Here is a 115343-nt window from a genome sequence, read left to right on the forward strand (position 1 = left end):
ATATCATCAAAAGCATACTCGTTGAAGTAGGAATGAAACATAGAAGTTTATAACTTTTTATAAGTTTTCAGTAACGGAGCATTCATATGAAATACGACTTCACTTCCATCATTGACCGACATGGCAGAGATTCCATCGCAGTAGACGGCCTGAAGGGCGATGGTTTCTCTCCTGCCCCGCCGAAGGAGGGCTTCGATGCCATCCCGATGTGGGTAGCAGACATGAACTTTCCTACTGTACCTACCATACAGCAGGCGATCATCGAACGGGCCAGTCACCCGGCCTTCGGTTACTTCGAAGCCCCGCCGGAATATTATAAAGCCATCATCCGCTGGCAGGAAACACGCCACGGTGTCACCGGTCTGAAGCCCAGACACATTGGCTACGAAAATGGCGTTCTGGGCGGAGTTATCAGTGCACTGAACTGCGTCTGCTCCCGCGGTGATAACGTCCTGGTTCACAGTCCGACATACATAGGCTTCACCAAAAGTCTGAAAAACAACGGCTACGAGGCCGTACACTCTCCTCTGATAAAGGATGAAAACAGCATATGGAGAATGGATTATGCAGACATGGAAAAACAACTCCGTGAAAAGAAGATCCACGCTGCCATTCTCTGCAATCCACACAATCCCTGCGGACGCGTGTGGGAACGTTGGGAGCTGGAAAAAGCCATGGAGCTGTACCGAAAATATGATGTCTACGTCATCTCAGACGAGATCTGGTCTGACCTCATCCTGAATGGCCATAAGCATATCCCCAGCCAGTCCGTCAGCGAAGATGCCCGCCAGCGTACAGCGGCCTTCTACGCTCCATCCAAAACCTTTAATCTGGCAGGACTTGTTGGCAGCTATCACATTGTATACAACAGCTGGTGGCGGGATCGTATTTTGAAGGAGTCCAGTCTGAGCCATTATAATATGATGAATGTTCTGTCCATGCACGCTCTGCTTGGCGCTTATCAGCCTGAAGGCTATGAATGGACCGATGAACTATGCGAAGTACTAAGCGGAAATGTAAGCTTTGCCTGTGATTACATTGACCGGCACTTTAAGGGTGTCAACGTTTCCAGACCGGAAGGCACCTACATGCTCTTTGCCGACTGCACCGGCTGGTGTACTGCCCATGGCAAAACAATCGAAGATGTGGAAAAAGCCTGCTGGGATGTCGGCGTTGCTGTCCAGGACGGCAGGATGTTTTTCGGTCCCTGTCACCTAAGAATGAATCTGGCCTCACCCCGTTCCCGCATAGAAGAAGCCTTCCGCCGAATGGATCGGTACGTCTTCAACAGGTAAAAATCCACTCTGCCATTCATTACAATCTATGCTATAATAGAGCTCATAACATCAGCGTTCCATCCTGTCACTTTCCGGAACGCTGTAAACAGGAGGAAATCAATATGGATATTAAAGAGGAAATCCACGCATTATCAGAAGAAATGCTCACAAATCTTGGCAGACTGGTTGCCATTGACTCCCAGCTCGGTACCCCTTCCGAGGGAAAACCATTTGGTGAGGGTCCTGCAAAAGCCCTGGAAGAGGGACTGAAGATTGCCGAAGAACTTGGCTTTAAAACCGTAAACCTGGATAACTACTGCGGTTATGCCGAAATGGGTGAGGGCGATGAGATCGTCGGCATCGCCGGTCATCTGGATATCGTTCCTGTAGGCGGAGACTGGACCTACGATCCGTTCCGCCTTACCCGTGAAGACGATCATGTATACGGCCGCGGGACCACTGATGACAAAGGCCCTATCCTAGAAGCGCTCTATGCCATGAAGCTTCTCCGCGACCACGGCGTGAAGCTGAACAAAAGAGTCCGCCTGATCATGGGCTGCAACGAGGAAACAGGTTCCAAATGTATGGATCACTACAATCAGGTAGCAGAAGAGCTTTCCTGCGGTTTCACACCGGATGCCAGCTTCCCGTGTATCCACGGTGAAAAAGGTCAGCTTGCCATGATCGCCTGCTCCAAAAACACCCGGATTATCTCCATGAACGGCGGTTTTGTATCCAATGCAATGTGTGACACCTGTACAACCATTGTTCCCGATGAGGACGGTCTGAAGGAAAAGCTGGAATCCGCACTTTCCCGGACGAAGCTCCAGGAATATAAGGTAACCGAAGAAAATGGTGAGCTCACCATCTACGCCAAAGGTATTCCGGCTCATGCCAGCACTCCCCATCTCGGTGTCAATGCTGCAGGAGTAACCTTTGAATGTCTGGCAAAAGCAGGCTTTGAAGATGACTTTGTGGAATTCTATAACTCCCATATCGGCACTGCATGTGACGGCTCCGGCATTGGTCTGAAATTTGCAGATGAATACGGCGATCTGACGTTATGCAACGGAATCGTAAAAACAGAAAACGGTGTCATTTCCTGTACCATCGATATCCGTGTTCCGGTAACTCTTAATGAGACCGATATCCGCAAAATGTGCCAGGACAGACTGGAAGATAAAAACGGTCGTATTGAGATCATAAAGGTTGTTGCTCCGTTATTCTTCCCAAGAGAATCTCCGCTGGTAAATGCTCTTTACAAAGCTTACACAGATGTGACCGGCGATACCGAACACAAACCAATGGTCATCGGAGGCGGCACTTACGCAAAATCCCTCAAAAACATCATAGCCTTCGGACCTGAAAAAGAGGGAATTGACTACCGTATCCACGGAGCCGATGAATTTATCCTGGTCTCCGGCATGGAAGAAGCAGTACTGATCTATATGGAAGCGATCAAAAATATGCTTGCGATCTGAAATCAGGAGGATAAGAAATCATGAGTACAAAAGCTGAACACGCTACAAAATTACACGAGAATGGCTGTAACTGTGCACAGGCAGTTGCCTGTTCTTTCTGCCAGGAATTTGGCATCGATGAAAACGAGATGTTCCGTATTGCCGAGGGCTTCGGCCTTGGAATGGGTGTTATGGAAATGTGCGGTGCTCTTTCCGGTATGGCTATGATCATCGGACTTTCCAACAGCCGCGGAAATACCGAAGAAGGTTCCGGCTCCAAAGGTGACACTTACAAAAAGCTCCGCACCTATATCCAGAAATTCAAAGAAAAAAACGGTTCCTGTATCTGCCGTGAATTAAAAGGTGTGGAGACAGGCAAGGTTCTCTGCAGCTGCCCGCAGTGTATCACCGATGCGGTTGCTCTTACAGAAGAATATCTTGCGGAAAACAGATAATCTCATAAAATAAAACAGCAGAATTGTATATTCCCTGTAATCACGGGACATACAGCTCTGCTGTTTTCTGTTTCTATTCGCTTTTCACTGTCAGATCCTTCACCCATCTGTATTTCTTATAATTCAGGTACACAGCCGGGATCTTTACAACTTCATCCAGACTGATGAGCTTTCTGGTAAAAATGCCGGCGCTCTTTTATTTTCCATTTATTTTTGCCCACGCCTCTTCGTCAAACTTACGGTCTTTCACGCTTTTCTATTTCATCTCGATCTTAAACAGTCTGGCCACTTTTTCCTGTGGCATCTTCACTACAAGATTTCCATTTTCGATCTTATATCCGCACATCTCTTCCTTCGGATAGATCACGGATACTCTGCGGACCTGCTCTGCATTTTCCAGCGGGATCACTGCTTCTGTTGTTCCCGGTGTCCATACCGAAAGATAGGTATTCTTCTCTGCTTTCACTCCGTAAGCAAGAACTTCAGATTTCAGAGTTCCAAAACCAAGCGGGAAGAACGGCACGCCGTCACGGACTTCCTCACGGATCTCCTTATACAGGGAGATTCCCTCCTTCATACGGTTCATGGAATTTTCGCCCAGCTTCCATACCATACCGCTGATATATGGGCGGAGAAGCATACCATTTACTACATTGTAGATCACATGCTCTTCTTCATCCTCATACGGATATACCCACATACCACCCTGCTCCGGAGTTACCGCACTGGCTACATTGGCAGCGATATTGGCATTGTAGAGATAATCTGTCTGATCACTGGTAGACTGCAGGCTTAAGATCTTCAGCATACCATAATCCATACGCTGTCCGCCGGAACCGCAGTTCTCCACAACAAGCTCCGGATGATCCCGGAAGATTTCCTCATACCACTGGTGAAGACATTCATAATGCTCACGGATGGCATCTGCACAGCTGTCACTGTTCAGATCACTTCCATATCCCATGGTTACGTTATAGTCCACTTTAAAGTACTCTACACCGTAATCATTGATCAGCCTGTCTACTACATCACGGCAATATTTCCGTACCTCCGGATTGCGGAAATCCAGCATATAGCGTTTATTGTCAATGTGGCGTTTTCCATGACGGCAGACAAACCAGTCATCCGGAAGCTTGTTTGCCAGTTCGCAGGCAACTCCCATAACCTCGATTTCCAGCCAGAGTCCCATTTTCAGGCCTTTACTGTGTGCATGATCGCAGACTTCTTTCAGACCATTGGGGAATCTTCCGGATGCTTCTTTCCATTCCCCGACACGGTCCCACCAGAATCCGTCGTCATACCAGCCTGCATCCAGGCAGTAATATTCGCATCCGAGCTCTGCTGCCTTGTCAATGATGGAAAGCTCCCGCTCCGTTGTAGGGTCTCCCATCAGGCAATTCATGTAATCATTAAATACCACGTTCAGCTTCTCATCGTCCGCATTCGGTCTGCGTACTTTTCTCCGATATCTGGTCAGTGCCGCTGCTGCCGGATTCAGGCCACCTTTTACAACAGCTGCCCCTGCCGGAACGGTTGTAAAGCTTTCTCCCGGTTTCAGATTCTTATACCAGCCATGCTCCTGCTCTGTGGCGCCGCTTAAGGCAAGATACAGATTTCCGCCCTGTGCAGAGCCATATTCTGCCAGCCACTGTCCGGAGCTTTCAATCTGGAAAATATACGTCTCCCCTGTTTCTCTGTCCTCGGCAATTCCCATGGGAAGATACTCACAGGTAGACCAGGTGCCCTTTCCACTGTAACAATAACGGTTCAGGCCATATCCCTGATGATTGAAGCCATCTACGACCATTCCGTTTAAATTCAGCGTTTCTGCATCGTATTTCTGCCACTGTGCCTCACAGCACCAGCTGTTAAACGGCACATAGATATCTGTTTTTTTATAATAAGGCTTTTCGCCGCCTCTGGAGATTCCCTGATACATAAAAGAAGAAACATAGGTCAGCCCCTGATCCTCACTTCCCTCGTTGATGATCTCTGTCCAGGTCTGTACTGCCGGCACTCCGTCAAACAGGCGCATATGATATACTGCCTTCAGCTTTTCCGGGGAAATCATTACGATCTCCAGCTCTTTTCCGCCGGCCTGTGCCTTCAGCTCATGGTTCTCATAAACAAAATCCACAGAGGACTGATTGATGTTGTTTTTGTAGGCATGCATGTTTAAGCTTCCTGTGCCGCTTCTGTGAATCTCAACAGCCGGATAACAGATATCCTCCTTCGGCTCCATGACTGCTTTTTTTACTTCCTGTGAAGAAAAATCTGCCAGCTCTACCACGCCGTTTTCCCGGATACGAAACTGGATATCCAGGCCATTCTCATGTAATTCGATCATTTTTATTTTTTCATTTTTATAGCTCATAGAAAATACCCTCCGTTTTTCTGATTCTGATCACAGTATAATATCTGTTTTTTTATAAGGTGACAGGTATCATCCCCAGAATGTAAAAATGCAATATATTGTCGTATTTATTTTTGCGTGATATACTGTTTGCTGACAGTAAAGAGTACAGTCAGTCAGACATGTAGGGCGATTTAATCGAATATCTGCATCTGTCCGACTCGCAATTTACAGCTGAAATATTTACATTCCGCTTCGCAGTATACTCAGGAGGTTTTTTCATGCCAGATATTTTCCAGGACTCTTCCCGATATTTCCATATTTCTGCTTTTTATGCTCTCTCCCTGCCTTATTATCATATGGAGCATCACACACATTCCAGCTATGAGATCATGTATATCACCTCCGGTTCCTGCCGGGTTTTCTGCCTGGATGGCACACAGGACACGGAATTCCCACTGAAATCCGGGCAATTTATCTTTATCCGGCCGGATGTACCTCACAGGCTGGAGATTCCGGATGGTTTTCCCTGCTCGATCCTGAATCTGGAATTTTCCCTTACTCCCGAAAAAAGTCCGGTTGCTCTGGAGCTTCTCCTGAAAAAGGATCCCGGATTTTCCCGGTTCTGGAATTTTACGGAATCCTCCCAGGGCTTTTGCTCCGGCCCGGATTCCCGCAGCTTCGGATACAGCCTGAAGGATCTGCTCACCTTTTTACAACAAAATTCCGGTCAGATACAAAAGGAAGAATTTCTCTTCTTTCTTCTTTTCAGCCGCATGCTTACAGAGCTTGCATTCTGCGCCCACTCCAGCCGGAGCACCCAGGGAATCGTCTATCTGAAAAAAGCGCTCCGCTATATTGACGAGCATTATCTGGAAGACATTGATATTCCTGCCATCTCCGCATATGCAGGGATCAACAAATCCTACCTGCAGGCGCTCTTTACAGAAAAAAACGGCTGCACCATCAATACCTATATCAACCGCAAGCGTATGGAACAGGCCTCCTTTCTTCTGTGCAACAGTACTCTGCACATTACGGATATTGCCTTTTCTTCCGGATACAACAGCCGGCAGCATTTTGCACATACCTTCGAAAAATTTTATCATATGAACCCCTCCAGGTACCGAAGCCTTCATACCCGGCCTCTCCGTTCGGATACCCAAAAGAAACGCTATCATATGACTGACGGACTGATGTTGGAAAGCGAACCCTTTCCTCAGGAATAAAACTTACTTCATACACCTACACCTTCAGGCTGATACCTGCGATCCACGTCTGAGTATCCTAAAAAAACGGCCAGGTACGAAGCTCTTATCTCTTCGATAACCTGGCCGGCTTTTTATATTTATTGTCAAGCGGATATTCGCAATCCTGCAGGGGACTTACTTGATTCGGTTAAAAATTTTCTATGGAAGCAGATTCTGCATACTCTTCAGGCTGATCGCCAGTGTGGAGGTATTATGCAGAAGTGCGGATGAAGTCGGCTGCAGGATACCTGCAACGCCACAGGCGATAAGACCTGCGTTAAAGGTAATAATAAAACGGTAATTGCGTCTGATACGCTTCATCAGTGCATTGCTGATCTCTTTCAGAACAACAAGCTCCTGAAGATCATCTGCACCTACAGTAATATCTGCGATCTCCCGGGCAATTTCAGCACCATCACTGATGGCGATACCGACATTGGCTGCGGAAAGTGCCGGAGAATCATTGATTCCGTCACCTACCATGATAACCTTTCTTCCGGCTGCCTTTTCTTTTTCGATGAAGTTGGCCTTATCCTCCGGAAGTACCTCGGAATAATATTCGTCCACTCCCACACGTCTGGCAATGGCTGCTGCTGTACGCTCACTGTCCCCTGTCATCATAACGATCTTGGAAATCCCTGCCCCACGCAGTGCTTCTACAGAAGCTTTCGCCTCCTCACGAAGAGGATCTTCAATACAAATCACGGCTGCAAGACGTCCGTCAATGGCAAGATACAGATGGGAATACTCTTCCGGAATATTGTCGAATTTCTCCTTGCCATCCTCCGGGATCAGACATTTCTCATCTTCAAATACAAAGTGATAGCTTCCGATCACGGCCTTATGGTCTTCGATCGTAGTGGAAATTCCATGCGCTACTACATATTCAACCTTTGAATGCATCTCCTCATGGGCCAGATGCTTCTTCCTGGCAGCACTGACAACAGCCTTGGCCATGGAGTGTGGGAAATGCTCTTCCATACATGCGGCGATACGCAGCATCTCCTCCGGATCATTGTTGTCAAAAGGAACCACATCCACAACGGTTGGCTTCGCCTTTGTCAGAGTTCCTGTCTTATCAAATACGATGGTATCTGCCTCAGCCATTGCTTCCAGATATTTACCGCCCTTAACTGTAGCCTTATGGGTACCGGCCTCACGGATTGCAGACAATACAGAGATCGGCATTGCAAGCTTAAGCGCGCAGGAGAAATCCACCATCAGGATCGCAAGGGCCTTGGTGGCATTTCTGGTAAGGAGATATGTAAGTGCTGTTCCTCCAAGAGTATAGGGAACCAGCTTATCTGCCAGATGCTCTGCCTTTCCCTCCAAAGAAGATTTCAGCTTCTCAGACTCCTCGATCATGGTAACGATCTTGTCATAGCGGCTGGAACCACCTACCGTCTTTACGCGGATGGTGATCTCACCTTCCTCCACAACAGTGCCTGCATAGGCAACGCTACCCTCTTTCTTGCATACAGGTACAGACTCACCGGTAAGAGAAGCCTGGTTGACCATAGCCTCTCCATCTGTAACACTTCCGTCAAAAGGAATTACGGTACCCATACGTACAACAACATCATCTCCCGGCTGGACCTCTCCGGACTCTACCAGGATCTCCTGATCCTCTCTCTTCAGCCATACCCTGCCAACATTCAGGGACATGGTTCTTGCAAGATCACCTACGGATTTCTTGTGCGTCCACTCTTCCAGGATCTCTCCGATCCCAAGCAGGAACATGATGGAGCCTGCAGTACCAAAGTCCTGACGTAATACAGACACTCCAATTGCAGTGGCATCCAGGACCGGCACCTCGATCTTACGGTGAAGAAGTGTATCGATTCCCTTCCAGATATATTTCAGGGAAGTAGCTGTTGTATAAATGGCATTCAGCGGATATGGCAGAAAAAGCCTTCTTCCGTAATGGCAGATCACCTTGGAGATTAGCTTCTCCTGATATTCTGCATTCAGTGCTCTCCCTGAGCTCTGCAGCACCTGTGAAGGAACCTCTACATCCTGATAATGAAATTCGCTGATACCACGGATAACCGCAGCTCTACTGCCCCGATAATTTACAACTGCGTCACAGGTTCTCTCGTATACCTTGGCAGAAACCACTCCAGCAAGATTCTCGAGATAATACAACAGCGTATCTGCCTGCCCGTAGCTCATCCTCTTCTGAGCAAGATGGATACGAAGCCGGCCTCTTGTCTCATGTTTGATATAAAATTTCACGGAAAATCGCCTCTTTACTCAGCTGTCTCTTCTGCTGCTTCTTCTGTCTCTTCTGCTGTTTCTTTGAATGCATCCTCATCTGCAGTTTCCTCTGCTTCTGTCTCAACATCCTCTACAGCCTCTTCAGCTGCTGCTCTTTCCTCATTGATCTCCTTAGCTTCAGCATAAATATCTTCAGCATTCTCCTGAAGATTCGTAGCTGTTTTCATGATGCAGTCCTTAGCTCTTAAAACAGCTGCTGTGCATCCTGTGTAAAGCTTCTTCGCATCCTTGCTTGTGAGGATCTTGATTCCTGCTGTACCGAAAAGAACGCCTGCTGCAAAAAGTCCTGATTTCTTGAATTTAAAGTCTACCATAATAATTTCCTCCTGATATATGATTTTTATTTTTTTCTGATTCCCGGTGAGGATTTTTCATGTCCGCCCCGATATTTTCATTATTATAAAATGTCTATAAAAAAAAGTCCAGTGTTTTTTGTGTGAGTTCAACACAATTCGTTAAATTTTCAGTTATTTTTGCCTAACAGTTAATTTTTACTAATAGTTCAATCTATCTAATTCTTAGTCTGTACAAACCTCTTCTTTCCTATTATATTGTGCCATAACTTTTCCATACTCACCCGACCTCATGAACAGGCAGCAGCGCCAGGGTACGGATATTCTGTTCACTGATCTCCCCGCAGGCCCGAAGTCCTGCAAGGATCACTTCATTAAGCTTCTGTCCGGACAGATGGCATATCGTATCATCATCCAGTTCTACTGTGCAGACGCCTTTTGTGCTGCATGCCACGCGATACATATTCTTTCGACTGATAGCACCGATGGATTCCAGCGTATTGACCATACGGTATACTGTAGCTACACCGATCTTCGGATCCAGTGCGGAAGCCCTGTAATAGATTTCCTTACAACAGGAGCACTCTCCCTCCAGGATAATGTCCAGAAGAATCTTTCTCTGTCTGGTGATGCGGAGCCCCTTCTCCTTCAGTTTCTCTATAATAAGATCCCTCTGCATCTCTGTATGTCGGTAGCATCCTGTTTTTTTCTCTTCTGTTTCGGCTTCTGCAATATGCATTCTGATCCCTCCTTTATTGAGAAAACTTTTCTTTTATCTAATAAGTTAGTATACTCCAACTTAGGTTAGTTGTAAATAACTCCTTTGAACTTTTTTTACATATTGAGGATTCTGCCTGAATACCGTATAATGTTTCGTGAACCTGTACATAGGAAACCGTCGTTTTGACAAAATGACGAAAAATCCCCTTTCGTTTTTTCGTCAGAATGACAAGAAACTGCCGGAAACTTTGTAAGATTCAGCTCTAGCCCTTTTCTCTCATTTTCGATATACTGTTAACCAGCAAAGGAAATTACGTAAAACAATATATTAATTTTGGAGGGAAACAACAATGGCAAGTTTATCATTATCTCACATTAATAAAACTTATCCGAACGGCTTCCAGGCAGTTAAAGATTTCAACCTGGAGATCGAAGACAAAGAATTCATCATCTTCGTAGGACCATCCGGATGTGGAAAATCTACAACACTTCGTATGATCGCAGGTCTTGAGGAGATCAGCGGTGGTACACTTAAGATCGGTGACAAAGTCATGAACGATGTTGAGCCTAAGGACCGTGATATCGCAATGGTATTCCAGAACTACGCTCTGTATCCTCATATGACAGTTTATGATAACATGGCATTCGGACTTAAACTTCGTAAAGTTCCGAAGGACCAGATCGACAAGGCTGTTCGTGAAGCAGCAAGAATCCTTGACCTTGACAAGCTTCTTGATCGTAAACCGAAGGCTCTTTCCGGTGGTCAGAGACAGCGAGTTGCTATGGGACGTGCTATCGTTCGTAATCCTAAGGTATTCCTTATGGATGAGCCTCTTTCCAACCTGGATGCTAAGCTTCGTGTACAGATGCGTATCGAGATCTCCAAGATCCATCAGAGACTTGGCGCTACTATCATCTATGTAACACATGACCAGACAGAGGCTATGACACTTGGTACCAGAATCGTTGTTATGAAAGACGGTGTTGTTCAGCAGGTTGATACACCACAGAACCTGTATCAGAAACCAGGCAACCTCTTCGTTGCAGGATTCATGGGATCTCCGCAGATGAACTTCCTTGATGCTGTTATCTCCGAGAAAGGCGGCAATGTAATTGCTACAATCGGTGGTGAGCATGAGATTATCGTTCCGGCAGCTAAGGCTAAAGTCCTGAAAGACAAAGGCTATGTTGGAAAGAAAGTTGTTCTTGGTATCCGTCCTGAGGATATTCATGATTCTCAGATGTTCCTTGAGACATCTCCAAGCAAACCAATGAACTCCGTAGTTAAAGTTTACGAGCTTCTTGGTGCTGAAGTATTCCTGTACTTCGATGTTGACGGAACTCAGGTTACAGCACGAGTTGATCCTCGTACAACAGCTAAGACCGGTGATCCGATCAGATTTGCATTCGATATGGAGAAAGCTCACTTCTTCGACAAAGAGACAGAGCTTACTATCACAAACTAATTCTCGTCGAATCATAAAAACAGAATGTAACCCCGGGGGATATGATTTCCCGGGGTTTCTTTTTATTTCACTAGTTTTATTTCACATCAGAAAGGACGCTTTTTATGAAAATACAGCAAACAATTCAAAAATGTCTGGATGACTGGACCCGGATCAGCGGTCTTGATTTCTGTATTCTGGATGAAAATGACCAGATATACATTTCCACAGGGGACCGTCGACTTCCTTCTTCTGAAAAGCTTGCTCAGTTCCGGGAGGATCCTGCCTTATGCATCTCCAACCGCAGCTGCAGTCTGTACAAGCTGAACAACATACCTCAGAGCAATATGCTTCTGATCGTATGGGGCTCCGGAGAGCAGGCTTCTACCATCGGAGAGCTTGCTGTCTGCCAGGTAGAAAGTCTCCTCACTGCCTATACGGAAAAAACAGACAAGAACTCCTTTATGCAAAATCTTCTCCTGGACCGTTATTCCCAGGTAGAAGCTTTTAACAAGGCTGCCCGTCTTCATATCACACCTTCCGCCCGCCGTGCGGTATTTCTTGTGGAAACCAAGCAGCACAAGGACGAAAATGCCCTGGCTACCATCCGCAACATCTTTTCTGCCCGTACACGGGATTTTATCACTGCACTGGATGATTCCGGCATCATCGTAGTACGTGAGCTTCAGAGCACCGAAAGCTACGAAGAGCTGGATGGTATCGCCTGCATGCTGGTGGATATGCTCAATACAGAGGCCATGACCTCTGCCTGGGTTTCCTACAGCAATGTTGCAGATGATATCATGGAGCTTTCCGATGCCTACAAGGAAGCCCGCACTGCTCTCGAGGTCGGCAAGATCTTTTATGCTGACAAAAACGTTTTCGGTTACAACCGTCTGGGCATCGGACGTCTGATCTATCAGCTTCCCACTCAGGTCTGCAACATGTTTGTAGGCGAGATCTTCGGAGAAGAATCCCTGGAATCTATTGACGACGAAACCCTCAATATCATCCGGACCTTCTTTGAAAATAACCTGAACCTTTCTGAAACCTCCAGACAGCTCTATGTGCACCGGAATACTCTGGTGTACCGTTTTGAAAAGCTGCAGAAGCGATTTGGCCTGGATATCCGTACCTTTGAGGATGCACTGGCCTTCAAGCTTGCCATGATGGTGTCCGATTACATCACCTATTCCGGAAATCATGGAAAATAGATTCTGCTCGTAAAAATCCATCAAAAATGCAGGAACACAAAAAATCCCCGGAAACAGCAGATAATGTCTGTTTCCGGGGGTTCTTTATTTCAGCAGCATCAGATGCTCCGGTGGAAGATACAGATATTCCGGAAGATCTTTATCCGGATCCTCCGTAAAGCTGTTTTTGGGACGCATCCACCATAATCCGGCAGCATTCTCTTCCGCTTTGTTTCGGATCATATACTGATGTTCAAATGTAGTTTCTATGTATTGGTCTACCCGTACTGCCATACAGTTCTCACCCGGCTTTGATTCCGGGCGGATCCAGTGGCCGCGGATCCCTACATGGGTAATATCCATATCTACGTTTTCTTCGGTATGGAGCTTCATTTTCCAGTCCGCCGCATAGATTTCGTGAGGTCCCAGCCTCTCCGCTCTGGAAAAATTCTTACAGCCGGTAAGCTTTGCTGCCTCCAGAAGTCCCGGTCTCTCAAACAGCTGCTTTGTCTCCCCGGTCACAAGGATCCTGCCTTCATGTACAATGGAAAGCTCCCTGCAGAATTTATAGGCCTCATCTCTGCTGTGTGTCACAAGGATCATATCTCCCGGATAGTCCTTGAGGAAATCCTGCATCTCCCGCTGGAGCACATCCTTCAAGTAACCGTCCAGTGCGGAAAACGGCTCATCCAGAAGAATAGCTTCCGGCTCTCCGATCATCATTCTGGCCAGTGCCACTCTCTGCTGCTGTCCGCCGGAAAGCTGTGAGGGCAGGCGCTTCTCCAGCCCCTCCAGATGATATCGCCGGATCAGATCTGCCACTTTTTCTCTGGCGGAGGATTTTTCCCCACGATAACCGCAGCGGATGTTCTGTTCCACTGTCATGGTTGGGAACAGCGCATAATTCTGAAACAGATATCCGATCCGACGCTTCTGCGGTTTCAAATTGATCCCTTTTTCAGAATCAAACACTGTTTTTCCATTGATGACGATCCTTCCCTTATCCGGTGTTTCGATTCCTGCAATACAGCGTAAGGTCATGCTTTTTCCGCTGCCGGAAGCACCAAGAAGCCCAATGGCTGCCGAACTGCCTTCAAAATCTACCTTCAGGGAAAAATCACGGAAGTTTTTTTCGATATTTACTTTGACTGCCATCAGATCCACCTTCTTGTTTTCATTCCTCTTCCGGATACGATATTGATCAGCGCTACGATCACAAAGGAGATCAGCACGATCACAACGACCCAGAATCCTGCAGTTCCGTAATTTCCGGCTGCTGTCTCTGATGCAATGGCAACAGAAACTGTTCTGGTTTTTCCAAGGATATTTCCGGCAAGCATGGAGGTTGCGCCATATTCTCCGATTGCACGTGCAAATGCCAGCACTGTTCCGGATGCGATCCCCGGTCCTGCCGCAGGCATGACTACCCGCCAGAAGATCCGGCTGTCGCTCATCCCCAGAGTCTGGCCTGCATGGATAAGATTTATATCCACCTGTTCAAAAGCAGCCCGTGCATTGCGGTACATCAGCGGAAATGCGATCACTGCCGCTGCGATCACACAGCCCTTCCAGGTCTGCACGATCTTAATATCAAAATTATCCAGAAGAAAGCTTCCGAAGGGCCTTTTCAGACTGAAGATCAGTAGCAGAAAAAATCCAGCCACTGTAGGAGGAAGTACCAGCGGAAGAGTAAGGATCCCATCCAGTACTGCTCTGGCTCCCGGCTTCAGCTTCATGATCTTTCGGGCGCAAAATATTCCCAGAAAAAAAGCGATCACTGTGGCTGCCAGACCTGTTTTTAAGGAAATCCACAGAGGACTCCAGTTTATTTCTCTCAAAAGTTCTGTCATATTTCATTCCTGTGCCGGCATTTACTGTGTTTCAGTATTTACTGCCTGCCGGTTTTCTACATCATACTCATTTGGATGTGCTGTCCTCAGCCTCCGTGTTGTCTGCAGAAGCTTCTGTGGCATCCTCGGAATCCTCAGCCTCATATGCTGTAAATCCATAGTCCTCAAATACCTTGATTGCTGCGTCAGACTCCACATAATCAAGAAAAGCCTCTGCTGCCCTGGTATCGTCTTCCGATGCTTCCTTGTCCTCGATAAGTCCCACAGGATAAAGAACCGGCGTCTTAAGGCTGTCTGTCGGCGCCTCTGCGATGATATCTACTTTATCAGTAACAGATGCAGCATCTGTCGCATATACAACACCAACCTCATTACTTCCTTCACTGACTGCTGCAAGTACATCCGTTACATTCTTGCACTCGTTGATCTCCATTTTGTTTACATCGTCCATGATTCCAAGATTGTTAAAGATCTCACGGGCGTACTGTCCCACCGGAACATCCTCTCCTGCAAGCGCCATATTCTCAGCGTCTGTGATATTCTCGAATCCTGTTACCTTTGTCTCTCCGTCCTTTGGTCTGATCAGAACGACTTTGTTCTCAAGAAGATCCTTAACGGTGTCTTCCTTTGTCAGTTTTTCCTCTGTGAGGGCATCCATCTGTTTATCTGCTGCTGAAAAAAAAAGATCACAGCGTGCACCTTCCTCGATCTGTGTCTGCAGTGTACCTGAACTGTCTGCACTGTAATAGATCGTTACATTCGGATAAAGCTCATTGAAATCCTTCTGGATCTCCTCCATGGAATTGCTGAGGCTGGCAGCAATAAATGCATAAACCTCTCCCTTCAGGTTCTCATCACCTTTCACTTCTGTGTCCGCCGCAAAAACAGTTCCGGTCATAAGGCCTGTTGTTAAAATTCCCGCGGTAAGGGCTGCTAAGATTTTTTTCTTCATCTTTTGTTTCTCTCCTTTTCCGTTTCGTTCAGTTTTGTTTAGTTTTGAATGGTTTTGTTTAATTTTACCGAAAGGAAAGTTTCTTGTCAAGCTATAAGGCATTGCTGTTTTTCTCTACAAGTGCTATCATAAATACATAGTTGACAAGCCAGGCGGATGTTCACGATCCGCTTCGTTTCTTATCTTATCATGAGTGGCTTACAGCACTCCTGATACAGACAAATCCCACACAAGGTTCATTGCTCTGCACAACGTAAGCAGAGAACTTGCCTGATCCGGTTCATTCAATATTCAAGAAAAGGAGAATTACTTATGAAACTCAGTGCACGTAATCAGTTAAAAGGAAAAATCATCAACATCAACCAGGGAGCTGTAAATTCCATCGTTTCCATCGATATCGGTGGTGGAAATATCATCACTGCTACCATCTCCTGTGCGGCGGTGGAAGAACTTGGACTGAAAGTAGGCTCTGATGCTTACGCAGTGATTAAGGCAACCAATGTTATGGTAGGTATCGATGAATAAAGTCTACACAGCACAGGAAGTTGCAGATAAACTAAAGATCAAAAAATCCACAGTATATGACCTGATCAAACGCGGAGAGCTTTCCTCCTCCAAAGTCGGCAAACAGCTGCGGGTCAGCGAGGAACAGCTGTCTCAGTATCTTAAGGGTTCGGAATGTTCTGCGTCTTCTGCTCAGTCTTATGATCACCAGCCGGAGAGCTCTCTTTTGAAAAGGGATTATCTTCTGCATTCCAGTGGACTGATCATCAGCGGACAGTGTTCTCCGGCTCTGGATCTTCTCCTGAATCAGCTTCCCACACACCCGGACAATCTGCCGGTTCTGCAGTCTCACATGAACACCTACAACGGACTGTATTCTCTCTATTTTGAAAAAGTCCACATTGCCTGTGCATCCGCCTCACCGGAAGATATCCATAGCCTTATACCCGGTATCCCACTGACTGTGATCTCTCTGTGTCAATATCCTGTCGGCTTCTATGTAAAAAAAGAAAATCCCAAGAATATCCGGGGATTTTCTGATCTTACACGGGCAGATATTATTTTTGTGAACCGCGAAAAAGGAAGCAGCCGTCGTATCCTTCTTGACCGTACACTTCTGTCTTCCGAAATTTCACCGGATTCCATATCCGGATATCGAAATGAGCTTGTTACCGATCACTCCACGGCTGCTGCAGTGGCTGGCGGACAGGCAGACATAGCTCTTGGCGAGGCCTGTGTAGCGAGAAGCTTTCCGGAGCTGGATTTTCTTCCTGTTTGCCAGGAATCACTCTTCCTGGTTATGCAGACCAAAAATCTGAGCACCCCCGGCTTTCAGGCCGTAGCGGAAACCATTGCATCCGAACCTTTCCGCCGGTTTTTAGCTCTTCAAACCGGATACGATACTACTGACACCGGAAATATCCGGCATATTTAGGGCTAAGAAAAACGCTTATGTAAAAAATTCTTCCACAACCATTTCTTTGATAATACAAAATCAGCCAGCACGTCAATGATCACTCCTTATTTTTGCCCAATTAAGGAAGTTTCTTGATCCTATGACTGCTGACTGATCTTTATTTATTCAAATATTGATATACTCTTGAAGAAATCGAACGGATTCCGTACAGTAAATGATCTTCGGAAGCGCCTTCTGAAAATATACATAATACATAATTTGTTTTCTTTCCATAGACGATTGCCATATCATGCTGAACTGAGCTTGTCTCACCAGTTTTGTTCGCGCATACTATACCTGTCGGAAGACCTGATGGAATTTTGTATCGTTTCGTCTGATGCAGTAAAAGATTTAGCATTTCTCTGGAATACTGTTGAGAAACACACTGACCTCGATAGATTTTTTCTAAGAGTCTCCCACAATCTTTTGCAGATGCCGTGTTACGCCAGCCATCACTGCTCCAGGCAGAAGAAGATGGATGCAGGGAACTGTGACAACCGGTATTTTTGTAACCGTTCTTTCGAAGATACTGGTTCACTACAGCCGTTCCTCCTACAAAGCTTCCGCCTCCCTGACGCCTTACCAGTTCATTATAACATTCATTATCACTGACAGTGATCATATCCCACAGCAAGCTGTACACACCGGAGCTGTATTGCATTTTTCCCTGACGGATCTGATCATAGACCGACGCCATCACAAATGCCTTGATCGTACTTGCCGGATACATTTCCCGATCATTTATGTTTACAACATTTCCTGTTTTCAGATCTTTTATATAAACAGACCAGTTTCCACCGTAGGCAGAAACAAAGCTCTCCAATTCCGATTTAAATGCACTTAGAGCATACTCTGATCTTGTACTTTTTCTTCCCTGCCAGTCCACATACTGACCATCCGGTGTTTTCATATTTTTCGCAATGGTTCCGTTCGATTTCAGGTAATAACCATCTTTCCACCGGTTCACCAGCATTTTTCCATTTTGGTCTACATAATATTGCTGGCCCTCACAGGTTACCCACCCTGCCTTCTGTACCATTCTCCCATTATCATTGCCAAAATAATAGATTCCGTTAAACTTTTTTCCCTGAACTGTTTTGTTCACTTTATGAAAAGACGGACGCATGCAGATTCTTCCGGTTCCATAGAAATAATAATAACCACTTTTAAAATTACGCCCACCGAATCTTCTCTGTCTTATATAGCGTACTGTTCCACGATCAGCCAGTTTTCCGTACGCTTCCACATAATAAATGCCTGCGATAATTTTTTTGCCCCGTACCTTCTGTTCAGCTACGTTTACAAAGCCACGCTCTCCCTTTGAAATTCTTCCATTGGAGTCTGTGATGTGGTATTTATCAAAGCGGACACCAGAAACTGTCTTTTTATCAAAATAATACACGGATTGTTTTCTCAAAAGTTTTCCGTTTTTATCAAACATATAAAATCCTGTTTTTAAAAACTCTGTCTTTGGAATTGACAAATAACGTAATCCGGTAAGTTTTCGCTTCTTAGAATCTTTCAAATACCAGTTCCCGCCAGATTTCTGAAGATAATTTCCACTGTTATCCCAAAATCGTACCGTTCTTTCAGCAGCCTCGACCTTTATCTCTGTACTTCTGATACCAATAATTCCTCCAAAAACCACTATTAATATCAACCAATATATACAAACTGTTTTTTTTGCTTTCATACTTTAACAAGACCTGCCACAGACAATGACAGGTCTTTCTCCTTTATCTTTATTATCCTATTTTCATGCAGATGTTCTGGATCAGGCGGTTGTAGCCGGTTACCTTTTTCAGCCATTCCAGCGCTATGGACACTGCCAGTGAAGCCAGCAGAAGCGTCAGTGTATTGGTCAGAAAATATCCACTCACATACACAAAAGAATATTTTCTTATAAATGTATGTATCAGAAATATATTCATGGAATGTTTTCCGAGGAACAATAAAATCTGTCGCACTCCCGGAATGACATTAATAAATTCGCAGCAAAATGCCATAAATACAATTGGATACACACCCCAGTGGATCTCACTGTATACCGTCAGCGGCAAAGTTCTGTACGCTTTATACAAAATAAACACCGCAAGAAGCTCCAGAAGAAATTTGAAAACATGCTTCATTCCAGCATTCCATATCTTAAACCATCGGTTAAACAGATCATACTTGGCTACACACATTCCCATGAGAAATACCGGTAAAAATGCATAAATACCCGTAATTCCCATAACCTCCAGGGAAATTATCCGTGGAAATGCCGCAACAGCCACAAGAATAAATACCAGATATTCTTCCTTTATCATAAACAGTGGCACACAGATGATAAAAATGATCGCCGCACTCATATACCACCAGGTTCCGTTCAGAGTCGAAGTTCCGAAAAGTTTCGCCAGACCAAAAAAATCCAGCACCATTGCGCTAACACCTTTGGCAATATTCCCGTTTCCGAAATATCTGGCCACGGCATAGCCGTTATAAAGCTGTGAGCTCACAACAGAAAGCCCCCATATAATCCAGAACCCTCCCATTGTTTTTATCAGTCTTTTGGCTGTCCACTTGCCAGGTGTAGAATTATTTTTTCTGTAACTGAGATACAGTCCGTATCCGGAAATAAATGCATAGATCGGTACACAGATCTTAAATGTTCTGCACAGATACATGATCCGATCTGCTGAAAACGGAGTGAAAACAACATTCAGCCCCTCAAATCTGTCTTGACTCAGATACATATGATGGAACAGCATTATAACAATGGCAATGCCCTTCATCGCCTGAGAATTATATTTATCAAACTTTATTGCCTGCTTTCCTTCCAAAATCCAACCTCCATATTACCGATTCTCGATGATCCTCTCATAAACTCGTTTGGAACAGTTACGGTCATTAAATGCAAAGGTCTCATCCATTCGTTTCCGATATTCCTCTTTCATCTGACAGCCGTCTGCCATATATTCGATGATCCGGTCCACAGTTCCGTCCAGTGTATGCTCCACCTCTCCGAAGCCATCTCTCTCATAGTCAAAGTATCCCTCTGTGTAGGAATGCGCGCCACTGAAAAAGCTGTCTCTGTCAAACTGGGAGTATACGATGGGTTTTCTCAAATATGCAAAATCAAAGGCAACCGAAGAATAGTCCGTGATCATCAGATCTGTCTGGGCAAAAATGTCCTTGTAGGAATAAGACGAATCCATAAATTTTACCCGTGGATCATGACGGAACATATGCAGACCGTCAATGGTATTTGGGTGAGGCATGAAGCAGATGGTATATCCGTACTTCTCTGCCGCTCCCAGAAGTCTTTCGCTGTTGAGAAGATCATCATAAAAATGGAAATATTCGCTTTCCTGAAATTCTTTTCCAAGCTGCCATACCCCTCTGGCATCGGTTCCTGAGGAAAGGCTTTTGCGCCAGGTAGGCATCACCGTCACATACTTACGCTCATCATGGACCAGACGGTCATAACGCGGCATTCCCGTAAGCCAGATATTTTTTTCCGGATAAAAATAGTCATAGGTAAAGGCAGAATCATATTCCGGCTTTGTGCTGACGATAAATCCGAAAAGATTACGGTTGTATTTGTTCAGCCACTTGGACTGGTTGTCTTTGGTCACACCATGCTGTAAAAATACCAGCTTTTTGTCATAGATGATATCGCGGTACAGATACTCCAGCTTTCCAAAAGGATTGATCACCGGTTTGTTAGCCTGGGAGGACAGTGAAAATTCATTCAGCAGGAACAGAAGCTTATGCTTCCAGGAGAAAGGCTCCACAACCTTTCCAAGCTTCTTCATTTCCACATAATCCTGTGTATCCTTGTTGACTACAAAGTACGGCTCCACCGTAGGGTCCGGATTGGCGCAGAGATAGCGGAACATCACTTCGCCGTTGTCATCTCCGCGTGTTGTACGATCGGAGATCAGCCAGATCTGCTTTTTCTGCTTTGCCTTCTGCATCTCGTAGAGCTTACGTACGAGAACTGCCTTTTTTCCGGCCTTTCCCTGAGAAAATATTGCTTTGGTGCGTTTTTTCTTCAGCTGTTTCTCCCTACTCTGACTGTATGGCTCTACCGTTACTTCATACTGATGGCCCAGAACCTTTGCATCTTCCTGATCCTCTCCACGGATCATCCGGACTTTTTCGTTAAGATACAGAAGCTTATCCTCTATATGCAGGAAAAGCGGCAGCTTCTTTGTAAATGGCACATATTTTCCGTAGGAAATATTGTACATTTTATTTATATGTCCATCTGTGCCTGTGCCCCAGCTGATAAACTCCCGGATCTCGGAAAGCGGAATGTCCACGATATACAGCTTCTCAACGGCACTTTCTTCTCTGCACCAGCCGGTTCTTTCCAGTGTATATTTCCATCTGGCTTCATAGGTGTTGCCACCAGTCATCATATATGCACGGTTTGTCCTGCTCACAGGCTCCACAATGGAAAATTCACAGTGAAGCTGGTCTTTTTCCGGCTGGAATATCTTGACACGGAGATTGTCATATATGGGATTCAGGATCGTGTCTGCCTGATCCGGAAATTTTTTGCATATATCCGGATAATATTTCCGGAGAAGATATACTTTGTTTGCCCTGCTGATATGCTGATTGGACATCACGATCTCCGGAAACTCCATCTGCTTCAGGAAGCTTTCGATACCTTCCTCATATCTGCACTTTTTCTCTTCATCAAGCTTCTCGTTATCAAATATGATATCAGCTATTTTTGCGCTGTAATACAGCAGCACATAATCTGCATTTTTTTCATGAACAGGATTTTCTTTTATTCTGCAGTCTGCGATCTTTCGGAAAAATTCCTGATAAAATACCTCCAGCTGGTCCGGATCCTGCAGCATATTCTTCCAATCATCCACCATGAGATGGTCCGCAAGGATCTGCACATAGATATCTTCCCCTGAAGCCACTCCCAGACTCCGGCAGCTTACAACGGACTGATATACCATGGTCATCACATCCAGATACCAGATCTCCGGACGGATCTCGGATACCCATTTCACCTGATCTGCGGCAAATGTGTAAGCGGTATACAGCTGATGCAGAAGATATACATTGTTATCCAGCGTTGTTTTTTCGGTGAAACGGTTACAGTAATTATTATGCTCCCGCACATAGATATTTCCTTTTCCACGGATCTTTGTTAGGACAACATCTCTGTTTTCTTCCTCAAAGCAGCGTCTGATCTCTGCACTGGATTTTGGGGAAAAACGGATTCCGGCTTTTGCAAAAACAACATAGCTTCCGGCTATCTTATCCTTCAGCTCCGCCACAAGATCCCCGCATTCCAGTCCGTCAATATATAAAAGATCCCGGTCATCCAGCATCTCCCGGAAACGAGGATCCTCCGGATTGAACTCTCCGTAGATCTTATCCAGCTCTTCGTCCTTGAGCTCTTTCTCCTTTTCTCCGGCTTCCTCCAGCTCCCGCATGTCCCGTTCATCAGGAATATCCATATCTCCTGCAATGCATACTGCAAGGATCTGTACCGTTCCTTCCGGTGTGACCTCACGTACATTTTTAAAGGTTCTGTAAAGCTTTGCGGTATCTTTTGCAAAAACAACTACTGAAAATTCATACTCCCTGTTCATATTGCTCCTTTTGTATCCTTACATTAAAATTTTTTCTCTTTCAGCCTTCTTTTCAGTTTGTCCGGTATTTGAGCATTGGCTATATATTCATAAATTCGTTTGCTGTTGTCATTGTCCCTGTAGGGAAGAAGCTCATCTCTTCTTCCTGAAAATTCCGGTTTTTCACGGAATCCGTTCCTCGCATATTCTCCGATAAGGTCTACCAGCTGGTTCTGATCCCATGCCAGATCTCCGAAAACATCTTTTTTGTAGTCCATATAGCTTCCCTGGACTTTCTCATAGGTTTCCAGATCAAAGGGATAAAATACCACCGGTTTTTCCTGATAGTAGACATCCCAGGAAACAGAAGAATAATCGGTGATCAGCATATGACAGCTCATCAGAAGCTGATTCAGCGGCATAGTCCCAAATGGGATCAGACGGATATGCCTGTCTTCCACCTGAAAGCTCCGGATATGTTCCCGGAATTTCGGATGGATATAAAAATTCAGCGTGATATTTTCCTTTTCCAGAAGAGTCTTAAGCCTCTCATCCTGCAGAAATGCTTTATAACGCTGATAGTATTCACTTTTTTTGAACTGCTCCTCGCTGATATCCTCCAGCCAGCTTCTCCATGTAGGCATCAGCAGGATCTCTTTATGAGCCGGATCCGACTTGTCCTCCAGCACATCCCATCTGGCCAAACCAGTGATGATGATCTCTTCATTATCGTATCCGAAATAATCATGGATGATCTTCTGTTCATAACCCGAAGACACCACAAACAGTGCCATCTGATTGCCTCCGCCTTTATGAAAGGTCCTGTGGCATTGCTTGAAGCCCATCACTCCATGCTGGAGAAATACAATGTTCTTCCGTGCCTGATACAGAACCTTGTAGATGCTGTTGGGCGAATCCCAGATATAAAAATGCCGGATTGCATCGGTAGATATCAGATACCGTGCAGCGCTGAGATAGATCATGTACTTAAATGACATGAACTGGATCACATTGGCATCATACTCTTTTACAGCCTGATAATCCGGACATTTTTTATCTATTACATAAAAAATCCGACTTCTGTCCTTCTCCGATGCATGCTCCATACAGTACCGGAAAAAATAGAGGCCGTTGTCCTGTGCCATTGTACAGTATTTCTCGCAGATCAGCCATAATTTCTTATGATCCCAGTAAGGTTTCAGGATAAAATAGCAGAATAATGCAAGAAATTCTTTTGCTATAAATGCATAGCTGTCATATTTCGGATCATATTTCCGGTATTGAATGGTAAACTGCCTTGCTCCGTTGACAAAGGGATAAACCATATGCCCATCCCCGGTTCTGGTCCATCTTGGAAAAAGGATCAGCTTAAGTTTAAGTTTTGAACTTAAGCCTCCCAGGATCGCATCCTCATAATTTCCTTTTCCTTCTTTATCCACAGATGCCACCACATCCCAGAATGCGGTTTCCATCGGATACTGATCTACATTGATCTGTGCATGATACACGATCGTATTTCCTTTTTTTGCTGTCTGCATTTCAAAAGGAAAGCTTGTATCCAACACTGCATTTCGCTGCTTCAGCTTCAGGGAACGAATCCTTCCTCTGGATCCTTCCAGCTCAAAACTGATCTTTATGGTTCCTTTTGTCAGCGAAAATTTCCTAGTTTTTACCTTGATCTCCGCCGGAGCTTCCATTAACTGCTGCAATTTTTCACCACCTGTTACATTTCTTTGATCGCTTTGTAATTTCTTTCACAGTTCTTTGTATCCCACAGATCAAAATATTTTCCGTGTCTTTCCAGATAGATCTCTTCATTGGCAAATCCCTGCTTATGCAGGCGGATCAGCCAGTCCGTTACTTCCTGTTCCGTTACACATACCGGACCGAAGCCATCTTTCCGGAAATCAAAATACCCGATCTGATGATGACTTTGCCGGAATTTTTCATTGTCAAACTGGTAGTAGACCAGTGGCTTTTTCATGTAGGCAAAGTCCATGGCCACACTGGAAAAATCAGTCACCAGCACTGCGGACTCTTTAAGGAGTGTCTGCACATCGTACTCAGGCCAGGACGCCACTGTGATCTTCGGATGATCCACATGAAAATATTTCAGGAACCGATGCATTTCCCTGTGCGGATAAAAGATGATCTGAAGATCGTTCTCCTTAATGTAGCGAATCAGTCTCTCATCCTTGAGAAGTGCATCCCAGTAACGGTAATAATCGGTTTCCATGAATTTCTGTGCTTCCAGCTCGTGATCAGAGGCTGAGATCTCATTGCGGATATACATACGCCAGGTCGGCATGATCAGGATCTGGTTCTTTTTTACCTTCATATCATGAAGCTGGTCAAAACGACACAGTCCCAGCTCCTGCACATAGCCTTCCGGATATCCGTACCGGTCATTGACATATTTCCACTCATCATAGGTACTGGTAACAAAAAGGCTCATTTTTGTATGGGGATAATACAGAAAACTAAGATCTGCCGTAATGATCCCATGCTGCAGGAACGCCCGCTTGTTCCGTAGGATTCCGTAAACCTCCAGCACATAGCAGATGGCTGCGTTTGGTTTTCCCATTTTCTGGGAGCTGATATTTTTTGATGCAGCCAGATAGTAGATCCAGTGGCGGAAGCTTCCATACTGGATCACAGGTCCCAGATCTTTTACCCGGGCATAATCCGGAGATTTTCTATTGATGGCGTACACTGCATCCTCACTGGTATTTTCTCTCAGATATTTGTACAGCCAGAATCCGTTATCCCGGCATTCATTCTCTGTATCACAGAGAAGCCAGAGATCCCTGCGAAAAAGTCTGTAGACCATCGCAATGGGAAATGCCAGGATAAACTTGATGATGTGAAGCAGATCCCCAGGTTTTACTCGTTTCAGTTTTTCAAGAAATGTCTGTTCCATGTTTCCCTCTGTTTACAGGATCCCGGTTTATTCCTCTGACCAGTCTCCGTTATCATCCCAGACAATCTCTCCGTCTCCGCTGTCATCTGTATCTGTACTGTTGTCAAGAGAATCGTCACCGCTTCCGCTGTTGCTGCTGTCATCTACATAGTCGCCGCTATCATCACTGCTGTCATAGTTTCCATCATCACTGCTGTTGTCGTAGCTTCCGTCATCGCTGCCGTCGTAGCTTCCGTCATTACTGCTGTCATAGCTTCCGTCATCACTGTTATCATAGCTTCCATCATCACTGTTGTCATAGCTTCCATCGCTGCTGTCAGAAGAAGTATCCGTGATACCGGAAGAACTGTCTGTCAGATCTGAAGCATCTGTGCTGTCTGCGGAATCACTGCTGTCCGCCTCACTGTTATCCGTTTCCACATTGCCAATAGTGCTCTTCTCACTCTTGTCACTGAGGCTTGTATAGGTCAGGTATGCTTCTCCGTTATCGATCATCAGTTTTGCCTTTTCCATATCGCTCAGCTGTACACTGTAGATCTCATAGGCATTTCCGTCTCCGTCTACGATCTTCATATCATAGATGGCATCTCTTGCAGAATCCGGGGTGTAATACATCTGCACCTGCTCCGCATCTTTGATGGTAGCTTCTGCAGGAACAAGACTTTTGCCCCATTCTTCCCCTCCTGCCGCGCGGAGATAGATCTCACGGATCTCTCCCTTCGTGCTGTTGGTAAGATAAACAAATTTTGCAGTACTGGTCTTTACACCGATCAGCTTCGGTGCAGGTGTAGATGTGGGAAGCGGTGTGGATGTAGCCGGTGCAGCCGTAGGTGCGGCTGTAGGAACCGGTGTTGGTGTCACCTCTGCTGTTTCCTTTGATGATTTTCCACAGCCGGCAATACCAAGCGCCGTCACTGCTGTCAGTACGATCAAAAGCTTCTTATATTTCATAATGATTACCTCCAGATTGCAGTTTTATGCTAAAAATGTTTTTCCAACGAAGTATCCGAGCACCAGGATACCAAGAATGATCCTGTACCAGCCGAATACTTTAAAATCGTGTTTCTTGATATATCCCATCAGGAATTTGATGGCAAGAACAGATACCACAAAGGATACCACAACACCTACGATCAGGATGATCAGCTCTGTGGAGCTGAAGGCAAAACCGAATTTGACCAGTTTCAGAAGACTTGCTCCGAACATAACCGGAATTGCCAGGAAAAAGGTAAATTCTGCTGCAACTGTACGGGATGTTCCTGCAAGGATTCCTCCGATAATGGTAGATCCGGAACGGGATGTTCCCGGAATCACGGAAAGCACCTGGAAGCAGCCGATGATCAGCGCTGTCTTAAAGGAAAGCTCATCCAGTCTGGTGCAGGTTGGTCTGCGGCGTTTGTTGTAGTTCTCGATAACGATAAAAAGCACACCATAAACGATCAGCATGATGGCAACGACCACATAGTTGTAAAATTTCTTTTCAATAATGTCATTAAAAGGAAGAGCGATGATGATCGTCGGCAGACATGCTACCAGGATCTTAAACCAGAGGATCCACTTATCCTTATCACAGTATTTTTCTACAAAAGTAAGGACAGTTCTGGGTACTGCCGGCTGTTTACGCAGTGCCATCTGTGTTTTCTTCGGGATTTTTCTTATGTAAAAAGGCCACAGCTTGTTCCAGTACAGTACAACAACTGCCAGGATCGCGCCAAGCTGGATCACCACCAGGAAAAATTCCATAAATGCCTCGGATACATTCAGCTTGATAAACTCATCCACAAGGATCATATGTCCGGTACTGCTGATCGGAAGCCACTCGGTGATTCCCTCCACAATACCGAGAAGGATAACCTTCAGTAATTCTATAAAAATCATGTTAACTCCTTTCTAAAAGCAAGATAAGGACAGGGCCGGTATGTGAACGACGGCCCCGTCCTTATCAGTATATTACATATTTGACAATTCGTAAACTTTTAATTTTTTATTTCACAGAATTTACAATTTATTATCGATTGTCGATGGTGGCGATATCTACCAGAGTCAGGTGGTTCAGGTCTGTATTCTCAAGACTTGTGACCAGAGCCTCTGCAGTATCAAGGCTTGTAAGCACATTGACACCTGTCTCGATGGCATTACGACGGATCACGAAACCATCTTTCTGATGCTCAACACCCTGTGGCGGTGTATCGATGACAACATCGATCTTGTGGCCAAGGATCAGGTCCATCAGGTTCGGAGACGGCTGCTCCAGTTTATTGGTGCGTGTTACCTTGATTCCGTTCTCAGTCAGGACATTTGCTGTACCTCTTGTTGCGAAGATACGGTATCCCTGAGCCTCGAAGCGTTTTGCGATCGGGATGATATCCTCTTTATCCTCATCCTTAACAGTGATGATCATCTGTTTGTGTTTCGGAAGACGGATTCCTGCCCCGATGAATGCTTTGTAAAGAGCCTCGTTGAAGGTCTTAGCAATACCAAGGCACTCACCTGTGGATTTCATCTCCGGTCCAAGGCTGATATCTGCGCCTCTGATCTTCTCGAAGGAGAATACCGGCATCTTGATTGCGAAGTACTCTGCTTCTTTCTGAAGTCCCGGTGTGTAACCAAGCTCTTTGATCTTATGTCCAAGGATAACTCTTGTTGCAAGCGGAACGATCGGGATTCCTGTTACCTTGCTGATGTACGGTACTGTACGGCTGGAACGCGGGTTAACCTCGATGACATATACATCCTCGCCTACAACGATGAACTGGATATTGATCATACCGATTACATGAAGTGCCTGTGCAAGACGACGTGTGTATTCGGCGATGGTATCTTTTGCTTTCTGGCTGATGGTCTGTGCCGGATATACAGAAATACTGTCTCCGGAGTGGATACCTGCACGCTCGATGTGCTCCATGATTCCAGGGATCAGGATGTCCTCACCGTCGCATACTGCATCGACCTCGATTTCTTTACCCATCAGGTACTTATCAACAAGGATCGGATGCTCCTGTGCGATCTGGTTGATGATTCCGATGTACTCTTCCACATCCTCATCGCTGACAGCGATACGCATTCCCTGTCCTCCAAGTACGTAGGACGGGCGGACAAGTACCGGATATCCCAGCTCGTTGGCAGCTTTTTTCGCCTCTTCTGCTGTGAATACAGTGTGTCCCTTCGGTCTCGGGATCTGGCATTTCTCAAGAATGGCATCAAAGAGCTCTCTGTCCTCTGCTGCATCTACGTTCTCAGCAGATGTTCCAAGGATCTTAACGCCCATCTTGATCAGTGCTTCGGTCAGTTTGATGGCTGTCTGTCCACCGAACTGAACAACAGCTCCATCCGGTTTCTCAATATTTACTACATTCTCAACATCTTCCGGTGTCAGTGGCTCAAAATACAGCTTATCTGCAATATCGAAGTCTGTACTTACTGTCTCCGGGTTATTGTTGATGATGATCGTCTCATATCCTTCTTTCGCAAATGCCCATGTACAGTGTACAGAGCAGAAGTCGAACTCGATACCCTGACCGATACGGATCGGGCCGGAACCAAGTACCAGGATCTTTTTCTTATCTTTTGTTTCTACAGCTTCATTCTCTGTCTGCTCATCGCCGTATACAGAATAGTAATATGGTGTCGCTGCCGCAAACTCTGCTGCACAGGTATCAACCATCTTGTATGCTGCACGGATGCCGTACTCTTTACGCAGGTCTTTGATCTCAGCTTCTGTCTTTCCTGTCAGGTCTGCGATGATGTAGTCCGGGAACTCCAGACGTTTTGCTTCCAGAAGAAGGTCTTTGTCCAGCTTCTGAGTTTTCAGAGCCTGCTCCATCTCAACAAGGATAGCCAGCTTATCGATGAACCAGATGTCGATCTTTGTGATATCATGAAGCTTCTCCTGGGAAACATTTCGTCTCAGGGCTTCTGCGATCTTCCAGATACGGCGGTCATCCACAATGTTCAGCTCGTCCATCAGTTCTTCATCAGAAAGATGTGAGAAATCATAGGACATCAGACTGTCTACATGCTGCTCCAGGGAACGGATAGCCTTCATTAAAGCACCCTCAAAGTTATGGCAGATACTCATAACCTCACCGGTAGCCTTCATCTGTGTAGTCAGTGTACGTTTTGCTGTGATGAATTTATCAAATGGCAGACGCGGGATCTTAACAACACAGTAATCCAGCATCGGCTCGAAGCTTGCATATGTTTTGCCTGTGATGGCGTTCGGGATCTCATCCAGTGTGTAACCCAGTGCGATCTTGGCTGCAACCTTGGCGATCGGATAACCGGTAGCCTTACTTGCAAGTGCGGAAGAACGGCTTACACGAGGGTTAACCTCGATAACGCAGTACTCAAAGCTCTCCGGATGAAGAGCGTACTGTACGTTACATCCACCTGTGATGCCAAGCTCTGTAATAATGTTAAGAGCAGATGTACGGAGCATCTGGTATTCTTTATCTCCTAAGGTCTGGGAAGGAGCAACTACGATGGAGTCACCGGTATGGACACCAACCGGGTCAATGTTCTCCATGTTGCAGACTGTGATGCAGTTTCCTGCGCTGTCTCGCATTACCTCGTACTCGATTTCTTTCCATCCGGCGATACATCTCTCTACAAGAACCTCGCCTACACGGGAAAGACGGAGACCATTCTCAAGGATTTCACGAAGCTCCGGCTCATTATGCGCGATACCACCGCCGCTTCCGCCAAGTGTATATGCAGGACGGAGAACAACCGGATAACCGATAGTCTGAGTAAACGCAACACCGTCTTCTACAGTTGTTACGACCTTGGATGCTGCAACCGGCTCGCCGATCTTTTCCATTGTATCCTTAAATTCCTGACGGTCCTCAGCTTTACGGATCGTTGCTGCTGTGGTACCGATGAGACGTACATTGTGCTCTTTCAGGAAGCCCTTTTCCTCAAGCTCCATGGCAAGGTTCAGACCTGCCTGTCCGCCCAGTGTAGGAAGTACACTGTCCGGTTTCTCTTTGAGGATCAGCTGCTCTACGACTTCAACAGTCAGAGGCTCGATGTAAACTCTGTCTGCGATGTCTTTATCTGTCATGATGGTAGCAGGATTGGAGTTTAAAAGTACAACCTCCATGCCCTCTTCCTTCAGGGAGCGGCATGCCTGGGTTCCTGCATAGTCAAACTCTGCTGCCTGGCCGATTATGATCGGGCCTGAGCCGATTACAAGTACTTTTTTTATGTCCTTATTCCTTGGCATTATTTCTCTCCTCCCATCATCTTCATGAATCTGTCAAAAAGGTAACTGGAATCCTGTGGTCCCGGGCATGCTTCCGGATGGAACTGTACAGTAAAGATGTTCTTTCCGTTATATGCCATACCCTCGTTTGTTCCGTCGTTGACGTTTACAAATGCAGGATGTGCGATATTTTTCTCCTCAAGTCCCTCTGCATCTACAACGTAGCCATGGTTCTGGGAGGAAATATATACTCTTCCTGTCTCAAGGTCTTTAACCGGATGATTTCCGCCTCTGTGACCGTATTTCATCTTATGGGTGTCTCCGCCTGTTGCAAGAGCCATAAGCTGATGTCCAAGACAGATGGCAAAGATCGGTACATCAGAGTCATAAAGTTTTTTGATCTCTTTAATAATAGAAGTACATTCCTTCGGATCTCCAGGTCCGTTGCTGAGCATGATGCCGTCCGGATTGTCTCCAAGGATCTCTTCTGCAGATGTCAGAGCCGGGTAAATAGTAACCTGGCATCCTCTCTCATTCAGTGAGCGTGCAATGTTTTTCTTGGCGCCCAGATCAAGAAGAGCAACCTTCGGTCCGTTCCCCTTAAGCACTTCCTTTTCGCGGCAGGAAACCTTCTCTACCACTTTTCCTGTTGTATATGCTTTTAATCTGGGGATGATTGTATCCAGGTCATAGTTCTCATCAACTGTGATCATTCCGTTCATGGTTCCCTTCTCACGAAGGATCTTAGTCAGTGCTCTGGTATCAATTCCTGCGATTCCCGGAATGTCGTTTTTGCTCAGAAAATGCTGAATGGTGTCTACGCTTCTGAAGTTGCTGGGAACTCGTGATAATTCGCGTACAATAAATCCGTCAATCCACGGCTTCCTTGATTCCTGGTCATCATAACAGATTCCGTAGTTTCCGATCAGCGGATATGTCATACACACCGCCTGTCCTGCGTAAGAAGGATCTGTCATTACTTCCAGATAACCGGTCATGGAAGTGTTAAAGACAATTTCACTGATGACTTCCCTTGCAGAACCAATGCTAGTTCCTGTAAATACATGGCCATCTTCCAATATCAGAAATGCTTTCATACAATCTCCCTTTCTTTGTTCTCTTATTTTATCCTAAATCTTCAAGATTGTATCACAGGAATCGTCATTTTTCAACACCATATGCAAAAAAAATGTATAAAACTAACTTAAAATATTTTTTTTGAATTTTTTTAATTTTTTTGAATTTTTCTATTGACATTATCCCATTCCTGAGTTATTATAAGTGAGCAGTCGACGAGCGGAGCAAACAAAGCGAAGCAAGCCGGTTGAAAAAATGCAGGAATGGCGGAATTGGCAGACGCGCAGGCTTCAGGTGCCTGTGGTCGCAAGATCGTGTGGGTTCAAGTCCCATTTCCTGCATTCTTTTTTATTTTATCCAAAATCAAAAAAACAGAAGCGCCCAACACCGGCACTTCTGTTTTTTTATTTATTTTTCTTTTTCAGAAAAGATCTCGCTCCCGCCCCAGAGAAGCGCACCTGTAAATATGAAAAGATCCGAAATATTAAATACGACCTTCTTAAGCTTCGGATTTTCCACATTCAGGCTCACATAATCCGTGACGTATCCCTTTCTGCGACGTTCCGTATAATTATTCAGACCGCCGCCCAGGATCATGGAAAGCCCAAGCTTGGATATGCGTGTGCCTTTTTCTCCGAAAGTACGTATATACTCCCAGATTGCACCGCCCAGCACCATAGATGCAAGATCTCTCAGGAATTCTTTATCTTTGTTTTTTAATATTCCAAGCATCATCCCATGATTATGGCAATTTCTTACGATCAGTCTGCCTCCCAGGCACTTTTCCTTCAGATCTTTCTTTTCCGATGTGTTGATTTTTTTCTTTATATAATAGTCTGTACCAAAGATTCCCGCCGTCAGTAAATTCCACAACATTATTCCCCCTCCTTATTTCTGTGGTCTGCATAATATTCAGGCAGGCTCCCACTGGGGAAAGCCTGCCTTATATGCTTATGGTTATTCTGTTTTTTCTTCTATTGTTTCTGTATTTTCCGGATCAGCCGCAGGCTCCTCTGTTTCTGCAGATCCCACTTCCGTTCTTTCCTCTTCCAATTCCGGATCTGATCCTGATGTTTCTGTTTCTGACGCTTCTGCGGTTTTTGCTGCCACTTCTGTAGCTTCTTCTGTTTCTACTACTTCTGACGCTTCTACTGTCTCTTCCGGATCTGCTGCCGCTTCTGTAGCTTCTGCGTTTTCTTCCGCTTCTGTCTCCGGTACTTCTGTCACCTCTGCCTCAGCAGCCTCTTCAAGCTCCTCATCTGCCTGCTCGATCACATCGGCAGCTTTCTCTTCCAGCTCCGCTGTAGGACACGCCGCTCCGCAATACGGACAGAAGCTGGCCTCCCGCATCACCGCCTTATGGCAGGCCGGGCAGAACTTCTCCCCTTTACTGGCAGCGATCGCATCTCTGTAGTGATCCGCCTCCAGCATGTGCTGGCTGATTTCCTCGCAGATAGCTCCCGTCTCACCGTCAACGGCTTCTCCCTGCTCATAACGTGTATAGATCATCTTTCCGATATCCATCATCAGCTTTTCGGTCATACGCTCCTGTGCAGAGAGCTTGTTACGGATCTTCTGGATCTCATAGAGATTCTCTGCTCTGGAACTTAAGCCCTTTGCCTTTCTTGTCAGTGTGTTTCCCAGATCATCCCAAAAACTGCTTTTTGCCATATCTGTCACGCTCCTTTATATATTAAAGAATCTTCTTGTTTCTTATCCTTCCAGTGCCGGGATCTCCTGTCCACGCATAAGGATCTTCGGACCTCCGTTGCCCTGAATGTATCCCTCTGTGATCACGACCTCACCGATATTGTCGTCCTTCGGGATCTCATACATGATATCCAGCATATATTCCTCCAGGATAGCCCGGAGAGCTCTGGCTCCTGTATGGCGTTCCAATGCCTTACGGGCAATGGCATGTAAGGCACCGTCCTCAAACTCCAGTTTTACTTCATCCAGTGCCAAAAGCTTCTTGTACTGTTTCAGAATGGCGTTCTTCGGCTCCTTGAGGATCTTCACAAGCATATCTTCCGTCAGCCCGTTCAGGGTAAAGATGATCGGAAGACGACCGATAAATTCCGGAATCATTCCAAATGCACGGAGATCATCTACCGTTACTTTCTCCAGCACATGCGGATCATCATCATATTTGTCCTTCAGATCTGCATAAAATCCGATAGACGCCTGTTTATTCAGTCTTTCTTTGATGATATTCTCAAGATCCGGGAACGCACCGCCACAGATAAACAGAATGTTCCTTGTATTTACAGTCACCATAGGTACCATGGCATTCTTGCTGGTAGCACCCACCGGAACTTCCACTTCACTTCCCTCCAGAAGTTTCAGAAGTCCCTGCTGGACAGCCTCTCCGCTGACATCTCTCTGGTTGGTATTCTTCTTCTTTGCGATCTTATCGATCTCATCGATGAAAATGATCCCGTGCTCTGCCTTCTCCACATCATTATCTGCAGCCGCAAGGAGCTTGGATACTACGCTCTCGATATCATCACCGATATAACCAGCCTCTGTAAGAGATGTGGCATCTGCAATGGCAAGCGGTACCTGAAGAAGTCTGGCAAGCATCTTCACCAGATAAGTCTTACCGCAGCCTGTAGGTCCGATCATCAGCATATTGGATTTCTCGATCTCAATATCATCCATGGTATCTGTGGCAACTCTTTTATAATGGTTGTATACACCTACAGACATTACCTTCTTGGCATATTCCTGTCCGATCACATATTCATCCAGAGTTGCTTTGATCTTATGTGGTGCAGGAATATCTTTGAGATCGATCACCGGCTTCGGAGTCTCTGATTTTTTCTTGATCTTCTTCGCCTGGTTTCCGGGATTCTGGAAACTGCTGAGATCGATCATGCTCACATTCGGCATGTTAAAAAGATCGGAATAATTTCCATTGTTCATCTGGGTGTTCATAGTATCAAAGCTTTTCTGCATGCAATCCGCACAGATATGTATATGATTAGGAAGGTCGATCATCTTCCCTGCCTGACTCTCCGGTCTGCGACATAAAAAACAGAATTTCTCGTATTTCTGCTCCTGGTCATTGTCTTTATTATTATCAAACTGATCTGCCATAACATTTCCTTTCTGGTTTTTATTATGCATATTATAGCACATAATCCGGCTGTATCAAATTAAGTTTTTATAAACCGGGGAGCTGCATGTTCTTATGCAGCTCCCCGGTTTATAAATGGTTATCCTGTATTTTCTTTTATTTGTCAGAAGAGGGTTTGCTTCCGAGGGTCACTTCAACCGTCTGTTCCTTGTACTCTCCGCTGTTCGCTCTGGAGATCACCACTTCGATGGTTTCTCCTGCCTCATAATACTGCAGCTTATCAACAAGGTCATCCTTGCCGCTTACCTTCTGTCCATCCAGCTTCACAATGATATCGCCTTTTTTGATCCCTGCATTATCTGCTGCGCCGCCTTCCGTTACCTCAGTAATAAAAGCACCTGCCGGCATATTATACATCTGGATGGCTTCTGTTGTAAGATCGGCAGCCTTGACTCCCATATATCCTACCTTGGAAGAATCTTCCACCTTATCTCTGGTTTCGCGGTTCATCAGTTCTTCCAGGATCGGCTCTGCCTTGGAGATCGGAATGGCATATCCCATGCCTTCCACCTGACTGTCTGCATACTTGGCCGCATTGATACCGATCACTTCACCGTTCATGTTCAGAAGTGCACCGCCACTGTTTCCGGGATTGATCGCTGCATCAGTCTGGATCAGTCCGCTGGCTTCTCCGTCCTCTGTACCGATGCTTCTGTTAAGGGCACTTATCCATCCGGAGGTAACTGACTGTCCATAGCCCAGTGCATTGCCAATGGCAACCACCTGCTCACCGACTACAAGATCGTCCGAGCTTCCCATCTGTGCGATCTTGATCTCATCCATGGTCTCATCCGGAATATCGGATTTCTCCACTGCCACCACTGCCAGATCATTCTCTTCATCGGTACCTTTGATCTTGGCAGAAACTGCGTTATCCACATCCGCATCTCCATCGGAGCTGCTTGCCATAGCCTGGGTTTCTTCTTCCGCTCCTACCACATCACTGCCTGCAAAGCACACAGTAAGTGTAGTCGCTCCAGATACCACATGGTTGTTAGTCGCAATGAGAAGCTCGCTGTCATTTTCTCCTACAATAATACCGGAACCACTTCCTGCACTCTGATACTGCCTCGTTCCATATCCGAAAAAGCTTGGGATCTCCTGCACACTGACAGATGTAATGGCAACGATAGAAGACATGGTTGCCTGGGCTACACCGGCCACTGTACCACTCTCTGCCACAATATCCTTCACAGTAGAATCCGCAGAGCTACTGTCAGTACTGTCCTCTGTCCCGGTAACTGTTTCTGTCTTTCCGATTGTTGTACTGCTGTCATTTCCTCTGTATTTATCTGCTGCAATATTCACGCCCTGAAAAACCACTCCGGCTACCAGCCCAAAGATCACAGCCAGTGCCACCGCAGTGGCTGCTTTCTTTCCAAAGCTGTTGTTGCCTGAAAAATCTCTCTTTTTCCGCGGCTTTTTGGGCGGTATATTTCCACCGGCATAATTACCGGCCTGAGGCTGATGCACCTCATAATGTCCGTATTTTGGTTTCTCCTGCGAAGTGCCTTCACTCTGTCCGGCACCTGCATAACTGTCCTGTCCGCTCTCCTGCATCCTGCGTCCCTCAGAATAAGGATGCGTCAGCGGTTTCTGTTCTGCCGAAGCATTCTTATCCTCATCCGGCAAGCCTGTCCCCCATTTATTCTCTTCACTCATGCCTCTGGTGCTCCCTTCTATGTTATCTGATGCATGTATCTGTTACTGCTCACTCCGTTCTCAGTAACATTTATTTCTCTTATAAAAGACAGTTTAACAGGGAATTGTGTTTAAACTGTGATATCTCTTTTAAAAAACCGTGACCTGCTCTTATTTGTTCTTTTTCCAGTATTCCGGATTCATGGTGCAGGATCGGATCATTTTTTCAGGGAGCTTTTTGTATCGTTTTCCGAGAAAATATCCGGCGTATTTGGAAGCGCTCTGCAAAAACAGTCCGGGGATCAGCCATATGTGGCCTGTTTTCAGAAGATATGCCATGCTTTTTTTTACCAGCCGGATGCCCTCACCTTCGGAAGGCACTCCTTCAAAAACCTCCGGATGCTCCGCCTGGGAAACTCCCAGATCAAAATTCCTGTGGAACTGCTGCATACAGGTGTAATTGTGAGAATGATATACACGCGCTTCTGATACATAGGCAACTCCATAGCCTTTTTTTACCATCCAGCCTGCATAGATCATATCTTCATTAAAAATAGCATGCTCCGGAAATCCACCAATCTCATCATAGATCCTGTGATCATAAGCAGCACAGACGTTGGAGCAGAAATATGTTTTGATCCCGTAGGTCTGTACATCTTTTTCCGTTTTCAGACAGGACTGTTCCGGATAATTAAAGGAACGGGTATATTTTTCCAGAAATCTGCAGTCCTTTTTTGGAAGCTGACGCGCATAAGCGGCTCCTGCCTGTGGATTCTCTGCAAGAGCTCCTACCAGTGCTCCGATCAGTTCCCTGTCTGCCGGCATTGCATCCTGTGTCATAAATACAAGGATCTCCGCATCCGAAAGCTCTGCCGCCTGCCTTCTGGTACCGCCATGGTCAAATTCTTCTTTTGTAAGATGCCGGACTTCCACAAGCGGATATTCCTGTTCCCAGGTCTCTTTCCAGAATTTCTTTTCTGTATTCATGACAAGGATCTTATTGATAGGATATTTCTGTGCGCTGAGTCTTTCCAGCAGTTTTTCAAATTCTTCTCCCGGACGGTATGCCGGGATGATCACGTCTGTTTTTAATGTTTTCATATTTGTCTCCTGTCCAGAAAGGACCACCCGTTACTGGATGGTCCCTTCTGCTGGTTGCTTATTTTGATGTTTTATTCATTCTCCGAATAATCTTCTCCGTCGGTATAATCGCTATAATCCGTATCGGAATCGTCCGTATCTGTGCTGTAATCGTCTCCGGAATAATCCGTATCTGTGCTGTAATCGTCTCCGGAGTAATCCGAATCATAATCTGTGTCTGTGCTGTAATCAGCATCATCACTTGTGTCCGTACTGCTGTAATCTGTGGATGTATCTCCCTGCCACGTGTACGAATCATCCGTTGCGTCATTCGGTGTATCTGTCACCGCAGGTGCAGTGTCCTGCACGTCGCCTCCGCCTGCGATATTTGTGATCTGGGCACTTCTGTTGAGTACATCCTGCGTCGGAGTGTAACTGGTGTCTCCATACAGAAACTGATGCATCTTCAGAACATTGGATTCCAGTGTGGTAGGTACGATAACGCTGCCCTTTACCTGGGCAAATTTATAATCATTGGGGAAGCCTGTAGTTTCATCAATACTGTAGCCGATCATAGCCGGGATCATCTTCAGGATCTCTGTTTTGGAAACAGAAGTTTTGACCATCGGGAATACTTGATCCATAATATCAAAGATAGTGGAAAGTCCTGCCTTTTTCGCCTTATCTACGATCATCTGGATCACTCGTCTCTGTCTCTCGGTACGTCCCATATCAAGACTTGCAGTATAACGGATACGGCAGTAGGAGGTAGCCTGTACACCATTAAGATGATAGGTATCTACGATTGCTTCCTCATCCTCCGGCTTCGGATCCGGCAGTTCGATCGGTGTGTAGCTCTTTCCGGTTTCCTCTGATGTCTCCACACAGTAATTGTTCATATGAACGATCTCCGCATAGGAAAGAGGGATGTCCAATCCTCCGAGGCAGTCTACCACAGTTACCAGCGCATTAAAATCAATGGCAACATAATCTGTGATATTCAGATCCAGATTCGTATTCAGCATGGAAACCGCGTTGGTCGGTCCGCCAAATGCATATGCCGAATTGGCTTTGGAATAGGTATCATCCTTTACATTGAGAAGGGTATCTCTATAGACAGACACAAGTTTGACTGCCTTCGTATCATTGTTGATACTCGCAATGATGATGGTATCACTGTTCTCTGTATTCAGCTTCTCATTCTTGCTTCTGTGGTCCAGTCCGAACAGTGCATAGGTGGTATATCCCGTCATCTGCGGTGCCTGATCATTAGTTACAATATCCTGGTCTGCAAGATCTGTTTCCTGGATGTCGATCTTATCCAGTTTGGCTGAGATCTGACCATAAACGAACAGACCTCCGATAAACAGGAGCAGTACGACGATCTCCAGGATAAATAAAATCTTCTTGCTTTTTTTCCGAGGTTTTGACATCTTTTCCTTTTCCCCTTTTTAGTATGCGTTCTTATTAATAAATCCTTTGAATATGGTAAGAAACATGATCTTTATATCAAATCCCACAGACCAGTTTTCGATATAATACAGATCACACTCTATCCTTTTTCTGATAGAAGTATCTCCACGATAGCCATTTACCTGTGCCCACCCGGTAAGACCCGGCCGCACCTGATGCTTGACCATATAACGTGGTATCTCCTCCCTAAACTTTTCTACAAAAAACGGCCGCTCCGGTCTTGGTCCCACAAGACTCATCTCACCCTTCAGAATGTTAAAAAGCTGTGGAAGCTCATCCAGACTGGTATGACGCATAAATTTACCGATTCCGGTAACTCTTGGATCGTTCTTTACTGTCCACGCCTTTTTTTCTTCTGATTCTTTCTGGATCTCCATGGAACGGAATTTATACATCCGGAAAGTCTGATTGTGAAGCCCGACACGTTCCTGCTTATAGATCAGCGGGCCCGGCGAAGTCAGCTTGATCAGCATACACAACACCAGCATCACTGGTGAGGACACAATGATCGCAACGATCGCGCCTGCAATATCCATAGATCTCTTGATCAGTGCATTAAACGTGTTGCTCAGGGGCACATACCGGATATTGATCACCGGAAGCCCGAGAATATCTTCTGTATATGGTTTGGTCGGAATAATATTATTATAATCCGGAATAAATTTTGTGTGCACGCCGGATTTTTCACAGAGTGCAACGATCTCTTCCAGACGATAATACTCACTTAAGCCCAGGGTAATGGCTATCTCATCCAGACGACTGGATGGAAGGATGATCATCAGATTGGCGATTCGACCGATCACCTTAACGCCCTTATAAGTAGTGCCTGCCGGCACATTGTCATCCAGTATGCCCCTGATCACGTATCCCCATTGCGGATTCTGCAGGATCCTGTCTACATATTCCTCGGCAGCACGGCTGTATCCTACCAGCAGCACCTGTTTCTGGTTCATTCCTTTTTTGCGCATATCCCGGAGAATGTAAAATATAACCATACACACAAACCATTCCAGGACGATATTGATCACACAGAAAGAAACCAGAGTAAGACGGGAATAGTCCAGCTCTTTAAAATTGTAAAGTGCAAACATGATGATAAGGAGCCCTAACGCATTTGCCTTCACAATTCCGGCAAGTACGAGACGACGCCCCTGCATTCGCATCGGTGTATAAAGATCAAAGGCCTGATAAAGAAGTAAATATCCCGGAATAATGAATATCAGCATAAACATATATTCCTGGACGGTCTTGGACTGGACCGCCGAATGCTCAAAAATTCCCTGAAAACGGATCAGCCAGGCCAGGGCATAGGAGGCCGCGATCACAAATACATCGATCAGCATATGGAGACGACTGAAATTTTTCTGGTTGTCTTTAATCAATTTCCGCCACCTCATTTAAGTTCATTGCTTTTATCTTATAATAGATGAAAACCAAAAGCAATAAAATCTTCCCTCCGAAATATAAAAATTCTGTGAAAATATGGTGTCTTAACCGGCAAAACGCCTAAAAATGTTGATCCAGAGTTCAAACTGGAGCTGTATATAACGCGGAAGATTCCTCATGGAAAATCTGACTTTTTTGTTTTTGCGGCTGATCTGAAAGCCGTTTTTGATGCCTGCAAGGTACTCACGTCCGAATCCCTTGGACGCAAAAAACAGGATCTTCGCACCGAATCCCACCAGAAAAAACGGAAAGTTCAGCACGATCTGGAGAAACGGCATATTCTTATAGATAAGATAAATATTGTTTCTGGAAGAATACCGGATCTTAAACTGATTATATCTGGATCCGCTAGTACCGCTTCCTACATGATAAACTTTCGCTTTTGGAGCATACCAGTTCTGATAACCGCAGATTCTGGCCCGATAACCGATATCCAGATCCTCCAGATAAGCAAAATGCTCCTCATCAAAATCTCCGATCCTGTCAATAAATTTCTTCCGGTAGATCGCAGCTCCCGCACAGGTGGAAAAAATCTTCTGCTCTCGGTCATAATGGCGGATGTCCTTGCCTTTTCCCCTGGCAAAAGCCCAGCCAAGGGCACAGTAATAATTTCCGGCATCATCCATCTTGTCCCTGTCATGAAGCTGGATCATCTTTGCCTGACAGGAAAATGCCTTCTTATGTCTGCGCAGGGCAGCAACCATCTCCTCCAGGAAATCCGGTTCCGCTTCCGTATCATTGTTCAGAAGCAACACATATGGGGAACGTGCCGCATGGATCCCTTCATTGACGGCTCTGCTGAAACCGTAATTCTCCGGAAGCTGTATCATGTGTACCCATGGATATTCCGCTGAAACAAATGCACAGCTGCCATCAGTGGAACCATTATCCACTAGTATAACCTCAAAATTACGGATAGTCTGTCTTTCAAGACTGGAAAGAACACCATCCAGATATGCCATTCCGTTAAAGTTTGGTATGACTACTGATACTTCCTGCATTGCTTTATCCCTTCTTCTTTCCCATTCCCGGAAGGGGCTTCAGGGAATAATTCCATTTGGTTAAAGAAAGATTTTTGTTATAGTATGGATCTCCTTTTTTCAGGATATCCAGCCAGTGACAGCGCATGTATTCGATCTCCGTCTGGAAACGGCGGACCTTTTCCTCGCTGTCCTCAGTGCCTCTTGACTTGGATTCGTAATGATAGAGCTTCACATACGGATCATAGACGATCAGATGGCCGTGGCTTCGCACCTTCAGACAGAGATCCACATCATTAAACGCAACTGCAAGCTCTTCCGTAAAGCCTCCTGCCTCCAGAAAAACTTCCTTCTTCATCATCATACATGCTGCAGTCACACAGCTCATATCCTGCAGAAGAGAGGCCTTATGGAGATATCCGGTACGCTCTGCCGGCATATTCACAAACATGTTCCCGGCAATTCCGCCCATTCCCACCACGCAGCCTGCATGCTGAATGGTGTTATCCGGATAGATCAGCTTGACGCCAACTGCACCTGTTTCCTTACGCTGGCACACGCTCAGCATCTCTGACATCCAGTCCGGATCGATGACCTTTACGTCATTATTCAGAAAAAGCAGATAATCTCCCTTGGCATGGCGCACCCCGAAATTGTTGATGGCAGAATAGTTGAAGCCTTTTTTCCAGCGGATCAGATGGACCCTGGGATCCTCCGAAAGCTTTCTGTAATACCGGAAGATCTCTTCGGAGCTGCTGTTATTCTCCACAATGATGATCTCGTAATTTTTGTAGGCAGTTTTTTCAAAAATGGATTCCACGCAGGCCTGAAGCGTTTCTTTCTCCTCACGGTTCGGAATGATAACAGAAACCAGAGGTTCTCCCTGCACCGGATACTTCACACGGTAAAATCCAAAATCCGGAGTATGCTCCACGGTTCCCGGAGTTCCGGTCCGTTTGAGATTCCCCTCAATGGCACGTCTGCCGGCTTCAAAAGCATACATCTTGCTTGCCGGATTATCTGCTGTGGAGGATTTGTGGGTCCTCCAGTGATAAAGGATCTCCGGTACATGGACCACTTTCCTTGCCTGCTCCACACAGCGGAAAATGAAATCATAATCCTGGGCGCCGTCAAATTCCCGGCGAAATCCGCCCACTGTCTGCACTACGGAACGTCTTACCACCAGAAAATGGCAGATATAATTATTGGATCTTAAAAGATCCAGGTTAAAGTCCGGTTTCAGATGGGGCTGAAAATGTTCAGAAAGATCTGTCGTGACCTTATCCTCATCTGTATAGATCACATCCGCCTCCGGATGCTCCTCCAGTGCCGCCGCGATCTCATACAATGCATTAGGTGCCAGCAGATCATCATGATCCAGAAGTGCGATAAAATCACCCTCTGCCATGGCAAAAGCTGCGTTTGTATTTTCTGCAATGCCAAGATTCTCTTTCAGATCCTGATAGCGGATCCTCCTGTCCATCTCTGCATAGGATCTCAGCACAGTCTGCATGTCCGGATCCTCCGGGCTTCCGTTTGCCAGACACAGCTCCCAGTTCTCATATGTCTGTGCAAGGAGAGAGTCCAGCATCTGTCTTAAAAAACGCTCCGGTGTCAGATATGCAGGTACCACAATGCTGATCAACGGCCCATCCGGAAATTTGCGTTTCCGCTGCTTCTCCAGTGTTTCCTCGTCAGGTCTGTATGCCTCATACCATGGTCCGTAAGGAACCTCTTCCGGTTCAAAACGTTCATGAAGCCGGATCCAGAACTCTTTCAGACCATAATGCTTCAGGTATCTTAAGCCCTTCTGTACTGTATAGGGGGAAAGCTTCTTTATAAGTCTGTCCCATTGGATCTTTCCTGTAGAATCATCTTTACTCATATATTATCTCCGTATTACTCAGTTTGCTGTTACTGTTCACTCTGTTCTCAGTAACAGTTTGATGAACATATTTTACCATTCCATCATTTTTTTTGCAAGGAAGAGAGGAAATGTGTTATACTGAGCTTACGTATGTATTGCTTACATAAGAATTATTTTTTATACAGGAGTACCATTTATCATGAAAAAATCAAGAATAACCACAGCGCTTCTGGCTATTGGGATCTCCGCTTCCATGGTGTTCCAGACTCCAGTTTTCGCCACAGAAGAAACCGCTGTTGCTGTATCCTCCGGTGTTACCACCAATGGGATCAGCGGATGGCCTCAGGGGCCTGAGATCACTTCCGCATCTGCCGTGATCATGGAAGATACTTCCGATACGATTCTCTATGCCAAGGATATGGACACCACGCTTTCTCCGGCCGGCGCAGTTAAGATCATGACCTGTCTTCTGGCACTGGAGAACAGCCAGCTTGACGATCAGGTTACCATGACAGAAACCGGTGTATCCGGTGTTACAGACGGAGGCGCTCATATTTCCTCACAGCTCGGAGAGGTATTTACCATGGAGCAGTGCCTTTACGCTCTGATGCTGGCCTCTGCCAATGACATTGCTCTCCAGGTCGCAGAACAGATCGGCGGATCTGTGGATGCCTTTGTCCAGAAAATGAACGACCGTGCCCGAGAACTTGGATGCACCAATACGGTATTTACCAATCCTACCGGTCTCCCGGATGACAACCAGCATACCACAGCACATGATCTGGCTCTGATCATGCAGGCGGCTATCCGTAATGACAGCTTCCGCACCATCTCCGGAGCCACCTCCTATACGATCCCGGCTACCAATGTTTCCGGCGGTACCCGTAACCTGACAAGCTCTTTTACCATGACAGATCCTGCATCCGCTTCCTATTATGAAGGATGTATCGGCGGTCGTGAAAGTACCACCACTGCTTCCGGAAGCGTTCTTGTCACAGCTGCACAGCGAAATGGTACTACTCTGATCGCAGTAGTCATGAACGGAGCGACCGGTCAGACAGCCAACGAAGCGATCTCACTTCTGGATTACGGTTTTTCCAATTTCCAGCTTCTGAATCTCAGCGAGGATGATTTTCACATCCTGTCCGGCGGCACTGTAATGGTTCCATCCGGTGCGACCGCAGACGACCTGACTACGGAAGATACGGAATCTGATGGTCAGATCTTACGCACCTATTCCTTTGGCGGAACTCAGGTGGGAACTGCAGTTGTCGAGGATTCCTCCCAGGAAAGCTCTTCCGATGTACTGGAAAATGATGAAAACATGGATTCTGCAAAAGCTTATTCCGAATCCAGATCCCAGATCCCGTATTTTGCCATTGGCGGTGTGGGCATCCTGCTCCTTATCCTTCTGCTGTGGCGCATGATCCGGATCATCCGTTCCTGATCTTGGTTCCCAGGCAAATATATTTCAGAATCAAAAAATCCCTCCTATGTACCGGTCATATCCGGATACATAGAAGGGATTTTTTTCTGCCATCTCACCCATCGGGGTGTCAGCCATAAAACGGAACTACCAGGAAGATATAGCATAAAAACGGCGAAGCAGCCAGAAGTGCTGTCAGGACCCGGTATATCCACATTCTGATATTTTCCTTTTTTACAAAACGCTCAAGCAGACGATTCCAGCCGGCTGTCACAAAATACATGGCCGGATACAGTGCCGGCATGATATAACGTCCCTGTGCCTGGTTGTCACTATAATATACATAATACATAAACAGACCCACAGGGATCAGGATCAGAAGGATCAGCAGCAGATGAAAGATCCCTTTTCTGTCCCATTTATCGTACACGGTTATTGTTTTTATCTTCAGCTTTTCACTTCCTGCTGCTTTTCGTTCTTTTACCACAGTACGTTTCTTCGGATAAAATATTCCCAGCATGGTCAAAATACCGATCCCACCCATTCCAAAGAACAGGAAATATGCCTTGCTCACACTATAAGGCATATAGATCTGCATCAGGCCAAAGGTTCCGATAAAGCTTACCAGAACTGTCAGCAGCCAGTTATGCTGCCAGCCCGGGTCCTGATACAGAAGGATATCCTTCCATGACCAGTTCAGCTTCTCCGGTGTAGGGTATCTGGACGGTCTGTAATCAACAGCCGCATATTTTTCCGCACACTGTGCACAGGCTTTTCTTCCGATAAGATCTCCGTCATAGAGAACGGCATTTCGTATAAACCACCAGCCGCATAAGGCAAGGGTTACTGCCGCGATCACGATCCCTCTCCGGAGCAGAAATGCAACTCTCTGTTTTACCGGCTCTTCCCTGCACAGAAGGACTGTCAGGCAGAAAAACAGGAAGCTGCATAAGATCCATCCGTAGGCATTATAGTAGGACAGTGCACAGACTGCCATTCCAACAGCCAGAAGGATCGAATTTCTGAAGCTCCAGTCTCTCGCTTCCAGATAACAGGACCAGGAATACAGGATCATCGCCATGGATAAAAGCGCCAGGGAATCCGTGTTTACATAAGTTCCCAGAAACAATGCCTGCGGCATAAAGCCTGCCAGTGCGGCAAACAGCCATCTTCCCTCTTTCGGAAAAAGCTTTCCGGATGCTTTCACCACAAAATATACCGCTCCAGTCACAAAGAGCACATCTGCCATCCTCGCCGCATGGAGTAATCCGTCTGCAGATGCATGGAACAAACCTGCGATCCCCATAAAGACAGCAGATACCATATAGGAAAGGATCGGATAATAGGCATAGGAAATCCCCCATGTCGCATCACGGATGGTTGGCTCATCTCCAAGAGGCAGCTTTCCCGGATGCTCATGAAGATACTGTGCCACCATGTAGCGCATTTTTTCATCGGGGCCTGCCCCCAGGGGCTGCATAAACGCCCATGCAGTCAGGAGCAGAAATGCTGCCAGGACAAGAACCCCTGCCTGAACTCTCTCATCCTTCCAGATTTTTTTCTTTTCCAAAATATAACCTCCTATATCCGCTTCAGAGAGAAATCCTGGCTCTCCAGTGTAAGGTTCGGATTATAGTAAGGATCTCCGTCACGGAGGATCTCCGGCCAGTGCTTCTCAAAGGAAGCGATCTCGCGGTTAAATCTTGCCACCTTCTCCGGTGTATCCTCAAGACCTCTGGATTTGGATTCATAGTGATAAAGCTCCGCATAAGGATTGTATACAACCAGATATCCGGCTTTTCCCAGACGAAGGCAGAAATCTATGTCATTAAAGGCAACCTGAAATTCCTCACTTAATCCGTGAACCTTATCAAAGGCCTCACGCTTCACCATCATGCAGGCTGCGGTTACAGCGCTGTAATCCTGGGCACAGATGATCCTGTGGCAGTATCCGGTAGCGTCTCTCTTCTGCTGCACAAAGCAGTGTCCCGCAATACCGCCGAAGCCAACGACTACTCCTGCATGCTGCACGGTATCATCCTCATAATAGAGCCGCGCTCCTACAGCTCCCACATCCGGTCTCATACAGTATCCCAGAAGCTGCTCCAGACAGTCCGGGCTGATGATCTCCGTATCATTGTTGAGAAGAAGCAGATAGTCACCCTTAGCATGAGCAGCTCCGAAATTATTGATGGCAGAATAGTTGAAAATACCATCCCAGTACACCACATGGGCTTTCGGATTGGATGCTTCCAGCTCTTTATAGTAAGCAAAGGTCTCATCCTCCGTACTGTTGTTCTCCACGATCACATACTCATAATTGCGGTAAGTTGCCTTTTCTTCGATGGAATCAATACATCTCTTCAGATCATCAATGTGATCCTTGTTTGGGATGATGATGGAGATCAGCGGTTTTTCCTCCCAGAGGAATTTTGTACGGTAAAGTCCAAGATATTCACCCTTTTCGATTTCCACCGGAACTCCGATCCTGTCATAATGAGCCTTGATGGCACGTGCTCCTGCATCAAAGGCATACATCTTGCTTTCCGGATTCTCTGCTGTGGAATCCTCATGGCATCTCCAATGATAAAGGATCCTGGGGATATGATGGATCTGCTCTCTTCCCGCAGCTTCCACACAGCGGAACACAAAATCATAATCCTGTGCACCGTCAAATTCCTTTTTCAGCATTCCGATCTGATCCACGATCTCTTTTTTTACGACAAAAAGATGACAGATGTAGTTTACTGTACACAAAAGATCAATATTGAAGTCCGGTTTGAAATGCGGCTGAAAGAATTTGTGCCCGTCCATGGACATCTTATCTTCATCGGAATACAGAACCTTAAGCTCCGGATCCTCATTCAGCGCTTTCACACACCGGAACAGAGCGTCCGGCGTCAGCTCATCATCATGATCTGCAAACACGATAAAATCCCCTGTTGCCGCTTTCATGGCAGCATTGGTATTCTCTGCGATCTTAAGTGCCTGGTCGTTGCGGATCACGCGGATCCTGTCATCACTTTTTTCCAGCCTGTTAAGATAATCGGTAAGAGGAGAATCTGCTCCGCTTCCGTCAGAAAGACAGAGCTCCCAGTTCCCGTAGGTCTGGGCTTCTATGGAATCTACCAGCTGCTGGAGATATTTCTCCGGTGTTTTGTAAAGCGGGATCACAATACTGAATTTTGGATTCCTGGAAAATTTCGTTTTTCTTTCTTCTGCAAGCTCTGCCTTGTCCGGCAGATGCTTCACGATCCATTTGGAATAATCCACCGGACGGTTTTTACGGTCCAGCACCTTTCCGAATACCTTTCCGGTAAGGGCTGCTGCTCCGTGAAGCTTCATGTAACGGCTTCCCTTACGGAAATATACCGCAGCTTTCTCCGCAAGGCGCTTCTGTGGCTGCAGATGTACCAGACGAAGTGTCCGCACATTGCCTGCCTCAAATACAATGTAGAAGTCCTTCACACTGTCATAATGGAATTCAAAGAAAAAACCGCTCTTCTCATCGATCTCTGTTTCCTGGTACTGATTCTGCACATCCACACGTTTCAGTCTGGTGATCTCGCAGGGGATTTCATTCCGGCTGCGATCCTCCAAGCGTATGGTCAGGGGGCTGTTAAAGGCTGCCCACCCACGGACACGGCAGATTTTTTCCCCAGCTTCCACCTCGATGCTCTCGATAAAGTACTGCGGTTTTCCCTGTTTCCTGTAAAGCTGTGCTGCCGAAACAGAAAACCACCGGATACGTTTTTCACCCTTTACCGCATAAACAACAAGCTTCTTTTTGCCCTCCAGATCCGGCAGGCAGATTTCCATCTGTACACGTTCTCCGTTTACCAGATCCAGATCCTTAAAGCGCTCCAGGGCGCTGACACGCTCCTGGGCACTGATGGCTGCCGGAAGCTTTTCCCCGTCAAGAACGGCTTCCGGCTTATGATTCTTCGGCCAGATCCCCTGAAGGTGATACAGAGAAATGTCCTTCAGGTCAAACCTGTCCTTTTCTACTTCGTATAGCTCTCGCTGCATAACAATTCCTCCATTGCATCTTTTCCGGTATTTACTGTAAGGTAATGTTCCATAACCTTCTGATGTGCGGCCTCACCCATAGCTTTTCTGGCCTTCTCATCGGTTACCAGAGCTTCCAGGGCATTGACCCACTCTTCTTTTGTGGTGCACATCCAGCCATCTTTTCCGTTTTCGACCACGTATTCCATCTCACAGTTACGGCTCATGACACTTGGAACCTTTACAAGAGCAGCCTCTGTCCACTTGTTCTCGGATTTGCACCAATGGAACAGGCTGTTCTCCAGCGGCATCAGATTGATATCAAGTCCTGCGATCACGGCGGGCAGCTGTCTCCAGTCCATAAACGGAAGCTTCTCGATGCGGTTCTGCACCGGCTCCATTCCGGATTCATCCAGCACACCCACCAGCTTCAGGTAAACCTCCGGGTGGCGCTCCATCACCTCCAGAAGTGCTGCCTCCACCTGGGCAAAATCCTGGTCATGGGTTTTGGAACCACTTAAATATCCGATATAGATCCGGTCTTTAGCCTTGTCTGTCTGCTCCACAGCCTCGTGAGACAGGATCTCCATCTCCATACTCATACAGTTGCGGTTGATCACCACCGGTTTTCCCGGGAATTCTGCCCGGATCTCTCCTGCCAGCGTCTCCGTGGATGTAAAATATCCGTCGCAGAATCCCATACATCCGCGGATACGGTCTGTAGTTGTGCAGAAGTCACTGTACTCGCTTCCCTTCAGGAAATGCAGTCCGGAAATTTTTTCGTAATCAAATACCAGATCATCCACATCATAGTAAACAGGGATTCCGGCTGCTTTCGCCCGGTTGGCAAGCATTTCTGCTTCCATCAGCTTGCTGCAGCGGTACATCACGATCGCTGTATATTCCTCGATCTTTTCCTGCTCTGCCTGATCCATCTGGATAAATTTCGATGCATAGCCTTTAAGGATCAGCTGCTCCCGGAAATGCTCCACACGATATCTGGATGCAAAGGAAATCTCCTCTCCTACAAAAAGAAGCCTGCGTTTTTCCACAGGGAGTTCACTTCCGCCGAGAGTTTTCCACAGAGAAATCATCTCTTCCACAATATTCTCCGGCTGCTCATCTTTCAGAACAAGGCCCCTGGCATATCGTTTCACACGTTCTACAGGTGCACCTACCGGAAGTACAGCTACCGGAAATCCCATGGAAATGATCTCCGAGGTTGTGTAGGAGAAGGTCTCCGGCCATACGGACGGGATCAGGAACATATCAATATCCTGCTCCAGGGTAAGTCTCGGGATCTCCTCTCTTGTATATCTTCCTGTCTGGGAAAATACCGGACTTTCGATCTCTTCGTCGGAAGTACCGATCAGTCTCAGACGGATATTCAGTTCATTCTCTTCGATATATCCCGCAAGTGCCTTCACAACTTCCAGGCCTTTTTTGTAGCAGAGTACGCCGATAAGACCAATGTTAAAGGTCTCTGTGGTCTTTTTGTTTTTTTCCACTGCCGGAAGGTAATGGGGTGCATGCGGGATCACATGGAGATTGTATACATCCGGATAAGCACGCTTGAACAGCCTTGCCGTATCATCGGAAAATGCACGGATCTCATCACAGTTTGACAGAAATTCCCGGAATTTTGTACGCCAGAGAGTTCCGGTTCCGTATTCTGTGCAGGCATTGCTGCGGTTATCCGGAATACATTTATCACAGACCTCACAGGATGGAACACCACAGTATTTTCCTTCTGCATCGATCAGATTCACTGCCGGACAAAGGGCAAAGAAATCATGAAGGAGCATAAGGAGCTTCGCACCCTGCTCTCTCTTAAGACGCAGGATACGTTCCAGGGTTCCGTAAAGATTCTGATAGGTCACAAGCTCGTTGATCCAGATCTCATCCACACGCATCAGCTCACCAAGGGCAGTTTCCAGATCATTTGCAAAAAATTCCATCTCATACTGCTTATACTGATACGTAAAGTAAAAACGATTGCTTACGATATTATAGCGAATGGTCACAAAACGATATCCTTCCCGCAGAGCCAGACGTCTTTTCTCCACAAGATAAGCCGTGGCACCACCGCCGAGATCATGGTCAAAGGCCACAATAGTAGGCACATCCAGCTTCCTGTTGAGAAGCTTCATTTCCACGTAAAGTCTTACCGGACGAAGCGGGTCTCTTCTGCAGTAATCCGCAGTATCCTTGTTGTAATCCGGATGCTTGCGGAGCAGCGCCTCACTGTGCTCTTTCAGGAGTCTCTGCTTTTCCTCAGACGGGAAGCTTCCACCATGCTTGTGATATACAAACAGGTTATCCACATGCACGTTCTCATAGCCTGCAGCTATGGCACGCTGGCACCAGTCATTCTCCTCACCGTAACCTTTTCCGAAATTCTCCTCATCCAGAAGGCCAACCTCCTGGATCGCTTTCAGGTTCATACCCATGCAGAAGCCCACACCGGTAGGCATGGCCGGATACTGCGGACGGATCATGCGGAATTCATCATCGATCTCCCACAGCGGCATTCCCTCAAACAGTTTGTTATCCCGGCAGAAATCCGGGAAGCTGCAGATGGTTCCGCAGGTGGTAAACGGTGTGGTGGTTGCAATATTTTCCTTTGCAAAGATCGGAAGCATCAGGCGCTCCAGCCACTCTTCCGGAACCTCCACATCTGTATTTACAAGAGCAACATGATTTTCCGCCATCTTTAATCCACGGTTTACAGACGGAAGGAAGCCCATATTGGTCTCATTATTAAGAAGCACCACATTGTCATGCTCTGCGGCGTATTTTTCCAGATATTTTCCTACTTCAGGATCCGGGCTCTTATCATTTACGATGATCAGACGATATGGAACCTTTGTCTTTTCAATTCCGGAAAACAGAGCATCAAAATACTCCAGTCCGTTGTAAACCGGCACGATCACATCCACCTTCTGCTGATAGATCGACTGTGGATATGCCTTTCTCGCACTGCGTACATGACGCTGTTTGAAATGGCGGAGATTTCCGATACTCTTCGGATCTTCGATAGCGTATACCAGAAGTTCTTTCTGATCCCTGGTTCCCGGGATCTTTCCGATAAGGAATCTCCCGGTATCCGCTGCGGTTCCGTATTCCAGGAAAACAGAAGTCTCTGCCGGCGCAAGAACCGTTGCCAGGAAAGAAAATCCGGCACTTTCCGCATCCGGATTTCCAATGGCATTAGCCACATCCGTACGGTAGATCGTAGTACAGGAAGCCTCCTGAAGCTTCTGTGTTCCCTGATAAAATGCGATCCTTGGCTGTTCCATAGACGCGAATGTCGGATCAAAGGCCCAGCCAATGGCATTTAAGGTGCCATTCTCATAATGGAAGAAGTCAACACTGCCCATACAGGTAGGAGTTGTCTCCACCCCCATCACTGCTGCCGGCTCTGTATGATAACGAAGAACCTTTTTGACCAGTCTCTTTACCTGCGCTTTTTTGCCTGGATGACGAAGGGCCTCTTCCTGCGCACGTGCTGCTTCCGCTGCAGCCTGCTTTGCGGCACGTTCAGCCTCTTTTCTGACACGCTCCTGTTCTCTTCGTACTTCACGCTCTTTTTCAAAGGCCAGAAGCTTTTCCACATCCGGAAGCTCAAGGCAGTCAAGTTTTCCCTCTATTACGATCCTGTCCACATTTTCCGGGTGTGTAACATCGATAAGATAAAAGCCATCGGTGGTAAAAAACGCAGTGGTACTGTTATCCACTTTCATATGGACACCCTGAGGCACAAGCTCCGCACTGCATCCGCAATCCAGACGCTCTATCCTCACTTTCAGGAAATGACCGTTTGCAGGATTCCAGCGGAGATTTCGTATTCCTTTGATACCGGAAAGCGCAAACTCTACCCGGAAACGGTTTCCGGAAAGTTTTCCCTCTGCATAAAGTGTATGCTCTTCACAGAAGCCCTCACCAAGATCATAGTACATCTTGCTGTGCATCTGGTGCTTTTCTCTTTCTCTGTTCACCAGCTCTGTTACGGAAACCGGCACTTTTTTCTGTTCAAACGGGATCAGAGAACCACAGCCCACATACTCATAGACGAAATGCATGGTCCAATCCATAAATATCTCATAGTCTGTATAGCTGATGTCAAACTCCGCCATCATCTCATCCTCATGACATAACCGCGGCAGCTCAGAAACATGTGTATACAATTCATGGATCAGGCGCCACATGATAAAATTCACAGGCACAGGGAAATCAAACATCCACTCATAATCTATGATCTGATTTTCCTTTTCTCCCATAAAGATGTTGCTGCAGATCAGATCCACATTGGCCGGGCAGACGCATTCGTAATCATTTCTTCCCGGATGATCACCAAATACCTCACGGAACTCTCCGGTCCTGTAATCCACAACCTGACGAGCCCCGAAAAATTCCTGATAGAATTTTTTAAGAAGGGCCTTGATCTCTTCAAGATCTTCTTTCTGGGCAAACTCTGCGATTTCCTGGTGAAGAGTTTTTCCGGTAAGGAGCGGATAAGAGATCTTTCCGTTTTCTGCCCTGCAGGGAAGATTCTTGTATTTATCAGATCCGGTACTCTCTGTTCCGGTTTTTTCCAGTTTTTCCACAAATTCCTCAGCCTGGGGCACCATAGCCTCTTTTTCCGCACGGACCTCTCCGTTCTCCCGGACGATCCTGGTCAGAAGACGGAACTTTTCTTTTCGCTCCTGGTTCAGCTTCACATAAAGGATTTCCTCCGGGTCCCGGTTTTCGGTACGTCCTGCCTCCACAAGAAAAGAATTCACAAAGCTGTCCAGGATCTTCTCTTTTTCGAAGGCCTTTACGCCTTCACTTTCTGCAAAAAGATCTGCTGTCTTATCTGTGTATACAGGATAGCTTCTTCCGTAGGAATTGGTATAAAGACTCTCATCTGTAAAAATCTCTGTCGGAAATTTATAATCCGGATACGGGTAGTAAAAGCGCAGAAAAGGAAAGCCGCTGTTTTCCAGCAGCTCTCCCAGTTCATTCTTGGAAAAGGTGCGCACAGACTGATTTCCCGGATATCCGTTGATCCCGAAAAAATGAAGATCTGTGTGATCCTCCGGTGCTCCGGCAAAGTACTTCAGTCCCAGTCTGTTCTCAATGGCAATCAGAAGTCTTCCCTCAGGCTTCAGATAAGCGCCCATCCGCTGAAGAAATGTCTCGTAAGGAGTTTTTCCCTCGGTAAAGCTCATGGCATACTCAAGCACACCGTTTACTACCACATAGTCGAATTTTTCCGGAAAAGTCATGTCATTCAGGTTTCCAACCATGATCGTCAGATTTTCCTTATCCCTGTTTCTCGCATAATTGATATCTGCCCGACGTTTGGAAAGCTCCACGGAAGTCACATGACCGGCCTTGCGGCAAAGCATTCCGGTAATGGCTCCGCATCCGGCTCCGATTTCAAGAACGGAATCCGCCTTTTTCAGAGGGTACCAGTTTAAGATGTTCTCCCGCAGCCCTGAAAAATGGTAGACCATTGGAAAACTCACCTCTTCCTCCGGCAGGTCATCAAAAGATTTTCCTTCCTGCGCCATTTTCAGAAGTGTTTCCTCGATATCCCCATCGGAATAATGATCCTTCGCCGTATAATAATCTAAATTCAACTCCGCCATAGTCGTTCCTCCACTTATTTCACAGATACTTTGGAAAACAGATCAAAATATCCCACTGCTTTCTTATCTGTGATCACGGTCAGGTTGCACACATCGTAAAGACGATGAAATACGGTAAAATCGCCGTCTTTATATCCGGTGCAGCCCAAACACAGCATATATTCCCCTGCCTCCAGAGGCATCACCTGTTTGAAGGTGATCTCACGGACATCGCCTGCTTTCTGCGGTTTCAGAGGCGTATGTTCATACATGGTATTGGTTCCTGTGATCTCGGTGCCTTTCAGATCTTTCAGGGTAAATGCAAAGATCGGATCGCTGACATCTGCCTGGAATTTCACTTTCATCTGAACGGAAAATTCCTTGCCTTTTTCGATCACATTGGTGATCATACCTGTATCATCCCGGATGGCAAAATCCACGATCTCGCCAAGCTTGCTGCCATATTCCAGGACCTTGGGATTCAGGTTCAGGCTGTCCTTCATAGCTTTTCCGCTTCCGGTATGTGCTTTCAGTGAAACGTCTGCTCCGGCTGCCTGGTTCTCCGTCGCCTGTCCCTCTTCTGCATCGTCTGTGTTTTCTTCCAGATCTGCATCGTCATACTGATTGACCAGTACACGACGGTAAAGATTGACCATCTCCTTGGCGCCACCCTCTGCAAGCTTCTCACCTTTGTTTAGAAGCACAACACGGTCACAGTATTTTCCGATACTGCTCAGGTCATGGCTTACAAACAGAATGGTCTTCCCCATTTCCTTAAACTCTTCGAACTTCCGGTAACATTTTGCCTGGAAAAATACATCTCCCACGGAAAGAGCCTCATCAACGATCAGGATCTCCGGATCGATATTGATAGCTACCGCAAAAGCCAGACGCACGAACATACCACTGGAGTATGTTTTTACCGGCTGATAGATAAAATCACCGATATCTGCAAAATCCAGAATAGACTGCAGCTTGGCATCGATCTCTTCCCTGGAAAAACCGATCATACTTCCGTTGAGATATACATTTTCAAGTCCGGAATATTCTCCGTTAAATCCGGCTCCCAGCTCCAGAAGAGCTGAGATCCTTCCGTTTACGGCTATTTCCCCGGCTGTGGGCGAAAGTACGCCGGTGATGATCTTCAGGATCGTGGATTTTCCGGAACCATTTGTTCCAATAATTCCCACTGTTTCTCCCTTATGCACCTGAAAGGATACATGGTTGAGCGCATAATGCTCTTTATATTTCTTTTTTCTGGATAATCCCAAGGACTCCTTAAGACGGTCCATAGGATTATCGTAAAGCTTGTACATCTTACTGACATCATTTACTGAAATCGCAATATCTTCTGCCATTTTCAACCTCACTTTTGTGTAAATCGTTCACTCTCACAATCTGCCGCCGTTCTGCTTTTTATCCTTACAGAGCAAATCCCCCATGGGAACTGTCCGGTCCGGATCAGGCGGATATCCGCCATCCGCATTCAATTAAAGCACATCTGCAAAATGCGGCTTCAGACGTTTGAATATCACAGATCCCAGTCCGAAAAGCAGGATCGTAACTACCCAGAAATAGATCGTCCATGAAGCATGGTTCCAGATCCCGACATGACCAAGCATGGAATCACGGTAGCCCGTAACTACATAGTACATCGGATTCAGCTTAAACAGCTTGATCAGCCATGGATGTGAAGAAAGCATATTGATATCCCACATGATCGGTGTAAGCCATACACCCACCTGAAGAAAAATACTGATGATCTGGGTCAGATCACGGAAAAAAATGACGATCGCACTTGTAGCATACACAAGTCCCAACACAAAAAGGAAGGTGCAGACAGAGTAATAAATGATCTGCAATGTATAAAGGCTTGGTGTATATCCGTAGCACGCACATAAGAGCAGTGCAAAGGCCACAAAGAAAACATGCACAAAAAGTGCGGAGATGATTTTTACGATGGGAAGGATGCTGATCTTGAATACAACCTTCTTCACAAGATAATTGTATTCGATCAGGGCATTGGTTCCACCGTTTAATGCGTCCTGGAAGAAAAACCACGGTACGATACCGGATACCAGATAGAGTACAAAAGGATAATCCGATACCGTTCCGGCCTTCAGTCCTACGGAAAATACAAACCAGTAGACCAGGATCGTTACGATAGGCTGGATAAATGCCCAGACAATACCAAGATAGGATCCTGCATATTTTGTTTTGAAATCATTTTTTGCAAGGCTTAAAACCAGCTTTCGATTCTGGTACAGCTCCGCCGGCAAAGCTAATATTTTCTTCATTCTGCAATTCCTTATCGATTCTTATATTCCTCGAAGCTTCCCCACTTCTGGTCCTTGTCGGAGAAAATAAGCTCCATGCCTTCCGGGATCGGCCACTCAACGTTAATGTCCTTGTCATTCCAGATCAGTCCGCCCTCATCGTTTGGATGATAGAAATCAGAACACTTGTAGGTGAACTCTGCATTCTCGGAAAGTACCAGGAAGCCATGAGCAAATCCCTTCGGGATAAAGAACTGTTTCTTGTTTTCTGCGGAAAGGACTACGCCATACCATTTTCCAAAAGTCTTGGACCCTTCACGAAGGTCAACCGCAACATCAAACACTTCTCCGTTTACCACACGTACCAGTTTATCCTGGGGATAGCTGATCTGGAAATGAAGTCCGCGGAGAACACCGTAACGGGAGCTGGACTGATTATCCTGAACGAATTCCACATCAATGCCTGCTTCCTTGAAATCGTTATAATTGTACGTTTCCATGAAATATCCTCTGGAATCACCAAATACAGTTGGCTCGATCACTTTCAATCCTTCAATATCTCCGCACTGTGTTACTTTTATTTTTCCCATTTTTTTGTTCTCCTTTTCTGTTTTGATTTATTTGTGATGTTTCTTTTCTTTTATTCTAAGAGCCGCAAGAAGGGAGATCAGGATCAGGATCATCACTGCCATGAGCATAAGAAGGATCTTACGCAGGGCAGGAATGCTCTTTTTTTCGCTGGTGTCCTCTCCGGCTGTACTCTTCTCTGTTGTTTTGCTGTTATCTTCCTTTGCTGCTTCTGTGGAAGCTTCCGTTCCGGAAATGTCCGCTTCCTGACTGTCTTCTGCTGCAGCGGTCGGTTCCGGTACAGGTGTATCGGTTGCCTGTGCAACACTTGCAGTACCGATCAGATAATCTCCGAAATAGTAACCGGTTTCTGTTTTCCCGTTGGTATTCTCTGACTTCTCGGTAAGGGAGTTCAGCTCCACCCCTTTTGGAAGGAATACATAGCCGCCATTTACTTCTGTTTTTGTGAAATTCTCAAATGCGTAATTGAACATAGCCGTACTGTCCATACAGGAATTGGAAAGCTCTGTTCCACGCATGGTCACTGCAATATATGTGGTATTATCTCTGGTCACTCCTGTGACAAGTGTATGCCCTGCCGCAACGGTAGTTCCGGTTTTTCCACCAATGCAGCCTTCGTAGTAAAATCCGCTTTCCGGCGCAAACATAGGATGATGGGTATGCAGGATCCTCTGCTGGCTGTTCATATTTGTAGGCTGGATGATATAATCCGGTGTGCCCACAACCGTACGGAATGTTTCATTTTTCAGTCCTTCTCTGAAGATCAGCGCCATATCCCGTGCTGAAGAATAATGATTATCATCCGGAAGTCCGCTGGAATTTGCAAAATGTGTATTGGTACATCCAATCTCACTGGCGCGCTGGTTCATCATATCGATAAATGCCTGCTCTGTCCCGCCGATATGCTCTGCGATCTGTGCCGCAACGTCATTGGCAGACTGGATGATCAGAGCATAAAGACAATCCTCCATAGTCAGGACTTCGCCCACCTTTGTGCCGATATTACTGGAATCTGCCGTAACATTACGCACCCCGGTCTCTGTAAAGGTAACCTTCTCATCCATGGTGGAGTTCTCCACTGCCACCAGCAAGGTCATGATCTTGGTAATGCTGGCCGGATATCTCTGTTCATCTCCGCCCTTGTTATAAAGAACAACTCCTGTGGCTGCATCCATCAGGATACCGGTATCTGAGGTAATATCCGGTCCTGCCGGCCATCCCTGGATCTGGTTGGTGCTGATATCATATTTCGCATTCAGGTCCACGGCAGCCATGGTCTGCAACGGCAGCATCAGCGCCACACTGACTGATGCGAAAACTGCCAGTAATTTTTTTATTTTTTTCATAGCTCTCCCCTTCTTCTGTTAAAACCCGTCAAAGGAAGCAATAGCATCCACAACTCTCTTCGCATCCTCCATATCCAGATTATAGAACATAGGCAGTCGCATAAGACGCTCGCTTTCTTTTGTAGTATAAACATCTTCTCCAGAAAATCTTCCGAATTTTTTTCCTGCCGGTGCGGAATGAAGGGGTACATAATGGAACACACTGCAGATATTCTTTTCGCGGAGATATTTCAGAAGCCTTGTGCGTACCTGGATATCATGTACCTTAATGTAGTACATATGTGCATTATGTGTGCATTCTTCCGGTACATAAGGCTGCTGGATCTTTCCTTCTTCCGCCAGAAACCTGAGGTTCTCATTGTAAAAATCGTAGATCTGCATCCGCTTATCGCTGATCTTCTTATGCTGCTCCAGCTGGGCATAAAGATATGCCGCATTCAATTCGCTCGGAAGATAGGATGATCCATAATCCATCCAGCGGTATTTATCTACCTGACCACGGAAAAACTTACTGCGGTCCGTTCCTTTTTCTCTCAGGATTTCTGCCTTCTCCAAGTACTGCTCCCCGTTGAACAGGATCGCACCGCCCTCTCCCATGGTATAGTTCTTAGTCTCATGGAAGCTGTAGCAGCCAAAATCTCCGATGGTACCAAGGGCTTTTCCCTTATAGTAGGCATCCACACCCTGGGCCGCGTCTTCCACTACCTTCAGATCATGCCTTCTGGCAATCTCCATGATCGTGTCCATCTCGCAGGCTACTCCTGCATAATGGACCGGAACGATCGCACGGGTCTTATCTGTGATCGCCTGTTCGATCAGCCTCTCGTCAATATTCATGGTATCCGGTCTGATATCCACAAATACGATCCTTGCACCGCGAAGCACAAATGCATCTGCCGTTGATACAAAAGTATAAGACGGCATGATCACCTCATCGCCAGGCTGGATATCTGCCAGAAAAGCAGCCATCTCCAGTGCATGGGTACAGGAGGTTGTCAGCATCACATGGCCCACATGAAAGCGCTCTTCCATCCATGCAGAACATTTCTTCGTGTAGATCCCGTCGCCGCAGAGCATTCCCCGTTCTACTGCGTCACGGATGTACTCAAATTCCTTACCTGTAAACGCAGGTCTGTTAAAATCAATCATGTATTTCCTCTTTATTTCTCATTCTTCATGGTTTTTCTACATTAACTGTACATTCCATTTTCTCACACTCATGTTGTAAATTCAATGCCTATTTTTCTGCCGGTGCATAATCCGGGATCTGATTATGGTATGCCACCTCCTGGCCGTTGGGGTCCAGAATATGCATTTTCTCATAAAATTCCTCTGTGAGAAGATCCATTTCCTTACGATTCTCTGTTTTTACATAATATAATGCCAGATACGGATTAGGACCATGCTCAATGACCTTCTCTCCTTCCTGATAAAAGATCCAGGGCTTTTCCACCTGTTCTTTCTCTCCCAACCGAACTGCCGCAGACTGATCTCCGATGGTAAGAAGCCTTCCCTGAAAATAAATGACAGCTCCACAACACTGTGGTTTATGAACATCGTGTTCTGCAAGCATTTTTTCCAGTTTATCCGGATCATAGAGAGATGCAAGAAGAAGCTCTTCCATATTAAATCCATAGACCATATCGGTCAGTTCATGCTCATATCCGAAAAATCGTGCGGCGATCTCGCAGACCTGGATACCTTCTCCCGGCTTCCAGAAAAACTGCATGGAAAGGGCTCCGTCTTTCTGGCCGGTTCTGTCCGCATATGCCTGAAGAAGTTCTGTGGCAGGCTTTTCAACTTTTGATAATAATCTGGAAGGATACACATTTCTTGTGCTGATGGGGATCTCACCTTTGGCAACAAATGTCTTTTCACGGTCTGCAATACTGATCACATGGACTTTTCCATGCCGCACCCAGGTCATCATATTGAATTCATAACCATCATTATATTCTTCCACCAAAATCTCCGGCATATCAGAAAATCCTGCTGTTTTTTCTGCCCCGTTTATCAGCTCCTCCAGATCTTCGGATATATAGATCCCGCGGGAGCCGTATTTATCCAGTGGCTTGCTGACCACCGGATAGCGAAGTCCCTCAAGCAGCTCTTTCAGCTGAGTTTTTTTGGACCTGTCTTTAAAATATGCGATCGGGATTTTTCGAAAGCCCGGAGTGGGAAGTCCCAGTTCGGTAAGCAGTGCTCTGGTCTCTGATTTATCACGATACCAGGGAAGCTGCTCCGGTTTCAGATAACAGGGGATTCCTGCCCGGTCCGCGATCTTTACCATACATTCCAGAAGAAGGTCGGAAAAGGATGTGATGATCCCATCAATCTCTTTTTCCCGGCAGAGACAGGCGATCTGTTCCGTATCTGTTACCGGGATCTGAAATGCCTCATCTGCAAATTCTCTTGCCGGACCATCCGGATATCCATCGCAGACAATGGTGTAGTATCCTTTTTCGCGGGCCTTCTGCACCAGCTGCACAAATTCTCCCAGTGTTCCCAGTATCAGCAATCTGTGTTTCATGATTCCGTTTCCTCCCATTCTCTTATGGAATCCGCGATATACTGCATTTCTTCTGCCCCGTATCTCTGATCACAGGGAAGCGGCAGCACATTGGCTGCCCAGTCATATTCCATGGTATCCCTGTCAAATTCTTCCAGGATATTGCGCCAGTTTGTTGGCACAAAAATCTTCCGGCCTGCCAGCCAGTGTCGAAGCTCCAATCCGTTCTTATGATAATACGGATAGGCAAACGGTCCCTCCGGCACCTTCCCTGTAAAAGCATTCCTTGAAGGAAGAAGCTTCGCCAGCAGACGGTAGTTCTTTTCTCTTCTTGTTTTGATACCAGAATAATCCATAGTCCTGAGGAGGTTTCCGGTCAGACGGGACATTCGGCGGATCTCCATCTCATGATAATTTGCTGCATTATCCAGCATTTTCTGATAGAAGGTTCCGGCATCATATTCATAACGTCCCAGAATATGCTCCATTCTTCCCATGGAATGGTCCAGAGGCTTCTTTTCCGGTTCCAGCTCCGCATCGGTAGACAGATATGCTCCGTCACTGACTCCGAGAAATTTTCTGCAGGAATACAGAGTGTCCACGCCAGGCAGCGGTTTCTGAAAAAACGCATGCGTATGATCCACAATGATATTTCCATAGATTTTTTTATATTTCCGAATCTTATCATCGGTAAGCTGGCCATAATAGTTTACCAGGTACAGATATTCTCCTTCCGAAAGTGTTCTCTCCTCAAGGACCGGATGCAGACCTTCATCCATATGATAAAATTCGATTTCTGCCCCGGATCTCTCACAGGCACCGGTTACGGAATCACAGAGAAAAAATGGCAGGTAGATCTTTCTGCACTTACGTGCTTCCATCAGCCACAGAAGCGCTGTTCTTCCGAGATTCACGCCGCAGAGATCAGGATAGTATTCCTGTCCCGCCGGTTCTTCCAGTTCCAGATAGCCGCCGATCTCTTTTTTCATCAGTCTGTCTCCTCCTGACGAATCACATAGTGCGGCATCTTTTTGGCCTCATTGAGAATATTCATGAGATAAATACCGATGATCCCGATTGAAAGCAATGTCAGTCCGAAAAATGCCAGCATCACAAGCATCAGGGATGTCCAGCCTTCCACTGAGATCCCACACAGAAAATATCTCACCAGATAATAGATCCCCAGTAAAAAGCTTACCAGAAAACTGGCAATGCCGATGTTTCGCACCATAAGCAGCGGAAATGCCGTATGGGCAGTAATATCATAGATGAGATCCTTCACAAGGCGGCGAAAAGAATATCCGCTCTTTCCATATGCACGCGCTGCATGCTGCACCGGAACATTGATGATACGGTTGGAGCTTAAAACCAGAAGATTTCCGATCTGCGGAAGATATGTATTGGTTTTCAGCATGGCTTCCACCAGAAACCGACGTATCAGTCGATAACTGGTGATCTGAAGGTTCGGATCCTTGCCGAGCATTTTGGAAGTTGCCCATACAGACAGCTTTGTGCCCAGCTTCCGGATCAGATTATGCTTACGTCCTTCATAACTTGCGATGATCACATCCACATCGTCACGTTCCTTCATTACATTGATCATTTTGGGGAGCTCCTCGGGCTGATGCTGAAGGTCATCATCCATAGTTACTATGAACTCTCCCTTTGTGTGGGCAAATCCGCACAGAAGCGCAGGATGCTGTCCGAAATTCCTTGCCATCTGGATGATCTTGACACGGGAATCTTTTTCCCGGAGTTCTTGCATAACCGCAAAAGACCGGTCTTTGGACCCGTCATCTACAAGGATCAGTTCAAATTCTTCTTTTATCGTTTCCCGGAATACTTTTTCCAGACGAGTGTACAGTTCCTGCAGCGTATGTTCTGAATTGTATACAGGAACAACCACTGAATATAAACACATATCGTTTTTCCTCTCTTTTGTATCAATTGACACTTATCGTTTAATCTTATCATTTTCATTTCCTGTTGTAAACCGTTACATTGTTCAAACATTTTCTTGCATAAACCTGCCAGATGATATATATTGATTATCAGTCTATGATAATCACATTTATGATATGGAGGAAACATGACAAAAATCAAAGATTATATTCAGCTTCATCTGAATATCCTGCTGTTTTCTCTTACCAGCGTTTTTTCCAAGCTTGCATCGGTTTATTATAATAAAGAAGGACTTCATAGTCCTCTTCTCTATGTATTTCTTTTTCTTATGATCGCAAACTGTGGGATCTACGCCATTGCATGGCAGCAGGTGATCAAAAAATTTTCTCTTTCCACGGCCTACGCCAACAAAAGTGTCTATCTTCTGTGGTCCCAGGTATGGGCTGTGATCATTTTTCACGAAAATCTTTCGCTTCAGAACATCATCGGCATCCTGATCGTTCTGATCGGAGTCTGGATGGTGCAGAGATATGAATAGAACATTTATGCTGATCATGCTGGCCGGAACCTTTTTTTCGGCAATTTCCCAGGTACTTCTGAAGCAGAGTGCCAATATGGAATACAAAAATCCCCTCCGGGAATATCTGAACTGGCGGGTGATCCTGGCCTATGGTATCTTTTTTGGAGTGTTGCTCCTGAATACCTGGTGCTACACCAAAGTGGATATGAAATTCGGACCGGTGATCGATACTGCCGCCTATGTTTTTGTCCTGCTGTTTTCCTGGCGGATCCTGAAAGAAAAGATTTCCCGCGGAAAGATTATTGGAAATCTGATCATCATTCTAGGAATCCTTGTTTATACCTTATGATCATAAAAATGCCGGCAGCGTACGTAAAGCTGCCGGCATTTTTTTATTTTTTCTTATTTGCTGCGGATACAGTTGTGTATACACCATCTTCATCGAATGTATAGCTCTTTCCGTTTTTCTCAATAGTACAGTTTTTGTACATGATTCCTGTTTCCGGATCAAAATAATATCTCTTTCCGTCCAGTTTGAGCCAGCCTCTCTGCATCTTTCCATTGGAGCCAAAATAATAGGTATGGCTTTCATTGTTTCCGCTCCATGTATAGAATACCTTTTTGACCATAACGCCGTCACCGCCAAAATAATATACATCATTCCTGCTGTTCATGTACCGCACGTGTTTCATCATGTATCCGTATTTGGCCTGAAAATAATAATAGTCCTTTCCAACCTTTTTCATGCCCTTTAACGCATGTCCGTTTTTGTCAAAATAATATTTTTTCTCCTTATAGGTGATCCAGGTATTTTTCACAAGGACTCCATTTTTATCTACATACCTGGAAATATTCTTGGAATCTCTGATCAGCTTTGAACGGCACATTCCTGCGGTCTTATGGATATAATATTTCTTATTTTTCACCTGAACCCAGCCGTATTTTTTGACACCATTGACATAATAAAATTTCTTTCCGTTCTCTGTTGCCCAGCCGGTTTTTCCTTTATAGTTGCTGGTATCCGGTCTGGTGGATGCTTTGTATCCGGTCTGTACATGCCATCTGGGTGTGATGATCTTGGTATAATCAACATAACCGAAGTCAATATCTACAGTAGAATAAGACGGAATTCCCGCAACCAGACCCTTGGTGGTATTCAGATATCCGCCACCGTCACCATCGGTGGACTGCCAGATGGTATATTTGTACTTTTTCTTGTCAGGAGCCGGAATCGTATCACCATACCGCGCAAGCCATACATCATAACCTGTCATCTTGCTCCAGTCAAGCTTGTTGTCATACCAGTCTGTATTGCAGTAGATCATTGGATGATATCCGGCTTTTTTTACCTCATTGCAGAAGGTCTTTGCCAGATCCGCGATCTGTGATGCGGAAAGATTGCGCATCTGATCATATTCAATGTCATAAACCACCGGATAGGATACTTTATATCCATCCATTTTACGGATAGCAAGCTGCGCTTCCTTCAGTGCCTGCTGTGTGTTCAGTGCAAGGCTGTACACATAGGTTCCTGTCGGAACACCTGCCTTCTCTGCCTGTTTCATGTTGTAATCATATGTCTTATCCAGATGGTTCAGACCATAGGAGATCCTGACAAAGGCAAAATCTACATTAGATTTTTTGACCTGGCTCCAGTTGATGGTATCCTGCCACTCAGAAACATCGATTCCACGTGTGACAGCACCTTCCAGCTTCTGGCCGCTTCCGTTATAGCAGACACCGTTGATCTTCTTCCAGGCCTTTGAGCTTGCCCTGGAATCCTGTGTTGCCTTCCCGCTGGGGACCTTTTCTTCCTCAGCAACTGCCTCGCTTCGGTCTACGCCTCCGCCGCCCATGGCCATCGCTGTAGTTCCCATTGTTCCTATTCCCAGCAGTGCTGCCATACAGCCTGCCACCAACCATTTCTTCCAGTTTTTCATTTTAGTTTCCTTCCATAAATTATGTTGTTTATTTGTGCATAACTTTTATTATACATATGAAAAAATGGAAAGTAAAGCCATATATGGAAAAAGACCGATGTCAGCTTCATACAGCTGAACATCGGTCTTCAGTTATTCTATATATTTCTTTCTGGTACTGTTCGGTAAAGATCACGGAACTTCCGGGTCTGTAGGATCAAAGTTTCCGGCTCCACGGAAGGTTGCCAGCGGTCTGCGGCCTAACGGTCCCTTGAAGGATTCATTGTTAACGTAATTTCCGCTGCTGTAAATGTGGATCGTAGAACCGTTACAGTTCTCAAATACCCACTTCGCATCAGCCACACAGGTACGGATACATCCGTGAGATGCAGGCTGACCAAGCTTCAGGTACTCGCCTGCCGGAAGATTATAAACACTCCTGGTCGATCCGGCTACGGAATGGATAAAGATTCCTCCCTGTCCGCATCCGTCAACATGTGTTCCATACTGTCCCCAGGACGGTCCCATCAGTGGCTGCCATCTCAGACTGCGGGTCAGTCTGTATGTACCATCCCATGTAGGTGTTCCGGAGAGACCTACAGAAACACGGATTGTCTTAACCGGAATGGTCTTGCTGCTATTTGTGTATACAGTCATAACACCGTTGGTCTTATCAACCTCCAGGTAATATGGTCCTCCGTAAATACTGGAAACATCATTACGGCGGTAACCATCCTTATCAAAGTAATACAGTTTTCCATCGATCCATCTGCTTGTATTGGTCAGATACTTGGAACCGCTGTCCGGATCGATATATTTGACCTGATCATAGTAATCGCTGACGATCACCCAGCCGGTGGAAAAACGTCCCTGGCTGTCCAGATAACCATTTACGGAACCACGCTTCATGGATTTATTTGTCACAACGGTATAGTTCTGCAGATAGTACCAGTATTTACCTACCTTCTGCCAGCCTGACTTTTTCAGAACACCGTTGCCGCCTGCATAATACCACTTATTCTGGTAACGGATCAATGTACTCTTGTACATCCAGCCTCTGTGCGCATTGGCATCTGATGTTGCAAAGAAATAGTATTTTTTGCCGATCTTTGTTTTTCCTGTTGCAAGCTGTCCTGTGCTATTAAAGTAATAGCTCTTTTTGGAGGACTTGTTTGTTATCATCTGGCTCTTATAGTGGTTTCCGTTTTTGTCAAAGTAAAACCATCCGAAGAACTGGCCTTTTGCGTCGGTCACCTTCTGCCAGCCATATTTTTCAACAACTTTTCCTGCTGTGCTTCCGAAATAATAAATCTTGTTGGATGCACCCGGGCAGCCATGCCAGCAGTTCTTCCAGGAAACTCTCTGGCCATTGCCTCCGAAATAATATCTGCTGCCTTTATACTTCACAAGTTTTTTTGTAATGATGCGGCCCTTGCTGTCTGAAACATAATATGCGTTATTCTGCGCCTTCGCCATTGTATTCGTCATAACATAGCCGCTGGCATTCAGCATATATCGATATTTCTTGGACATTACAGGTGATACATAAACTCCATGTTTCATGATCTGTCCACGTGTGGCAGCCTTCGGACTACAATAGATAAAACGTTTCTGATTTTTGCTGTTTAAAACATATGTCCATCCGCCATAAAAAAGCTTTCCTGGAATCTCTCCTGCCTTTGATGCCGGCTGGAAGTAATACTGATATGTTGTGGAACCGGTTGTCAGCTTCAGGATTCCTGTTCGCGGTTTTCCGTTACGCATCAGTGTATAATAAGCATTTCCGATCTTCTTGATCTTGCCTACAAGGTTCTGAGCCTCTATGGATTTGTAATCACCCTGGGAATTATAATAGCGGAAAACAGTTCCTGTCCATAACCAGTAATTTCTCTTCTGCTGGCCAAGATTGGATGTCCACGGTGTGATTGCTTTTCCGGTGGAATCCGAATACAGGGAAGCTTTGGAGTTTTCGAGGAAATACCATTCTGTCTTCTGTGTTCCGGTATAACCTGCTGCACCTGGCTCACGGGTCATACGGCCGGTTACCAGATATCCGTCTTCATTAAAAAGATAATATCCCACATGTCCGTTGGTATTGATCTTAAGAAGACCATCCTGCGCAGTAAAATAATTATCTTCGATGGAACCTGTCTCTGATACCTGAGAAGCGTTCCCTTCATCCTGGGCAAGAGTCTCTGCGTTATCTACGCTCTCTGATGTTTCGACTGCCGTCTCTGTTTCTACGGGTGCTGTCTCTGCGGATGTCTCCTCTGCAGACACTACATCTGCGGATGCTGTCTCTGCAGAAGCTTCTGCTGCGGATACTTCCTCTGTAGAAACTTCTTCTGCTGCAGTCTCCTGCTCTCCTTCTGCTGACTCATTCTGGAGTACCTGAGCCTGCTCACTCTCTGCTGCACCATCCGGAAGCTCTTCAGTCTGCTGTACCTCCTGTGCTGCTGCAGCTGTTTCATCAACTGTTGTTTTCTGCTCTTCTTCGCTACTTTCTGCAGGATCCTCAGAAGCTTTTCCCTCCGGGGCTGCAGATGCAGCAACCTTCTTTTTGCGGAGTCTGTAAAAACCGTTTGCAGAAACCCAGTCACTTGTCTTGGCAACGACTACACCGTTTACCAGTGATGCTCCGGTAGCAGAAGTTTCCTCTGCCTTGTTGTTCTCTACTTTGTTCTGTACTGCGGTATCTGCTGACGGTGCATCCAGTTCCTGTGCATCACCTGCACTGAAATCATCGCCCGGATCTGTACTGTCTTCTGTTGTCGCATCCGGTGCTTCTGTAGTTTCCGGTGTCTCTGTAATCTCCGGTGTTTCTATAACATCCGGTGTCTCTGCGGGGTTCTCCGGTGTAACAGGTGTTTCTTCTGAACTGTCTGTACTGTCAGTACTACCTGTTTGATCCGCTTCTGTCTCCGGCTGCTGTACAGTCGTTTCCGCTTCATCACTGAATACATCCTCAGCCGGATCGCCGGCTGTCTCTGCTGCCATCTGCACGTCTGTACTTTCCAAAGCCGCAGCGCCGGCTTCCAAAGTTCCGCCCATGCATAATGTCAGACTGAGAAAAATTGCCACAACTCTTCTCTTCACAATAATCCCTCCTGATCATGCTGCTGTAAATAATTATTGTATCTGTTACGTATCATTCGCCCAGTCCGCCTTCGATAAGAGCCACAAGCGCATCTATCGCAGCCTGTTCATCCTCACCCTCGCAGACCAGTGTGATCTCATCCCCGCTTTTAACACAGGCACCCAGAACACTCAGAACACTTTTGGCATTCGCTGTACCTCCGGCATACTGAAATGTTATGGACGATTTGTATTTTATTGCCTCGCCGCACAAAAGCCCTGCGGGACGAAGATGAAGCCCTGACGGGTTCCTGACCGTTACCTTATAACTTAACATTGCTGCTGTCTCCCTTTATATTACTTATCCTTCAAGCCTTGTCCAAAGCTGTGATTACTTACTGACTGCTGCTGTCTACATTGGAAACCTTGGAGATTTTGATCTCGGCGGTTACATCCTCCAGCAGCTTGTAGCCTTCCGGAAGACTGATTTTGATCGGTACTTCGTAGCTTCCCTCCTCCCAGTCATCCATGGAAAGTACTGCTCCCACCGACTTCAGATCAAATTGGGAAAGATCTCCTTCTTCCGCCTGCACCTTCAGTTCAATATCCGCAACTTCAAATGCCAGCTGCAGATCATCAGGCAGACCCTTTACTTTGATATCCTCTGTCGGGAAGCTGTATATCTTACTGCCCTCCGGCAGGATATTGACTGTGATCCAGAGGTCCGTACTGGATCCTGATGTCAGCTTGAGGCCATCCGGAAGAAGCTCTGACAGGTTTACTTTCTTTTCCACGTCATTGCTCTTTCCTGAAATATCCACATTCTCATTGTCTAGATAAATGGTATTTCCCTGAAGTTTCAGATTGTTCAGTGCTTCCTCACTTCCGGCTACGCTGAAAGTCTCCGGTACTGTTGTGACACTATCCACAACATAGCCTTCTGCTGGTTCCCCTGTATATCCCGCACTGATCCGTATATCAGAACGCACCTTCCAGAGCTTTGCCGTGACATTAACCTTTCCGTTGTTGTCAAATTTCAGATAGCTCATGGAATTTGATGAAAGAGTGTCCTGATTCTTATCTGTGATAGTCAGTTCTGCGTCCGTGATCATCGTATCCTGATCGATCCCGTCAAGTTTTGAACTTACATCCACACTCACACTATCTATTTTACCAACCAGAGATTCCGGTCCTGTAATACGGACTTTTTCCGGATTTGCGGTGAGCGAAGCAATCTCCAGCCCCTGTGCCGGCTTGCTGTCATCACTGGTAACATTGATCGCAAATTCTTTGGTCACCTTTTTTTCCAGATGGACACTCAGATTCTGCGGTGATACACTAATGTTTTCCGGCAGTATCCCGGAGCAGGTCGCTGTAATGGGAATCATTACAGGATCTGTATCGGTAGACTGGGCCTGCTGCAGATCCGCAACTGCCTTAATATCACTTGAGGTGAGACGGTTGACTGTCTTCCGATCACCTGTAATATAAACACGTACGGAATTTTCACGGTCATCCTGCATGACCATCTCACCCAGCTGATCCACATAAGCTTCGTTAATGATCTGCACATCTGAGATCACAAAGCCTTTCGTAATGATAGGGTCATCAACATTTACTACGATCAGCCACACCAGGATTCCCACAATAATCGACATGATCTTCAAAGGGATGTTCTTAGTCAGATTTTTCTTCATGTTTCACTCTCCCTTTCAGCAGATTTCTCAGCTTACCGTTGTCAACAACCTTTTTATTCTGAGCAGAAACAAGTACTTCACGAAGCTGCTTGCTGTTAAGCCCTCTGGACAGTTCTCCGCCTCTGGCCACTGAAACCTGTCCTGTCTCTTCCGAAACAATGATCGTAAGAGAATCCGTAGCTTCGCTGATACCCACACCTGCTCTGTGTCTTGTTCCCAGCTGTTTGCTCAGTTCCATATTATCTGAAAGAGGCAGATAGCAGGTTGCTGCTACTACACGGTTCCCACGCACGATCACCGCTCCGTCATGAAGAGGTGTATTATGCTCAAAAATATTGATCAGCAGCTGACTGGTAAGGATACCGTCAATATTGATACCGGTTCTCACATATTCGTCAAGCCGGATCTCTTCCTCGATCACGATCAGTGCTCCGGTCTTAACTTCACCCATATCAAAACAGGCCTTTACCAGTTCGTTGATAGTCTTGTCATTGAAACGCTCCTGCACTTCCCTGCCGGAATCAAAGGGAATAATGTTGGAAACAAACTTCTTCTGTCCCAGCTGCTCCAGCGCCTTCCTCAGCTCCGGCTGAAAGATTACGATCACACCGATCACCAGCACATTAGCCAGGTTCCGGAAGATCCAGAGGATCGTATTCATTTTGAAGATATATGCGACCAGGATAAATCCAAGGACGATCAAAATGCCCTTCAGAAGGGTATATGCACGTGTAAATTTAATCCATGCCATAAACTGATATACAAAAAAGGAAATCAGTCCGATCTCAATGATATCTATCACGCCAAATCCCGGAAGGGAAATCTTCCCCAGATATCCGGCCACAACTGTCAGCACATTCTGCATAAGTCTCCTCCTTTCTTCCTGAGCTATTCCAATCGTTCCTGTTTAAAGATCCTTCAGCGATTCCTCCAGCTGTTTTTCGAAATCGATCTTGTCCAATCCCTGCGGTTTCTCACTTACTGTATTTTCGGAAACCATATCCGGCATCTTTACTGTATGCATTTCGTTCTTCTCAGGAAATACATCATCACTGAAAGACACAACATTGTCTTCTTTTTTTTCTTCTTTTACCGGCTCCGCATTGATCTTTTTGATGCTTCTCTCAGAAGTGGCGACCGTTGCCTTCGGAACGGCTTTTACGTAGTAATAGTACTCATCATCCTCATATTCCAGACGTTCTGTTCTGCTGTAATCTCCGCCAAAAACAAAGAACTCCAGAACAAATCCTGCCAGTACGGAGATCACTGTGGACAGGATCATCGGCACCATGGCTACCGTAATACTAATGCAGAAATCTCCGGCAAGGATAACCAGGATATAGATCACGCCGCCGGCAATGACAGCGATCCTCCATGCATAATCAAACGCCCGTGTTCTCAGAAGGTTCACAAACAGGATCACTACCACAAACGCGATCACCGTGATCCACATTGCCCAGTTGTGGACAAGTCCGTCAGAGATCAGCTTCAGTTTTTCTGTGATCTCTGCGGCAGGATCACTGAGTGCCGCCGACTGTGCATGTACAAACCGTATAAAATAATAGATCACAACACCGCATCCGGCCGGAAGCGCTGACAATGCACTACCCAGCAGGCCTGCTCCGATCGGCATAAGTGCAGGAACACCAAATCCGAAGGAAAGTGGTGTAAGGATCATTGCAAGATTCTGTGACCTGCTGAATCTTAGGAACAGGATCAGCATAAACAGAATAAGAAGCAGCATAAATCCTGCCGTTTCGATCCCGACTGCATAACAGTGCCCGATCATCAACGCAAATCCCAGAAACATCATCACGGAAACCGGAAGGATCGAACATACAAGCGCCAGGATCAGGACAACAAAAATATTATCCAGCTGTTTCATGTAGCCCATATTGCTGTTGATCCAGAGAAAATAGGCAAATGCCAGAACAAACTTCAGGACCGGCAGTATATATACTTCATATTGTCCGTAAAATCTTTTGATATTCTGTTTGATCTCAAGTAAAGCTGTCATTTTCTATGTCCTCCTGCATTTCTCCGGACCGGATTTCTTTTTTCCTCCCGCCCGTAGATTTTTTCCAGTCTTGTAAGATCCTGATAATATTCCCTGACACTTTTTTTTGCCCGGAAATATTTCACAGAATACTGGATGTAGGTCAGTATCGAATATACAACAAGCACGATCAGATAACCGACGATGATATAGATCCCAACCTCGACCAGATTAATCTTATTCACATTATCCATAAGATATTCGCTGAAATATGCGGCAACGCCTGCAAGTCCCAATATATATCCGATCGTTACCAGAAAAAAGTTTCTGATCAGTGCAAGTCCAATATAATCACTTCGATAATATCTGCTCACCGGAAGATACTTCCTGCCTTCTCCATGCTCATACATGGCCAGACGGTTCATGATCTTCACTTTTTCTTCATTTACCATAAAAATAACTCCTCATAAGCTTTCTTTATCAGGAAAATCCCCGATATATGATCTGCATTACGCTTTCCATACAGTTATACTGTTTAACTGCAATCAAATTTATTGTAGCATAGTTCCATACCTATGAAAAGTGTTTTTTCGGCTGTTTCATGCCCTTCCTGCGCATATTGTCAGAAAATAAACTTTCTCTGCACCGGCCTCAAGAAGACACATTGCCATGGCATCTGCCGTACTTCCTGTTGTGTATACATCATCCACCACAAGTACAGAAAAACCCGGGATCTTTTCGGTTACCTGATATGCATTTTTCAGGTTCTGACGCCTCTGTATGGCATTAAGTTTTTTCTGAGATCTTGTGCTTCGTATCTTCTTTACCAGATGCTCATTCCATGGGATCCCCGTAAGAACACTGAGCCTTTCTGCCAGATATGCTGCCTGGTTAAAACCTCTCATCCTTTTTTTTCTGGGATGCAGAGGAACGGGAACGATCAGATCAGGCTTCCACCGTTCCAGATATTTTTTTCCGAAGACGCTCATTGCCTTTGCATAAAAATCCCCATATTCCCGACATCCGTAATACTTAAATCGTACCAGAGACTGTCTCCAGACCTCTCCGTACCAGAAAATACTTCTGCCCTCCGTAAAATGATGGGCACCCTTGCGGCAATCTTCACAGTATTCCTCTTCCATTTTTACCGGTCTTCCGCATTTCATACACCTGGGACCGGATATAGGCCTGACCTTTCCGGAACACTCCGGACAGATCAGCCGGTCTTTTTCTTTCAGTATCTGATGACACAGCGGGCATTTTTTCGGGTAAAGCATGTCCAGTAAAAAATCTGCTGTTTTTTTCAAGAAAGTCCTTTCTCCCCGATGGCGCTCTCCTTCTGTTCAGATTCATCCAGCTCCCGGATCCGTCTGTCCAGAGAGCTGTATCTCTGCTGCTGTTTTTCATTACGGATCATCTCCGCAAAAGTGGTCTCGCTGCCTACTACGGTAACACATTTTCTGGCTCTGGTCACTGCTGTATACAGAAGATTCCGATTCATCAGCATCCTTGGTCCGGAAAGGATCGGAAGGATCACTGCCGGATATTCTGAGCCCTGGGACTTATGTATGGTCACTGCATAGGCAAGTTCCAGTTCCTCAAGCTGTTTGAAGGAATATTCTGCCTGTCTGCCATCCTCAAATTCCACGGTGGCCGTTTCCGCAAATTCATTGATCTCCGTCATAATACCGGTATCTCCATTAAACACGCCCACACCTTTATCCACAGGAATCTTGTATCGTCCAAGGATTTCCCACTCCAGCTGGTAATTGTTCTTCACCTGCATCACCTTATCCCCTTCACGGAAAAGGCGCTGTCCGATCTCTTTCTCCTTTTTCTTTTCATCCGGCGGGTTCAGATATCTCTGAAGTATCTGGTTCAGCCGCTCCACACCTAAAAGTCCCTTACGCATAGGCGTGAGCACCTGGATCTCATAGGGCTTTGCATCTACATAACGCGGAAGCTTCTCCTGGATCAGTGCGATCACCACACGGATAATGATGTCCGCGTCATATCTTTTCAGAAAAAAGAAATCCCGGCTCTTGTTATTGATGGTCACCTGCTCGCCCCGGTTGATCTTATGTGCATTCACCACAATATCACTTTCAGATGCCTGGCGGAAAATCTTTTTCAACTCTACTACCGGAAAACAGCCGCTGCGGATAATATCCCTCAGAACATTTCCCGGGCCTACACTGGGAAGCTGATTTTCATCACCTACCAGGATCAGTCTGGTCCCTGCTGTCACTGCAAGAAGCAATGAATGCATCAGTGCGATATCTACCATGGACATCTCATCAATGATGATCACATCCGCTTCCAGCGGATTCTCCGAATTCCTGTCAAAATGAACTGCACGGCCTTCCTGCTCTTCCTCCGGCATTCCATTCAGCTCCAGAAGTCTGTGGATCGTCTGAGCCTCGTATCCGGTAGCCTCTGTCATTCGCTTGGCTGCACGGCCGGTGGGAGCTGCAAGCCGCAGCTCAGCGCCTTCCTCTTCAAAATAACGGATAATCGCATTGATCGTTGTAGTCTTTCCGGTTCCCGGCCCGCCGGTCAGAATGAACAGACCATGACTGGCAGCTGCCGCCACTGCCTGTTTCTGCATTTCATCTAACCGGGTTCCTGTCTCCTTTTCGATCCTGTTGATCCGTTTCTCCATCATCTCCTCATCTTCCGGGCAGAGGATGTTCAGCTCACAGAGCATTCTGGCTGAATTCAGCTCAAGATAATAATATCGTGTGGGATAGACAACTGCACCGTCTTCTGTTTCTTTCAGGATCAGTTTCCGGTCTACTACCATATCCATGAGATGTTTTTCCATGTAGGAGGAATCTACTCCCAAAAGTCCGGATGCCCTGGAAAAAAGTTCCTCCTTCGGGAGATAGATATGGCCTTCTCCTGAAGCCTGTAGGAGAGTATACAACATTCCGCTTCTTATCCTGTAATCTGAATCTGTATGGATCCCGATCCGGGAAGCGATCTCATCTGCGATACGGAATCCCACACCACTGATATCCTCTGCAAGGCGATACGGATTCTCCTGCAGGACTCCATATACAGTCTGCCCATATTTCTGATAGATCTTTGCGCCGAGATTCAGTGATATCCCGTATTTCTGGAGAAAGATCATAGCGCGGCGCATATCTGCTTTCTCCGTCATCTGTTCTGCGATCTCCATGGCCTTTTTTTCGCTGATTCCCTTGATCTCAGCCAGCCGCTCCGGCTCTTCCTCTACAATACGCATAGTATCATCACCGAAACGACGTACGATCCTGGCTGCCAGTGCCGCTCCGATCCCCTTGATCGCACCGGAACCCAGATAACGCTCCATGGCCAGTGCATCCTCCGGCATTTTTTCTACGTAGGAGGCTATCTGAAACTGCTTGCCATACACCGGATGTGTTGTATAATTTCCGGAAGCTTCAATGGCAGCCCCCTGGGTGATCGCAGGAAATGTCCCCACACAGGTCAGTTCCCGTTCCTCTTCCATCCCTTTCAGTACCATGACCGTATATCCATTATCTTCATTTCGGAAGATCACATGATCTATATATCCTGTAACTGTCTCACTCATTTTTTTCTCCATCTGTAAACCTCTGATAACAGCAAAAGGCACTGCAGCTGCAGCGCCTTATCTGTATGAGTTTCCTGCGGCAGTCTCTTCTCTGACCCTGTGCCGTCCAGACGACTCATAACGGTTTACATCCTTGACATGATTTCCGCATATTTTCCTGTTCCGGCAGCCACTACAAGCATTGCATCCTGCACAGTCAATGTGCTGACTCCTGTTTTCTGCTCGATCAATGCATCCATTCCATGCAGCATGGCACCTCCGCCTGTAAGAACGATTCCTCGGTCCATGATATCTGCCGCCAGCTCCGGCGGTGTTTTCTCAAGAACGCCATGGACTGTCTCTACGATCTGTCCGGTCGTTTCCCGCAAAGCGGTCCGGATCTCCTCAGAAGTCAGTGTTGCCACCTTCGGAAGTCCTGTGATGATATTTCTGCCCTTGACCTCCATCGTGCGAAGATCCGCTTCTTCACTGGCTGTTCCGATCTTGATCTTGATATTCTCCGCTGCATCCTCCCCGATAAAGAGGCTGTGCTTCTCACGTACATAATTCATGATCGCATGATCAAAATTATCTCCTGCAACCTTCACAGATGCGGAAACAACCACACCTCCTACGGATACGACCGCAACATCCGTGGTCCCTGCACCGATGTCCACGATCAGATTGCCAAATGGCTTGGTAATGTCTACACCTGCCCCGATAGCAGCAGCAATGGGCTCATCCACAAGAAAAACTTCCCTGGCTCCTGACTGATAGGCAGCTTCCTCAATTGCTTTACGCTCAATCTCTGTGATCCCGCTCGGAACACTGATGCTGACTCTCGGCTTCCGGAACGCTCTCCGTCCCATAGCCTGTGAAATAAAATATTTCAGCATCTTTTCCATTACATTATAATCTACGATCACACCTCTTCGGATTGGCCAGATCACTTCCATATTGGAAGTCAGATGGCTTGCCATCTGTCTGGCTTCCTCACCGATTGCTCTGATCTTCTCTGTATCTTTATCATAAACAACCACAGAGGGCTCTCTTAAAACGATTCCCTTGCCTGTGGAAAACACCAGACTGTTTCTGGTTCCCAGATCGATTCCAATATCCTTTGCCGGCATAAATCCTCCCGCCTGCGTCATACGCATTCTGTATGCTGACGCATTTATGACTTATTCTGTTCCGGTCTGTGCCGGAACGTTCCCGCACTTCATTATATACAAAACCACAGAAATTGAAAAGAACTTTTACCGGTTATTTCTGTTCCAGATATTTTTTCACATATTTACCGGTGTAGGAAACCGGATTCTCTGCTACTTCCTCCGGAGTTCCTCTGGCAATTACCGTTCCGCCTCTGTCACCGCCTTCCGGTCCGATATCAATAATATGATCTGCCGTCTTGATCACATCCAGATTGTGCTCAATGACCACAACGGTGTTTCCTCCTTCAGACAGACGGCGCAGGATCTCGATCAGCTTGTGGACATCCGCAAAGTGCAGTCCTGTGGTAGGCTCATCCAGGATATAGATCGTCTTTCCGGTACTGCGCTTGCTGAGTTCTGTGGCAAGCTTGATACGCTGTGCTTCTCCTCCGGAAAGAGTGGTGGAGGGCTGACCCAGACGGATATAGGAAAGCCCTACATCATACAAGGTCTCGATCTTTCTCCGGATCGACGGTACATTCTCAAAAAATGTCAGTGCTTCTTCCACAGTCATATTCAATACATCATAAATGCTCTTGCCCTTATACTTCACTTCCAGAGTCTCACGATTGTAGCGTTTGCCCTTGCAGACTTCGCAAGGCACATATACATCCGGAAGAAAATGCATCTCGATCTTGATGATTCCGTCACCGCTGCAGGCCTCGCACCGTCCGCCCTTGACATTAAAACTGAAACGGCCTTTCTTGTAGCCCTTTGCCTTGGCATCTGCGGTGGCTGCAAAAAGATCACGGATCTGGTCAAAAACTCCGGTATATGTGGCAGGATTGGAACGGGGAGTTCTTCCGATCGGGGACTGGTCGATATTGATCACCTTATCCAGCTGATCGATACCCAGGATGTCATCATGTTTCCCGGGGATCACTCTGGCACGGTTCAAGTCTCTGGCAAGTCTCTTGTACAGGATTTCATTGATCAGAGAGCTCTTACCGGAGCCGGAAACACCTGTGATACAGGTCATCACTCCCAGAGGAATATCTACGTCGATATGCTTCAGGTTGTTCTCTGCCGCACCCTTTATATGAAGAAATCCGGTTGGTTCCTTCCTCACTTCCGGTACCGGGATCTTCAGCCTTCCGCTTAAATAAGCTCCTGTCACAGACTGCTCATTTTTCATCAGATCCTCAGCTGTCCCCATTGCGACCAGTTGTCCGCCATGTTCTCCGGCTCCGGGGCCGATATCGATGACACAGTCTGCAGCACGCATGGTATCTTCATCATGCTCCACCACGATCAGACTGTTGCCAAGATCACGGAGACGCATCAGTGCCCCCAGAAGCTTGTCATTATCTCTCTGGTGAAGCCCGATACTCGGCTCATCCAGGATATATGCAACCCCCACAAGCCCGGATCCGATCTGTGTGGCAAGACGGATCCTCTGAGCTTCTCCGCCGGAAAGGGTTCCGGTAGCTCTTCCAAGTGAAAGATACTCCAGGCCAACCTCTGCCAGAAATCCAACCCTGGCGCGGATTTCCTTCAGGATCTGTCTTCCAATAAGCTCCTGCTGCTTTGAAAGCTTCAGATCGCGGAAAAAGCCCTGCAGCTTCTGTACCGGCATATTGGTCACTTCATAAATATTCTTATCCGCCACGGTCACTGCCAGTGACTCCTTCTTCAGCCTCTGTCCCTTACATGTGGTGCACGGAGTAATCCGCATAAAGCTCTCGTATTCCTGCTTCATGGCCTCGGAACCGGTTTCACGGTATCTCTGCTCCACATTGCGAATCAGTCCCGGGAACGCCACATCGTAAACGCCCTCTCCCCGCTGTCCTTTATAATAAACCTTCACAGAATGACCGCCGGTACCATGGATGAGGATATCCTGTACCTTCTTCGGATACTCGCAGAAAGGTGTATCCAGAGAAAATTCATATTCCCTTGCCAGGGCATCCAGGATTGCTCTGGAAAAACTTCCCTGCGTAGTACAGGACTGCCATCCGAGAACAGCGATAGCCCCTTCATTGATACTCCGTTTCTTATCCGGAATCATCAGATCGATATCAAATTCCATCTTATATCCAAGACCCAGACACTGCGGGCAGGCACCAAATGGATTATTAAAGGAAAAGCTCCTGGGTTCGATCTCATCAATGCTGATGCCGCAATCCGGACAGGAAAAACTCTGACTGAAATTCAGAAGCTTCCCGTCCATAGTGTCTACTACCAGCAGACCATCCGCCAGATCCAGCACGGTTTCAATAGAATCGGAAAGACGCTTCTCTATTCCCGGTTTCACAATAAGTCGATCCACAACGATCTCAATGTTATGTTTGATATTCTTATCCAGCTTGATCTCCTCAGAAAGCTCATAGAGATTTCCGTCAATCTGCACTCTCACATATCCGCTTCTTCTGGCCTGATCCAGAAGTTTAACATGGGTTCCCTTGCGGCCCCGCACTACCGGTGCAAGAAGCTGGATCTTCTGGCGTTCCGGAAGCGTCATGATCTGATCCACCATCTGATCTACCGTCTGTTTGCGGATTTCCCTTCCACATTTGGGACAGTGCGGGATTCCCACACGGGCATACAGAAGTCGGAAATAATCGTAGATCTCCGTTACCGTACCCACTGTAGAACGGGGATTCCGGTTCGTTGACTTCTGATCAATGGAGATTGCCGGCGGAAGGCCCTCGATACTCTCCACATCCGGTTTCTCCATCTGTCCCAGGAACTGCCTCGCATAGGAAGAAAGTGACTCCATATAACGTCTCTGTCCCTCTGCATAAATGGTATCAAATGCAAGAGATGACTTACCGGAGCCGCTGAGTCCGGTAAGTACCACAAACTGGTCTCTGGGAATATCGACGCTAAGATTCTTAAGATTATTCTCATTGGCTCCGCGTATCCTGATAAAACGCTTCTTATCGTTTGCTTCTGCTGACATGAAAGCCTCCTACTCTGTCCGGTCATAAAAAATACTCCGGTATTCTTCTCAACAGCAGAATCTACCTCTCTTATTCCGCTGTAAAACTTCTGATTTTTTATCAGTATACTGCCAGAACATCCGTTCGTCAAGGTGAAAAAATCGACAAATTTTTCTACAGCAGAAAATCCGCCATCACTCCATTGCTCACATGGATTCCCTTTCTCGAAAGATATATCCTGTCTCCTTTTTGTTCCAGCATTCCGATCTCCAGATGTTTTTTCAGGACCTCTCCGTAAACGTTTTCCATATTTTTTCCGAAATATTTCGCAAACGCTTCCATTGAAACGCCCTCTGTCATCCGAAGCCCCAGAAACATAAACTCAGCCATCTCATCTGCCTCTGTAAGGCTTTCCATATTCTGGCGGATCTTATCCGGAAACGCACTGTTTCCAATATATTCCTTCATATCCGCAGTATTGGAAAAACGCATATGCTCCAGAAGTGAAGACGCCCCAAGTCCCAGTCCCAGATAATCGATCCTCTGCCAGTATCCCTTATTATGACGGCATTCCCGTCCGCCTTTCGCATAATTGGAGATCTCGTACTGATGAAACCCATATTCCTCCAGGATCCCTGCCGTATTCTCATACATACGGTACTCCGTATCCTCATCCGGCAATTTCAGCTTTCTCTCCCCGAAAGGAGTGCCTTCCTCAATGATCAGACTATAGGCGGAAATATGTTCTGGCGAAAGCCCTGCCACCGTGCGGAGATTTTTTTCCCAGTCTGCATAGGTCTGTTCCGGAATGGCACTCATCAGATCGATATTGATGTTGGAAAAGCCTGCATCCCTTGCCATAAAAAAGCTCTCCTGAAACTCTTCCCACGTATGGATCCTTCCAAGGATCTTTAATTCCCGATTCTGCGGGGACTGAAGCCCCAGACTCAGCCGGTTGATCCCGTGTTCCAGATATATCTGAAGTTTTTCTTTATATAAAGTCCCCGGATTTGCTTCGATGGTGATCTCAGCATCCGGGGCCACAAAAAACTTATTTCTGATCTGATCCAGCATCTCTCCAACAAGAGACGGATCCGGCACGGAAGGTGTTCCTCCGCCGATAAAAACTGTGGTGATCTCCCTGTCCGAAAAATCCGGAACAGCGGCAATCTCCCTTTCCAGAGCCTGGAAATATTCACGCTGCCTCTCTTTTCCGGCAGGTCCGGAAAGGAAATCACAGTAATCGCATTTTTTTACACAAAACGGAATATGGATATAGAGCTCCAGCGGTTTTTTCGCCTCATTCTCCATCCATGGCTCCTTCCTCTCCACCACTACCTGATGTATCATTATCCTCATCGGAGCTTGTATCTTCACCGGCACTATCCGCATTATCCGTGCTTCCATCCGAAGCAGCCGGTGTCGGTGTCACGCCATCGATCCCCAATGCCTCACTGCCGTTTTCTGCCAGGTACTCATTGACCATTGTCAGATTTCCATTGCTCGTCACTGCATCCGGATCTACGGTTTTCGGATCAGGAGTGGCAGTCGGTTCCGGCGCTGTACTGATTTTGATCACACTTTCCTCTTCTGCATTTTTCTTCTTTGAACCACATCCGGTAAGCAGAGCTCCTGTTATAGCCAGAAGTCCTGCTGCCAGAAACAGTTTTTTTATATTTTTTTTCAAAAAGTCATCTCCTATTTATCATCCAGCTTCAGGACACTCATAAATGCCTTCTGCGGGATCTCCACGTTACCTACCTGACGCATACGTTTCTTACCTTCCTTCTGTTTTTCCAGAAGCTTCTTCTTACGGGAGATATCTCCACCGTAACACTTGGCAAGTACGTCTTTACGCATGGCTCTTACCGTCTCTCTGGCAATGACCTTGCTTCCGATAGCTGCCTGGATCGGGATCTCAAAGAGCTGTCTCGGGATCTCGTCTTTCAGCTTCTCACACATCTTTCTTCCACGCTCGTAAGCAGTATCTGCATGCACGATAAAGGAAAGAGCATCCACTTCTTCTTTATTCACAAGGATATCCAGCTTCACAAGCTCACTTCTCTCATATCCGTCCAGTTCGTAATCCAGGGATGCATAACCTCTGGAACGTGATTTCAGTGCATCAAAGAAATCATAAATGATCTCGTTCAGCGGCAGTCTGTATTTCAGGAGTGCACGGGTTTCTTCCATATATTCCATGCCTTCATACTGACCACGTCTCTCCTGGCAGAGATCCATGATCGCACCAATGAACTCTGTGGTTACCATGATCTCCGCCTTCACCATAGGCTCTTCCATGTATTCGATCTCTGAAGGATCCGGAAGGTTGGTGGGATTGGTCAGCTCGATGATCTCACCATTGGTTTTATAGACCTTATAGATAACACTCGGTGCTGTAGTTACAAGATCCAGGTTATACTCTCTCTCCAGACGCTCCTGGATGATCTCCAGATGAAGAAGTCCCAGGAAGCCGCAGCGGAAACCAAATCCAAGGGCGACCGATGTCTCCGGTTCATAATAAAGGGAAGCATCGTTGAGCTGAAGCTTCTCCAGCGCGTCACGGAGATCGCCGTACTTGGCACCATCTGCCGGATAAAGGCCACAATAAACCATAGGGTTTACCTTCTTATATCCCGGAAGTGCCTCTGCACAGGGGTTGTCCGCATCCGTTACCGTATCACCCACGCGGGTATCACGGACATTCTTGATGCTGGCTGTGATATATCCGACCATACCTGCTGTCAGCTCGTCACACGGGATAAACTGACCCGCTCCAAAATATCCAACCTCCACAACCTCCGTGGTGAATCCGGTCGCCATCATATGGATCCTCGTGCCCTTTTTCACACGTCCGTCCTTCACTCTGCAAAATACGATAACACCCTTATAAGGGTCATAAACAGAGTCGAAGATCAGAGCCTTCAGAGGTGCATCCACATCCCCCGCCGGCGCCGGGACCTTATTGACGATCTGCTCCAGGACCTGGTCTACATTCAGTCCTGTTTTTGCGGAGATCTGCGGTGCATCCTGCGCTTCGATTCCGATCACATCCTCGATCTCATTGATAACACGCTCCGGATCCGCACTTGGAAGGTCGATCTTGTTGATCACCGGAACCACATCCAGATCATGGTCCAGTGCCATATATACATTGGCAAGTGTCTGAGCTTCGATTCCCTGTGCTGCATCCACAACAAGGATCGCTCCGTCACAGGCAGCAAGGCTTCGGGAAACTTCATAGTTAAAGTCCACATGTCCCGGGGTATCGATCAGGTTAAAAATATACTCATTTCCGTCCTTGGCTTTGTATACAATACGAACCGCCTGGGATTTGATGGTGATTCCTCGTTCTCTCTCAAGGTCCATGTTATCCAGAACCTGGGCCTGCATTTCCCTCTCGGTAAGAAGTCCCGTCATCTCGATGATACGGTCCGCAAGTGTTGACTTGCCATGGTCGATATGTGCAATGATACAAAAATTCCGAATTTTACTCTGGTCTATCATTCAGGAAGTCCTCCTTAAATTTCTCTCGTATAAAGCGTTCAGAACGCATATTTTTCCATACTGCTCTTTATCATATCATATTTCAGCCTTCTTTGTCACTGCCTTTCAGAACTCTGTTTAAGATATCTGCAAATGGTTCCATGGCATTTCGGACTTCCTCCACGGTATTTGTCTGTGCTCCGGCCTCCAGAAGCAGGGCCCGTGGCTTAAGATGCAGATTATAGCGAAGACCTGCCAGATAGATCCCCCGGTAAAGATCGGGGTAATACTGTGCCGCCTGATATTCTAGCTGAAAGGAAAATGCCAGATTCTCTTCTATGTAAGGATTGGGCAGATAACTCACTGCCCCCTGACTGACTGTATAGCTTAATCCATTATAAAAAAGCAGCTGAGCAGTAGGTTTTCCATTCACCTGCGTTACCAGATGACGCTCATCCGGCACACCATCTCTGTGAAGGTCGATCACAACTTCAATGGTGGGATTTTCTTCCAACACTTTTTCTATGGATGCCCTAGCATAATCATAAGCCTTGCTCCTGTCCAGTGTTCCTCCCATCATATCAAAGGCATCTGTTATATGAATGACCTGGTATCCATATGTTTTTTCCAGAAGTTCAGTAAGATGATCTCCCACTCCTACGATGGTGTCCTCAGTCTGTCCTTCTCTTGAATCTGCAAAAGCCTCCTGGGAATGGGTATGATAGATCAGGATCTGGGGTACCGATGAATCCTTTTTAACGGACAGATCCTCCTTCAGAAAACGGGGCGCACTGATCTGCTGCGCATTCGTTTCCGTATTGGAATCCAATATAAAAAACTGATTCATCACATAGTCAAAATCTGCCAGTTTCGCCTGAGACAAGTCAATCTGCGGATGTGGCAGTGCCACAGTCTCCTGTTCCTTCGCAGTATTTTCACCGGATTGGTTCTCCTCTGACGGAGGAGTCTCCGGTTCTGTGTCCCCCGGCTCCGTAGCTTCCTGTTCTGAACCTCCTGGCTCTGTAATTTCTGGCTCAGCAACTTCCTGTTCTGTATTTCCCTTAACAGTCTCCTTTTCATTTTTTTTGCCGGCAGAGGATTTTTTCCCTGCCATTTCTGCCTCTTCCGCTTCTTTCTTTTGAATTTCTTTTTTCTTTTGAAGCTCTTCTTTCTTCTGAAGTTCTTCTTTCTTCTCTACCTCTTCCGCCTCGGCCATCAGCAGCGTCTCCTGCTCTTTTCGGTTCTCTGATTCCACTTCTTTACCCAGATGCTCTGCGTTTTTTTCCTGCAAAAGCATCTCTGTTTCCCTATCTCTGCCATTTTCCTTCTGCAGAGCTTTCTTTTCCAGAAAGCAATACAGCGGCAGCTGTCTGTAGATCTCACCATGCCTGAAAAAATCTCCCGGAAGGACAGCCACCACACACAGGAAGATCAGGCTCAAAACCACGCAGAAAGCCCTCTGGATATTCGTCACCCACGATCACCTCTTATGGTATTTTATGACCTGTCCTCTTCGATTAGACTATCGGAAAAAGCCAGATTCAGTCCCTCGGAAATGGTAAAGCTTAAATACCGTACCGTTTCATCCACATCCTTTGGTGTTACAAACATGGTGTAAAGCTTCGGCGAGATCATTTCTTCCAGAAACTCCTTCTGCTCATCTTCCTCCAGCGCCTCCAGAAGCTCCGCCATGGAATCATGGACAATAGTAGCCGCATCCACCACAGTCGGAACACCGATCCCGATCACACGGACCGAAAGATTTTCTTCATTCAGGCCTTCCCTGTGATTTCCCACGCCGGAGCCCGGACTGATCCCGGTATCCGTGATCTGGATCGTCCGGTTAAGTCTTGTCGTACTTCTGGCCGCCAGCGCATCTACGGCGATCACCAAATCCGGCTTTGTCTCAGAAACAACACCACGAACAATTTCCAGAGTTTCCATTCCGGTCTGTGCCATCACACCCGGAACGATCCCGCTGATCTGGTGCATTTTCATATGTCCATTGCTCTTCAGCCCATATTCCCGGATCACATGCCTTGTCATGTGAAGATTGGAAACTGTACGAGGACCAAGGGAATCTGCAGTAATCTCCTGATTTCCAAGCCCTACCACCAGAATTGACAACTGACGTCCAAGATCGATCAGTTCCCTTAAATGATGTGCCACTTCTTCAGAAATCTCCCTGTGATAATCCTCATCCGGAACGGAAAGATCCGGTGCCTCAATGGTAATATAGGTGCCCTGTGGTTTTCCCATGGCCCTGGCTCCGTTTTCCGTTGTGATCCTTACAACTGTAGTACGCACCTCCTTTTCCTCATCGTATTTTTCCCTGATCTCTACTCCATGTACTTCTACATTTTCCTCCCGAAAGCGTTCCGTTGCTTCCAGTGCCAGGTCTGTTCTGATTCTGCTCCTTCCAGCCATACTCTCATCCTCTTTTTCTGTAAAATCAAAAAGACTTTTTCGCTGCTGCCTGCAGCTTTTCCGGTGTTTTCCCTTTTATTATTTCCCTTTTTCCCATAAATATGTATCATTTCCGCTTTTACACACAGCATCTGGTATTTTTCGCATATTTTTTTGAATTTTTGCGAAAAACATCTTGACATTCCTGTGCACGTATAATAATATATATAAGCATGTTTCATAGGAGCGCCCGTGTCTGTTCCTGTGAATGTAATTTGATATTATATTTTTAAGGAATCGGAGGTGTACGAATTGGCTAACATTAAATCCGCAAAGAAGAGAATCTTAGTTAACAGCACTAAGGCTGCAAGAAACAAAGCAATCCGTTCTGCAGTTAAGACTTCCATCAAGAAAGTTGAGACAGCAGTTGAGAATAAGGATAAGGCAGCTGCAGAGGTTGCTCTTAAGGACGCAATCTCCACAATCAGCAAAGCTACATCCAAGGGCGTTTATCACAAAAATAACTGCGCCAGAAAAATTTCCCGTCTTTCCAAAGCTGTCAACAGCATTGCGTAATAGACCACGGAATATTTTAGTTATAAGCTTATAAGTAAAAGGAAAGACAGTCGAACCGTCAGCGACTGTCTTTTTTGTATATAGATTTCTGCATTGACCAAAAGGAGTTTTTTATGATATCTCATCCCTTTCCCTACCGCATTATCCGCAGCAGCCGGAAAACCCTGGCGATCCAGGTCAGCGTTTCCGGTCAGGTGACTGTCCGCGCTCCACACACAATGCCAGATTCCACCATCCATCGTTTTCTCTCACAGAAAGAAAGCTGGATCCTGGAGCATCTCTCACACGCTGCCACTGAGCCGGCACAGTCCCCGGCTGAAAATCCGCCTCTTTCGGAATTCCGCCGCAGTTATTATATGGAATCCGCCAGAAAAATATTCAAAAGAAAAACCGCAGCCTACGCCAGAAAAATGGGCGTAACCTACGGCCGTATCACGATCCGGGAACAAAAAACCCGCTGGGGAAGCTGCACCAGCGAAGGAAACCTGAACTTCAACTGGCGGCTGATCTTCGCCCCGGAAAAAGTCCTGGATTATGTTGTGGTACACGAACTTTCCCACAGAAAAGAAATGAATCATTCCCCTGCCTTTTATGCAGTGGTGGCATCTGTGATGCCGGAGTATAAAGCCTGCGAAAAATGGCTCAGGGACAACGGAGCGACCCTGTGGAAGAACCCGTCTTCGTAAAACTCAGGCCCTCACTGCTCTCGCCGAGCTGTACTTCACGATCAGAAGCTCCACGCTGAGCACATCTCCAAGTGTACCTGTCTTTACCGCCTCTTCCGCATCCACAAAATCCCGCACAGCATTCTCCAATTCTTCCACAGTGTAGGATCTGGCACAGGACGCCAGATTCCGCACAACAAAAGAGGGTACTCCCAGTTTGGAAGCGATCTCAGTCTGAGAAAGACCCTCCTGCGACATTTTCTTGGTCAGGCAGATCTGGCGAAACTGTTTCGCCAGAAGAAACAATATCCTCATTGGCGGTTCCCGAAGAGTCAGAAGGTCATAGTACAGATCCAGGGCCCGCTTCTGGTTCTTCTCCGTCACCGCACGCACCATATCAAAGATCTTATTGGTTGTCTGTGTAGTACAGACAGCCCGGATATCTGCAGCAGTCACAACATCTCTTCCAACTGTATAGGAGATCAGCTTTTCCAGCTCCATCCTTATATTTCCCATATCTGTTCCCGTCATGGTCAGCAAAAGCTCCACATCTCTCTGGGTGATCCTGCGGCCATTTTTTCCAAGGATTCCTGCTGCCCACCGCATAAGAGTCTTTTCATCCTGCTGTTTAAATTCCCCGATGCTGCCGCAGGCTTTTACCGCCTTGTACATACGGCTTCTTTTATCTACTTCAGACTCGCAGAACACTAGATACAGATAATCAGGCAGAGCTTTCATATAATCTGCCAGTTCCTCGCATTTGTTCTTAAAGAATCCCGTATCCTCAAGAAGGACTACTCTTCGCTCTGCAAAAAAGGGCATGGTATCACAAAGACTCAAAAGCTCCCGGACATCGATCCCCTTCCCCTCATATCTGGTAAAATTCATGGTATCATCGTCCGGGTTCAGAGCCTTCACCAGATTTCTTTTATATTGTTGTTTCAGATAGGCTTCCTCACCGTAAAGGAGATATGCCTGCTTAAATTTTCCTGTTTTAATATCTTCCTGAATATTCTTCAATCTCTGTACCCCTGTCTGATTTTCTCTGTAATCCAGTTTATACGACAACTGCCGGAAATGCAACACCCAAGCAAAAATTTGACTTTCCACCGGATTCATGCTACTGTAAACAGGTACATATTCCGGCAGATCCGTTCTGTCAGCGAAATATGTGGAAGGGAGTGTTCCATTATGGAAAAAAGAAGAAACAGCAGAACAAGCAACCTGAAGAGCGCAACCACCAAGGCCAAAGCTACCGTGAAATCAACTGTAGAAAAGATTGAAAAAACACCTGCAGCTGAAAAAACCGTTAAAGCAGTCAAAAAGGCAACAGAGACTGTAGCAGCCAAGGCACCAGAAGTAGTAGAAGAAGTTAAGAACACTGTAAAAAATCATAAGATCAGCGGCATCACACTTGAAATTTTTGAGACATCCATCACAGTTGCCGACCTTGAGGCAGCTGTTAAGAAAGATGCAGAAGCAAAGGGCCTGAAAGGCAAAGAGCTCCACATCTATGTAAATGCAGAAGAAAGAGCAGCTTACTACACTGCTGACGGAACGGGTTCCGACGATTACAGGATCGATCTGACCACTCTGTAAGCTCCGGCGGATCTGTTCCGCGATCGCTTATATGCCGGTCTGTCTGTGACATTCCGGAAACGCAAAAAAGCCATGCACAGGACATTTTCATCCGGTCCCGCTGCATGACTTTTCTTTTTTATCTTTTACTGGATCTTTTTGATCCAGTCTCTGGAGCAGCCTACTGCAGCTCTCCAGCCTTTTACCATGGCATTTCGCTTCTCATCATCGATCTCCGTGCGGAAAATACGTTCCACATCACGGCTTTCCAGTACTGCCTCCTTGCTTTCCCAGAATCCCACAGCAAGACCTGCAAGATATGCGGCACCAAGAGCAGTTGTCTCAATACATTCCGGACGTTCTACAGCCACATTACTGATATTGGCCTGGATCTGCAGGAGAAGATTGTTTGCACTTGCTCCGCCGTCTACACGAAGAACTGCAAGGTCACTTCCTGCATCTTCCTTCATAACCTCCAGCACATCATTGACCTGATATGCAAGTGATTCCAAAGTCGCACGCACAATATGATACTTATTTACACCACGGGTCAATCCCACGATCGTGCCACGGGCATACTGATCCCAGTAAGGAGCTCCAAGTCCTGTAAATGCAGGCACGACGTAGCAGCCGTTTGCATCCGGTACCTTTCCCGCAAAATACTCGGTATCCGATGCGGAATCCACCAGATGAAGCTCATCACGAAGCCACTGGATCGCAGCACCAGCCACAAATACGGATCCCTCCAGAACATAAGTGATCTCTCCGTTAAGTCCCCATCCGATGGTTGTAACCAGCCCGTTATTGGAAAATACCGGTTTATCTCCTGCATTCATCAGAAGAAAGCCACCGGTTCCATATGTATTCTTGGTTTCACCTTTCTCAAAGCAGGCCTGTCCGAACAGCGCCGCCTGCTGGTCCCCGGCAGCACCGGCTACCGGGATCCTTCCACCGAAAAAGGACGGATCTGTCTCACCATAAATCTCACTGGACTCTTTTACCTGCGGGAGCATGCATTTCGGAATATCAAGCTCCTCCAGGATCTCATCATCCCACTCCAGTGTATTGATGTTGAACATCATGGTTCTGGACGCATTGGAATAATCTGTTACATGAACAGCTCCCTTGGTCAGCTTCCAGATCAGCCAGGTCTCCACGGTACCAAACAGAAGCTCACCCTTCTCTGCTCTTTCGCGGGCACCCTCCACATTATCCAGGATCCATTTTACCTTGGTGGCAGAAAAATACGCATCAATAACAAGTCCTGTTTTCTGACGGAATTTTTCTTCCAGTCCCTTTGCTTTCAGGCTGTCGCAGTATTCTGAGGTTCTCCTGCACTGCCATACGATGGCATGATAAACCGGCTGTCCCGTATTCTTATCCCAGACAATGGTGGTCTCTCTCTGATTGGTGATACCGATCGCTGCAATATCCTCTGCCGTTGCCTCAATCTGGTTCATAGCCTCTCTGGCAACAGAAAGCTGTGTGGACCAGATCTCACCTGCATCATGCTCTACCCATCCCGGTTTTGGAAAATGCTGGATAAACTCCTTCTGTGCCACACTGCGGATCCTTCCGCTTTCATCAAAAAGAATACAGCGGTTACTGGTCGTTCCGGAATCCAGCGCCATAACATATTTTGCCATATAAAAATCCTCCAATACATTTCTTGGCTGCGGCTCAATGCCTCTGCAGCCTCATAATTCCCATACCTTCTGATTTGTAGTGGAAACCGCTGCTGCCCCCGCACCCAGGGCTCCCATCACGTCCTCCTTATCGGAGATCAAACCGCCTGCGATCACAGGCACCTTGCTTGTTTTACATATCTGTTTAAGAATCTTCGGCATCAGCCCCGGCAGAACCTCTACCACATCCGGCAGCTGCTCATGCTGATTTCCCAGATTCTCAATGTTCTTGATCGCCATGGAATCAATAAGGAAAAAACGCAGAACTGTATACATTCCAAGCTTCTTCGCCCTGTTGATCATGGATGCTTTTGTTGAAATGATCCCATCTGCATGGATATTTTTACAAATATAATCCACAGAAACCTCTTTTGAGCTTAAACCTGTGATCAGGTCTATATGTGCCATCGCGATCTTCCCCGCCTGGTGGATCCGCTCCACAATTCCCCCAATAGAACGGATATCTCCATACAGGATAAAGATCACGGTAAGCTCCTCCCTGCCCAAACAGTTCTGAAGCCCCTGCTCATCCTTTACAGCCGCTATGATCGGGTTCGCCTCGATCGCGTCCAGAAATTCTTTGTTCATCTTCTCTCTTCCTCCGCAATGTTCACACAATATCATTTTATCTCCGCGCATTATTTGAAGATATTATTCTTATTGTATCAGTTTATTGCTTCAAAGACCAGACGCATTTGCCAAATATATCTGTTTTATTTCCGGCTGTATTACAATTCTCAGACAATCTTCTTCTCTGGTAAAAGAAGGGAAGCCCCTATGGACTTCCCTTCTGCAGATACATTATTTCTCAAACGGGAATTTGAACTGTGTAAGTCCGAATTCATCGCGAAGTCCGATAAACTCTTTCTGAACTGCCTCTGTCACCGGAACTCCCTTATCCTTACGATACATCCATACATCATATTCCTTCTCGCCTGCTGTGTAGATACGTTCCTGTCCAGGAGCCTTCTCGGAGCCTCTCAGGTCTCTCAGGATATCACCGCATGTTTTCTTGAATGCCTCTGCACCCATAAATGCCTCTGTGTCGATAGCAATAAAGAAATGTCCAAGATGATATGGACGGATCTTTCCTTCCTCATCCTTACCATCCAGAGCTTTCAGGAAGAGACCGGACTGAAGAGCAGCGGAAAGGATCTCAACAACCGTAGAGTATCCGTATCCCTTATATCCTCCGGTTGTCTCACCAAATCCACCGAGAGGAGCAAGTGCTGCCTGCTGGCTTCTGATCTTCTTAAGGATCTCTGCACTATCTGTAAGCTCCTCTCCTTCTCTGGAAATAACAAGACCCTTAGGAGTATCATGGTTGATACGTGCGTAGTATTCGATCTTGCCATTCTGGATAACAGATGTTGCACAGTCCAGTGTAAACGGGAACGGCTCATCTGTAGGCATACTAAATGTTAATGGGTTGGTTCCAAGCATATTCTCAACACCAAATGTCGGTGCAACAGATGGTCTTGCGTTAGTACCGCTGATACCGATCATATTCTCCTTTGCTGCGAGACCTGTCCAGTAGCCTGCGATTCCATAATGGGAAGAGTTACGGACTGCAACCATACCCATGCCGTATTTATGTGCTTTTTCGATACACATGTCCATAGCCTTCTTGCTGGCTACCATTCCCATACCATCGTTAGCATCAAGAACTGCAGTTGTCGGTGTCTCTTTAAGAATATCGATCTTTGTTACAGGATTTAAGATTCCGGATTTGATACGGTCGATATAGATCGGTTTAAAGCGGTTGCAGCCATGGCTCTCGATTCCACGTCTGTCACTTTCCAGAAGTACATCAGCGCAAAGTCTTGCATCCTCCGTCGGAACTCCCATTTTCTCAAATACTGCAGTCATAAAATCGTCTGCAAGCTGCCAGGAAATAAAAGGTCTTGTTTCTTTCTCCATTGTAAAACTCCTCCATATACATTATTATAGTTTTTTTATTTTGCTTATATAGATCTGCAGCAGGACCCCCTCCTGCCGGAGATTTCAAATTTAGCCTGCCTCCTGTATGTGCCTCACAGAAAGCGCCTTTACATCGCAGTTTCAATCCTCGTCTGCCACTGCTCTTCCTCTGTCCGGATAATTGGTAATGATGGAGTTTACTCCCCATTTCTTCATCCTTCTCATATCCTCTTCCTCGTTTACAGTCCAGACATTCACCCCGATCCCATTCTGGGAACAGCTGCGTACATGTTCTTCCTTCAGGTATTCCAGATTCGGATGATAATACTGCACATCACAGGTTCTTGCATAAACCCCTGCATTATCCACATATTTCTCTACCAGAAAGCCTCCTGCAATAGTCTCATCACTCTGTCTGCACAATACAATGGATGCGTTATTGAAAGAGGAAAGGATGATCCGATCCTCCAGACCATATTCGCAGATCATATCAATGACCTTCTCTTCCATACCACCATAATAATAAACACTGTTCTTCAGCTCGATGTTTGTAATCAGATCTTCCTCCTCTGCCATCCACTCCAAATACTCTCTCAGAGTCGGAATCTGAAGCCTGCCGAATTTTCCGGCAAACTTATCCGGATAACTGCAATCCAGTTTACACAGCTCAGCATATGTAAGATCATAGATATACCCGTTTCCATCTGTGGTACGATCAACCTTCTCATCGTGCATGATCACCGGAACCAGATCCTTGGTCAGCTGCACATCAAGCTCGATCCCCTCGCAACCAGCCTCCACTGCCTTCTGAAACGCCAGCATTGTATTCTCCGGATATTCTCCGCTGAAACCACGATGTCCAAATACTTTCATTCTAATCATCCTCCATTCAATGCATTACATCGTTGTGAGCATTTTTGCCAATTCATATTTCTGATTATATCATAGCTTTTATTTATTTTCAACATTTTTTATCGACTTTTGTGCATTTTTTTGTTATTTTTTAATTAATTATTCTTTTAAGTGCTAATATCTTTTGTGCATTTTGTACATTTTATTTCATGGCAAACAAAGCGATAAAAAAGCCTTTTCAGGTTTATTTTATTCGCTTTGTCTGCCAGAGGGCTGACATATTATAAGCATACAGATCGCCATATATATCCTTTGCAGATCACTGTATGATCTGCTTCACATTTCCTGTAGCCACGATATCCACACCTGTACCTGCTGCATTCTCCAGGATCACGTCCCCAATCTGAACCGGCGCTTCCACACATACATCCCGCAGCGCATCCACACAGTCAAAAATCTTTCCTTTCGGAATATCCTGTGCTGTCTTTACTGACACCACCGGCATGCTTCCATTCTTCACACGCACGGTCGTTGTCACGATCCTGGTCGGATCTGTCACTTCCTTCACTGCATATTCCGCACCTTTTTTACAGGTATTTCCTGTGACGGAAATGATTTCTTTTCCATTCATTTCCACCAGAAGGGCGCATCCCATAGGACATCCGATACAAGTAAGATTCCTTTTTTCCATTTTCATCACTCCTCCACCTGGATCACAAGTTCATGTTTATCCTGTTTCTGTTTTCCTTCCAGAATGGAAAGAAGCTGCTCTTTTTTCAATTTGATCTGTTCCATCTCTCCGGGTGCTGCCACCTGTTTTTTTCTGGAAAAGATCCGTTCTCCATCCAGATATGCACGGATGTAACAATTTTTATATACATTTCCCACACGGAAGCGGACCAGCTGCTCCTCCGCCATATGACCGGTACGGATCTCAGACGGCACTGTATAGCGGACTCCGTTTTGGGGCGAAAGTGTGATCTTCATCTCTTCCGGTATTTTATCCTCTCCATTGTTGTTTATATAAAGAGCCGCATTTCTTCCTGCATTGCCGGCTTCCTCCGAAACAAAATCCACCAGATCGTGAACATGAAGAACATTTCCGCAGGCAAAAATACCTTCTACATTTGTCTCCAGACTTTCGTTTACCACCGGTCCGGAAGTCACATTGCTCAGCTTCACACCTGCCTGTCCGGAAAGCTCATTCTCTGGGATCAGACCAACAGAAAGAAGAAGCGTATCGCATTCAAAAAATTCCTCTGTACCGGGAATCGGGCGTCTGTTTTCGTCTACCTCTGCAAGAGTGATTCCTTCCACACGTTCTTTTCCTTTTATGTCAACCACTGTATGGCTAAGCTTCAACGGGATTCCAAAGTCATCCAGGCACTGCACGATATTTCGCTTCAGGCCTCCGGAATATGGCATCAATTCTGCCACTGCCTTAACCTCTGCACCTTCCAGCGTCATACGTCTAGCCATGATCAGTCCGATATCACCGGATCCCAGGATCACTACTTTTTTTCCCGGCATAAATCCTTCCATGTTTACAAGGCGCTGTGCTGTTCCTGCTGAATAAATGCCTGCCGGTCGATATCCCGGAATGTTCAGTGCACCTCGCGGTCTCTCTCTGCAGCCCATGGCAAGGATCACAGCTTTTGCCCGGATCTGATACATTCCCTCCTGGCGGCTCATGGCAGTGATCACCTTATCCTGGCTGATATCCATGACCATGGTGTTCAGCCGGTACTCGATCTGCTGCTCTTTTACCATCCGGATAAAACGTGCCGCATATTCCGGTCCTGTCAGCTCCTCCTGAAATGTATGAAGGCCAAATCCATTATGGATACACTGATTCAGGATCCCGCCCAGTTCCTTATCACGTTCCAGGATCAGGATACTCTCTGCTCCCTCTTTCTTTGCAGCCAGGGCTGCTGCCAGTCCTGCAGGGCCTCCGCCTATGATCACGATATCTCTCTTCACCATAATCTTATCATTCATGGTTCTCGCCCTCCTCTGCAATTTTCTTGTTGATTCCTTCGATCAGTCTGGAAGCTCCGCCTGTTTTTGTGATCTCCTCCATGGAAATGCCAAGCTCTCGGCTGAGGATTTCCATTGTTCTGGGAGAGCAGAAGCCTGACTGACATCTTCCCATTCCTGCTCTTGTACGACGTTTTACTCCGTCCAGGGATTTCGCTCCAAGCGGTCTTCGGATCGCATCCAGGATCTCTCCCTCAGAGATCATCTCACATCTGCAGATGATATTTCCATATTCCGGTGATCTTTTGATCAGCTCATTTCTTTCTTCCAGAGAAAGCTCTGACGGATCCAGGATCCCTTTTCTCACCGGATCAAAATCCGGATTTACTTCCGGATGTAATTTTTCTTTTACGATGTCAGCAACCATACAGCCAATGGCCGGTGAGCTGGTAAGTCCCGGGGATGCGATTCCTGCACAATCGATAAATCCAGGAGCATCCTCCACCTCTTCGATCACAAAATCCATACCGTCCTCGATAGCTCGAAGCCCTGCAAAGCTTGTGATCACCTTTCGCATCGGAATATCCTTTACTGTTTTCCGGGATTTGGCACTTACTTCCTCCATCCCCTCTGATGTAGTCGCTGTTTCCTCCCGATCCTCCAAATCCGTAGCTGTAGGCCCGATCAGAAGATTACCGTGAACAGTCTGTGTTACCAGAACTCCTTTTCCGTTCTTATTTGGAAGTGCAAAGATCGTATGATTCACATGTATTCCTGCACTTTTATCAAGAAGCATATACTCACCCTTACGAGGAGTGATATGCAGTTTTTTCTCACTTACCATATTATGAAAAACATCCGCATAGATCCCGGCAGCATTGACGATACAGCCTGTCTCAAGATCACCCTTTGAGGTTTCCACAACAAAACCTTTTTCCTGTTTCCGGATGTTCTTTACTTCTGTGTCAAATTTAAATTCCACACCATTGTTATATGCATTCTCTGCCATTGCAATGTTCAGCTCAAAGGGACAGACAATTCCGGCTGTCGGTGCATACAGCGCTGCCAGCACCTGATCAGACAGATTCGGCTCCATGGCAAGTGCCTCTTCTCTGTCAAGGATCCTCAGTCCCTCTACTCCGTTTTTCAGTCCTCTTTCACGCAGCTTATGCAGCATGGCGATTCCATTCTCAGTTGTACAGACAGTCAGTGAACCAGTCTGTTTAAAAGGAAAATCCAGTTCCTTCGAAAGCTGTCCCATCATATTGCTGCCCTTCACATTCAGTTCCGCCATAAGGCTTCCCGGTTCTGCATCATAACCGGAATGAGCGATTCCGCTGTTTGCCTTGGAAGTTCCACAGCATACATCCTCTTCTCGCTCCAGAACGCAGATTTTCAGCCGATATCTTGAAAGCTCTCTCGCCGCTGCCGCTCCGGAAACTCCTGCTCCGATAATGATCACATCATACATAGATCTGTTTCTCCTTTCCTGTTTGCGGATCTTCTGAACTGTCCCCGGCTTTCTCTGCGCCGGAAACAGCAGAATATCCGTTGCAACACAAGCATTGCCGTCCGCAGGTATATATTCTGCGAGGAGTACTGCTTACGAACAGCAATCTTTCAAGTGAATATGCCATTATTTTTATGCCGTAACCCTTTGTAACCCTTGTAATCCTTTTGAAACATTAACATTTGCGCATAAAAATAGCCGGCATAAAAACACACTTATCCATGTGTCTTCATGCCGGTCTCTGTTCTCAATGGCATTCTCTGTATTCAGCAAGCTGAATCAGATTCCTTCTTCACTTTGTATTCATTGTATCAGACTATTCTTCATATTTCAAGTGCATTTTTCGTAAAATACATCGTTTTTTCTTTAACATGCTCTTAACTTTCTCAAAAACATGATAAGTTTCATTGTATTCCCGATTCCCGATCATATTTCCTCCACAGAAATAACTCCTTCCTGCTGTCTTACCTCACGAAATACAGTATGGCGTGCTTTCCATTTGGCAGCCTCCATTGTTGCCTGGATCACCACACTCTGTGTTTTGGATCTCTTTTTGATGATAACTACGTTGGAGATCATGATGTCCTCTTCCCGGAGCTTCTTTATGACCATACTCATCTTGTCTTCATTTTCAAACTCCATATATACGTCATAGGTATTGGAATGCTCTTCCACATAAACCTCTATATATTTCGCATATTTGAACACCAGAATAAGCCCCAGCGTGGTAAAGATCGCACCGCTGTAAAAGCCGATTCCCACAGCAAGTCCGATACACGCAGAAGTCCAAAGACTGGCTGCTGTCGTAAGACCGGATACATGTCTCTGTCCGGTCACAATGATAGTTCCCACTCCAAGAAAACCAATCCCGCTGACAACCTGTGCGCCAAGTCGTGCAGTATCTCCGATTCCTGCCCCATTAGAATATACATGGATAAAATCGCCCGTCATCATAACCAGAGTTGCCCCCATACAGACGATCATATGTGTTTTTACACCTGCCACACGCTTCTTCATTCCACGATCAATACCGATCAGACATCCAAGAAACATCGCAAGAATCAGCCGAAACAGCGTCGATCCCATATTTAAAGTGTGCAAATAATCCGATATTGCATTACATGCTCCGAGAATTCCGCCCATAAATTTGCTCCTTTCCTGTTGTAACATTATTTTCTGCCGGTGATAACGCCAATCGCGCATCACTTCATTTTGCCTTGCACGAACGCCGCAGGCCACACTCACTCCATTCGAAAGCTGTCTAGTCAGCCGGACTCACTCCGTCCGTCTCACTACGCAGTTTTTCATATGATCCTATACCCCGGATATACATGATCTGTAGTCTCACAGCATGTAAAACAGCAGGGATACCGGCGCCCGGCGGCGGTATCCCTATCTGTTGCTCTATCTACTGATCAGAGGGCATTCTGATTATTTAATAGACTCGTTATAGTTCTCGATCGCTTTGTTTACAGAAGCTGCAAGCTGATCAACAGCGTCCTGAGTTGTAAGCTTGCCATCATATACCTGCGGCATGATCTCGTTGAATGTAAGACGGGCTTCTGTCTGTACACCTGAGAGAACACCTGCTGTATTGCAGTTTACAGGAGAATCCTTCAGCTGGTTGATAGCTGTCTCGAAGTTCGGGTTTTCTTTGAGGTAAGCCTTCATATCCTCTGTCTCATAAGCTTTCTCGTTGATCGCAAAGTATCCTGTACCCATGGACCATTTAGCCTGTACATCAGGAGTTGTGATGTACTCGATGAATTTCCATGCTGCATCTTCGTTAGCTTCGTTGCCTGTATCTGTAAGCCACAGGGATCCACCACCGATGATAACACCGCCTTCATCATTCTGCTCGATTCTCGGAAGATATCCTGTACCAACTTCGAACGGAGAAGAATCAACTGCATTTTTCAGGATAGCAGTAGACTCGATGATCATACCAACCTGTCCGGAGAAGAATGCTGTCTGAGTATCTGCTGTTGTTGTTCCGTAATCTTCGAAGCATCCGGAATCATACAGCTTTTTCCACATATCAAATACTTTTAGGCCACCGCCGTTGGAATCAAAATCAACAGCTGTAACTGCCTCTGTACGTCCATTGTCATTGTTTCCGTATGTTACGCCAAGTCCTGCAAGCTGCTGCTCAAAGAACCATCCGTAAATAGCCTGTGAATAACCAACCGGAGCTGCTCCGCTCTCTACGATCTTCTTGGCATCCTCAAGAACCTCATCATAAGTTGTCGGCGGAGTTTCAGGATCAAGTCCTGCTGCCTCAAATACGTCTTTGTTGTAATACAGCATAGGTGTGGATACGTTAAATGGCATTGAATACTGCTTGCCGTCTACGGTATAGTAACTGCTGATAACCCCCATAACAGAGCTCTTATCATAGCCTGTGCTTTCAAATTTGTCTTCTACAGGAATGACAGCACCACTGTCATACATGAACTTTGTTCCTACGTCATACATCTGGCAAACATCCGGAAGACCGGAGTCACTCTGCATAGCAGCTTTCAGTTTTGTGATGGTATCATCATAGGTTCCCTGATACTCAGCTTTAACCTCGATCTCATCCTGGGATGCGTTGAAATCATCCACGATCTGCTGAAGCACCTCACCGTTTGTGCCGCCCATTGCATGCCAGAATGTAAGTGTTGTTTTCTCAGCTGCACTTACTGAGCACGGAGCTGCCAGAGATGCAGCCATGATTCCTCCTAAAAGAATCGCCATCCATTTTTTGTTGTTCATATAGAAACCCTCCTTTTATAATGGTCCGACCCGCCCCAATACAGGTCGGACAAATTAACATTTTTGCTACTTGCTCTTATGTGATTGGATCAACCCTTAACAGCACCTGCTGTCAGACCACTGATCATCTGCTTCTGACCAATGATAAATACAAGGATCGACGGAATCAGGATAACCATAGCACCAGCCATAACCGGTCGGAAGTCTGTTGCCTCAGCCCCCTGAAGCATACCAAGACCGATCTGAACCGTTCTCATATTTACACTGTCTGTTACAAGCAGTGGCCACAGATAGTAGTTCCAGCTCTGAAGGAATACATAGATGATCAGAGCACCCAGTGATGGTTTGATAAGCGGAACACCGATGGTATATAAGAACTTGAAATTTGTACATCCGTCAATCTCTGCCGCCTCATGGATCTCCTTCGGCAGTGTCAGGAATGCCTGACGCATGTTGAATACCGCAAAAGCTGCTGCTGCATTAGGAAGGATCAGCGCTGCGTATGTATTACGGATACCCCAGTCAGCAATAGTCAGGTAGTTTGCGATGATGATCGCCTGGCTCGGGATCATCATGGTTGCCAGCATAATATAGAACAGGACCTTTTTGCCTTTGAACTCCATCATTGCAAAAGCATATGCTGCAAGAGCACCTGTAACGACCTGAGCAAATGTGATAACACCGGATACGATCAGTGAGTTCTTAATGAAGGTAAAGAACGGTGCAAGCTGAAATGCTCTTGTGTAGTTCTCGATAGTCAGATGGGACGGCCAGAACTTTCCGCCGTAGATCTCCTTCAGATCCATCATACTAACATTGAAACAGTAGATAACAGGAACAATAATAATAATTGCAAAAATAATATTCAGCGCATACATCGCCACTTTTACATATGGTTTTTCTTTCATCAGTAGGTCACCTTCTTTTCCAGTCTAAACTGCAGTGCAGTCAGGATGATCAAAATAACAAACAGAATTACGGATTCTGAACAGGCCACACCGAAACGGCTGTTGATAAATGCCTCCTGGTAAATCTCATACACGATAACGTTGGTACTCTCTGCCGGTCCGCCCTGGGTCATCATCTTGAACTCTGCGTATGCCTGTACGGAGTTGATGACATTGATGATGAGAAGGAAGAACAGTGTCGGAGAGATTGACGGAATCGTTACATGACGGTGCTTCTGGAAGAAATTCGCTCCATCCAGGGCAACGCTCTCATAAAGCTCAGCCGGTACACTCTGGATCGCTGCAGTAAGGTAAATGAAATTCATACCGATCGCCATCCATACACTAACGATCGTAACTGCGATCAGTGCATATTTCTTATCTGTCAGCCATCCGATATGAGTTCCGAGAGCCCTGTTCAGGATACCCAGAGAGCTGTGGAAAATAAACATGAACACTACAGATGCCGCTGCTGCGGAAATAGCCATCGGAAGTGCATATACAGTACGGAAAAATCCCTTTGCCCTGATCTTCTCTGTACTGATGATCGCCAGTATAAAACCGAGCACAATAGAAAGGATAACTCGCATAACAGAAAATTTCAGTGTTGTCACCAAACTGTTAAGGAACGTTCCATCTGTAAAAATATTCGTATAGTTGTCAAGTCCTACATACTGTGCCACCTGACCAAGAGGTGTGGTTCTGGCAAAGCTCAGCTGGATCGTCTTAACGAACGGCCAGAATACAAACAGTATAAAAAGGATCATTACAGGAACCAGATAGAGATAAGGCTCCACTGTCCTGAAAAAAGATTTTTTACTTTTCATTGTATATCACCTGCTTTTCATAAATTTACGTACTACCGATCAGCTGCATCATCACGATATCTCTGTCCTCCTGACAGTGCTGATCATGTTGCTCATTACACATTCTGCTGAAAAACATTTCCGTTATATCTTCCAGCAATTACCCCAATACATTAAGCAAAACTCTCATTTACGTTCTGCTGTCAAAAATGCCCTCTCACTACCCTCCTTTGTATTTGCGCATTTGTTATCTTTACCAACTTTTTACCAAATGATAACATATTCCTTGCATATAATCAACAGTTATTTCCCTATTTTTCAATATTTCTTTATTTATTTTAGACAATTATTATTTGATAATAATTATTTTTTTATCTATTTTATACAATTTATCGTACCCCAATAAGGCAATCCATTCTGATCACCTTCCATAAAAAACAGATAAAAAAATCGGCAGAAAATAACACATCCTTCGATGTATATCTTCTGCCGTTCTCTCTTCTCAATGGCATCATCTGTTTTTATACAAAACAGACACAATCTCAACTTGTTAACCCAGATTATACAGTAAAATCCACTATAAATCAAGACCAAACACATATTTTTTATGCAAATCTTATAAATACTTTTTTCACAAGCAATCCATTTCATTACGCGGAAATTGTCTTTAATTCACAGCTATTGTGGAACACTTATACTTTTTTCTTCCTGTACCAGGATATTAAATACAAAACTATACCAAAAATTATCAAAAATGGAGCAACTGCCACCAAAACAGTTGTTAAAAGTATCACAATTAACGCTGCAATAGCGATCACGATTGCCTTTCCATACCATGTGCTCAGATCCAGTTTAAAGCTTCTTGCCTTTCCGGCACTGCTCTCCGTCCCATTATCCGCATAATCATCTGCACCATAGCTCTCTTCAGAATAACCAGACTCATCATAAACAGCTGCACTGTCATCTGTATCGATCAAAGTCTTGGCGATCAGCCTGGGATCCCCCAGTTCTGCCAGAACATCTGATTCACTTCGACCGTTCCGGACCTGAGACTGAATGTAATCCTCATAATACCGCACATGAGCCGCAGCTCTCCCCTGGGTCATCTGTCCGGACAGCTGCCCCCGTAAAACCTCAAGAAACTCTCTTCTGCTCATAAATATGTCAAACCTTTCTTATGAAATATAATGAAAAAACAAAACTCAAAACAACTCCAGAAACCTCACCTTGAAAACTTCTGCAAATTCTTTTTTATTACTCTCTTAAAATTTTTCTCATTATACCATAACCCATAAATTTAAATCAGAAACAAATCATAAAATTTTGATTAAAAAATAAAAAATCATAGTACAGCGCAAAGGGCGGTTCATTTCCGGATGCCGCCAAAGCCGCATTCGGAAACGAATCGCCCTCCATGACGTTCGTTATGCCATCAAAAATCACTCAACATGAACAGCCCCTGTACTCCTGATATTCATCGGATAGACATTTTCCCTTCCAACATACTGAGCCATATAGTCCACATACGCATCTGCGTTCTCGATCGGAAGCACGCACATGATAACTCCTGCAAAACCACCACCATGAACTCTGCAGATACCAGCACCGATCTTATTCAGAAACAGCTTGGTAAGCGCCAGACTCAACGTGATCTTCTGCTCCTTGCAATTCTGCAGAGAATAACAGTTCTGCAGCCACTCCCAGGAAGAATTACCGGACTCCTCAAGAAGACGCAGGAATCCCTCACCGTCTTTATTCTCAACAGCCTTCACAGCATCTGCAACACGTCTGTTCTCTTCATAAAAATGCATCGCACGAAGAACAGCACGGTCATTCGGAATATCCTTCACATGTGCCAGAAGATTCTCCATATTGGACTCACAGAGAAGCTCTACGCCCATAGCCTTCGCAGCCTCACGCATCTCCATAGGAATAGAGGAATATTCCTCACTGAGATCTGCATGGCCCTTACCGGTATTTACGATCACAAGTCTGCAGCCCATATCCTCAAAGGAAAATGCGATCTTCTCACAGCTGATATTCTCTTTATCAGAGAAATCCAGAAGGATCGGGCCGCCGGCAGCACAAGCCATCTGGTCCATCAGACCGGAAGCCTTTTTCCAGTAAACATTCTCAGCATACTGACCTGCTCTCGCATACTCGCCATACTCCAGCTTACCTTCATTAAAGAAATAATTGGTGATCGCACATACAAGCATCTCAAAGGAAGCAGAAGAGCTTACACCTGCAGCGGCAATAACCTTGGTGGAAACATAAGCGTCAAATCCACCGGTAGCATAGCCTTTTTTCTGCATATACTCCATAATACCTGCAACAAGAGCATCTGTACCTTTTGTATAGGTTTCTGTGCTGAGCTTGTCAAGATCAACAACTACTTCCTGTTTGTAACCCTCACTGATCATATGGATCACATTGGTTCCGTTTGGATAAGCAGCACCGATGGTATCCAGATCGATACTTGCCGCAATGATCTGACCGCCGTTATGATCAACATGGTTGCCAATGATCTCCGTACGGCCCGGAGCAGTAAAAAACTCTGCCTTGTCATGATGATATTTCTTCTCGAAATTCACAGCAAGATTGGTATAACGGGCGCTACTCTCCTCTGTCTCTCCATAGATTTTTTTCAGCACTTCTGCTGCCGGAATTTTAATTGTTCCCATTTTTTCTTCCTCCTGTTATATAGTTTACACCCCAGATCCGGAAGAACCTGAAAAAATCTTCCGCTCTGTCACGCTTCATGGTTACTGTTCACTCCGTTCTCAGCAACACACTTCGCAATGCGCAGAATATCACCAGTGAATAGTAACGCTTCATGTACTTTTATTATAACAGTCCCGTCTTTTCTGTCCATAACAATTTTGTGTAAAAACCGTATTATTTTGTGGTGATCCCGGAATATCCCTTTGCATTTTCTGCCTTTTCTGATAAAATAAATTCCACTATGAAAAGCAGATATACACTTCAGGATCCGCGCACAGAAGGAAGGAGGTAACACCTTGCAGATCATCACAGATCCCGCCGGAAAAGAACTGAAAAAACACGGAGACAGCTCCTTCCCATTCCTGGTAAGCTACGAGCGGCTTTCCGGCTATGAGACCGGTTCCTTTCTGTGGCACTGGCATCCGGAGATCGAGCTTACCTATATCGAAAAGGGCGAAATGCTCTACAAGATCAATCAGAATACCTTTCACCTGAAAGAGGGACAGGCAATCTTTGGCAATGCCAATGCCCTTCATGCCGGATATATGTATCAGGATCAGGACTGTCAGTATATCCCCATAACCTTTGACCCCAAACTGATCTACGGATTTTCGGGAAGCCTTCTTTTTCAGAAATATACAGAACCGATCCTCCGAAGCTTTTCCCTGTCCGCTGTACCGCTTGATCTATCCTGTAAATGGCATTCCGAGGCCATAAAAGATATCCGTGACATCATCGACCTGGACAGTATCCGGGAACCCATGTATGAATTTGAGATCATCGCCAGACTGCAGCACTTCTGGAAGATCTTGTATGAAAATACGATCTCCCGGACAACTCTTCCATCCGGTCAGGATGAAGAAAACTACCGCCGCATCCGTCAGATCATGTCCTATATCGCAGAACACTACTCTGAAAAGATTCTCCTGAATGATGTTGCAGACCTGATCCACTTAAGTCCCAGCGAATGCAGCCGGCTTTTCAAAAAATGCATGAATATCACACTCTTCGGATACATCCAGGAATACCGCATTGAACGCAGCCTGGAATATCTGGAAAATCCTTCCTGTTCTATCACAGAATCAGGACTGCTGTCCGGTTTTTCGGACTCTAATTATTACACAAAGGTCTTTACGAAAATCAAGGGCTGTACACCAAGACAGTACAGAAAAAATCAGGAGCTGTGACATGCTCCTGATCTTTAACCGTTCAGTGCTCCATACCTATGAAGCAGAACAATATTTATCCGTGAAAATGGCTGTTATCTGAACAACTCTTTCATTGCCGGATACAGTTTGCGGAATTTCCGGTATTTTTCTTCATATTTTGCAACCAGCTCCGGTTCCGGTTCTACCGTATCTACTACCCTGACCAGCTTATTACAGATCGTTTCTACATCCGGGTATTCGCCGCAGCCTACTGCTGCCAGCATTGCACCGCCCATGGACGGGCCTTCCTCATTCTCCGGCACATCCACCTTCAGGTTCATCACATTTGCAATGATCTTTTTCCAGAGAGGGCTCTTAGCTCCGCCGCCGCAGATCTTGGTGCGCTCAATATGGATCCCGAGGCTTCTTGCAACCTCAAGGGAATCTCGAAGTCCGAAAGCAACTCCCTCCAGAACAGCCTGTGTCATATCTGCTCTCGTGGTATCCATGGACATTCCGAAAAATACGCCTCTTGCATCCGGGTTGTTATGCGGAGATCTCTCTCCCATCAGATATGGAAGGAAGAATACCTGATTCTCGCCAAGCTTTTGGATCGGTGCCTGCTCTGCCACAAAATCCTTTGTCTTAAGGATCTCCTCTGACCACCATTTGTTGCAGGAAGCAGCGCTTAACATGCATCCCATCAGATGATAGCTTCCATCTGCATGGTCAAAGGAATGCAGTGCATTGTTTTCATCCACTCCGAAATCTTTGCTGGAAATAAAGATCGTACCGGATGTTCCAAGGGAAATGTTGCACTGGCCATCGCCAACCGTTCCTGTTCCGACAGCTGCCGCAGCATTGTCGCCTGCACCTGCTACAACCTTCACATCTTCTGAGAAGCCAAGCTCTTTTGCAACTTCCGCTTTCAGGTTTCCGACTACCTGCCAGCTCTCGTACAGCTTCGGAAGCTGTTCCTCTGTGATATGGCAGATCTCAAGCATTTCCTTTGACCAACAGCGGTTCTTCACATCCAGAAGAAGCATACCGGAAGCATCGGATACATCTGTGCAGAAGGATCCGCTTAAGCGATAGGCAAGATAATCCTTCGGAAGCATGATCTTTACCACTTTTTTAAAATTCTCAGGCTCATGCTTCTGCATCCAGAGTATCTTTGGTGCAGTGAAGCCTGCAAATGCAATGTTTGCGGTATACTGAGAAAGTTTTTCCTTTCCGATAACCGTATTAAGATATTCCGTCTCCTCACCGGTACGGCCGTCATTCCAGAGAATCGCCGGACGGATCACATTGTCATCTTTATCCAGAGTTACAAGACCGTGCATCTGACCGCCAAAACCGATTCCTGCTACTTCTTTGCGGTCAATCCCTTCTGTGAGCTCTTTGATCCCTTCCATGCTCTGGGCGAACCAGTCCTCCGGATTCTGCTCAGACCAGCCCGGATGGGGGAAGAACAGCGGATATTCTTTTGATACGATGTTGCAGATCTTTCCGGATCCTTCCATAAGAAGAAGCTTTACAGCGGAAGTTCCAAGATCAACGCCAATATAATACATAGTAATTTTTCCTCCTGTAAATACAGAAACCGCAGCTCTCAGTTCGCAGCGCCTGCACGCCTGAGAGCCCGCGGTTTCTGAATCGTATTTAACCAAATCAAGAAAGTCCCCTGCGGGGTTACGAAAAGCAATAAGCAGCGAGTGGAGACTTGCTTGTATCAGGCAGCACGTACGGATGATCTTACCTGCCTGTTTTAATTATCTCCAAGGATTCTCTGTCGGATATCTCACGCCTGCCGGCTGATTGTAACCGATCTCTTCAACCGGTACACCAATGTATTTGAACACCTCGAAGAGAGCTTTTCCGTGATGTCCGAATGCTACAGCACCGTGATGCGGGAATCCTCCCTCGATCAGCACGTGACGGTAGAAACGTCCCATCTCCGGAATTGCAAATACACCGATAGCACCGAAGGAACGTGTTGCAACCGGAAGAACCTCGCCGTGTGCGATATATGCACGAAGCTTGTTGTCCGCTGTACTCTGCAGACGATAGAAGGTGATATCTCCAGGCTTGATATCTCCCTCAAGAGTTCCGTTTGTAACCTCGATTGGAAGGGATCTTGCCATGATCATCTGATATTTCATCTCACAGAAGGACAGCTTGCTGGATGCTGTGTTTCCACAATGGAATCCCATAAAGGTATCCTGAAGTGTATAGTTGAATTTTCCTTCGATAGATTCTTTGTACATATCCTTCGGAACGGAGTTATTGATATCAAGAAGTGTAACGATATCATCACTTACTACCTGTCCGATAAACTCACTTAATGTACCATAGATATCAACCTCACAGGATACCGGAATGCCCTGTGCTGTCAGACGACTGTTTACATAACATGGAACAAATCCAAACTGTGTCTGGAATGCAGGCCAGCATTTTCCTGTCAGTGTTACATATTTACGATATCCTTTGTGATCTCTTACCCAATCCTTCAGAGTCAGCTCGTACTGTGCAAGCTTCGGAAGGATCTCAGGTTTCTTGTTTCCCGCACCAAGCTCTTCTTCCATCTCTTTTACGATCGCCGGGATCCTTTCATCACCTTCATGCTTGTTGAATGCCTCGAAAAGATCCAGCTCTGAGTTCTCCTCGATCTCAACGCCAAGGTTGTAAAGCTGTTTGATCGGTGCATTGCAGGCAAGGAAGTTTGTAGGACGCGGTCCGAAGCTGATGATCTTCAGGTTGCTCAATCCCTCGATCGCTCTTGCGATAGGAAGGAATTCATGGATCATATCCGCGCAGTCCTCTGCATCACCTACCGGATACTCCGGAATATAGGCTTTTACATTACGAAGCTGCAGGTTGTAGCTTGCATTCAGCATACCGCAGTAAGCATCTCCACGTCCCTGGCAGAGATTATCCTGTGTTTCCTCAGCTGCTGCGATAAACATCTTCGGTCCCTCGAAATGCTTTGCAAGAAGGGTCTCAGAAATCTCCGGTCCGAAGTTTCCAAGATATACACAGAGTGCGTTACAGCCTGCTTTTTTGATATCCTCCAGAGCCTGGACCATATGGATCTCACTCTCTACGATACAGACCGGACATTCGTAGATATCCTTTGCATCGTATTTCTTTGTGTAAGCTTCTACAAGAGCTTTTCTCCTGTTTACGGAAAGGCTTTCCGGAAAACAATCTCTGCTGACTGCAACGATTCCGATCTTAACTTCTGGCATGTTGTTCATAATCTTCATTCTCCTTTTTATATCCGGCAGATTTTCCACCGGTGATATTATTGTTCGTTTGTAACTATTCACTTCACCCAAAATCAGTCAAGTGTGATATTTTCACCCTTCAATCCATTGAATGCGCCTTCGATCTTCGCATCCTCATGAGCGATAAGCCATTTATTTCTGGCTGTCATCAGACCGTCCTCTCCGTCCTCTGACATCGGAAAATCAATCTCTGTGTTGGTTCCTCTTGGAAGAACAACTACACACTGAAATCCACTCTCATTCACATGACACGGTGCATAGTGGAGCGTTGTGGCATAAACCTCGATCCCGGTTCCTGCCGGTACCAGAAATGCCTCCACCTTTGAGGTATCGTATGTAAGATCCTCTTCTATATCCTGCTGATGTCCGATAAGCAGTACAAGATCTGTCACTGCTACATTGATCTCGGAATTCCGATGATATTCCAGGGCATTCAGCTTTTTATTGTGACCATTGCAATATCCGATCTGGACAGGTAATCCACCAAACGCTCTGTTTTTCAGCTCTTTTTCCACATCGAGAGCTTCCAGATCCTCTGCTGACGGAACATATACCACATCCTCCGGAACCGGTGTATGCTTCATCTCCTTCAGAAGCGGACCGAAATTGTATCCCTCCAGAACCTTTCCGTATCTGCGGAAAGCCGGATCTGTTACTTTCTGAATTTTCACGATTTAACCCTCCTTACAAAATTACTGTTTCACAGCTTCTCTGTATCTTCGTTTTGAACTGAAAAAAGCATACCACATCATGGTATGCTTTTCGCCGCTTTTCTTGACTCATTCATAGCACTTTTTTGACATTTTTATGATTCTGACGCTCCACTCTTCCCGGCAGGATCCCGTAACGCTTTACAAATTCCCTGGAAAAAGCCCTGCTGCTTGCAAACCCGTTGTCAAGTGCGATAGAGCTGATGGTATGATCTGTATGCAAAAGCTCCTTATAGGCGTATGCCATGCGGATATCCTGTAAATATGTCTTAAAATTGACCTTCGCATATTTCCGGAACATTCTTGACAGATATGCATCGGAATATCCGAACATGGCTGCAAGTCCGGAAAGCCTGAGATCCTCCTTGTAATGCTCCCGCATATAAGTGGTTATTTTTGACAAAGCATCCAATCTGCGGCTGATCTTCAGCGCATTCTCCTCCACCTCTGTTTCCCTGTATGCAGAAACCATAAGATAAAGGACTTCATAGAACACTGCCCTGATACGGAATTCGTACCCCGTTTCCCCGGATACGTACACCCGATACATCTCCCGGATCAGAGAAACCATCCGCCTGTCTGTTTCCTCAGACTCTTCGTTTCTGCTCCGAAAACGGATAAATCTCTGAGCGGTAAAATAATCCGAAAACTGCTTCAGCGGGATCTGCAGTACGATGGTCTCATTACGTACTGGCGCCTGAATAGAATGTACTTCATTGGAATTAATGATCAGAAACTCCCCTGCCTTCAGAGGATACTCTTTCTCATCGATATAGAAATAAAGGCTCCCCTCCATCACCGCAAAGATCTCGATCGAAGTATGCCAGTGTTTTTCCCTTACATAATTTCCGTTTCTTCCTTCAAAAAGAAAAAGCTTAAAAGGAAATCCTTCATTGGGAATGATCAATTCATGCTGAAACTCCATGCTCCTTCTCCCTTTCCTGCTGTCCGGTCTGGATCCGGCGCATCATACTTCCGTAAAAAGCCGCCAGGATCTGCTGAAATAACGTTCCGATCATAACCGGAAATAATGTTTCCGCCGGAAAATACGCTCCCGCGATCACCGCACCGGCGCTGATGTTCCGCATTCCGGAACCATAGATCATGGAAACCGTTGCCGCTTTATTCTGCCTTGTAAGAATGGCAATGATCCAGCCAATGGCATATCCCCCTGCTGCCAGGACCAGGATCGCTGCTGCTACCTCCAGCCGTTCTCCATTAAGATGCTTCATATAAGGAGAAACCTTGGAGGAGTTAGAGGTTACCACAAAGATCAGGCACATTTTTGAAAAAGGCGCCAGCTTTTTCGGCCAGGTCTCCATAACCTTTCCATGGCTGACTTCATTAAGGCACATGGCAAGGACTGCCGGCAGAGCGATCATGAAAACCAGCTCCTTCATCATTCCCACAGTATCCATTTTTACGCTGGAGCCCACCAGGAGCTTCAATACTGCCGGGATCAGAAAGGGAGCCAGGATCGTATCGATCACAACCAGCGAAAGTGACAGTGGACTGTTTCCATTATAAATGGATACCCACATCAGACTGATCACCGCTGCAGGTACGGAAAATTCCAGCACCATTCCTGTGATATAATTCATATTGCCCGGGAACAGAAGATGTCCCAGACCGCAGGCGGCCACCGGTCCCAGCACATGAAGGATCAGCAGCATCAGGATCAGCGGAAGCGGCCGCTTAAACACATCTGCTACATCACGGAACCTGGATTTCAGCGCACCGATAAAGGTCATAAATGCAAAAGCATACGTCACATAGGGCACGCCATGCTTTGCAATATCCGGAAACAGTACCCCCGTAAGCAGACAGGCCGGCGTCACAAAAGCCATCCATTTCTCCATAAAGCTGTTAAATTTTTCCAGCATATCACACCTCTTGTTTATCTTTTTTTCTGTCTTTTTTACAGTTTATCACAAAAAAACAGCGGTGCAAGAAAAAAATCCCCTGTTTTATAGCCGATTCCGGACAAATATGATATGATAGTACCCATCCAAAAGCAACCTGAAACCAGGGCGGACTACAGATATCCGCCAAAATGATCATTTTTTATGATCTGGAAAACGAGGCCAAAAATGATTTCTTTAATTATACCATGCTTCAATGAGGAAGAATCCCTTCCGCTTTTTTACCCGGAAGCCACTTCTGTCCTCAGGCAAATGAACTGTGATTATGAACTGATCTTTGTGAATGACGGTTCCAGAGACAGAACCCTTGAGATTTTAAAAGAGCTTTCCGAAAAGGATCCTCATGTGATCTATCTTTCTTTTTCCAGAAACTTCGGAAAGGAAGCTGCCATGTATGCAGGCTTCTGCAATGCCGGCGGCGATTATGTAGCAGTAATGGACGCTGATCTTCAGGATCCGCCGTCCCTTCTCCCGGAAATGCTGGAGAAGCTGGAATCCGGAGAATATGACAGCGTTGCCACCAGACGTGTCAGCCGTGACGGAGAGCCACCTATCCGGAGCTTTTTTGCCCGGAAATTTTATCAGCTGATCAATAAGATCTCGGATGCAGATATTGTGGACGGCGCCAGAGACTTCCGTCTGATGAAGCGCAGTATGGTGGATGCCATCGTCTCCATGAGTGAGTACAACCGCTTCTCCAAGGGAATCTTCGGCTGGATCGGTTTCCGCACCTGCTGGCTCCCCTACAAAAATATCGAACGCGTAGCCGGTGAGACCAAATGGAACTTCTGGAAGCTGTTTAAATACGCCGTCAGCGGCATCATCAATTTTTCTCAGGTACCGCTGACCATCGCCTCCTGGTTCGGAACGACCATGACCGGTTTTTCCTTTCTGGTCCTGGTAGCCATCATCGTCCGAAAGCTGATCTTCGATGATCCGGTCCCAGGCTGGGCTTCCACCATCTGTGTCATCATCTTCATCGGCGGCCTGCAGCTTTTCTGCCTGGGTATCATGGGACAATACATAGCCAAAACCTATATGGAGGTCAAGCAGCGCCCCCATTACATCATAGCAGAGTCCAACAAAAAGGACTTTACACCCATACGTTGATTTTCTATTCTGTCGGCAGCTCGACCACCTGATATTCGTGGCCCAGCGCCGGCAGGATTTTTTCTTTTACATCACTGGTCTTCATCAACAGAGTGGAAGTATTGATACACGGATGGCATCCGAAATATTCTTCATCCAGGACTTCTTTATCGATCACCAGGTGTACCTTCTTTTCTTTATCAAAGATCAGTCCCATCAGACTTAAGGACCCCGGGGTAATGTTCAGATATTCCTCCATCTGCTCTCCGTCTGCAAAGGAAAGTCTGGCTGTTCCGATCTGTTTGGACAGAAATTTTGTTTTAAACGGCTTCTCTCCCGGCATCAGCAGCAGATAGAAATCCGTTTTCTGTCGGTTGCAGAGAAAAAGATTTTTGCATATCTGCGCCCCCAGAAGCTGATCCACTGCCTCGCAGGCCTCCATGGTCATCAGTGCTTCATGATCTGCTCTTTTATATTCAATCCCAAAACTATCCAGAAAATCGTACACTGCGATTTCCTTCTCCAGACGGCCCTCGGTGTTCTCCGGTCTTCCTGTATAGACTGTTTTGTCAATTCTTGGTTCTTCCATGATGTCTCCTCCGTTATTTTTACATTCTCATATGTGCAGGTCTTAGTCGCAGCATATTACGCTTTACTGCTTCAACCGTAACCTGCCGATTTGTTTAATCATAGCACACCTGTAACAAATAAGATACTCCGGATTTCCGTCTGACTATTGACGATATCAGCCTCGGATGCTATACTCTCAGGCAGAAAGGGAATGAAGTTCTCCCCCGATTTTTATCGAAACCGCCAATGAGCTGATGACTTCTGTGCAATGCACGGGGTTACCAGCTTTTTTTGATGGATTTTTAAGATCCGGGAGATTGAAAGGAGTTACTATGACAAAAGAAACTATCCAAAAAGAACATCAGATCCTGCAGCTGAAATATGCTGTCCTTGCAGTGGTCGTGGGAATCTGCGTCGGGATCGTAGATACTATCTTCGGCCGGGGCCTGCTGGCGATCTCTGCTTTTCGCACTGCACACTGGCGCTGCCTGCTGCCCTTCCTGCCTCTGGCCGGACTTCTTATTGTATGGATGTATCATCATTTCAGCACCTTAAGCTTAAAGGGCATGTCCCTGATCTTCGAAACCGGGCAGAAAAAAAGAGACCAGATTCCTCTGGCCCTTGTCCCTCTGGTAATGCTCGGCACCTGGATCACTCATCTCTTCGGAGGAAGTGCCGGCCGTGAAGGTGTTGCCGTGCAGATCGGTGCTACACTCTCCCACGAGGCCGGACGCAGGCTGCATATCCGGGAAAATAAGCCTGTCATGCTGATCACCGGTATGGCTGCCGGTTTTGGCGGTCTGTTCCAGACGCCACTGGCCGCTGTATTTTTTGCCATGGAGGTGATCGTTGCCGGATATCTTGAGTACGATGCGCTGCTGCCGGCACTTATTGCCGCATATACAGCCTCCTTCACCTCTCATTTCCTGGGACTGGAAAAATTTGCTGTGGATATCCAGGACACCTGGACTGTGACCAATCTCCGAAGCATGATCTCTCTCATTGCTCTCGGACTTGCCTTTGGTCTTGCCGGACGATGCTTTTCCGTACTTCTTCAGGAAGCAAAGAAATTATTCGGGGAAAAAATTTCAAATCCGCTGATCCGCATCGGTGTCATGGCCATTCCACTGGCAGCTCTGCTGTTTGTGAGCTATGGCGGACGCTACACAGGTCTTGGAACCAATCTCATCTCCGCTTCCTTTGCCGGAGAAACGATCTACGGATATGACTGGATTCTGAAGCTTCTGTTTACTGTATTTACACTTGCCATCGGTTTTCAAGGCGGCGAAGTGACACCACTGTTCTCCATCGGCGCTTCCCTTGGAGTCGTCCTAGGTTCCATCCTCGGGATCCCTCCCATTATCTGCGGGGCACTTGGCTACGCCGCAGTATTCGGCAGCGCCACCAATACCCTCATCGCCCCGATCCTTATCGGCCTGGAAGTCTTCGGCAACCGAAATACCCTTCCCCTCATCCTGGTATGCATCCTCGCTTATCTGATCAACGGAAATCACTCCATTTATGGAGCACAGCAGAAGGCGCTTTGCAGGTTTGAGGAGTAGATATGTACATATTTTTTATTCGGTCATGACTGACTCGGTTGTGGCCGAGTGAACTACCCAGCACCTAAGGATATCAGATTCGCCATATGATTCCTTTCTTCAGCTATTAATGGATTCTATCTCCGAATCATCATATATTTTCTTTAACTCTTTTCTCATTTCCTTATTGATACTTATATATTTTGAATCATTATCAGCCCATTTTACTTTCAGGATATCGTGTTTGCGTATATATAATACAGGCAGCCGGCTTCTGTGCTTATCCATAAAGATTCCCTGGCTTTCATAAAAAATTTCCTGCAGATAATCATTCATTTCATCTACCTGGATTACAAATGTAAAACGAATATCCTTCTTTTTTTCTTCTCTGCTCATCTCATTGATCCAGAACTCTGCAAATTTATCATTTAACAACAAAACATCATTTCTATCCATATCTGTAATATCTATAAGCGCCCAGATATTCACCTGATTATTTCTATTTTTCTTGAAAAAACTTACTTTTCCTTTTTCGTCCAGTTCATATTCTGACTTTTTTTGGTACTGGTTATGTAAAAGCCCTTTTTCAAATACAACGTTTCGTTCTTCGACCTCTTCTGGAAAAGTTATTTTGATATCTATTAACTTCTCATATTTGTAACAAATAAAACTGAATGGCATCCAGATTTCTTTTTTATTCTCTATATACCTGTAGCTTCTTGCATGAATCCTAGCACTATGCTTCAAAATTGAACATACCCCGCTGTCATTAAAATATACAGTGGTAATAACGCTTTTTCAATCGCATCATTCCCACTGCTATTCGTCCAACATTTCCAACAGGAATATACTGCTGCAAAAAAAACATCTGTCAAAAGCAACATTTGAAACAGAAAACACCCTCTGATTCCGGAAAGCCATTTTCGATTTTTTCTCATCATCCCATAAACATATAGAGGATTTTCATCTACACTTTCCGAAGAAATATCCTGATCCGGTGTTTCGCCACATCTGAATACCCATCCAGTCAATGCCAAATATCCCCAAAAGGCTACTCCAAATGTGAATCTATCATCTTCAAAAATCCAACGATATGACAAAAATAAAATACAAAATAACAAAATTTTTCCAAGTATATTATTTTTTCTTTTTCGGTTTATTATGATCCCCCCTAGTCATCAGGCCTGTACAACATCCGATATTCCCAGACAATCCAACAGATCTTTTTTCATTTTCTCATATTGTTTTTTACATCTCGAATATCTATAT

At 46.1% G+C, this 115343-nt stretch carries 92 protein-coding genes, 1 tRNA gene and 1 riboswitch (1 of these 94 running past the window's edge); of the genes, 18 read left to right on the top strand and 75 right to left on the bottom strand.

Annotated features, from left to right (window positions below):
• Positions 1 to 86 precede the first annotated feature (86 nt).
• The 3 genes from LKD46_RS08250 (at position 87) to LKD46_RS08260 (ending at position 3192) form a co-directional block, all read left to right on the top strand.
• Positions 87 to 1295, top strand: coding sequence for a MalY/PatB family protein (locus LKD46_RS08250; RefSeq protein ID WP_118608670.1), 1209 nt, complete (start codon positions 87 to 89; stop codon positions 1293 to 1295).
• A gap of 104 nt (positions 1296 to 1399) precedes the next feature.
• Complete coding sequence (locus tag LKD46_RS08255; protein WP_022426237.1) at positions 1400 to 2758, top strand: M20 family metallopeptidase; 1359 nt, start codon at positions 1400 to 1402, stop codon at positions 2756 to 2758.
• Between the two features lie 20 nt (positions 2759 to 2778).
• The gene (locus LKD46_RS08260; RefSeq protein ID WP_022426236.1) at positions 2779 to 3192 is read left to right on the top strand and encodes a C-GCAxxG-C-C family protein; all 414 of its coding nucleotides are present in this window, start codon (positions 2779 to 2781) and stop codon (positions 3190 to 3192) included.
• Between the two features lie 256 nt (positions 3193 to 3448).
• On the opposite strand, the gene LKD46_RS08265 is transcribed toward LKD46_RS08260, so the two are convergent.
• Positions 3449 to 5566 (bottom strand): glycoside hydrolase family 36 protein, encoded by a 2118-nt coding sequence (locus LKD46_RS08265; protein WP_227574018.1) that lies wholly within the window; start codon positions 5564 to 5566, stop codon positions 3449 to 3451.
• Between the two features lie 260 nt (positions 5567 to 5826).
• Between LKD46_RS08265 and LKD46_RS08270 the strand changes: the two genes are divergently transcribed.
• On the top strand, positions 5827 to 6774 hold the full coding sequence (locus LKD46_RS08270; protein WP_118608668.1) for an AraC family transcriptional regulator: 948 nt from the start codon (positions 5827 to 5829) through the stop codon (positions 6772 to 6774).
• Between the two features lie 180 nt (positions 6775 to 6954).
• On the opposite strand, the gene LKD46_RS08275 is transcribed toward LKD46_RS08270, so the two are convergent.
• The 3 genes from LKD46_RS08275 to LKD46_RS08285 all read right to left on the bottom strand — a co-directional run bounded on the left by LKD46_RS08275 (position 6955) and on the right by LKD46_RS08285 (position 10104).
• A complete protein-coding gene (locus LKD46_RS08275; RefSeq protein ID WP_118608667.1) occupies positions 6955 to 9030 on the bottom strand; it encodes a heavy metal translocating P-type ATPase in 2076 nt (691 codons plus the stop codon).
• Between the two features lie 14 nt (positions 9031 to 9044).
• Entirely contained in the window at positions 9045 to 9386 is a 342-nt protein-coding gene (locus LKD46_RS08280; protein ID WP_022426232.1) for a DUF6110 family protein, read from the bottom strand.
• 259 nt (positions 9387 to 9645) lie between these two features.
• Positions 9646 to 10104, bottom strand: coding sequence for a transcriptional repressor (locus tag LKD46_RS08285; RefSeq protein ID WP_021651932.1), 459 nt, complete (start codon positions 10102 to 10104; stop codon positions 9646 to 9648).
• A 331-nt stretch (positions 10105 to 10435) separates the two neighbouring features.
• Between LKD46_RS08285 and LKD46_RS08290 the strand changes: the two genes are divergently transcribed.
• Positions 10436 to 11551, top strand: coding sequence for an ABC transporter ATP-binding protein (locus tag LKD46_RS08290; protein ID WP_118608666.1), 1116 nt, complete (start codon positions 10436 to 10438; stop codon positions 11549 to 11551).
• Positions 11552 to 11655: 104 nt separating this feature from the next.
• Positions 11656 to 12744: a PucR family transcriptional regulator gene (locus LKD46_RS08295; protein WP_022426073.1), complete on the top strand. Its 1089-nt coding sequence runs from the start codon at positions 11656 to 11658 to the stop codon at positions 12742 to 12744.
• A gap of 84 nt (positions 12745 to 12828) precedes the next feature.
• Here the strand turns inward: LKD46_RS08295 and LKD46_RS08300 are convergent, their stop codons facing one another.
• The 3 genes from LKD46_RS08300 to modA all read right to left on the bottom strand — a co-directional run bounded on the left by LKD46_RS08300 (position 12829) and on the right by modA (position 15525).
• Complete coding sequence (locus LKD46_RS08300) at positions 12829 to 13878, bottom strand: sulfate/molybdate ABC transporter ATP-binding protein (RefSeq protein ID WP_118608665.1); 1050 nt, start codon at positions 13876 to 13878, stop codon at positions 12829 to 12831.
• Positions 13878 to 14573: a molybdate ABC transporter permease subunit gene (gene modB, locus LKD46_RS08305; protein ID WP_118608664.1), complete on the bottom strand. Its 696-nt coding sequence runs from the start codon at positions 14571 to 14573 to the stop codon at positions 13878 to 13880. The genes LKD46_RS08300 and modB overlap by 1 nt, the downstream gene beginning before the upstream one ends.
• Positions 14574 to 14640: 67 nt before the next feature.
• A complete protein-coding gene (gene modA / locus LKD46_RS08310; RefSeq protein WP_118608663.1) occupies positions 14641 to 15525 on the bottom strand; it encodes a molybdate ABC transporter substrate-binding protein in 885 nt (294 codons plus the stop codon).
• Positions 15526 to 15837: 312 nt separating this feature from the next.
• On the opposite strand from modA, the gene LKD46_RS08315 reads away from it, so the two are divergent.
• On the top strand, positions 15838 to 16050 hold the full coding sequence (locus tag LKD46_RS08315; RefSeq protein ID WP_015527392.1) for a TOBE domain-containing protein: 213 nt from the start codon (positions 15838 to 15840) through the stop codon (positions 16048 to 16050).
• Positions 16043 to 16963, top strand: a complete 921-nt coding sequence (locus tag LKD46_RS08320; protein WP_118608662.1) for a helix-turn-helix transcriptional regulator — start codon at positions 16043 to 16045, stop codon at positions 16961 to 16963. Before LKD46_RS08315 ends, LKD46_RS08320 begins: the two co-directional genes overlap by 8 nt.
• A gap of 139 nt (positions 16964 to 17102) precedes the next feature.
• On the opposite strand, the gene LKD46_RS08325 is transcribed toward LKD46_RS08320, so the two are convergent.
• From LKD46_RS08325 to LKD46_RS08365, 9 genes are all read right to left on the bottom strand, one after another.
• On the bottom strand, positions 17103 to 18425 hold the full coding sequence (locus LKD46_RS08325; protein WP_173761054.1) for a serine hydrolase: 1323 nt from the start codon (positions 18423 to 18425) through the stop codon (positions 17103 to 17105).
• Positions 18426 to 18729: 304 nt separating this feature from the next.
• The gene (locus LKD46_RS08330; RefSeq protein ID WP_110102795.1) at positions 18730 to 19806 is read right to left on the bottom strand and encodes an acyltransferase family protein; all 1077 of its coding nucleotides are present in this window, start codon (positions 19804 to 19806) and stop codon (positions 18730 to 18732) included.
• Between the two features lie 15 nt (positions 19807 to 19821).
• Positions 19822 to 22590, bottom strand: coding sequence for a CDP-glycerol glycerophosphotransferase family protein (locus LKD46_RS08335; RefSeq protein WP_059086128.1), 2769 nt, complete (start codon positions 22588 to 22590; stop codon positions 19822 to 19824).
• 23 nt (positions 22591 to 22613) lie between these two features.
• Positions 22614 to 24278: a CDP-glycerol glycerophosphotransferase family protein gene (locus LKD46_RS08340; protein ID WP_059086129.1), complete on the bottom strand. Its 1665-nt coding sequence runs from the start codon at positions 24276 to 24278 to the stop codon at positions 22614 to 22616.
• A 14-nt stretch (positions 24279 to 24292) separates the two neighbouring features.
• Positions 24293 to 25489: a CDP-glycerol glycerophosphotransferase family protein gene (locus LKD46_RS08345; RefSeq protein WP_215638116.1), complete on the bottom strand. Its 1197-nt coding sequence runs from the start codon at positions 25487 to 25489 to the stop codon at positions 24293 to 24295.
• Between the two features lie 27 nt (positions 25490 to 25516).
• Positions 25517 to 26440: a hypothetical protein gene (locus LKD46_RS08350; RefSeq protein ID WP_173775812.1), complete on the bottom strand. Its 924-nt coding sequence runs from the start codon at positions 26438 to 26440 to the stop codon at positions 25517 to 25519.
• Positions 26441 to 26464: 24 nt separating this feature from the next.
• Complete coding sequence (locus tag LKD46_RS08355; protein WP_021651920.1) at positions 26465 to 27367, bottom strand: undecaprenyl-diphosphate phosphatase; 903 nt, start codon at positions 27365 to 27367, stop codon at positions 26465 to 26467.
• A 130-nt stretch (positions 27368 to 27497) separates the two neighbouring features.
• Entirely contained in the window at positions 27498 to 30713 is a 3216-nt protein-coding gene (gene carB / locus LKD46_RS08360) for a carbamoyl-phosphate synthase large subunit (protein WP_173722534.1), read from the bottom strand.
• Entirely contained in the window at positions 30713 to 31789 is a 1077-nt protein-coding gene (locus tag LKD46_RS08365; RefSeq protein ID WP_015527400.1) for a carbamoyl phosphate synthase small subunit, read from the bottom strand. The genes carB and LKD46_RS08365 overlap by 1 nt, the downstream gene beginning before the upstream one ends.
• 237 nt (positions 31790 to 32026) lie before the next feature.
• On the opposite strand from LKD46_RS08365, the gene LKD46_RS08370 reads away from it, so the two are divergent.
• A tRNA-Leu gene (locus tag LKD46_RS08370) sits at positions 32027 to 32110 on the top strand.
• A gap of 67 nt (positions 32111 to 32177) precedes the next feature.
• Here LKD46_RS08370 and LKD46_RS08375 read toward each other — a convergent pair.
• The 9 genes from LKD46_RS08375 to LKD46_RS08415 form a co-directional block, all read right to left on the bottom strand.
• Positions 32178 to 32645 (bottom strand): signal peptidase II, encoded by a 468-nt coding sequence (locus LKD46_RS08375; protein ID WP_022426975.1) that lies wholly within the window; start codon positions 32643 to 32645, stop codon positions 32178 to 32180.
• A gap of 81 nt (positions 32646 to 32726) precedes the next feature.
• Positions 32727 to 33440: a zinc ribbon domain-containing protein gene (locus LKD46_RS08380; RefSeq protein ID WP_022426974.1), complete on the bottom strand. Its 714-nt coding sequence runs from the start codon at positions 33438 to 33440 to the stop codon at positions 32727 to 32729.
• Between the two features lie 42 nt (positions 33441 to 33482).
• On the bottom strand, positions 33483 to 34868 hold the full coding sequence (gene clpX / locus LKD46_RS08385; protein ID WP_022426973.1) for an ATP-dependent Clp protease ATP-binding subunit ClpX: 1386 nt from the start codon (positions 34866 to 34868) through the stop codon (positions 33483 to 33485).
• Between the two features lie 136 nt (positions 34869 to 35004).
• Positions 35005 to 36570 carry a S1C family serine protease gene (locus LKD46_RS08390; RefSeq protein ID WP_022426972.1) on the bottom strand — a complete coding sequence of 522 codons (1566 nt, stop codon included), beginning with the start codon at positions 36568 to 36570 and terminating at the stop codon, positions 35005 to 35007.
• Positions 36571 to 36720: 150 nt separating this feature from the next.
• Complete coding sequence (locus tag LKD46_RS08395) at positions 36721 to 37650, bottom strand: glycosyltransferase family 2 protein (protein ID WP_022426971.1); 930 nt, start codon at positions 37648 to 37650, stop codon at positions 36721 to 36723.
• 71 nt (positions 37651 to 37721) lie between these two features.
• Positions 37722 to 39062 (bottom strand): LCP family protein, encoded by a 1341-nt coding sequence (locus tag LKD46_RS08400; RefSeq protein WP_022426970.1) that lies wholly within the window; start codon positions 39060 to 39062, stop codon positions 37722 to 37724.
• Between the two features lie 18 nt (positions 39063 to 39080).
• Positions 39081 to 40484: an undecaprenyl-phosphate glucose phosphotransferase gene (locus tag LKD46_RS08405; RefSeq protein WP_227574019.1), complete on the bottom strand. Its 1404-nt coding sequence runs from the start codon at positions 40482 to 40484 to the stop codon at positions 39081 to 39083.
• Positions 40485 to 40592: 108 nt separating this feature from the next.
• Positions 40593 to 41549, bottom strand: a complete 957-nt coding sequence (locus tag LKD46_RS08410; protein ID WP_227574020.1) for a glycosyltransferase family 2 protein — start codon at positions 41547 to 41549, stop codon at positions 40593 to 40595.
• 4 nt (positions 41550 to 41553) lie between these two features.
• Positions 41554 to 43413, bottom strand: a complete 1860-nt coding sequence (locus LKD46_RS08415) for a glycosyltransferase family 2 protein (RefSeq protein ID WP_022426968.1) — start codon at positions 43411 to 43413, stop codon at positions 41554 to 41556.
• A gap of 181 nt (positions 43414 to 43594) precedes the next feature.
• On the opposite strand from LKD46_RS08415, the gene LKD46_RS08420 reads away from it, so the two are divergent.
• On the top strand, positions 43595 to 44842 hold the full coding sequence (locus tag LKD46_RS08420) for a D-alanyl-D-alanine carboxypeptidase family protein (protein WP_118608661.1): 1248 nt from the start codon (positions 43595 to 43597) through the stop codon (positions 44840 to 44842).
• A 109-nt stretch (positions 44843 to 44951) separates the two neighbouring features.
• Here the strand turns inward: LKD46_RS08420 and LKD46_RS08425 are convergent, their stop codons facing one another.
• The 11 genes from LKD46_RS08425 to LKD46_RS08475 form a co-directional block, all read right to left on the bottom strand.
• Positions 44952 to 46391: an ArnT family glycosyltransferase gene (locus tag LKD46_RS08425; RefSeq protein ID WP_022426967.1), complete on the bottom strand. Its 1440-nt coding sequence runs from the start codon at positions 46389 to 46391 to the stop codon at positions 44952 to 44954.
• Between the two features lie 11 nt (positions 46392 to 46402).
• Positions 46403 to 48850, bottom strand: a complete 2448-nt coding sequence (locus LKD46_RS08430) for a glycosyltransferase family 2 protein (protein ID WP_118625858.1) — start codon at positions 48848 to 48850, stop codon at positions 46403 to 46405.
• On the bottom strand, positions 48826 to 54465 hold the full coding sequence (locus LKD46_RS08435; protein WP_118625860.1) for a glycosyltransferase: 5640 nt from the start codon (positions 54463 to 54465) through the stop codon (positions 48826 to 48828). The genes LKD46_RS08430 and LKD46_RS08435 overlap by 25 nt, the downstream gene beginning before the upstream one ends.
• A 14-nt stretch (positions 54466 to 54479) precedes the next feature.
• On the bottom strand, positions 54480 to 55802 hold the full coding sequence (locus LKD46_RS08440; RefSeq protein WP_118625862.1) for an ABC transporter ATP-binding protein: 1323 nt from the start codon (positions 55800 to 55802) through the stop codon (positions 54480 to 54482).
• Positions 55803 to 55934: 132 nt separating this feature from the next.
• Positions 55935 to 56741: an ABC transporter permease gene (locus LKD46_RS08445; RefSeq protein WP_173753935.1), complete on the bottom strand. Its 807-nt coding sequence runs from the start codon at positions 56739 to 56741 to the stop codon at positions 55935 to 55937.
• A gap of 11 nt (positions 56742 to 56752) precedes the next feature.
• Complete coding sequence (gene rfbC / locus LKD46_RS08450) at positions 56753 to 57310, bottom strand: dTDP-4-dehydrorhamnose 3,5-epimerase (protein WP_015527414.1); 558 nt, start codon at positions 57308 to 57310, stop codon at positions 56753 to 56755.
• A 27-nt stretch (positions 57311 to 57337) separates the two neighbouring features.
• Positions 57338 to 58654 carry a D-alanyl-D-alanine carboxypeptidase family protein gene (locus tag LKD46_RS08455; protein WP_227574021.1) on the bottom strand — a complete coding sequence of 439 codons (1317 nt, stop codon included), beginning with the start codon at positions 58652 to 58654 and terminating at the stop codon, positions 57338 to 57340.
• An 18-nt stretch (positions 58655 to 58672) separates the two neighbouring features.
• Complete coding sequence (rffA, locus tag LKD46_RS08460; RefSeq protein ID WP_227574022.1) at positions 58673 to 59803, bottom strand: dTDP-4-amino-4,6-dideoxygalactose transaminase; 1131 nt, start codon at positions 59801 to 59803, stop codon at positions 58673 to 58675.
• Between the two features lie 88 nt (positions 59804 to 59891).
• A complete protein-coding gene (locus LKD46_RS08465) occupies positions 59892 to 61184 on the bottom strand; it encodes an ATP-grasp domain-containing protein (protein WP_173753938.1) in 1293 nt (430 codons plus the stop codon).
• Complete coding sequence (locus tag LKD46_RS08470) at positions 61181 to 62152, bottom strand: hypothetical protein (RefSeq protein ID WP_182434011.1); 972 nt, start codon at positions 62150 to 62152, stop codon at positions 61181 to 61183. Before LKD46_RS08470 ends, LKD46_RS08465 begins: the two co-directional genes overlap by 4 nt.
• Complete coding sequence (locus tag LKD46_RS08475) at positions 62152 to 63084, bottom strand: glycosyltransferase family 2 protein (RefSeq protein ID WP_118515010.1); 933 nt, start codon at positions 63082 to 63084, stop codon at positions 62152 to 62154. The genes LKD46_RS08470 and LKD46_RS08475 overlap by 1 nt, the downstream gene beginning before the upstream one ends.
• A gap of 168 nt (positions 63085 to 63252) precedes the next feature.
• Between LKD46_RS08475 and LKD46_RS08480 the strand changes: the two genes are divergently transcribed.
• Positions 63253 to 63603 (top strand): EamA family transporter, encoded by a 351-nt coding sequence (locus tag LKD46_RS08480; RefSeq protein ID WP_015527420.1) that lies wholly within the window; start codon positions 63253 to 63255, stop codon positions 63601 to 63603.
• Positions 63596 to 63934 carry an EamA family transporter gene (locus tag LKD46_RS08485; RefSeq protein WP_015527421.1) on the top strand — a complete coding sequence of 113 codons (339 nt, stop codon included), beginning with the start codon at positions 63596 to 63598 and terminating at the stop codon, positions 63932 to 63934. The genes LKD46_RS08480 and LKD46_RS08485 overlap by 8 nt, the downstream gene beginning before the upstream one ends.
• Before the next feature lie 43 nt (positions 63935 to 63977).
• Here the strand turns inward: LKD46_RS08485 and LKD46_RS08490 are convergent, their stop codons facing one another.
• The 16 genes from LKD46_RS08490 to gpr form a co-directional block, all read right to left on the bottom strand.
• Entirely contained in the window at positions 63978 to 65525 is a 1548-nt protein-coding gene (locus tag LKD46_RS08490) for a GH25 family lysozyme (RefSeq protein WP_118368903.1), read from the bottom strand.
• Positions 65526 to 65696: 171 nt separating this feature from the next.
• Positions 65697 to 68600: a L,D-transpeptidase family protein gene (locus LKD46_RS16665; protein ID WP_110102814.1), complete on the bottom strand. Its 2904-nt coding sequence runs from the start codon at positions 68598 to 68600 to the stop codon at positions 65697 to 65699.
• A gap of 52 nt (positions 68601 to 68652) precedes the next feature.
• Complete coding sequence (locus LKD46_RS08500) at positions 68653 to 68916, bottom strand: HPr family phosphocarrier protein (RefSeq protein ID WP_015527424.1); 264 nt, start codon at positions 68914 to 68916, stop codon at positions 68653 to 68655.
• Between the two features lie 58 nt (positions 68917 to 68974).
• Positions 68975 to 70276 carry a CdaR family protein gene (locus tag LKD46_RS08505; protein WP_059086146.1) on the bottom strand — a complete coding sequence of 434 codons (1302 nt, stop codon included), beginning with the start codon at positions 70274 to 70276 and terminating at the stop codon, positions 68975 to 68977.
• Positions 70257 to 71141 (bottom strand): diadenylate cyclase CdaA, encoded by an 885-nt coding sequence (gene cdaA, locus LKD46_RS08510; RefSeq protein ID WP_015527426.1) that lies wholly within the window; start codon positions 71139 to 71141, stop codon positions 70257 to 70259. The genes LKD46_RS08505 and cdaA overlap by 20 nt, the downstream gene beginning before the upstream one ends.
• Positions 71142 to 71183: 42 nt before the next feature.
• Positions 71184 to 72293: a hypothetical protein gene (locus tag LKD46_RS08515; RefSeq protein WP_110102815.1), complete on the bottom strand. Its 1110-nt coding sequence runs from the start codon at positions 72291 to 72293 to the stop codon at positions 71184 to 71186.
• On the bottom strand, positions 72290 to 72724 hold the full coding sequence (locus LKD46_RS08520) for a hypothetical protein (RefSeq protein WP_015527429.1): 435 nt from the start codon (positions 72722 to 72724) through the stop codon (positions 72290 to 72292). The genes LKD46_RS08515 and LKD46_RS08520 overlap by 4 nt, the downstream gene beginning before the upstream one ends.
• Before the next feature lie 147 nt (positions 72725 to 72871).
• Positions 72872 to 73579, bottom strand: coding sequence for a ComF family protein (locus tag LKD46_RS08525; protein WP_021651891.1), 708 nt, complete (start codon positions 73577 to 73579; stop codon positions 72872 to 72874).
• Positions 73576 to 75849, bottom strand: a complete 2274-nt coding sequence (gene recD2, locus LKD46_RS08530) for an SF1B family DNA helicase RecD2 (protein ID WP_015527431.1) — start codon at positions 75847 to 75849, stop codon at positions 73576 to 73578. Before recD2 ends, LKD46_RS08525 begins: the two co-directional genes overlap by 4 nt.
• A gap of 125 nt (positions 75850 to 75974) precedes the next feature.
• A complete protein-coding gene (gene mreB / locus LKD46_RS08535) occupies positions 75975 to 76958 on the bottom strand; it encodes a rod shape-determining protein (RefSeq protein ID WP_022426956.1) in 984 nt (327 codons plus the stop codon).
• A 133-nt stretch (positions 76959 to 77091) separates the two neighbouring features.
• On the bottom strand, positions 77092 to 79941 hold the full coding sequence (gene uvrA / locus LKD46_RS08540; protein WP_110102816.1) for an excinuclease ABC subunit UvrA: 2850 nt from the start codon (positions 79939 to 79941) through the stop codon (positions 77092 to 77094).
• A gap of 154 nt (positions 79942 to 80095) precedes the next feature.
• Positions 80096 to 81232, bottom strand: coding sequence for a radical SAM family heme chaperone HemW (hemW, locus tag LKD46_RS08545; protein ID WP_110102817.1), 1137 nt, complete (start codon positions 81230 to 81232; stop codon positions 80096 to 80098).
• Positions 81222 to 81608, bottom strand: coding sequence for a hypothetical protein (locus LKD46_RS08550; protein WP_021651885.1), 387 nt, complete (start codon positions 81606 to 81608; stop codon positions 81222 to 81224). Before LKD46_RS08550 ends, hemW begins: the two co-directional genes overlap by 11 nt.
• An 11-nt stretch (positions 81609 to 81619) precedes the next feature.
• The gene (gene lepA / locus LKD46_RS08555) at positions 81620 to 83428 is read right to left on the bottom strand and encodes a translation elongation factor 4 (protein ID WP_021651884.1); all 1809 of its coding nucleotides are present in this window, start codon (positions 83426 to 83428) and stop codon (positions 81620 to 81622) included.
• An 82-nt stretch (positions 83429 to 83510) separates the two neighbouring features.
• Positions 83511 to 84881, bottom strand: coding sequence for a stage II sporulation protein P (locus tag LKD46_RS08560; protein WP_227574023.1), 1371 nt, complete (start codon positions 84879 to 84881; stop codon positions 83511 to 83513).
• 23 nt (positions 84882 to 84904) lie between these two features.
• Positions 84905 to 85834 carry a GPR endopeptidase gene (gene gpr / locus LKD46_RS08565; RefSeq protein WP_118515038.1) on the bottom strand — a complete coding sequence of 310 codons (930 nt, stop codon included), beginning with the start codon at positions 85832 to 85834 and terminating at the stop codon, positions 84905 to 84907.
• Positions 85835 to 86125: 291 nt separating this feature from the next.
• On the opposite strand from gpr, the gene rpsT reads away from it, so the two are divergent.
• Together rpsT and LKD46_RS08575 are read left to right on the top strand one after the other, a co-directional pair.
• Positions 86126 to 86389 carry a 30S ribosomal protein S20 gene (gene rpsT, locus LKD46_RS08570; RefSeq protein ID WP_022426951.1) on the top strand — a complete coding sequence of 88 codons (264 nt, stop codon included), beginning with the start codon at positions 86126 to 86128 and terminating at the stop codon, positions 86387 to 86389.
• Positions 86390 to 86502: 113 nt separating this feature from the next.
• Positions 86503 to 87075: a M48 family metallopeptidase gene (locus tag LKD46_RS08575; RefSeq protein WP_182466228.1), complete on the top strand. Its 573-nt coding sequence runs from the start codon at positions 86503 to 86505 to the stop codon at positions 87073 to 87075.
• Positions 87076 to 87078: 3 nt separating this feature from the next.
• On the opposite strand, the gene holA is transcribed toward LKD46_RS08575, so the two are convergent.
• A complete protein-coding gene (gene holA, locus LKD46_RS08580; protein ID WP_118515040.1) occupies positions 87079 to 88074 on the bottom strand; it encodes a DNA polymerase III subunit delta in 996 nt (331 codons plus the stop codon).
• Between the two features lie 171 nt (positions 88075 to 88245).
• Between holA and LKD46_RS08585 the strand changes: the two genes are divergently transcribed.
• Positions 88246 to 88653: a DUF6465 family protein gene (locus LKD46_RS08585; RefSeq protein ID WP_022426948.1), complete on the top strand. Its 408-nt coding sequence runs from the start codon at positions 88246 to 88248 to the stop codon at positions 88651 to 88653.
• A 125-nt stretch (positions 88654 to 88778) separates the two neighbouring features.
• On the opposite strand, the gene glpK is transcribed toward LKD46_RS08585, so the two are convergent.
• The 13 genes from glpK to LKD46_RS08650 form a co-directional block, all read right to left on the bottom strand.
• The gene (glpK, locus tag LKD46_RS08590; RefSeq protein WP_022426947.1) at positions 88779 to 90278 is read right to left on the bottom strand and encodes a glycerol kinase GlpK; all 1500 of its coding nucleotides are present in this window, start codon (positions 90276 to 90278) and stop codon (positions 88779 to 88781) included.
• A 51-nt stretch (positions 90279 to 90329) separates the two neighbouring features.
• Entirely contained in the window at positions 90330 to 90905 is a 576-nt protein-coding gene (locus tag LKD46_RS08595) for a glycerol-3-phosphate responsive antiterminator (protein WP_015527444.1), read from the bottom strand.
• A 213-nt stretch (positions 90906 to 91118) separates the two neighbouring features.
• The gene (locus LKD46_RS08600) at positions 91119 to 92237 is read right to left on the bottom strand and encodes an Ldh family oxidoreductase (RefSeq protein ID WP_015527445.1); all 1119 of its coding nucleotides are present in this window, start codon (positions 92235 to 92237) and stop codon (positions 91119 to 91121) included.
• A 141-nt stretch (positions 92238 to 92378) separates the two neighbouring features.
• Positions 92379 to 93110 carry a glycerophosphodiester phosphodiesterase gene (locus tag LKD46_RS08605; RefSeq protein ID WP_021976755.1) on the bottom strand — a complete coding sequence of 244 codons (732 nt, stop codon included), beginning with the start codon at positions 93108 to 93110 and terminating at the stop codon, positions 92379 to 92381.
• A gap of 298 nt (positions 93111 to 93408) precedes the next feature.
• Entirely contained in the window at positions 93409 to 93780 is a 372-nt protein-coding gene (locus LKD46_RS08610) for a DUF1667 domain-containing protein (protein WP_022426946.1), read from the bottom strand.
• Positions 93781 to 93785: 5 nt separating this feature from the next.
• Positions 93786 to 95072 carry an NAD(P)/FAD-dependent oxidoreductase gene (locus LKD46_RS08615; RefSeq protein ID WP_059086922.1) on the bottom strand — a complete coding sequence of 429 codons (1287 nt, stop codon included), beginning with the start codon at positions 95070 to 95072 and terminating at the stop codon, positions 93786 to 93788.
• Positions 95073 to 95079: 7 nt separating this feature from the next.
• The gene (locus LKD46_RS08620; RefSeq protein ID WP_110102818.1) at positions 95080 to 96537 is read right to left on the bottom strand and encodes an NAD(P)/FAD-dependent oxidoreductase; all 1458 of its coding nucleotides are present in this window, start codon (positions 96535 to 96537) and stop codon (positions 95080 to 95082) included.
• Positions 96538 to 97002: 465 nt separating this feature from the next.
• Positions 97003 to 97719 (bottom strand): MgtC/SapB family protein, encoded by a 717-nt coding sequence (locus LKD46_RS08625; protein WP_022426944.1) that lies wholly within the window; start codon positions 97717 to 97719, stop codon positions 97003 to 97005.
• Positions 97720 to 98007: 288 nt separating this feature from the next.
• Positions 98008 to 99330: an ABC transporter substrate-binding protein gene (locus tag LKD46_RS08630; protein WP_110102820.1), complete on the bottom strand. Its 1323-nt coding sequence runs from the start codon at positions 99328 to 99330 to the stop codon at positions 98008 to 98010.
• A gap of 89 nt (positions 99331 to 99419) precedes the next feature.
• A complete protein-coding gene (locus LKD46_RS08635; RefSeq protein ID WP_021651865.1) occupies positions 99420 to 100238 on the bottom strand; it encodes a carbohydrate ABC transporter permease in 819 nt (272 codons plus the stop codon).
• Positions 100238 to 101104, bottom strand: a complete 867-nt coding sequence (locus LKD46_RS08640) for a carbohydrate ABC transporter permease (protein ID WP_022426943.1) — start codon at positions 101102 to 101104, stop codon at positions 100238 to 100240. Before LKD46_RS08640 ends, LKD46_RS08635 begins: the two co-directional genes overlap by 1 nt.
• A 671-nt stretch (positions 101105 to 101775) precedes the next feature.
• Entirely contained in the window at positions 101776 to 102240 is a 465-nt protein-coding gene (locus tag LKD46_RS08645) for a DUF1700 domain-containing protein (RefSeq protein WP_022426942.1), read from the bottom strand.
• A 282-nt stretch (positions 102241 to 102522) separates the two neighbouring features.
• Positions 102523 to 103758 carry a galactokinase gene (locus LKD46_RS08650; protein WP_431833222.1) on the bottom strand — a complete coding sequence of 412 codons (1236 nt, stop codon included), beginning with the start codon at positions 103756 to 103758 and terminating at the stop codon, positions 102523 to 102525.
• 345 nt (positions 103759 to 104103) lie between these two features.
• On the opposite strand from LKD46_RS08650, the gene LKD46_RS08655 reads away from it, so the two are divergent.
• Positions 104104 to 104994 (top strand): AraC family transcriptional regulator, encoded by an 891-nt coding sequence (locus LKD46_RS08655; protein ID WP_110102822.1) that lies wholly within the window; start codon positions 104104 to 104106, stop codon positions 104992 to 104994.
• A gap of 74 nt (positions 104995 to 105068) precedes the next feature.
• On the opposite strand, the gene xylB is transcribed toward LKD46_RS08655, so the two are convergent.
• The 5 genes from xylB to LKD46_RS08680 all read right to left on the bottom strand — a co-directional run bounded on the left by xylB (position 105069) and on the right by LKD46_RS08680 (position 110835).
• The gene (xylB, locus tag LKD46_RS08660) at positions 105069 to 106529 is read right to left on the bottom strand and encodes a xylulokinase (protein ID WP_059086154.1); all 1461 of its coding nucleotides are present in this window, start codon (positions 106527 to 106529) and stop codon (positions 105069 to 105071) included.
• A 198-nt stretch (positions 106530 to 106727) separates the two neighbouring features.
• Positions 106728 to 108212 carry an L-fucose/L-arabinose isomerase family protein gene (locus LKD46_RS08665; protein WP_110102823.1) on the bottom strand — a complete coding sequence of 495 codons (1485 nt, stop codon included), beginning with the start codon at positions 108210 to 108212 and terminating at the stop codon, positions 106728 to 106730.
• Positions 108213 to 108295: 83 nt separating this feature from the next.
• Entirely contained in the window at positions 108296 to 108913 is a 618-nt protein-coding gene (locus LKD46_RS08670; RefSeq protein ID WP_227574024.1) for a DUF4867 family protein, read from the bottom strand.
• 112 nt (positions 108914 to 109025) lie between these two features.
• Entirely contained in the window at positions 109026 to 109877 is an 852-nt protein-coding gene (locus LKD46_RS08675; RefSeq protein WP_015527463.1) for an AraC family transcriptional regulator, read from the bottom strand.
• Positions 109861 to 110835 carry a bile acid:sodium symporter family protein gene (locus tag LKD46_RS08680; RefSeq protein WP_110102825.1) on the bottom strand — a complete coding sequence of 325 codons (975 nt, stop codon included), beginning with the start codon at positions 110833 to 110835 and terminating at the stop codon, positions 109861 to 109863. The genes LKD46_RS08675 and LKD46_RS08680 overlap by 17 nt, the downstream gene beginning before the upstream one ends.
• Positions 110836 to 111042: 207 nt before the next feature.
• On the opposite strand from LKD46_RS08680, the gene LKD46_RS08685 reads away from it, so the two are divergent.
• Positions 111043 to 111984, top strand: a complete 942-nt coding sequence (locus LKD46_RS08685; RefSeq protein ID WP_015527465.1) for a glycosyltransferase family 2 protein — start codon at positions 111043 to 111045, stop codon at positions 111982 to 111984.
• 4 nt (positions 111985 to 111988) lie between these two features.
• Here LKD46_RS08685 and LKD46_RS08690 read toward each other — a convergent pair whose 3' ends face one another.
• Positions 111989 to 112552: a prolyl-tRNA synthetase associated domain-containing protein gene (locus LKD46_RS08690; RefSeq protein WP_110102826.1), complete on the bottom strand. Its 564-nt coding sequence runs from the start codon at positions 112550 to 112552 to the stop codon at positions 111989 to 111991.
• A 179-nt stretch (positions 112553 to 112731) separates the two neighbouring features.
• Positions 112732 to 112804, top strand: a riboswitch (Fluoride riboswitch).
• 61 nt (positions 112805 to 112865) lie between these two features.
• Here LKD46_RS08690 and LKD46_RS08695 point away from each other — a divergent pair.
• Positions 112866 to 114095, top strand: a complete 1230-nt coding sequence (locus tag LKD46_RS08695; protein ID WP_178016050.1) for a chloride channel protein — start codon at positions 112866 to 112868, stop codon at positions 114093 to 114095.
• 99 nt (positions 114096 to 114194) lie between these two features.
• Here LKD46_RS08695 and LKD46_RS08700 read toward each other — a convergent pair whose 3' ends face one another.
• The 3 genes in view from LKD46_RS08700 to LKD46_RS08710 are tightly spaced (at most 57 nt apart) and all read right to left on the bottom strand, a layout consistent with a single transcriptional unit that may run on beyond the window.
• Entirely contained in the window at positions 114195 to 114821 is a 627-nt protein-coding gene (locus LKD46_RS08700; RefSeq protein ID WP_147420730.1) for a hypothetical protein, read from the bottom strand.
• A complete protein-coding gene (locus LKD46_RS08705) occupies positions 114818 to 115195 on the bottom strand; it encodes a hypothetical protein (protein WP_146207139.1) in 378 nt (125 codons plus the stop codon). The genes LKD46_RS08700 and LKD46_RS08705 overlap by 4 nt, the downstream gene beginning before the upstream one ends.
• Before the next feature lie 57 nt (positions 115196 to 115252).
• Positions 115253 to 115343, bottom strand: the end of a protein-coding gene (locus tag LKD46_RS08710) for a hypothetical protein (protein WP_129976250.1). The gene runs 263 nt beyond the window's last position; the window shows 91 of its 354 coding nt (coding positions 264-354); the start codon falls outside the window, past its right edge; the stop codon is at positions 115253 to 115255.

This window comes from Blautia fusiformis (assembly GCF_020686995.1).
GTDB classification, from domain to species: Bacteria; Bacillota; Clostridia; order Lachnospirales; family Lachnospiraceae; genus Blautia_A; species Blautia_A fusiformis.

What these genes read in the sequence shown, in the direction of transcription:
- LKD46_RS08260 (WP_022426236.1), top strand. Translation starts at nt 2,779, where the DNA reads ATGAGTACAAAAGCTGAACACGCTACAAAATTACACGAGAATGGCTGT.
- LKD46_RS08665 (WP_110102823.1), bottom strand. Translation starts at nt 108,212, where the DNA reads ATGAACAACATGCCAGAAGTTAAGATCGGAATCGTTGCAGTCAGCAGA.
- xylB (WP_059086154.1), bottom strand. Translation starts at nt 106,529, where the DNA reads ATGTATTATATTGGCGTTGATCTTGGAACTTCCGCTGTAAAGCTTCTT.
- LKD46_RS08575 (WP_182466228.1), top strand. Translation starts at nt 86,503, where the DNA reads ATGATATCTCATCCCTTTCCCTACCGCATTATCCGCAGCAGCCGGAAA.
- LKD46_RS08355 (WP_021651920.1), bottom strand. Translation starts at nt 27,367, where the DNA reads ATGATTTTTATAGAATTACTGAAGGTTATCCTTCTCGGTATTGTGGAG.
- LKD46_RS08375 (WP_022426975.1), bottom strand. Translation starts at nt 32,645, where the DNA reads ATGTTGTGGAATTTACTGACGGCGGGAATCTTTGGTACAGACTATTAT.
- LKD46_RS08485 (WP_015527421.1), top strand. Translation starts at nt 63,596, where the DNA reads ATGAATAGAACATTTATGCTGATCATGCTGGCCGGAACCTTTTTTTCG.
- LKD46_RS08690 (WP_110102826.1), bottom strand. Translation starts at nt 112,552, where the DNA reads ATGGAAGAACCAAGAATTGACAAAACAGTCTATACAGGAAGACCGGAG.
- carB (WP_173722534.1), bottom strand. Translation starts at nt 30,713, where the DNA reads ATGCCAAGGAATAAGGACATAAAAAAAGTACTTGTAATCGGCTCAGGC.
- modB (WP_118608664.1), bottom strand. Translation starts at nt 14,573, where the DNA reads ATGACAGAACTTTTGAGAGAAATAAACTGGAGTCCTCTGTGGATTTCC.
- LKD46_RS08685 (WP_015527465.1), top strand. Translation starts at nt 111,043, where the DNA reads ATGATTTCTTTAATTATACCATGCTTCAATGAGGAAGAATCCCTTCCG.
- rffA (WP_227574022.1), bottom strand. Translation starts at nt 59,803, where the DNA reads ATGATTGATTTTAACAGACCTGCGTTTACAGGTAAGGAATTTGAGTAC.
- LKD46_RS08470 (WP_182434011.1), bottom strand. Translation starts at nt 62,152, where the DNA reads ATGAAAAAAGAGATCGGCGGCTATCTGGAACTGGAAGAACCGGCGGGA.
- LKD46_RS08345 (WP_215638116.1), bottom strand. Translation starts at nt 25,489, where the DNA reads ATGGAACAGACATTTCTTGAAAAACTGAAACGAGTAAAACCTGGGGAT.
- LKD46_RS08300 (WP_118608665.1), bottom strand. Translation starts at nt 13,878, where the DNA reads ATGGCAGTCAAAGTAAATATCGAAAAAAACTTCCGTGATTTTTCCCTG.
- LKD46_RS08675 (WP_015527463.1), bottom strand. Translation starts at nt 109,877, where the DNA reads ATGGAGTTTCAGCATGAATTGATCATTCCCAATGAAGGATTTCCTTTT.
- LKD46_RS08315 (WP_015527392.1), top strand. Translation starts at nt 15,838, where the DNA reads ATGAAACTCAGTGCACGTAATCAGTTAAAAGGAAAAATCATCAACATC.
- LKD46_RS08390 (WP_022426972.1), bottom strand. Translation starts at nt 36,570, where the DNA reads ATGAGTGAAGAGAATAAATGGGGGACAGGCTTGCCGGATGAGGATAAG.
- LKD46_RS08490 (WP_118368903.1), bottom strand. Translation starts at nt 65,525, where the DNA reads ATGAAAAACTGGAAGAAATGGTTGGTGGCAGGCTGTATGGCAGCACTG.
- recD2 (WP_015527431.1), bottom strand. Translation starts at nt 75,849, where the DNA reads ATGAGTGAGACAGTTACAGGATATATAGATCATGTGATCTTCCGAAAT.
- LKD46_RS08325 (WP_173761054.1), bottom strand. Translation starts at nt 18,425, where the DNA reads ATGTTTGATAAAAACGGAAAACTTTTGAGAAAACAATCCGTGTATTAT.
- LKD46_RS08420 (WP_118608661.1), top strand. Translation starts at nt 43,595, where the DNA reads ATGAAAAAATCAAGAATAACCACAGCGCTTCTGGCTATTGGGATCTCC.
- LKD46_RS08410 (WP_227574020.1), bottom strand. Translation starts at nt 41,549, where the DNA reads ATGCAGGAAGTATCAGTAGTCATACCAAACTTTAACGGAATGGCATAT.
- LKD46_RS08270 (WP_118608668.1), top strand. Translation starts at nt 5,827, where the DNA reads ATGCCAGATATTTTCCAGGACTCTTCCCGATATTTCCATATTTCTGCT.
- LKD46_RS08430 (WP_118625858.1), bottom strand. Translation starts at nt 48,850, where the DNA reads ATGCAGCGAGAGCTATACGAAGTAGAAAAGGACAGGTTTGACCTGAAG.
- mreB (WP_022426956.1), bottom strand. Translation starts at nt 76,958, where the DNA reads ATGCCGGCAAAGGATATTGGAATCGATCTGGGAACCAGAAACAGTCTG.
- LKD46_RS08520 (WP_015527429.1), bottom strand. Translation starts at nt 72,724, where the DNA reads ATGGTAAATGAAGAAAAAGTGAAGATCATGAACCGTCTGGCCATGTAT.
- gpr (WP_118515038.1), bottom strand. Translation starts at nt 85,834, where the DNA reads ATGGCTGGAAGGAGCAGAATCAGAACAGACCTGGCACTGGAAGCAACG.
- LKD46_RS08475 (WP_118515010.1), bottom strand. Translation starts at nt 63,084, where the DNA reads ATGTGTTTATATTCAGTGGTTGTTCCTGTATACAATTCAGAACATACG.
- modA (WP_118608663.1), bottom strand. Translation starts at nt 15,525, where the DNA reads ATGAAGAAAAAAATCTTAGCAGCCCTTACCGCGGGAATTTTAACAACA.
- hemW (WP_110102817.1), bottom strand. Translation starts at nt 81,232, where the DNA reads ATGGAGAATGAGGCGAAAAAACCGCTGGAGCTCTATATCCATATTCCG.
- LKD46_RS08265 (WP_227574018.1), bottom strand. Translation starts at nt 5,566, where the DNA reads ATGAGCTATAAAAATGAAAAAATAAAAATGATCGAATTACATGAGAAT.
- LKD46_RS08505 (WP_059086146.1), bottom strand. Translation starts at nt 70,276, where the DNA reads ATGAAGAAAAATCTGACTAAGAACATCCCTTTGAAGATCATGTCGATT.
- clpX (WP_022426973.1), bottom strand. Translation starts at nt 34,868, where the DNA reads ATGGCAGATCAGTTTGATAATAATAAAGACAATGACCAGGAGCAGAAA.
- LKD46_RS08600 (WP_015527445.1), bottom strand. Translation starts at nt 92,237, where the DNA reads ATGGAGAAAGAAACAAGACCTTTTATTTCCTGGCAGCTTGCAGACGAT.
- LKD46_RS08615 (WP_059086922.1), bottom strand. Translation starts at nt 95,072, where the DNA reads ATGGTGAAGAGAGATATCGTGATCATAGGCGGAGGCCCTGCAGGACTG.
- LKD46_RS08435 (WP_118625860.1), bottom strand. Translation starts at nt 54,465, where the DNA reads ATGGCGGAGTTGAATTTAGATTATTATACGGCGAAGGATCATTATTCC.
- LKD46_RS08380 (WP_022426974.1), bottom strand. Translation starts at nt 33,440, where the DNA reads ATGGCAAAAAGCAGTTTTTGGGATGATCTGGGAAACACACTGACAAGA.
- LKD46_RS08400 (WP_022426970.1), bottom strand. Translation starts at nt 39,062, where the DNA reads ATGTCAAAACCTCGGAAAAAAAGCAAGAAGATTTTATTTATCCTGGAG.
- LKD46_RS08295 (WP_022426073.1), top strand. Translation starts at nt 11,656, where the DNA reads ATGAAAATACAGCAAACAATTCAAAAATGTCTGGATGACTGGACCCGG.
- LKD46_RS08630 (WP_110102820.1), bottom strand. Translation starts at nt 99,330, where the DNA reads ATGAACAACAAAAAATGGATGGCGATTCTTTTAGGAGGAATCATGGCT.
- LKD46_RS08695 (WP_178016050.1), top strand. Translation starts at nt 112,866, where the DNA reads ATGACAAAAGAAACTATCCAAAAAGAACATCAGATCCTGCAGCTGAAA.
- LKD46_RS08250 (WP_118608670.1), top strand. Translation starts at nt 87, where the DNA reads ATGAAATACGACTTCACTTCCATCATTGACCGACATGGCAGAGATTCC.
- LKD46_RS08640 (WP_022426943.1), bottom strand. Translation starts at nt 101,104, where the DNA reads ATGAAAAGTAAAAAATCTTTTTTCAGGACAGTGGAGCCTTATCTCTAT.
- LKD46_RS08620 (WP_110102818.1), bottom strand. Translation starts at nt 96,537, where the DNA reads ATGTATGATGTGATCATTATCGGAGCAGGAGTTTCCGGAGCGGCAGCG.
- glpK (WP_022426947.1), bottom strand. Translation starts at nt 90,278, where the DNA reads ATGGCAAAATATGTTATGGCGCTGGATTCCGGAACGACCAGTAACCGC.
- LKD46_RS08680 (WP_110102825.1), bottom strand. Translation starts at nt 110,835, where the DNA reads ATGCTGGAAAAATTTAACAGCTTTATGGAGAAATGGATGGCTTTTGTG.
- LKD46_RS08635 (WP_021651865.1), bottom strand. Translation starts at nt 100,238, where the DNA reads ATGAAAGAAAAACCATATGTAAAAGTGGCGATGTATGCGCTGAATATT.
- LKD46_RS08595 (WP_015527444.1), bottom strand. Translation starts at nt 90,905, where the DNA reads ATGAACAAAGAATTTCTGGACGCGATCGAGGCGAACCCGATCATAGCG.
- LKD46_RS08455 (WP_227574021.1), bottom strand. Translation starts at nt 58,654, where the DNA reads ATGAAAAAAATAAAAAAATTACTGGCAGTTTTCGCATCAGTCAGTGTG.
- lepA (WP_021651884.1), bottom strand. Translation starts at nt 83,428, where the DNA reads ATGATAGACCAGAGTAAAATTCGGAATTTTTGTATCATTGCACATATC.
- LKD46_RS08395 (WP_022426971.1), bottom strand. Translation starts at nt 37,650, where the DNA reads ATGAAAACATTAAAAACAGACGTGATCATCCCGGCATACCGTCCGGGA.
- LKD46_RS08440 (WP_118625862.1), bottom strand. Translation starts at nt 55,802, where the DNA reads ATGGCAGAAGATATTGCGATTTCAGTAAATGATGTCAGTAAGATGTAC.
- LKD46_RS08605 (WP_021976755.1), bottom strand. Translation starts at nt 93,110, where the DNA reads ATGAAAGTATTTGGACATCGTGGTTTCAGCGGAGAATATCCGGAGAAT.
- LKD46_RS08645 (WP_022426942.1), bottom strand. Translation starts at nt 102,240, where the DNA reads ATGAGCAGAAGAGAGTTTCTTGAGGTTTTACGGGGGCAGCTGTCCGGA.
- LKD46_RS08465 (WP_173753938.1), bottom strand. Translation starts at nt 61,184, where the DNA reads ATGAAACACAGATTGCTGATACTGGGAACACTGGGAGAATTTGTGCAG.
- LKD46_RS08350 (WP_173775812.1), bottom strand. Translation starts at nt 26,440, where the DNA reads ATGAAATATAAGAAGCTTTTGATCGTACTGACAGCAGTGACGGCGCTT.
- LKD46_RS08610 (WP_022426946.1), bottom strand. Translation starts at nt 93,780, where the DNA reads ATGGAAAAAAGGAATCTTACTTGTATCGGATGTCCTATGGGATGCGCC.
- LKD46_RS08320 (WP_118608662.1), top strand. Translation starts at nt 16,043, where the DNA reads ATGAATAAAGTCTACACAGCACAGGAAGTTGCAGATAAACTAAAGATC.
- uvrA (WP_110102816.1), bottom strand. Translation starts at nt 79,941, where the DNA reads ATGTCAGCAGAAGCAAACGATAAGAAGCGTTTTATCAGGATACGCGGA.
- LKD46_RS08585 (WP_022426948.1), top strand. Translation starts at nt 88,246, where the DNA reads ATGGAAAAAAGAAGAAACAGCAGAACAAGCAACCTGAAGAGCGCAACC.
- rfbC (WP_015527414.1), bottom strand. Translation starts at nt 57,310, where the DNA reads ATGGGAAAAATAAAAGTAACACAGTGCGGAGATATTGAAGGATTGAAA.
- cdaA (WP_015527426.1), bottom strand. Translation starts at nt 71,141, where the DNA reads ATGCAGAATGTGCTGACAGTTGTGGCCGGATATCTGGGGAAGATTTCC.
- LKD46_RS08255 (WP_022426237.1), top strand. Translation starts at nt 1,400, where the DNA reads ATGGATATTAAAGAGGAAATCCACGCATTATCAGAAGAAATGCTCACA.
- LKD46_RS08335 (WP_059086128.1), bottom strand. Translation starts at nt 22,590, where the DNA reads ATGAACAGGGAGTATGAATTTTCAGTAGTTGTTTTTGCAAAAGATACC.
- LKD46_RS08290 (WP_118608666.1), top strand. Translation starts at nt 10,436, where the DNA reads ATGGCAAGTTTATCATTATCTCACATTAATAAAACTTATCCGAACGGC.
- LKD46_RS08480 (WP_015527420.1), top strand. Translation starts at nt 63,253, where the DNA reads ATGACAAAAATCAAAGATTATATTCAGCTTCATCTGAATATCCTGCTG.
- LKD46_RS08625 (WP_022426944.1), bottom strand. Translation starts at nt 97,719, where the DNA reads ATGGGCGGAATTCTCGGAGCATGTAATGCAATATCGGATTATTTGCAC.
- LKD46_RS08280 (WP_022426232.1), bottom strand. Translation starts at nt 9,386, where the DNA reads ATGGTAGACTTTAAATTCAAGAAATCAGGACTTTTTGCAGCAGGCGTT.
- LKD46_RS08285 (WP_021651932.1), bottom strand. Translation starts at nt 10,104, where the DNA reads ATGCATATTGCAGAAGCCGAAACAGAAGAGAAAAAAACAGGATGCTAC.
- LKD46_RS08415 (WP_022426968.1), bottom strand. Translation starts at nt 43,413, where the DNA reads ATGAGTAAAGATGATTCTACAGGAAAGATCCAATGGGACAGACTTATA.
- LKD46_RS08500 (WP_015527424.1), bottom strand. Translation starts at nt 68,916, where the DNA reads ATGTTAAGTTATAAGGTAACGGTCAGGAACCCGTCAGGGCTTCATCTT.
- LKD46_RS08365 (WP_015527400.1), bottom strand. Translation starts at nt 31,789, where the DNA reads ATGAAAGCATTTCTGATATTGGAAGATGGCCATGTATTTACAGGAACT.
- LKD46_RS08515 (WP_110102815.1), bottom strand. Translation starts at nt 72,293, where the DNA reads ATGACAGCTTTACTTGAGATCAAACAGAATATCAAAAGATTTTACGGA.
- LKD46_RS08445 (WP_173753935.1), bottom strand. Translation starts at nt 56,741, where the DNA reads ATGAAGAAAATATTAGCTTTGCCGGCGGAGCTGTACCAGAATCGAAAG.